Below are 115343 nucleotides of genomic sequence, written 5' to 3'. Positions count from 1 at the left end.
CGAGTTCGCCCGCACCTACCTCGGTGTCGACCCCGTGGTGGAGCCGGTGCCCGTGATGCCCACGGCCCACTACGCGATGGGCGGCATCCCCACCAACATCAAGGCCGAGGTGCTCAGCGACAACGACACCGTCGTTCCCGGCCTCTACGCCGCGGGCGAGTGCGCCTGCGTCTCGGTGCACGGCTCGAACCGCCTCGGCACCAACTCGCTGCTCGACATCAACGTGTTCGGCAAGCGCTCGGGCAACAACGCCGCCGAATACGTGCAGACCGTGGACTTCACGCCGCTGCCCGAGAACCCGGCCGGCGCGATCGTGTCGCTCGTGGCGTCGCTCCGCAACGGAACCGGCACCGAGCGCATCGCCGCCATCCGCAAAGAGCTGCAAGACGAGATGGACAAGAACGCCCAGGTGTTCCGCACCGACGAGTCGCTGGCCGCCGTCACTGCGACGATCCATCGCCTCCGCGACCGCTACCGCAACATCCAGGTGCAAGACAAAGGCAAGCGCTTCAACACCGACCTGCTCGAGGCGATCGAGCTCGGGTTCCTGCTCGACCTCGCCGAGGTCGTGGTGTTCTCGGCCCGCAACCGCCAGGAGAGCCGCGGCGGCCACATGCGCGACGACTACCCGAAGCGCGACGACGAGACCTACATGAAGCACACGATGGCGTATCTCTCCGGAGACCCGCACTCGAGTGATGCCGCCGACCACATCCGGCTCGACTGGAAGCCCGTGGTGATCACGCGCTACCAGCCGATGGAGAGGAAGTACTGATGACGCTCGTAGCCGACGCCCCCGCCTCCGGTCCCGCCCCCGAAGCGCCCATCGAGGCGTTCACCGTCACGCTGATCATCCGCCGCTTCGACCCGGATGTCGACGACGAGCCGCGCTGGCAGGACTTCGACGTGCAGATGTTCGCGACCGACCGCATCCTCGACGCCCTGCACAAGATCAAGTGGGAGCAGGACGGATCGCTCACCTTCCGTCGCTCCTGCGCGCACGGCATCTGCGGGTCGGATGCGATGCGCATCAACGGCCGCAACCGCCTCGCCTGCAAGACGCTCATCAAAGACCTCGACATCACCAAGCCGATCTACGTGGAGGCCATCAAGGGTCTGCCGCTCGAGAAAGACCTGATCGTCGACATGGACCCGTTCTTCGAGTCCTTCCGCGAGGTGCAGCCGTTCCTGCAGTCGAACACCGCGCCGCCGAAGGACAAGGAGCGCATCCAGTCGGTCGCCGACCGCGCCCGCTTCGACGACACCACGAAGTGCATCCTCTGCGCCGCGTGCACCTCCTCGTGCCCCGTGTTCTGGACCGACGGGCAGTACTTCGGCCCCGCCGCGATCGTCAACGCGCACCGCTTCATCTTCGACTCGCGCGACGAGGCGGCCCAGACGCGCCTCGATATCCTCAACGACAAAGAGGGCGTGTGGCGGTGCCGCACCACCTTCAACTGCACGGATGCCTGCCCCCGCGGCATCCAGGTGACCCAGGCCATCGCCGAGGTCAAGCAGGCCATCATGCGCGGCAAGCCGTAGGCTCCCGCCCCGCCGGTACCGGCGCGGTACGGGAGGACCACCACCGTTCGGGAGGACTTCGAGTCCTCCCGAACGTGTTTTCGGCCGAAGTCTCCTCCCGAGCGTTTCCTGCACAATTGCGCGCTCTCGGGAATTCGTCCACAGATCCTCCGGGGCTCACCCCGTGGCGCTCCGGGTCGGTCAGTCTGAGCAGCATGCACGACAGCCTTCTCCGCAGCATTCCTCCGATCAGCACCACCCGGCAGCTCTCGGCGAGAAACGTCTCACCGGCCCGGTTGCGCGAGGCGGTGGGCTCCGGAACCCTGCGTCGCGTGAGGCGGGGCGTCTTCGCGACGCCCGACGCCCCTGAGGCGCTCGTCCGGGCGGCTCGAATGGGCGGCCGGTTGACGGATGTCTCAGCCCTCCGCCTGCTCGGAGTGTGGGTGCCGCCCGACGACCGGCTGCACGTGGAGCTCGCGCGGTCGTCAGGCCATCCGAAAGACCCCGACAGCGGCGAGCCGTTCGTCGCCCGCGCCGACACCGTCGCGCACTGGACGAACGAGTCGCGCAGCGGGAACCCTTACGGGCTGGTGCCGATCGCTCGTGCGTTGCGCCAGGCCGCCACCACCTGGGAACCCGACTACGTCGTCGCGGCGATCGACTCGGCGCTGCATCAGAAGCTGACCACCCGGGCCGAGCTCGCGTCGGCGTTCCTGGGCTCCACCCGGGCTCTTCAGGTTCTCTCGCACACCGACGCTCGCGCCGAGTCCGGCACGGAATCGGTGGCTCGATTCCGGTTGAGCGAGGCCGGCATCGACGCGGCCGTGCAGGTGTGGATGACGGCGAGCATCCGTGTCGACCTGCTGGTGGACGGCTGGCTCGTGATCGAGGTCGACGGCCGGGAGTTCCATGGCACCGCCGACGCCTCGTCTCGCGACTGCCGCCGCGACGCCATCCTCACGCGTCAGGGTTCCACCGTGCTGCATTTCGACTACCGGCAGGTGATGTTCGAATGGCACACCGTGATCGAGGCGATCCGGCGCGTCCTGTTCGCCGGGCCGGCGGCCGCGGGATCACGATGACGGGAGACGGGCGGGGCCGCCGGTGCCGTCTTAGGGTGGAGGCATGAGCGAGCGGGGTGCGGCACAGAGAGGTTCCGGCAACACAGCGGTCGTCGACGACAAGGCCACCACCGCGAGTTCGGCCGCGGGGACTCCGTCGATCGCCGTCGACGAGAAGAACGCGCCCGAGAAGCCGAAGGCCGGTATCCAGGCGCTGATCGCCCGGGTGATGAAGCTGCGGCCGGTGCGGGTGTTCCAGCATTTCTCGGCGAGCGGCGGAGAGCTCCTCGCCTCGGGCATGTCGTTCCAGGCCGTCTTCGCCGTGTTCGCGGCGATCTGGGTGGGCTTCTCGATCTTCGGCATCGTGCTCGACAGCAACCAGGAGCTCCAGGATGCGGTGCTCGCGCAGCTCAGCACGTCGATCCCCGGCCTGATCGGCGACGGCGGGGCGATCGACGTCGAGGCATTGCAGCAGGCCCGGATCTTCGGCTGGACAGGCGCGATCGCTCTCGTCGGTCTGGTGCTCACGGCGGTGGGCTGGCTCGCCTCCAGCCGCGACGCCATCCGCCGGATCTTCGCGGTGCCGCCGCCCACCACCAACTTCGCGCTGCTGAAGCTCAAAGACTTCGGCCTGGCCTTTGGTTTCGGGGTGGCGATCATCCTCTCCGCGGGGGTGTCGCTCGCGAGCACCGCGGCGCTCGGGTTCGTGCTCGACCTCCTCGGCGTCGAAGACGAGTCGCCGGTCGCGACCACGACCGGCTGGATCATCTCGGTGCTCGTGGTGTTCGTGTTCGACACCTTCGTGCTCTGCATCGCCTACCGGGTGCTCTCGGGCGTCAAGGTGCCCTTGCGGCGGCTGCTCGCAGGCGCGGCGCTGGCCGCCGGGGTCATGGGTGTGCTCAAGGTCCTCGGCTCCGCCCTCCTCGGCGGAGCGACCTCGAATCCTCTGCTCGCATCGTTCGCCGCGATCATCGGGATCATGATCTGGCTCAACCTGATCTGCCGGGTGCTGCTGATCGGCTCCGCCTGGATCGCGGTCGGCATGAACGACGCCGGAATCGACGCGCGCTCGCTGAGCCCACAGGAGCAGGAGGCCGAACGACAGCGCCGGGTGGCGGAGGCGCGCGACACCCTGGTCTCGGCCGAGCGCGAACGCTTGCAGAGCGAGCTGGCCACCACCCACGGCCTCGCCCGCCGGCGTGTGCGCAAGAAGCTCGAGCGCCTCGACGAGCTCGACCACGCCGACACGGTGAAGCTCTCGAAGAAGCTCTGAGCCCGGCGCACGGGACGCGGCACGCGAGAGAGGGGCGTGGACCGGACACGGATGACGGATGACCGGGGCCGCGACCCGCAAGCGGTGTCGGCGGCCGCCGCTACAGTAGAACCATGCCCCAGAAGCCCCTCCGAGTCGCCTCAGTCAACGTGAACGGCGTGCGCGCCGCCTTCCGCAACGGCATGGGCGAGTGGCTCAACGGGCGAGACGTCGACATCCTGGCGATGCAGGAGGTGCGAGCCGAGACCAGTGACCTCGAGAACCTGCTCGGGCCCGACTGGAACATCCTGCACGACCCGGCGACCGCCAAGGGCCGGGCCGGCGTGGCACTGGCGAGTCGCGACAAGGCGAACATCCACCGGGTCACCTTCGGGCCCGACGACTTCGACAGCGCCGGCCGCTGGCTCGAGGCCGACTACGAGTGGAACGGCGAGCTCGTCACCGTTGTCTCCACCTATGTGCACTCCGGCGTGGCCGACACCCCGAAGCAAGACGAGAAATACAAGTTCCTCGACGCGATGCTCGTGCACCTGCCGATGCTGCGCGAGCACAACCCGCTCGCGCTGGTGGTGGGCGACCTCAACGTCGGCCACCGCACCCTCGACATCAAGAACTGGAAGGGCAACGTGAAGCGCGCCGGCTTCCTGCCCGCGGAGCGCGAGTACTTCGACAAGTTCCTCGGCGCCGAGGGCGACCCGGAGTACAACCGCGGCGCCGGTCTCGGCTGGGTCGACATCGGCCGCCGATGGTCGGGCGAGGTGGAAGGCCCCTACACGTGGTGGTCGCAGCGCGGCCACGCCTTCGACAACGACACCGGCTGGCGCATCGACTACCAGCTGGCCACGCCCGAACTCGCCGCCACGATCACGAACTACACGATCGACCGCGCGGCCACGCACGCCGAGCGCTGGAGCGACCACGCTCCCGTCGTCGTCGACTACGACCTGTAGATTTCATTGCTGCGCCGCCGCTCCCGCGACGCAGCGTTCGTACCAGAACTGTGAGAAGCACCCCATGACTGATACCTCAAAGCCCCGCCTGCTCTCGGGCATGCAGCCTTCCGCCGACTCGCTCCACCTCGGCAACTACATCGGGGCCCTGCTGAGCTGGAAAGCGCTGCAGGAGACGCACGACGCGTTCTTCTTCCTCGCCGACCTGCACGCCATCACCGTGCCGCAAGACCCGGCCGCCCTCCGTGCCAACACCCGCCGCACCACGGCCCAGTACATCGCGGCCGGCATCGACCCGACGCGCTCCACCCTGTTCGTGCAGTCGCACGTTCCGGCGCACGCCGAGCTCGCCTGGGTGCTCAACACCATCACCGGTTTCGGCGAGGCGGCGCGGATGACGCAGTTCAAAGACAAGGCGGCGAAGCAGGGGCAGGAGGCGGCCTCCGTCGGGCTGTTCACCTACCCGATCCTGCAGGCCGGCGACATCCTGCTCTACCAGGCGGTCGACGTGCCGGTGGGTGAAGACCAGCGGCAGCACGTCGAGCTCACGCGCGACCTCGCGACCCGCTTCAACTCGCGGTTCGGCGACACCTTCACGGTGCCGAAGCCCTACATCCTCAAAGACACCGCGAAGATCTACGACCTGCAGAACCCCACGGCCAAGATGTCGAAGTCGTCGGAGTCGACCGCGGGGCTGATCTGGCTGCTCGACGACCCCAAAGTCACCGAGAAGAAGATCATGCGCGCGGTGACGGATGCCGACGGCGAGGTGCGGTTCGACCGCGAGACCAAGCCGGGGCTGGCGAACCTGCTCACGATCTTCGCGATCCTCACGAACCGCACCGTCGACGACGTGGTGGAGGAGTTCGCCGGTGGCGGCTACGGCACGCTCAAGAAGGCACTCGCCGCGGTGGTCGTGGAGACGGTCGCCCCGATCCGCGAGCGCACGCTCGAGCTGCTCGACGACCCGGGCGAGCTCGACCGCATCCTCGGGGTGAATGCCGATCGGGCCAACGAGGTAGCCGAGGCGACCCTCGCCTCGGTCTACGACCGGGTCGGTCTCCTCCCCCGCCGCTAGCGTTGCGCTGTCGAGACGTCACGGCCCGCGCACCGTCGCCCGCTGTGGCGCGGACCGTGACGTCTCGGTGAGAAGTGGTGGGGGTCAATGCAGGTCGTCGACCGCGCCCACGATCTCCTCACGCACACGCCGGAGGTCTTCGAGCAACGAGCCGATCAGGATCCAGTGCGCCGGGTCGGGTGAGACCGTGGGGATGGGCGCGGTGAGGGCCGGCTCGGGATCGGCGAGTCGCTCCTCTTCCCCGCGCGGCAGCGCCACGTTCTCCATCACGAGCCGCAGGTCGTGGGCGGCCCGCCGCAACTCCTCCGCGATCGAGACCGCCACCGGTTCCGACCGCAGGCTGTCGTCGAAATGATCCTTCACGGCCCGGGCCATGCCGAGCACCCGCGTGACCACGGTGCCGAGCATCGTCATGAGCTCCGCATCCGTCTTCAGCACGTCACGATGGGCTGAACGGCGCGGGTTGAAGCGCAGACTGTCCTCGGCGGTCTCGAGCGTGGCCAGCGCTTTCGTCTGCATCGGCCGGAGCAGTCGCGCCTCGACCAGCAGGAGGGTGCGGTATTTCTCGTCGGTCGGCTCGCTGAGCACCGCCGCCAGCCCGTCCATGATGGCGGCCACCTCCCGGCCGAGCGTCGCCACCGCGTCGTGCGCCGGCTGTACGGCGAGCGGCGGCACGATCAACCAGTTGACGAACACGCCGATGATCGCACCGATGATGGTCTCGACGATGCGCTCGACGGCGTAGCCCGGGGTCTGAGCGCCCACCGAGAGCACGAGCATCGCGCTGATGGGGATCTGCACGGTCGACGACTGCGGAAAACGCAGCGCCCAGCCCACCAGCAGCGAGATGACGATGGCGGCCAGGATGAGCCAACTCGGGGCCCCGAAGATCAGCGCCACCAGATAGGCCACCACCACACCGACGATGACCCCGATCGAGCGCTCGACCGCCCGGCTGAACGACTGGTTGATGCTCGGTTGCACGACGATGATCGCAGCGATCGCTCCGAAGATCGGCGGTTCGTCGCTGGCGATGAACGAGCAGGCGATCCACGCGATGGCGGCCGCGGCAGCCGTCTTGAGCACCTGCAGCAGCGGGGTGCGCGCGCTGGCCTGAAAGGTGCGCACCGGCGCCATGGTGGCCCGCGCCAGTGAGCGCCAGCGCCCGGTCCGTGGAGCGGGCGAGCCGGTGCCGTTCGATGTTCCGCCCGAGCTCACGATTCCACAGTAGTGCGAGCGGCAGTCGGCGTCCGGATGCACGGCGACCCCGACCGAAGCGGCGACGGCGACCCTGGCTGCGACCGCAGCGGCGACGACCTCGACCGCGACGACAGCGCCGAACTCGCCTTCAGCACTCCACGACGTTGACCGCCAGTCCGCCGAGTGCGGTCTCCTTGTACTTGTCGCTCATGTCGCGCCCGGTCTCGCGCATGGTGGCGATCACCTGGTCGAGGCTGACGTGGTGGCTGCCGTCGCCCCAGAGCGCCATCTTCGCCGCGTTGATGGCTTTGGAGGCGGCGATGGCGTTGCGTTCGATGCACGGGATCTGCACCAGCCCGCCGATCGGATCGCAGGTGAGGCCGAGATTGTGCTCCATCGCGATCTCGGCGGCGTTCTCGACCTGCTCCGGCGTGCCGCCCATCACTTCGGCGAGCCCCGCCGCGGCCATCGACGACGCCGATCCGACCTCGCCCTGACATCCGACCTCGGCGCCCGAGATGGAGGCCTGTTCCTTGTAGAGCACGCCGACCGCGGCGGCCGCAAGGAGGAACCGCACGCAGACGTCGTCGTCGGAGAGGACCGGCACCGGCGCATCCGCTCCGACCGCCGGATGGTGAGGCAGGTAGGTGCGCGCGTAGTGCAGCACGGCCGGCACGATTCCTGCGGCGCCGTTGGTCGGAGCCGTCACCACGCGCCCCCCGGAGGCGTTCTCCTCGTTCACGGCGAGCGCGATGAGGTTCACCCACTCCTGCCAGAATTCCGGCGCGCCAGTCGGGTCTTCAACCCGCAGCCGTTCCCGCCACTCGGGCGCGCGACGGCGCACCGCCAGGCCGCCGGGGAGCACGCCGGTGCGAACGAGGCTCGTGGCCACGCACTCGTCCATGACGTCGCGGATCGCGAGCAGGCGGGCGCGCACGCTCTCGGCGGCATCGTCACCAGCGCCCGCCAGCGCGACCTCGTTCGCGAGCATCACGCCGCCGAGCCCGAGCCCCGATTCGCGGCAGTGCTGCAGGAGCTCGGCCGCGGTGCGGAAGGGGTAGGGCACCGCCGGCTGAGCCGCGCCATCCGTCGCGCCCGCCACGACGCCAGACGCACGCGCACCCGCACCCGCACCCGCACCACCACCCGCACCCGCGGCAGCAGCCCCGTCCTCCCGCTCCACGAATCCGCCGCCGACCGAGTAGTACGTCTCCTCGGCGAGCACCGCTCCGCCGCTCGCGAAGGCCGTCAATCGAACCGCATTGGTGTGCCGGGGCAGCACGGTGAGCGGATGCATCACCACATCGTTCTCCGTCAGCGCGAGTGGCCGTCGCCCGGCGAGCAGCGTCGTTCCGGTGGCCGCGATCGACGCCCTCCGCTCGTCGACCTGCGCCGGGGTCACGCTCTCGGGCTGCAGCCCCTCCAGCCCCAACAGCACGGCCGTCGGGGTGCCGTGCCCCGGTCCGGTTGCGGCGAGCGACCCGTAGAGGTCGATCCGCACGGCGCTCACGCGCTCGACCACTCCATCGGCCGCGAGAGACGAAGCGAAATATGCCGCTGCGCGCATGGGACCGACGGTGTGTGAACTCGACGGGCCGATGCCCACCGAGAAGAGGTCGAAGATGCTGAGTGTCATAGGACTCCGTTCGCGGGCGGCGCAGCGGCGCGCAGCCCATCGGGTCCTCTCCGCTCTGTACCTGACCTGAGAGATTCCGCGGCGATCGCCGCTTGCCCCGTCGGTGGGATCACGACCGCGGGTGCGCCGCCGTGAACCGCTCTCCAGAGTCGCCCAACTGCAGCGGTGCGTGGGCCTGAGAGTTTCCCGGAGAGGAATTGCTCCTACGGCGCCGGCCCGATGGCTCTCGGGCGGACTCTCCCGCTGCTGTTCGAAGGCTTGTTCAATTGGATACTGCCCGTTGACTGGATACTCCGGTCGACTGATCCAGAACCTATCAGACGGGCCTCAGGAGATCGAGGTGGTCTTTCCCGCGGCCTCGATCCGCGCATCCGGAACCCGCACCCGGTGCTCCCCGAACACCCACACCCGGTAGAGCACGAAGCGGAAGATCGCGCCGAGCACCAATCCGATGACGTTTCCCGAGATGTTGTCGGCCCAGAGCGAGGTGAAGTGCAGCACGTAGTGCGAGAACCAGAGGCAGACCAGGCCGATCCCCATGCCGACGATGCTCACGGCGAAGAACTCGATGCTCTCGCGCAGCATGTCGGCGCGACGACGCTCTTTGAAGGTCCAGTACCGGTTGCCCAGCCAGTTCACCAGGATCGCGAGCGTGGTCGAGATGAGCTTCGCGACGACCGGGCCCTCGTGCATGTGTGCGGGATCCATGATCGTCGTGCGGAGGAGGTTGAACACTCCCACGTCCACGATGAAACCGAGTCCTCCGACCAGGCCGAAGCGGATGAACTCCACGGCGAGAATACGGAGGCGCGACCTCGTGACGGGGGCACTGCTCATGAAGGATCTACCGTTTCTGACGTACGAAACCAAAGAAGAGAACTTTTCGTATCTTCCAAGAGAATGCTGAGCGTAACTGGGGAAAATGAACAGAAAGCATCGATACGCTTTCCAGCGCCGCCAGACTTGGCACTACCTGATCGATTGAGGAAACTATGGCGAAAACTGTCGTGGTGATACCGACGTACAACGAAATCGGCTCGATCGCCGGTGTCACCCAGCGGGTTCTCGCCGCCGAGCCGGGTGTCGAGGTTCTCATCGTCGACGACAACTCGCCCGACGGCACCGGTCAGCTGGCCGACGACCTGGCCGCCGACGACATCCGCATCCATGTCATCCACCGTACCGAGAAGAACGGTCTGGGCGCGGCCTACGCCGCGGGCTTCCGCTGGGCCCTGCAACGCGACTACGATTTCGTGGTCGAAATGGATGCCGACGGCTCGCACCAGCCCGAAGAGCTGCCCCGGCTGACCGCGCTCCTGCGCGACGGGGCCGACATGGCGATCGGCACGCGCTGGATCCCCGGTGGCGTCATCAAGAACTGGCCGGCCTACCGCAAGCTCATCTCGCGCTCGGGCACCGCCTACGCACGCATCATGCTGCAGTCGAAGTTGCACGACCTCACGAGCGGCTACCGCGGCTTCCGCGCCGATTCGCTGCGCACGATCGACTTCGGCACCGTCAACTCCCAGGGCTACTGCTTCCAGATCGAGCTAGCCTGGCTGTTCGAGCGCTCGGGCGGCACGATCGGCGAATTCCCCATCACCTTCGTGGAGCGCGCCGAGGGCGTGTCGAAGATGTCGACCGGCATCGTGGTCGAAGCGCTGGCGAAGGTCACCTCGTGGGGGCTGGCGAGCATGGTCGGCCGGGCGCCTGAGCCGCTCCGCCTGCCGGCCGCGCGGAGCACTCCCTAGCGGAGCGCGCCGTCACACGAGTGGGGAATACTTTCCGCCCCGAGGCGTTGGGGTATAACTAGATACAAGAAACGTGCTCCGGGGTCAGTGAGATTCTGAACCGGCGGTTATAGTCCGCGAGCCGAAGGCCTGCTGTTCGCAGTGGGGTGAGGTTGATCTGGTGGAATTCCAGAACCGACGGTAATGGCAGTGCCGCAAGGCCTGTCCAAGTCCGGATGGGAGGATGCACGGACGGTTCCGCCGATCGCGGAGCCGTCGGCGCTTTCGAGCGCATCCCCGGAGCCGCGTCAGCAGACGAGGACCGGATGAACGCCAGGACGACCGAGAACGACGCGATGACTCGCGCGCTCGAGCTCGCGCTCCGCGGCCCCCGGCACGGGGTGAACCCGCAGGTCGGCTGCGTTCTGCTCTCGCCCGAGGGCGAGGTGCTCGCCGAAGGCTGGCATCGTGGCGCGGGAACCGCTCACGCGGAAGTCGCCGCCCTCTCCGCCTTGGCCGATCCCGAATTCGCCCGCGGAGCCACCGCCGTCGTGACCCTCGAGCCCTGCAACCACCTGGGTCGCACCGGGCCCTGTAGCGTCGCGCTCATCGAAGCCGGCGTGGCCCGTGTGGTGTACGCGGTCGCCGATCCCGGCGAGCGTTCCCACGGCGGAGCCGAGCGGATGCGCGAAGCCGGCATCGACGTCGAGCAGGGTCTCGGGGCGCCCGCCGTCGAAGAGGCGATCCGGCCGTGGCTCACCTCGGTGCGCCTGCATCGCCCCTTCGTCACGGTCAAGTGGGCGTCGAGCCTCGACGGCCGCGCCGCCGCGGCAGACGGCACGAGCCAGTGGATCACCGGGCCCGCGGCCCGCGCCGACGTGCACCTCCGGCGCGCAGACGCCGACGCGATCGTGGTGGGCACGGGAACGGTGCTGGCCGACGACCCCGCGCTCACCGCCCGTACCGCCGGCACGGCCGAACAGGCGGCTGCCGGACCGGCCGGCGCGGCCCGCACAGACTCGGTCGACGGCCTGTTGCCGCATCAGCCGGCACCCGTGGTGATCGGCAATCGCGCCGTGCCGGCCACCGCGCGCGTGCACGCGCATCCGGTGCCCGCCCGCGTGTTCGCCACCCACGACCTCGCCGCGGTGCTCGACGAGCTCTACGCCGACGAGGTGCGCTCGGTGTTCGTCGAGGGCGGCCCGACGCTGGCCAGCGCGTTCGTTGCGGCCGGACTGGTCGACGAGGTGCTCGTCTACCTCGCGCCCACCCTGATCGGCGGCCCGCGCACCGCCCTCACCGACCTCGGGGTCGGCACCATCGGCGAGCAGCTCAGGCTCACCGTCACCGATGTCACACGACTGGGCGACGACATCAGGATCGTCGCACGACCGGGCGCCTCGGCGCCCACGAAGGAGTAGCCCGGTGTTCACGGGAATCATCGAAGAACTCGGCGAGGTGCTCGCTCTCGAGCGCACCTCCGACGCCGCCGTCATCACGGTGCGCGCCCCACTCGCCGTGAGCGACGCCGGCCACGGCGACTCGATCTCGGTCTCGGGAGTCTGCCTCACGGTCATCGACCAGACCGCCGACAGTTTCACAGCCGACGTGATGGCGCAGACCCTCGCCATGTCGACCATCGGAAGCCTGGCCGTCGGCGATCGCGTGAACCTCGAACGCGCCGCCCAGGTGGGCGACCGTCTCGGCGGGCACATCGTGCAGGGTCACGTCGACGGCACCGGCGAGGTGCTCAGCGTGACCCCCGGCGAGGCGTGGAGCGTTCTGCGGTTCTCGATCGACGCATCCCTCGCCCCCCTCGTGGTCGACAAGGGGTCGATCTCGGTCTCCGGCGTCTCGCTCACCGTCTCGAACATCGGCGACGAGGCGGATGGCTCGCACTGGTTCGAGGTCTCCCTCATTCCCGAAACCCTCACGGCAACCACGCTCGGCGCCCTCTCCGTGGGCGATCGGGTGAATCTCGAGACCGACATCCTGGCCCGCCACGTGCAACGCCTGGTGTCCTTCGAAAGGAGCAACTCATGACGTTCTCCCCCATCTCCGACGTGCTCGACGCACTGCGCGCCGGCAAGCCCGTGATCGTCTCCGACGCGGCCGACCGCGAGAACGAAGGCGACGCGATCATGTCGGCCGCGCTCGCCACGCCCGAGTGGATCGCCTGGATGGTGCGCAACACCTCCGGCTACCTCTGCGCGCCGCTGCCCGGCGAGCTGGCCGACCGCCTCGCGCTGCCGCCCATGGTGGTCAACAACGAAGACACCCGGCGCACCGCCTACACGATCACGGTCGATGCTTCCTCGGGTGTGACCACCGGCATCAGCGCCCACGATCGCGCGCGCACGCTCAACCTCCTGGCCGACCCGGATTCGACGCCGGCCAGTTTCATCCGCCCCGGACACATCCTGCCCGTGCGCGCCGTCGACGGCGGCGTGCGCGAGCGGGCGGGGCACACCGAGGCCGCGGTGGAGCTGATGCGCGCCGCCGGGCTCTCGCCGGTGGGCGTGATCGGCGAGATGATCGCCGAAGACGGCTCGGCCATGCGGATGGACGACCTGCTCGCCACCGGCGAGCGCGAAGGCCTGCCCGTGACCACCATCGAACTGCTGATCGAGTGGCTGAACGAGCAGGACGGGCGGGAGCCGGATGCCCCCACCTCGGCGAGCGCGCGGGTCACCACCCCCGCGACCAGCCCCGACGACGTGCCCGCCGCCTCCCCGCGCGTGCACTTCGAGGTCGAGACAAGCGTGCCCACCACGCACGGCCTGTTGCGGATGCGCGCCTACCGTGACCTCGAGACCGGCGCCGACCACGTGGCGATCGTCTCGGGCGACCCGACGGCGCCCGGATCGCTCGTGCGCGTGCACTCCGAGTGCCTGACCGGCGAGGCGTTCGGCTCCCTCAAGTGCGAGTGCGGCCCGCAGCTCGACGCCTCGCTCGACCTGATCGCCGAGCACGGCGGCGTCGTGGTGTACCTCCGCGGGCACGAAGGGCGTGGCATCGGCCTGGTGAACAAGCTGCGCGCCTACCGCCTGCAGGAAGACGGACTCGACACCCTCGACGCCAACGTCGCGCTCGGCCTCCCCGCCGATGCGCGCGACTACGGTGCGGCGGTCGCGATCCTCGACGACCTCGGCACCACGAGCATCCACCTGCTCACCAACAACCCCGAGAAGGTGCGGCAGCTCGAGGCCCACGGCATCGACGTGGCAGAGCGCATCCCCCTCGTGGTGGGCGCCTCCACCTTCAACCAGAAGTACCTCGACACCAAGCGCGACCGCATGGGGCACGTGCTGCCCTCGGCCGTGCGCTGACCCGAACAACGCGGAAAGGACAACCCATGAGCGGAGCGGGAGCCCCGAGTCTCGACGTCGATCTCGACGGAACAGGACTGAACATCACCGTCGTCGCCGGCACCTGGCACGAGGAGATCACGAACGGCCTGCTGGAGGGCGCCCGCCGCGCCCTTGCGGCGGCGAACGTGACCGTCACCGAGGTGCGCGTCGCGGGCAGCTTCGAGCTGCCGGTGGTGTCTCGCGCCGCCCTGGAGGCGGGCGCCGACGCGGTGGTGGCGCTCGGCGTCATCATCCGCGGTGGCACACCGCACTTCGAATACGTCTCGGATGCCGCGACCAGCGGTCTCACGCAGGTGAGCATCCTCACCGGCAAACCCGTGGGCTTCGGCGTGCTGACCCTGAACGACGAGCAGGAGGGCCTCGATCGCGCCGGACTCCCCGGCTCGAAGGAGGACAAGGGCGCCGAGGCGGCCGAGGCCGCCATCGCCACCGCGCTCACCCTCCGGGCGATCCGCGGCGCCTAGCCGTTCGAAATCGCAAACGTCGCCGCAACCGAGGCCATAGAGGCGCCGGTTGCGGCGACGTTTGCGATTTCGAACAGCGTCAGGGCTGGGCGCCAACCCAGCCGACGGATGCGGCAGCGGCCAGCGAGGCCGCCTGCATCGCGTCGGGCTCGCTGAGCCCGGCGGCGAGGCCGGCCGCGAGCGTGCCGCAGAAGCAGTCGCCGGCGCCCGTGGTGTCGACCACGACCGAGACCGCGCCCGCCGGAACCTCGTGCGCCCCCCAGCGCGAGCCCTTCGACCCGAGGGTCACGAGCACCGAGCGCGGCGTGTACCCGTCGGCGGCGAGCAGCTCGTTCTCGTGCTCGTTCACCACGATCGGGTCGGCCAGGTCGAGCACGTCGCCCGGCAACGCGGCGTAGGGAGCGAGGTTCAGGATGACGCGGGCCCCCCGAGCGGCGGCGATGCGCGCGGCCTCGGCCACGACATCCGCGTCGATCTCGAGCGAGCCGAGCAGCACGTCGCCCGGCCCGAGGTCGTTGAGCGTCGCGAGGTCGCCCACGGTCACCCGGCCGTTGGCGCCCGGCGAGACGATGATGGTGTTCTCTCCATCGGCGGCGACGGCGATCGCCGCGTGTCCCGTGGAGACTCCGGTGGTGCGCGAGAGGTGCGCGGTGTCGATGCCGTAACCGGCCAGGCGGCTGATGTAGGCGTCTCCGTCGGCGTCGTCGCCGACCCGGCCCACGAACGAGACCCGGGCGCCGGCACGCGCGGCCGCGACGGCCTGATTCGCTCCCTTGCCGCCGAAGTGCTTCACGAGGTCTCCACCCAGGAGCGTCTCGCCGGGCTGCGGGTGGCGCTCGACCTCCACCGTCGAATCGATGTTCAACGAACCCACGACGACCACTCTGCCCACGAGCCACTCCTTCTTGAAGACGTACCCCCGACATCCTAAGGGCAGGCGTAAGCTGAAGAATTCTGCGCGATTCGCGCTCCTGACCGAAAGCGCTTGATGTCCTCCACCGTGCTCGACGCCCCTCCCACCGCACCCGCCAACACCCGCGGCCGCGTCATCCTCGCCAGCCTCATCGGCACCTCGATCGAGTTCTACGACTTCTACGTCTACGCCACGGCGGCCGTGCTGGTCTTCCCCACCCTGTTCTTCGCGAACGCCGACCCGACGATCTCGCTGCTGCAGTCGTTCGCGGTGTTCGGCGTGGCGTTCGTGGCGCGCCCGATCGGCTCGATCCTGTTCGGCCACTTCGGCGACCGGATCGGGCGCAAGCGCACCCTGGTGGCGTCGCTGCTCACGATGGGCATCGCGACCGTGCTCATCGGCGCGCTGCCGACCGGGCTCACGCCGGGCTGGCAGATCCTCGCTCCGGGCCTGCTCGTGCTGTTCCGCTTCTGCCAGGGCCTCGGCCTCGGCGGCGAATGGTCGGGCGCGGCCCTGCTCGCCACCGAGAACGCGCCGAAGGGCCGGCGCGCGGTCTACGGCACCTTCCCGCAGCTCGGGGCGCCGATCGGCTTCATCATCGCGAACGTCGTTTTCTTGGTGCTCAGCACCACGCTCGACTCCGCGGCCTTCCTCGCCTGGGGCTGGCGTGTGCCGTTCCTGGCGAGTGCCGTGCTCGTGATCATCGGCCTCTACGTGCGGTTCAAGCTCGTCGAGACCCCGGCCTTCACCAAGGTCGTGAACGCCGGCGAGGTGGCGAAGCTGCCGCTCGCCCGCGTGTTCAAGACCAGCTGGCGTCCGCTCATCCTCGGCACCTTCATCATGCTGGCCACCTACGTGCTCTTCTACCTCATGACCACGTTCACGCTCACCTTCGGCACCACCGCGTCGTCGGTCGAGACCGCCCAGGCCGCAGCGGATGCCGCGGGCAAGCCCTTCGACGCCGCCTCCTTCGTGCCCGGCCTCGGCTACGGTCGCAACGACTTCTTGATCATGCTCGTCATCGGCTGCGTGTTCTTCGGAGTCTTCACGCTGGTGGCCGGCCCGCTCGCCGAACGCTTCGGCCGTCGCATGACCCTCATCTGGACCACGATCGCCATCGCCGCCTTCGGCCTCTTCTTCGTGCCGCTGTTCGCGGGCGGGTTCGTGGGCGTGATGGCGCTGCTCATCATCGGCTTCACCCTGATGGGCCTCACCTTCGGGCCGATGGGCTCCGAACTGCCCGAGCTCTTCCCGGCCAACGTGCGCTACACCGGATCGGCCATCAGCTACAACGTGGCGTCGATCCTCGGCGCGGCGGTCGCCCCGTTCATCGCCGTGGCTCTCTGGCAGGCGGCCGACGGCAGCCCCGCGCTCGTGGGCAACTACCTCTCGCTGATGGCGCTGATCACCCTCGGTGCGCTCATCATCAGCAAGGAGACCCGCGACATCGACTTCGACAACGCGCTCAGCTGACGCAGGCTCGGGCGGGCCGGCGGCCGCACGCCGCCCGGGCCCGCCCGCGTGCTCAGAACAGTGTCGGTGGTACAGGGGCGTCAGCCCCAGGCGCGGCGGCGCGGCGGCCGTGCAGGGCGAACTTGTCTTGCACCCCCGCATCCGGAGCCGGCAGCCCGTGCTTGGTGAGCAGCGGCTGCAGCTGCTCGTCGAGCCAGCGCCGGTAACGCGGGTCGGCCTCCGAGCCGCCCGAGTAGATGCGCTCGTAGTCGGCCACGAGCTCCGGATGCGTGCGCCCGAGCCAGGCGAAGAACCCCGGTCGCACGGCCGAGCTGAGATACAACGGCGTGGGCAGCACAGCGGTGGCGCCCGCCTCGGCGATCTGGCGGACCATCCGTTCGAGCTGGTGCGGCCGGTCGCTGAGAATCGGCAGGATCGGCGCGAGAAAAACGGTGCAGTCGAGCCCCGCCGCCCGGATCTCGGCGAGAGCGGTGAGTCGCGCCGCGGTCGTGGGGGTGCCGGGCTCCAACGACTGCTGCAACTCCTCGTCGACGAACGACATCGAGAGCCCCGGTTCGACGTGCGCCCGCCGGTTCGCCTCGACGAGCAGCGGGATGTCGCGGCGGATCAGCGTGCCCTTGGTCAGCACCGAGAACGGGATGCGTGACTCCCCCAGCGCCTGGATGATGCCGGGCATCAACCGGTAACGACCCTCGGCGCGCTGATAGGGATCGGTGCTCGTGCCCAGCGCGACGCGCGGCGGCAGCACGCGCTTCTTGGCCAGCTCGGCGCGCAGCACATCGACGATGTTGGTCTTCACCACGATCTGGTCGTCGAAGTCGCCGAGCACGTTCAGCCCGAGGTGCTCGTGCGTCGGCCGCGCGTAGCAGTAGACGCAGGCGTGGGTGCAGCCGCGGTAGGGATTGATGGTCCACTCGTCGGGGAGCATCCGGGCGGTGGCGGGCACGTGGTTCAGCGCGGTCTTCGCGAGGATCTCGTGAAAGGTGATGCCCGCGAACTCCGGCGAGCGCACGCTCTGCACGAGGTTGCTGACCCGCGCGAGGCCCGGCAACGTTCCGGGCGCGAGGGCGTCGATGCGTTGCCCGGCCCAGCGCATCGAGGCGTCCATCGGCGACATCCTTTCGTCGCAGCAGAGTCTACGGACCACCCACGACAGTGCTCGGTGTCAACCTGAATTGACAAACCGAAGACGTCAACTAAGGTTGACACATGGATGTCACCGATGTGCACACGCTGGCGGCGGATGCGGGGAGCAACGACCCGATCGTCTCGCTCCGGGCCGTGGCGAAACTGCGGCACGAACTCGACCGCATCGAGGCCGTGGCCGTGCGCCGCGCCCGCAACGCCAACGCCTCCTGGCAGCTGATCGCGCTCGCGCTCGGCGTCTCACGCCAGGCTGTGCACAAGAAATACGGGCGGCACTGACCACTCGCCCCCACCGGCATCCGCACTCCGCACAGAAAGAAGACCATGTCGACCACCACGTCCACGCCTGAGAAGGAAGACGACCGCCCCGCCCCGCGCTCGCGGAGTCCGTTCGGCCGAGGCCGCGGCGGCAAGCCCGACGAGGGCCCGCGCGCGAAGTTCCGCCAGCTGCTTCCCTTCCTGTTCGAGCACAAGAAGGTGCTCTCGGTCGTGATCGTGCTGAGCATCCTCGGCGCCGCGGCGAGCCTGGCGCAGCCGCTGCTCGTGAGCCAGGTGATCACGGTCGTGCAGGCGGGCAACCCGCTCGACATGCTGGTCTGGGCGCTCATCGCGCTCGTCATCATCTCGGGCCTCATCAGCGGTTTCCAGCACTACCTGCTGCAGCGCACCGGCACGAGCGTGGTGCTGTCCGCCCGCCGTCAGCTGGTGCACCGGATGCTCCGCCTCCCGATCAGCCAGTTCGACACCCGCCGTACCGGCGACCTGGTGTCGCGCGTCGGCTCCGACACCACCCTGCTCTACGCCGTGATCACCCAGGGCCTCGTGGATGCCATCGGCGGTTCGCTGGTGTTCTTCGGCGCCCTGATCGCGATGCTCGTCATCGACCCCGTGCTGCTCGGCCTCACCGTGCTCGTGATCGCCGTCTCCGTGGTGACGGTCGTCTCGATCTCGGGCCGGGTGCGCACGGCGAGCCGCAAGCAGCAGGAGAAGGTGGGCGACCTGGCAGCGGCGGTCGAGCGCTCGATCAGCGCCATCCGCACCGTGCGGGCCTCGAACGCCACCGAGCGCGAGATCGCGGCGGTCGACAAGGATGCTCAGGGCGCGTGGGAGCAGGGCGTGAAGGTCGCGAAGATCTCGGCCCTCGTGGTGCCGATCGCGGGCATCGCACTGCAGGTCTCATTCCTCGTGGTGCTCGGCGTCGGTGGATTCCGCGTGGCCTCCGGAGCCATCACCATCGCGAGCCTGGTGTCGTTCATCCTGTTCCTGTTCATGATGATCATGCCGCTCGGCCAGGCGTTCGGCGCCATCAACTCGGTGAACCAGGCACTCGGTGCACTCGGCCGCATCCAGGAGATCGTCGACCTGCCGATCGAGGGGCAGGACGACCGGGCGATCGCGGCTCTCGCGGCGCCGGGCTCGGCATCCCCGGATGCTCCGGCGATCGAGTTCGAGAACGTGCACTTCCGCTACGACGAGAAGGTCGCCCCGGGTGACTCCTCAGAGCAGGGCGCCGAGAAGGAAGAGGTCGAGACGGGTGTGCTGCACGGCATCAGCTTCGCCGCCGGCCGTGGCAAGCGCACCGCCATCGTGGGCCCCTCTGGTGCCGGCAAGTCGACCATCCTCGCCCTGATCGAGCGTTTCTACGACCCCACCTCCGGGGCCGTGCGCTTCGGCGGCGTCGACGTGCGGCAGCTCGACCGCGTCGAACTGCGATCGCAGATCGGCTACGTGGAGCAGGATGCTCCGGTGCTGGCCGGCAGCATCCGCCAGAACCTGCTGCTCGGCTCGCCCGAGGCCACCGACGCCGACTGCGTGGAGGTGCTCCACGCCGTGAACCTCGGCGAGGTGCTCTCCCGTTCCCCCGAGGGGCTCGACGCGGCAGTCGGCGAAGACGGCGTCATGCTCTCCGGTGGCGAGCGCCAGCGCCTGGCCATCGCGCGGGCCCTGCTGGCCGCTCCCCCGGTGCTCCTGCTCGACGAGTCGACGTCATCGCTCGACGGATTGAACGAACAGATGCTCCGCGAGGCGATCGACGCCGTGGCCGAGAACCGCTCGCTGATCGTGATCGCGCACCGGCTCTCGACCGTGGTCGACTCCGATCAGATCGTCGTCGTCGACCACGGCCGCGTAGTGGGGGTGGGCACGCACTCCGAGCTCGTCGCATCCACCCCGCTCTATCGCGAACTGGCGAAGCACCAGCTGCTGGTGTGAGCGCGGCCGGGGCCCGCCACCGAGGTGGGCCCCGGCCGACTCAGTTCTTCGGGGTGGCTCGGCGCAGCAGCACGAAGCCGGTGAGAGCCGCGAACGCGGTGGGCACGAGACTCCAGAACACCACGCCAACCGTGCCGTTCTGAGCGAACCACGCACCCACAGCGGGCCAGCTGTCGGTGAAGATCACGAGCGCCAGGAGTCCGACGAGAACCAGCGCGAGGCCGGCGAAGAACACCAACATGCCGTTCACCCGCCAGCGCAGGTAGATCGTGGCGATCGCCGAACCGACGAAGAAGAAGAACAGGAAGATCACGAAGAAGATCAGGAAGCGCAACCACCAGGCCTCGTCGGCGGCGCCGAAGTAGAGCGCCGTGAACATCCGGCCCCCCAGGCCCCAGCCGTTCGTGACCTGCTCGATCACGGCGAGCGCCGTCATCCCGGCGCTGTAGAGGGCCGAGAGCACACCGAAACCGAGCGCGCTGCCGAGCCAGAAGTCGCGCCGGGTGACGCTCAAGCCGAGTGCGAACGGAAAGGTGAGCGCGACACCCTGGATGCCGAGCACCATCATGTAGACGAAGATGTAGAAGGTCGCGCCGCTGTATTGCAGACCGTCTTGCGCATCCGCCACCGCATCGGGGTCGCGGGTGGCCGACACGATGATCCACCAGATGATCACGTTGATCAGCAGAACGAAGCCCAGGATCATCCACGGGATCGCGAACACGCTGAACCGGTTGACGAGGTGCAGCTTCATCACGGCCGTGATGCGGCTTCCGCCGGGAGCCGCCGCGGTCGTGGGCGCTGCGTCGGTGAGGGTGTGTGTGGTCATGCGCTCTGCTCGAATTCCTGGTGTGGGATGTTGGTCTTCTGCACGACCAGCTGCTGCAGCGACACGGGCGACAGCTCGAGGCCGGCTTCGGTGGCCTCGACACGCTCGCTCTGGCTGAGCCGGTCGACGGTGACGGAGGCGAGTCCGCCGAGGTGATCGGTGTGGAGCACCTCACGACGGGCGACGAAGGCGTCGACCGCGGCGCGCGTGCCGACGACGGTGACCGCCGAGCCGCGGAGGCTGTCGGCATCCTGATCGATGATGAGCCGGCCTTCGTCGATCACGAAGACGTGCTCGAGCAGGTTGGACACCTCGTCGATCAGGTGGGTGGAGAGAATGACGGTGCGCGGATGCGCGGCGTAGTCGGCGAGCAGGCGGTCGTAGAAGATCTGCCGCGCCACCGCATCCAGCCCGAGGTAGGGCTCGTCGAAGAAGGTGAGCGGGGCGCGCGAGGCGAGCCCCAGGATCACGCCGATGGAGGAGAGCTGGCCGCGCGAGAGCTTCTTGATGCGCCGGGTCAACGGCACCCGGAAGTCGTCGATCAGCCGCCCGGCGAACTCGGCGTCCCAGTTCGGGAAGAACCAGGGAGCGCTGCGGAAGACGTGCTTCGCGGTGAACTCCTCCGGGTACTTCTGGCTCTCCTTGATGAAGCAGACGCGCTGGAGCACGTTCCTGTTCTCCACCGGCGTCTCTCCGAAGACGCGGATGCTGCCGCGGGTCGCGAAATCCTGACCCGTCAGGAGCTGCATCAGCGTGGTCTTGCCGGCGCCGTTGCGGCCGAGGAGGCCGCAGATCGTGTTCTCCTCGACGGAGAAGTCGACGTCATCGACGGCCGTGACGTTCTTGAACCGTTTGCTGAGGCCGGAGACCTCGATCACCGCGCTCATTCGGCGCCCTCCTGTCTGATCATCTCGACCAGCTGCGTCTCCGAGATGCCGAGCTTGCCGGCCTCGGTGACGAGCGGCCTGACGTATTCGCTCTGGAACTGGTCGCGACGCTTGGCGACCAGCCGGTCGCGCGCCCCGGCTGCCACGAACATGCCGATTCCCCTCTTCTTGTACAGAACCCCGTCGTCGACGAGCAGGTTCACGCCTTTTCCGGCGGTCGCCGGGTTGATGCGGTGGAACGCCGCGAACTCGTTCGTCGACGGCACCTGACCCTCTTCGGGCAGGATGCCGGCGATGATGTCGTTCTCGATCTGTTCCGCGATCTGAACGAAGATCGGCCGCGACTCATCCATCGCTACGACCGTTCATTGGTTCATTACTCATGTAACTAACCAATCAGGCTTGCTGCGCTCTGTCAAGAGCGGATGCCAAGATGGGGGCGTGACCGCGTCTTCGACCGAGAATCCTCAGCCCGGCGCCCGGAGCTTCGCCGAGGTCGTCACGCCCGCGCCGGCGGTCGACGCGGCATCCGCCTCCCGGGTGGCGGCGGCGGTCTTCGGTGTGCCGGGCATGGTCGCAGCACTGGGGAGCCAGCACGACGCGAACTTCCTGCTGGAAGCGACCGACGGGCGACGCCTGCTGCTGAAGTTCGCGCATCCGTCCACCACCGTCGCCGAGCTGACCGCGCAATCGCTGGCCGCGGAACGGTTCGGCTCGCTGGCGGCCGACATCGCCGCACCGCGCACGCACCGCGCCCTCGACGGCGCCCTCGTGAGCGCAGTGCCGCTCGGCGACGGTGGTTCGCGCCTGCTAGTGCGGATGCTCGACTTCGTCTCGGGCTCTCCGCTCTCAGGATCGCGCTATCTGGCGCCCTCCGTCGTCGCACAGCTCGGCGCCTACGCGGCGCGGTCGGTGCTCGCCCTGGCCGGGTTCGAGCATCCGGGAACGCAGCGCGTGCTCGAGTGGGACCTGCGGAACGCCGGCCGGCTGGTCGACGACCTCCTGCCCTCGGTGACCGGCCCAGCGCTGGCCGCGCGCCTCCGGGCCGCGATGTCGTCGTGCACGGATGCGCTGGCCGACCTCGATGCCGAGCTGCCGCGGCAAGTCATCCACGGCGACATCACCGACGACAACGTGGTCGCGCGGGCGTCGGTGCCGGGCGGGCGGATGGAGCCATGCGGCATCATCGACTTCGGCGACGTCATGTCGACCTGGGCGGTGGCGGAGCTCGCGGTGACCTGCTCGTCGGTGCTCCACCATCACGGGGCGTCGGCGGTGTCGATCCTGCCGGCGGTGCGCGCCTTCCAGGCGCTGCGTCCGTTGTCGTCGGCGGAGGCGGATGCTCTGTGGCCGCTCGTCGTGGCGCGGGCCGCCACCCTGGTCGTGAGCGCTCACCACGCGGCAGCGACCGACCCCGGCAACGACTACACCCGGGCGAACGCGGCTCATGAGCACCGCATCTTCGACGTCGCGACGAGCGTGCCGCTCGGCGTGATGACCGAGCTGGTGCGCCAGGCGGCGGGTTTCCCGCCGGCGTCGGCGCCGTCCGTTCCTGCGCCGATGCACCCGCTGTTGCCGGGTCTCGTGGCGGCGGCGGTGCGGTTCGTCGACCTCTCCTCCACCAGCGACGCCCTGGCCGCCGGCCTGTTCGCCTCGCCGGATGCCGAACGCCTCGTGGCGGCCGCCGCCCTCCGCATCCGCCCGGCGGGGCCCTTCACAGACGCGGCCGCTGGTGCGGGCCCGGTCGCTGAGGACTTCTCCAAGTCCGAAGCGGCCGGCTCCTCGCGCGGGGGCCCTGGGATCGACCCGGTCGCCGGGGTGTTCCCCGAGTCCGGGACGGCCGGCTCCTCGCACGTGGACTCCGCCGTGGCGAGCGCGGCCCCGGACTCCGGTGCAGCTCCCGCCGGCGCCGGCACGACGGGTCGCACTGCCGCCGCGGCGACGCGGTTCGGCGAGCGCCGCCTGACGCGCTCCTTCCGCGAGTCGTGCACTCCGCATCCGTGTGCCGCACTCGGCGTCGAGGTCACCTTCGCCGAGCCGGGCCAGGTCGTGCGCGCTCCGTGGCCCGGAACCCTCGACCGTTCACCGGCCGGCGGAGCGCCCCTGCGCCTCACGACCGCTTCCGGCCTCACGCTGGAACTGACCGGAATCGTGGCTCCCGATGGTTCAGACCTGCCTCGACCCGGTCCTGACATCGCCGCCACTCAGACGGCCGGCACAGCCGTCACCTCGGCGCTCGACGCCGCCACCGGGCCTCAGACCGTCACGGGGCAAGCCGCAGAGGTGCCCGTGCGCGCCGGCGACCCGCTCGGCATCGCCGTCGCGGGCACGCCGCTCGGCATCCGCCTGACCACCGGCGACGTCGCCCTCGACGAGGTGCCGTGGTTCACCACCGCCGAACTCCTGCCCGGCTGGCTGCCCTCCGTGCTCGACCCCACCCCGCTGATCACCGGATTCGACACCGCCGGTAGTTCGATTCCGCAAACGTCGCTGCAACCGCGCCCAAGGGAGCCTCGGTCGACGTTTCCTTTGCGAAACGGAACGACGCCCGAGGCCGCAGCACTCGTGCGGCGCCGCGAACGCCACCTGGCCGCCGTGCAGGAGCACTACTTCGCCGATCCGCCCGAGATCGAGCGCGGGTGGCGCCACCACCTCTTCGACACCGACGCCCGCCCCTACCTCGACATGGTGAACAACGTCGCCGCGGTCGGCCACGCCCATCCGCGCATCGCCGAAGCCGTGGGCCGGCAGCTGAACCTGCTCAACACGAACTCACGGTTCAACTACGCGTCGATCGCCGAGTTCTCCGAACGGTTGGCCGCCTTGCTGCCCGATCCGCTCGACACCGTCTTCCTCGTCAACAGCGGCACCGAAGCGGTGGACCTCGCGCTGCGACTCTCCTGGGCCTGGTCGGGCCGGCGCGACGTCGTCGCGGTGCGCGAGGCCTATCACGGCTGGTCGGATGCGGCCGACGCCGTCTCGACGTCCGTCGCCGACAACCCCCAGGCCCTCGAGACGCGGCCTCCCTGGGTGCACACGCTCGACGCGCCCAACGCCTACCGGGGCCGCCACCGGGGCGCCGACGCCCACCGCTACGCCACCGACGCCGTCGCGTCCATCGAGCGGCTCCAGGCCGACGGCCGGGCACCCGCCACCTTCATCGCGGAGGCCTTCTACGGCAACGCGGGCGGGATGCCGCTCCCCGATGGCTATCTCCGAGCCGTCTACCCCGCGATCCGTGCCGCCGGCGGGCTCTGCATCGCCGACGAGGTGCAGGTCGGCTACGGCCGGCTGGGCGAGTATTTCTGGGGCTTCGAGCAGCAGGGCGTGCTGCCCGACATCGTCACCGTGGCCAAGGCGATGGGCAACGGACATCCGCTCGGCGCCGTGATCACGACCCGCGCCATCGCCGACCGCTACCGTTCGCAGGGCTACTTCTTCTCCTCGGCCGGTGGCAGCCCGGTCAGCTCCGTCGTGGGAACGACGGTGCTCGACATCCTGGCTGACGAACACCTGCAGCAGAACGCCCGGGTCGTCGGCGCCCACCTGAAATCCCGCCTCGAAGACCTGGCCGAGAAGCACGAGCTCATCGGCGCGGTGCACGGCCTGGGGCTCTATCTCGGCGTCGAACTCGTGCGCGACCGGGCGACGCGCGAGCCCGCCGACCTCGAGACGGCGATGATCTGCGAGCGGATGCGCGAGCTCGGCGTGATCGTGCAGCCCACCTCCGACCGCCAGTGCGTCTTGAAGATCAAACCGCCCATGACCCTCACGATCGAGAGCGCCGACTACTTCGTGCACACCCTCGACGCAGTCCTCACGCACGGTTGGTGATCCTCCACCCCCTTCGCCGACCCGTCACTTGACGTCGCTATGAGGCTTCCACAACGGCACCAAGTGACGGGTCGGCGAAGGTGGTGGAGGGGTGATCCCTCAGGAGTTGGGGATGAGGGTGTACTTCGTCGAGAGGTACTCGTGGATGCCCTCGAGCCCGCCCTCGCGGCCGAGTCCCGACTGCTTCACACCACCGAACGGAGCCGCCGCGTTCGAGATGACGCCGACGTTCAGGCCCATCATGCCGGTGTCGAGCTTCTCGATCATCCGCTGCCCGCGCGCCAGGCTCTCGGTGAAGACGTAGCTCACCAACCCGTACTCGGTGTCGTTGGCGAGCCGCACCGCTTCGTCTTCGTCGTCGAACTCGACCACGCTCACGACCGGTCCGAAGATCTCCTCGCGCAGGATCTCGCTGTCGGCCGGAACGTTCGTGACCACTGTCGGCTCGTAGAAGCTGCCGACTCCTTCGATGCGGTGTCCGCCGGCCACCAAAGTGGCGCCGCGGGAGACCGCATCCTGAACCAGCTCGTCGGCCTTGTCGACGGCGTCGTCGTTGATCAGCGGCCCGATGCTGACGCCCTCTTCGGTGCCGCGCCCGATGCGGAACGCCGCCACCTTCTCGGCCACCCTCCGCGAGAACTCCGCCGACACCGAACGGTGCACGATGAAGCGGTTCGCGGCGGTGCAGGCCTGCCCGATGTTGCGGAACTTGGCCAGCAGAGCGCCCTCCACGGCCTTGTCGAGATCCGCGTCCTCGAACACCACGAAGGGAGCGTTGCCGCCGAGTTCCATCGAGGTGCGCAGCACGTTCTCGGAGGCCTGCTTCATCAGCGCCCGGCCGACGCCGGTCGAGCCGGTGAAACTGAGCTTGCGCAGGCGCGGGTCGGCGATGATCGGCGCCGACACGGCGTTCGAGGTCGACGTGGTGATCACGTTGACGACGCCGGCGGGGAGCCCGGCCTGCTCGAGCAGGCGCGCGATGTAGAGGGTGGTGAGCGGCGTGAGCGTGGCGGGCTTCACCACGACGGTGCAGCCCGCGGCCAGCGCCGGCGCGATCTTGCGGGTGGCCATGGCGAGCGGGAAGTTCCAGGGCGTGATGAGGAAGGAGGGGCCGACCGGCCGCTGCGAGACCACCATCTGGCCCGTGCCTTCGGGGTTGCGGCCGTAGCGGCCGGCGATGCGCACGGCCTCCTCGCTGAACCAGCGCAGGAATTCGCCGCCGTAGGCGACCTCGCCCGCGGCTTCGGCGAGGGGCTTGCCCATCTCCATGGTCATGAGCAGCGCGACCGCGTCTTTGCGCTCCTGCAGCAGGTCGAAGGCGCCGCGGAGGATCTCGCCGCGTGCCCGCGGAGCGGTGGCGGCCCATTCGTCGGCGACCGCGACGGCGGCGTCGAGCGCCCGGATGCCGTCTTCGGGTGTGGCATCGGCGATCGACTTCAGCACGGCGCCGGTGGCGGGATCGTAGACATCGATGGTCGTGCCGCTCGACGACGCGACCCACTTGCCTCCGATGAAGAGGCGGTCGGGCACGGATGCGAGAACGTCGGCCTCGGATGCTGCGCTCATGTCGGTTCCTTTCGAAGGGTTCGGCTTTCGAAGTTCGGGCTCAGTCCGACCGTACGCCCGCAGCACACAGCCGCGGCTTGCCCTTCTGGCAGATGCCGCTGCTATCGCTGCCAGTGTGGCAGCAGGGCCTAGGATCGGAGCGTGCCCGCCACCCTGAACGCCCTCCTGGCCCACGAGCCGTTCCATCTGCGCGTCATCGTGCCCGCCGCTTCGCCCACGGTCGAGGTGCTCTGGGCGCACGGCTCCGACCTCGACGATCCCACCCCGTTTCTGAGCGCCGGTCAGCTGCTGCTCACCACCGGCCGCCAGTTCTCGGGCGCGGTGCCGCACCTCATCGACGAGTATGTGTCCCGTCTCCTCGCCGCAGGCGTGGTGGCTCTCGGCTTCGGCACCGAGGTGGTGCAGAGCGGAACCCCGCCGGAGCTCGTGCGCGCCTGCCGCCGGCAGGGCCTCCCGCTGCTCGAGGTGCCGTATCGCACGCCGTTCATCGCCATCAGCCGGTGGGTGGCGGATGCGCAGGCCGCCGACGCGCGCGCCCGTCTCGACTGGGCGCTCGAAGCGCAGCGGGCGGTGTCGCTGGCCACGCTCGGCAACGGAGGGCTCACCTCGGCGGTGACGAAGGCCGCCGAGCGGCTGGGCTGCGCCATCGCGGTCTTCGACCCGGATGCCGACGTGATCGTCTCGTCGCCGGGAGGCGCATCCGTGACGCCGAGTGGCGGTGTTGCATCCCGAGCATCCCGAGCATCCGACGCCACCCCGACCGCGACCGCAGCGACGCGTGCCGGCACACCCCAGGAGCGCTTCGCCGACCTCGTGCCCGAGGTGAAGCGTCTGCTGCGCGCGGGCCGCCGCTCTCGCGCCGACGTCGACGCCGCCGACCACGCGATCGTGCAGACCCTCGGCGGCACCCGTCGCATCCGTGGAGTGCTGGTGGCTCGCCGCACCGAGCCCTTCGACCGCACCGACCTCTCGGTGCTCACCACCCTCACCGCCCTCGCCGAGGTGTCGCTCGAGCAGGGGCAAGTGGTGCGCACGAGCCTCCGGTCGCTGGCCGATCAGCTGTTCGAGTTGCTGCACGACGGGCAGGTGGGCGTGGTGCGGCGCGCGACCGCGTCGATCCCGGTCTCGGTTCCCGACGACCGCTTCCGGGTGGTGACTCTCGATGCTGACCAAGCCGCACCCGGCCTCGCCGATCAGCTCGAGCGCCGCGCCTTCGCGACCACGAGTGGCATCTTCCTGGTGCATCGCGCGGGCCGCCTGGTACTGCTCGTCGACGAACGGCGCTGGGAGTCGGTGCGACGGATGCTCGACGCGCGTGAGGCGCGAGCCGGGGTCTCCGAGACGGTCGGCTGGCCCGCGCTCGACGTCGGGCTCGGCCAAGCGGCACGCGCTCTCGAGGCGGCCGGCGCCGGGGAGATCGGCGAGTTCGGCGAGCTGGCCGCGCGCAGCTTCCTCGGCCTGTTCGACGCGGGGGCCGTCGCGAACGTGGCCCGGGTGCGCCTCGACGAGGTGCTGGCGCGGCCCGACGGCGAGGAACTGCTCGAGCAGGCGGCGGTGTGGCTGCGCCGCAACGGTCAGTGGGACCCGGCGGCCCGCGAACTCGGACTCCACCGGCACAGCCTGAAAGCGCGCATCGCCGCACTCGGCGCAGCGCTCGACCTCGACCTCGACGCCTTCGCCGACCGCGCCGAGCTCTGGGCGCTGCTCACCGCGGCGGGGGTGAGCGCCATCGACAACGCCCGCACTCCCGCACGGTAGCCCGAATGTGCGACCCCGAAGGCCGGGAGGCACCTTTTGCGCTACCGCGCAGCGGACGACGAGACTCCTGGACTACCGCTCCCGCTCGACGAGATCCGAGGTGATCAGGTCGGCGCCCGCGTGCGCGAGCTCGGCGATGGCCGCGCGGGACGCATCCGGTGACACCCCGGCCACGAGGTCGGTGAGGATGCGCACGTGCCGGCCGTGCTCGATCGCATCGAGCGCCGAGGCGCGCACGCAGTAGTCGGTGGCGAGCCCGGCGACATCGACCTCGGTGATGCCGTTGGCGTCGAGCAGCTCGTGCACGGTGCCACCCTCCTCGGTGGTTCCCTCGTAGATCGAGTAGGCGGGCTGGCCCTGGCCCTTCCGCACGTGGAAGTCGATCGCCTCCGTCGTCAGCTGGTCGTGGTAGTCGGCGCCGGGGGTGCCGGCAACGCAGTGCACGGGCCAGGTCGACTCGAAGTCGGGCTCCGCATCCGTCGCGAAATGGCCGCCGTTGTCGTTGTCGGGGTCGTGCCAGTCGCGAGAGGCGATCACGAAATCGTAGGCATCCGGATGCGCAGCAAGGAGCGCCGAGATCCCCTCGGCCACCGCGGTTCCGCCCTCGACGCCGAGCGCGCCGCCTTCGATGAAATCGTTCTGAACGTCGATGATGAACAGTGCTCTCGACATCGTCTTCTCCGTCGTTTCGGGTGACGTGGACGCTTCGATTTTACGCCGCTCAGTTGTTCGACAGGCCGTTTCCGCAGGCGTAGACGGCAGTGGTGAGGGTGTCGATGGCGTCTTTCGCGCTGTCGCCGACGTCGTCGAGTGCGAAGAACGCGAAGGTCAGCACGGTGCCGTCGGCCGCGTTGATGATTCCGGAGAGGGTGTAGCCGGTGTCGATCCAGCCGGTCTTCGCGATGACGTTGCCCGCGGCCGGCGAGCCGCCGAACCGGCCGGCCAGGGTGCCGCTCTGGCCGGCCACCGGGAGCCCGTCGTAGATCACGCCGAGATTGCCCTCTCGTGCGTTGATCTTGACGAAGAGCTGCGTGAGGAAGTTCGGCGAGACGCCGTTGTCGTCGCTGAGTCCCGAGCCGTCGACGATGGTGAGCGTGCTCGTGTCGAGGCCGTAGGTGGCGAGAGCTTGCGGGATGGCGGTCTGCAGGGCGGCGAAGTCGTTGCCCACGCCGAGCTTCACCGCGACCAGCCGCGCGAGCATCTCGGCCTCGGTGTTGTCGGAGCGCTGCAGCGCATCCGGGATCATGGTCGACACCGGCGCCGAGAGCACCTGGCCGAGCTGCGGCGCACCGGGCGTGGCGAGCCCTTCGGCGAGGTCGGCGTCCGGCGCGCCCAACGCGAGCGCGAGCGCCTGGCCGGCGCGCAGCACGGCGTTGTCGCTGCGGGTGGAGACGTTGGCGGAGGGGTCGGCGCGGTCGCCGTCGACCTGGAGGCCGGTGACCTCCGAGGAGTAGCCGTCGACCTGTTCCTTGCGGTTCCAGGAGGGCTGCCAGCGATCTCCCGAGAAGACGCTGGCATCCATCACGATCGACGTGATCGGCGTGCCCGCGGTCGACGGATCGGCGGCCCAGGCCGCGTTCACCTGAGCGGCCAGATCGAGCATGCTCGCTGCGCCGGTGTAGATGTTCGACGACCCGCTGGCGAGCGTGATGTCGCCGCCGCCGACGAGCACCACCTGCCCGGGCTGGGTGCCCTTCACGACGGTGGTGGGCACCCGGTAGTCGGGGCCGAGCACGGCGAGTGCGGCGGAACTGGAGAGCACCTTCATGACGCTGGCGGTGCGGGCGGAGGTGGTCGCGCCGCGGTCGAAGAGCACCTCGCCGGTGGCCGCATTGCGCACGGCTCCGAGGAAGGTGCCGAGCCGCCCGTCGGTGGCGAGGTCGGCGACCGAGCAGGTGCGGAGGAGCGCGGGGCCGGGAGCAGCGGCCGGCTGCGCGCGGGGATCGGGCGTGGGCGTCGGAGTGGCTGTGGGAGTCGGCGTCGGCGCGCTGCTCGTGCCGACGACCAGAGGCGCGGCCGCGGGTGTGGCGGCTCCGATCGCGGCTCCGGCGGCGAAGGCGCCGCCCCCGAGAACGAGCAGCACGGCGGCGGCCGCCGACGCGAGCCAGATGCGCGGGTGCCGGCCCACCAGCGCCCAGAAGCCGGGAGGGGGTGGCGGTGGCGGAGCGGATGTCGCGGGGGCGGCGCCCGTCCCGGCACGCGCCTGCGCCTCGCGGATCTCGCGCCGCGTCCGTGGCACCCCTGAGTCCGACATCTCAGCCATGGTACGCGTCCATTGCCGAAGAGTCACCCGAGCGGGGGGCCTGGCGGGGTCACTCGCCGGGGTAGCGCAGCCCGATCTGCTCGCGCACCTCGTCGAGCACCCGCATGATCGCCACCGACTGCGTGAGCGGCATCAGCGGGCTCTCCTTCTCCCCCGCCGCGATCACGCGCTCGATCTCGAGCGCCTCGTACTGCATCCCTCGCGAGACGACAGGCTGCTCGAACCGTTCGATCACCTCGTGCTGCGCGTCGTAGACGGTGAAGGTGGTGGGGCCGTACCACCAGCGGTCGATGTCGATCCAGCCGTCGGTGCCGATGACGGCGGCGTGCACCGGGCCGGACGCATCGAGCGCGCTCTGGGAGATCGATTGACGCCCGCCCTCGTGCTCGAAGATCAGCGCGGTCTGGCGGTCGACGCCGGTGGCGGTCATGGTGGCGCTCGCGAGCACCCGAGTCGGGAGGCCGAGGATGTCGATCGCGAACGACACGGGATAGATCGCGAGGTCGAGCAGCCCACCACCTCCGAGCGCCGGGTCGTTGAGGCGATGACTCGGGTCGGACGGAAGCTTCTGGCCGTGGTCGGCGATGACGGTGCGCACCTCGCCGAGCGTTCCCGCGGCGATGATCTCGCGGATGCGCACCATGTGCGGGAGGAACCGCGTCCACATCGCCTCCATCACCACGACGCCGGCCTGCTCCGCCGCATCGGCGACCCGCTGAGCCTGCGCTCCGTTCAGGGTGAACGCCTTCTCGACGAGCACGTGCTTGCCCGCCTCGATGGCGAGCAGCGCGTTCTCGGCGTGGAAGGTGTGCGGCGTGGCCACGTAGACGACGTCGACCGACGGATCGGCGACCAGCGCCTCGTAACTCCCGTGCGCGGCCGCGATGCCGAACTTCTCCGCGAACGCGTCTGCCGACGCCGGGGTGCGGGACCCCACCGCGGTCACGGTGAGCCCCACGGCGAGCAGATCTTTCACGAAGCTGTCGGCGATGCCGCCGGTTCCGAGAATTCCCCAGCGGATGGGCTGCGACATCGGTGTCTCCACTCGTTCGTGCGTGTTCAGAAACGACAGAAGCCCGGAGATCCGGGCTTCTTGTCTGGTCGGAGTGGGGCCGCCTCCGGGAATCGAACCCGGGACCTATTCATTACGAGTGAATCGCTCTGCCGACTGAGCTAAGGCGGCCTGGCCTCGCGACTGGCGCTCGGCACAGCAACAAAGCATAGCCGATCCGTGAGGCCCCCGCGGACACGCGAGGCCGGACGGGCGCGGGCAGTCAGACAGGGCCCGGGGCTCAGACGCGCTCGGGAACCCCGACCACGTCGCGCAGGCGCTGATACGACCGCATCACCAGGTCGGGGAGCGACGCTGTGTCCGGATGCTCGGCCCAGGCCACCCAGGCGGAGCGCGCGAGGGTCAACGAGAGCAACCCGATCAGGCGCGACCGCTCCGTGGCCTCGGCGACGTCGAGATCCTCGCCGCGCTGGCCCGCATCCTTCTCCAGACGACGGGCGACGGATGCGCACACCTCGGCCTCGAATTCGCGCATGCGGTCGATCTTCAACGCGAAGATCTGCGGGTACTGGGTCATCAGGTTGCGCCGCAGCTCGTGCAACTCAGGGTCGACACCGCCGTCTTCGGCTGCCTGCGCGGCCATGATCGCCATCAGATCCTCGAGCGGGTCGCCATCGGGCCCGGCGTTCTCGAACGCCTCCGCGATGTCGTCGGTGAGCGCGAACGGGGCGTCGCCCGCGAGCGAGGCCTCCTTCGACGGGAAGTAGTTGAAGAAGGTGCGCGGCGAGACGCCGGCGTCGCGGCTGATGTCTTCGATCGTCACCTGGTCGAGGCCGTTCTCTGCCGTCAGGCGGAGCACGGCGACCTGGATGGCACGGCGCGTGGCCCGCCTCTTGCGCTCGCGCAGGCCGAGCTCTTCGGCTTGCGGCTGACGACGGGCGGTCATGTATCCATGATCGCAGACTTCACGGAGGTCGATGCGTTTTCACAGAGCCGGGCACCGGGCACGGCGCCCGGCAGAGCACTGACAATCGGCGCGCCCGGTTCAGTTCGAGCAGTTCGGATCGCTCGAGGGAACCGTTCCGTCGAGGAAGTACGCGTCGACCACGTCGGCCACGCACGTCGACGAGTTGTAGGCCGTGTGCCCCTCGCCCTGGAAGGTCACCAGGTGGCCGTTCTCGAGCTGACCCGCGAGTGCCTGCGCCCATTTGTAGGGCGTGGCCGGATCGCCGGTGGTGCCGACGACGAGGATCGGACCGGAGCCCGTCGCGGTCACCGGGGCCGGAACGCGGCGGCTCGGGTAGGGCCACTGCGAGCAGGAGATGTCGCCATAGGTCCAGTACGGCCCGACGGTCGGCGAGGCCTTCACCAGCTCGGCGTTCTGCTCGGCCACCACCGCGGGATCGGTCGCTGCCGGGTAGTCGGCGCAGGAGATCGCGTTGAACGACTCGATCAGGTTGTCGGCGTAACTGCCGTCGGGGTTGCGGCTGTTGTAGGCATCCGCCAACTGGAACGCGAAGTCGGCGTCGCCGTCTTCGACCGAACTGAACAGCTGATCGAGGTAGGTCCAGTTCTCTTGGTTGTAGAGCGGGTAGAAGATCGCCGTGAGCAGGTTGGAGGCGCCGAGTTCGCGCCCGTCGCTGGCCCGCAGCGGGCTCTGCTCCACCTGGGCGAGCAGCTGTTGCACCTTCGTGAGAGCCTGATCGGCCGTGCCGTCGAACCAACAGCTGGAGCCACTGACGCAGTTCTGCAGGTAGGACTTCAGAGCGTTCTCGAAACCCTCCGCCTGTGAGATCGAGATGTCGAATCCGCTCGACGTGGGGTCTTCCGCGCCGTCGAGCACCATCCGCCCCACCTTGCCGGGGAAGTTCTCGGCGTATTCGGCGCCGAGGAAGGTGCCGTAGGAGTAGCCGAGGTAGTTGAGCTTCGGGTCGCCCACCACGGCGCGCAGCATGTCGAGGTCGTGGGTGGTGCTCTCGGTGTCGATGAACTCGAGCAGTGGCCCGGTGTTCTGGGCGCACTTGTCGGCGAAGTCTTTGGCGGCGGCCGTGTAGGCGTCGATCCATTCCTGCGAGCCGCGCTCGCCCGGGATGATGTCGTAGAGGTAGGCGTCGCGTTCTTTGTCGGTGAGGCAGTGCACGGCGTCGGAATGCCCGGTTCCACGCGGGTCGTAGCCGATCAGATCGTAGCTGCCCTGGAGCGACGGATGCGCCGCGTAGTCGGCGGACTGCTGCACGAAATCGTAGGCCGAGCCACCCGGTCCGCCCGGGTTCACGAACAGGCTGCCGAGCTTCGTGCCGCCCGAGGCGGGCTTCTTGATCAGCGCGAGCGAGATCGTGTCGCCGCCGGGGTTCGACCAGTCGAGGGGCGCGGTGGCGGTGGTGCAGAAGAAGCCGTCGCCACAGGACTCCCACTCGAGCACCTGCCGGTAGAAGGGCTGGAGCTCAGCCGGCACGTCTTCGCCCGTGGGCGACGACGTTACGGGCGCCGTGGTGGAGCCGGCACCCGGGTAGCCGTTCATCGGGCCGGTGAACCAGGTCGCGCATCCGGAGAGCGCGAGCATCGCAGCGGTGACGATCGTCAGCGCTGCCAGGGCGCGTCTCGCAGGGGTTCGTCGACTCCGTGTCTGTCGGATCACCGGGCAACCTTTCGTGAGGCGGAACGGCCCGCCTCGGCGAGCGTGATCAGCATGGCTTCGAGCGCAAGGGCCGGGGCCACGTTAGCGGCAATCCTCCGACGGGCGTCGGAGATCGCGTCCATCGCAGCGAGGGTCGATGACGAATCGTTATTCTCCGCCACCCGCCGCACCTCGGCCGAGATGGCCTCGTTCACCAGTTCGACCCGGGCGCCCAGCTGCAGCAGCACGATGTCGCGGTAGAGCGAGAGCAGGTCGGTGAGGATGCGGTCGATGCCGTCGCGGAGACTGCGGGTCGCCCGCCGCTTCTGGTCGTCTTCGAGCGCTTTGATCTGGGAGCGGAGCCCGGGCGGGATGGCCTGGCCGGGCTCGACACCGAGCGAACGCAGCGCCGCGGCGCGCTCCTCGGCATCCCGTTCCTCGGTGATCGCCTGGGCGTCGGCGCCCGCAATCTCGAGCAGCTTCGCGGCACCGCGCACGACGTCTCCCACCGAGGCGACGGAGAGGGCGAGTTCGATGGTCTCCGCGCGCCGGGCGCGCGCCTCGTCGTTGGTGGCGAGGCGGTGGGCCATGCCGATGTGGCTCTGCGACTCGCGAGCGGCGCGCTCGGCCGTCTCGGCGTCGACCCCGTCGCGCTTGACGAGTAGCGCAGCAACGTCTCCGGTGCTCGGCACCCGGAGACGAACGGAACGCACCCTCGAACGGATGGTGGGGAGCAGGTCGGCCTCGCTGGGCGCGCAGAGAATCCAGACCGTGCGCTCGGGCGGCTCTTCGAGAGCCTTCAGCAGCACGTTCGAGGTACGTTCGGCCATCCGGTCGGCGTCTTCGATGACGACCACGCGGTAGCGCGCGACCGAGGGCGAGAACTGCGACGACGAGACCAGTTTGCGCACCTCGTCGATCGTGATGACGACGCGGTCGGTGGCGAGGATCGCGAGATCCGGATGCGAGCGGGCGGCCACCTGCCGGCAGTCGGCGCACACACCGCATCCGCCTTCGCGGCAGAGCAGTGCCGAGGCGAAGGCGTAGGCGAGGTTGGAGCGGCCCGAGCCGGGAGGGCCGGTGATGAGCCAGGAGTGCGTCATCGAATCGGGCGCGTCGGTGGCCGTGCCGACGGGCACGGCGGAACTCTCGGCGGCGGCGCGGAACACCTCGATGGCGGCCCCTTGGCCCGTGAGGTCGTCCCAGACGGTCATGGCTTCAATCTACTGGGAGCGTCTGACAAGCAGCTCTTCGACCCGGGCCCGCACAACCGCCGCGATCTCCTCGGGCGGAAGCGCCGCGTCGACCACGAGGAACCGCTCGGGTTCCGCGGCCGCGAGAGCGAGGAAGGCTTCGCGCACCCGGCGGTGGAAGTCGCTCTTCTCGGCTTCGAGACGGTCGAAGCGCTTGTTCGCACCGTCGAGGCGCGCGCGGGCGACATCCTCGTCGAGGTCGAGCAGGATCGTCACGTCGGGCAGCAGCCCTTCGGCGGCCCAGAGCGAGAGGTTGCGGATCTCCCCGGCATCGAGCACCCGGCCGGCGCCCTGGTAGGCGACCGAGGAGTCGAGGTAGCGGTCTTGCACGACGACATCCCCGCGCTCGAGCGCCGGGCGCACCTTGGTGGCGATGTGCTGAGCGCGGTCGGCGGCGTAGAGCAGGGCCTCGGCACGCGGCGAGATGTGGCCACGACTGTGCAGCACGATCTCGCGCACCTCGGTGCCGAACTCGGTGCCGCCGGGTTCGCGGGTGCGCACAACGGTGCGGCCGAGCGCGGTGAGCCACGATTCCAGGATCTCGGCCTGGGTGGACTTTCCGGAGCCGTCTCCGCCCTCGAGCGTGATGAACACGCCGTTCACTTCTTCGGGGCGGCCTTCCGTGCGGGCGCTTTGCGCGCCGCCGGCTTCTTGGCGGCGCCGGCCTTCGGCTTCGCCGGGCCCTTCGCGCGCTTGTCGGCCAGCAGCTGCACCGCCCGGTCGAAGTCGATCTCCTCGACGGTCTCGCCGCGCGGGATCGTGGCGTTGGTCGTGCCATCCGTCACGTACGGGCCGAAACGGCCGTCCTTCACCCGGATCGGCTTGCCGCTCACCGGGTCGGCCTCGAATTCCTTGAGGGCCGAGGAGGCCTGACGTGCGCCGTACTTCGGCTGGGCGAACAGCTCGAGGGCACCGGGCAAATCGATCTCGAAGATGAGGTCTTCGCTGGAGAGCGAACGGGTGTCGGTGCCCTTCTTCAGGTAGGGGCCGAACTTGCCGCCCTGAGCGGTGATCGGTTCGCCCGATTCGGGGTCCTCGCCGACAGTGCGCGGGAGGTTGAGCAGACGCAGGGCGGTGTCGAGATCGATGGTCGCGAGATCCATCGACTTGAAGAGGGATGCGGTGCGCGGCTTGACCGCGGCGGCCGCCTTCTTCGCGGCGGGCTTCTTGGCCGGAGCCTTCTTCGTCGCGGTGGCGGTCGCCGTGCCACCCGCCGCAGCGGAGTCGGTCGTGGCGGGAACGGTCTCGGCGGCGGGGGCTTCCGGAACGACGGGATCGAGCTCGGTGACGTAGGGACCGAATCGGCCGTCTTTCGCCACGATCTCCTTGCCGTTGTCGGGGTTCACTCCGATGACGCGGTCGGTCACGACGGGGGCGTCGACCAGCTCGCGGGCCTTCTCCGGGGTGAGCTCGTCGGGCGCGAGGTCTTGCGGCAGGTTGACGCGGCGGGGCGGGGCCTCGATGTCGCCGGAGGGATCGAGCACCTCGAGGTAGGGACCGTACTTGCCGATGCGGAGCGTGATGTCATCGGTGATCGTCACCGAGTTCACGGCCTTCGCGTCGATGTCGCCGAGGTTGTCGATCACGTTGCGGAGGCCGGGGTGACCCTCGCTGCCGAAGTAGAAGCCGTTCAGCCAGTCGACCCGGTCTTCTTCGCCGTCGGCGATCTTGTCGAGGTCGGCCTCGAGCGCCGCGGTGAAGTCGTAGTCGACCAGGTCGGCGAAGAAGTCTTCGAGCAGGCGCACCACGGAGAACGCGGTCCAGCTCGGCACGAGCGCCTGGCCCCGCGGTGTGACGTAGCCGCGGTCGATGATCGTGGAGATGATCGACGCGTAGGTCGACGGCCGGCCGATGCCGAGTTCGTCGAGCGCCTTCACTAGGCTCGCCTCGGTGTAGCGCGGGGGCGGGGTGGTGTCGTGGCCCGCGGCGTCGATGTCGACCGCGTCGAGCACCTGGCCCTCTTTCAGCGGCGGCAACTTCGACTCGGTGGGCTCGTTCGAAGCGTTACGCTCCTCGTCGCGCCCTTCTTCATAGGCATGCAAGAAGCCGCGGAAGGTGATGACGGTTCCGGATGCCGTGAACTCGGCCGTCGTCGCGCCGCCGAGCTCCTCGACCGTGACCGGGCCGGCCGTGATCGTGACCGAGGCGGTCGATCCGCGTGCATCGGCCATCTGCGAGGCCACCGTGCGCTTCCAGATCAGCTCGTAGAGCTTGAAGTCGTTTCCGCGGAGCGCGGAGGACACCTCCGACGGCGTCTTGAAGACCTCGCCGGCCGGCCGGATGGCCTCGTGCGCCTCTTGCGCGTTCTTGCCCTTGCCGCTGTAAAGACGCGGCTTGTCGGGAATGGTGTCGGCGCCGTAGAGCTTCGTGGCCTGATTGCGCGCCGCCGAGATCGCCTGCTGCGAGAGCGAGGGCGAGTCGGTGCGCATGTAGGTGATGTAGCCGTTCTCGTAGAGCGACTGGGCGACACTCATGGTCTGGCGGGCCGAGAAACGGAGCTTGCGCGAAGCCTCCTGCTGCAGGGTCGACGTCGTGAACGGCGCGGCCGGTCGGCGGGTGTACGGCTTCGATTCGAGAGTGGCGACCCGGATGTCGACGCCGTCGGCCTCGAGGGCCACCTTCAGTGCGTTCGCGGCGCTCTCACCGAGGGCGACCGCCTTGCTCTTGAGCTTTCCCTGCTCGTCGTAGTCGCGGCCGCTCGCCACGCGCTCGCCGTTCAGCCGAGCCAGACGGGCTTCGAAGAAATCGGTGACCGCGCCGTCGGCGCCCTTCACTGCTCCTTCGGGAGCGAGCACGGCCGTGAGGTCCCAGTAGTTCGCGCTCGTGAAGGCGAGACGTTCGCGCTCCCGGTCGACCACGAGGCGGGTGGCGGCGGACTGCACGCGACCGGCCGAGAGGCCCGGGCCCACCTTGCGCCAGAGCACCGGTGACACCTCGTAGCCGTAGAGACGGTCGAGGATGCGGCGGGTCTCCTGGGCGTCGACGAGGGCGTCGTCGATCTGGCGGGTGTTGTCGCGCGCCGCTTCGATCGCCTCGCGGGTGATCTCGTGGAAGACCATGCGGTGCACGGGCACCTTCGGCTTCAGCACCTGCAGCAGGTGCCAGGCGATCGCCTCGCCTTCGCGGTCTTCATCAGTTGCGAGGTAGAGTTCGTCGGCGCCGGCGAGCGCCTTCTTCAACTCGGCGACCGTCTTCTTCTTCGCGTCGGAGACCACGTAGTAGGGCTCGAACTTGTTCTCCACGTCGACGGAGAACTTGCCGAGCGAGCCCTTCTTGAGCTCCGGCGGCAGATTCTTGGGCTCGACGAGGTCGCGGATGTGTCCGACCGAGGCCATCACGTCGAAGCCCTCGCCCAGGTACTGGGCGATCGACTTCACCTTCGTCGGCGACTCGACGATGACGAGCTTTCTCGGGCTGGACAACTGTTCTCCTTATATATGTCACAAGGCGGCCGACGAGCATCCGGAGCGACTCCGGTTACCTTCGCGGCCGATGACGGACACGACTGATCCGTCAGGCACACCATACACATACCCTCCCCGGGTGAACCTAATCAGGCGTTCGCCCACGAAGAAATCGGCTCCCATTGCGCGTGCAGCGTAAGAGGGGACAATGGTGATGACCACTTCAACGGAGAGGGGCTGGGCACCATGGCAGCAACTGAGAACGACAGCTACACGGCGAAGTTCACCGACGGACCGCTCGAGGGAAAGACCATCCGCACCGACTTCACCGAGGCCGGTGAACCACAGGCGCGGCTCACGATCCCGGCCGCGTCGAATGCGAAGACCTATCTCTACCGACGTTCTTCCGGGCTGGAGTTCGGCGAGTCCGAACGACCGAGCGCCGTCGACTACCGCTACGTCGAGGCCATCGTCGGCTGACGTCTCAGTCGGGGGGGGGCCGAGACCACCGGCGGCTTCCGGCGGCCCGGCGCGCGCCGAGGCGTCGATGCCGACGCCGAGCACGGTCGCCGAGACACCGACGGTGGCGATCCCCCGCGCGTCGACGGCACACGCCGTCAGCGAGACGCCGAGCGCCGATGCGAGCATCGCCGCCGCCTCGCAGGGTGAACCGGCCACACGGCCCGACGCGGTGTCCGCCGCGGCGAGCGCTGCCGCGTCGGCGGCACCCTGAAGGCTTTGCCGCGCAGCGAGCGCTCCACCGATCGGCGCGATCACCACGAGCAGGGCACAGAGCACTCCGATCACGGCGACTCCCGCGATCCCGCCGCTCCCCTGCTCGCCGGCGACCGCGACGACGACCCCGCGAACCCTCGCAGCCACGGCGCCGACCCGGCGAGCTCTCGCGAGCTTCTCGATGGCAGCTTGCACGCCAGACGGCTGTCGACGGATCATGGCGACGACTCGCCTCCCGACAGCGCCGTGTCGTCGAGAGCGCAGCCGCGCGCCTCGAAGGTGAACAGGGCGCCCAGCAGACCGGGCGTCACCTCGGTTCGTGCGGTCACGCAGACCACCGGACCGACGTGGTCGACGCTCATCTGCGCGCCGGAGTGCGCCTGGGACACTCGTGAGGCCGCGGCCCCCTCGGAGTCGCCGCGGCCGATCAGGCGCGCGGCGTCGGCCGCCGCGTCCGTCAGCGCCACCCGCACGGCCCCGATGTGGATCACACCGACGCCGAGCGCGAGGACGAGGGCCACCGCGGGCAGGATCATCGCGAACTCCGCCGTGACGGAACCCGATTCCGATCGCCATCGCTCAGATCGAGAGGGTGAGGGCACGATGGATGAGGTCGGTCAGCATGCCTTTGATCTCGTCGCCTCGCAGGATGGCGACGAGCAGCCCGGCGAAGCCGACAGCCGCGAGGGTGGCGATCGCATACTCCGCGGTGGCTGCTCCTGACTCGTCGCGCACGGCCAGCGCGACTCGGTGAAGCGCACCGGCGGGGGTCGCGAAGGCCGACCCGGCCGGCGTCGCGTCGGTGTCGTGGCGGCCCGAGCCGCGCACGGCGATTGCAGTGGTGTTCATGGTGTTCCTTTCTTCAGGGATGGGGTGTGTGGTCGGTTGCCCGGTGATCCGGTGATGTCTGAGTCATCCGGCGAGTCCGCTGGTGTCGAGCACGCCGAGGAGAACCGGTGCGACCGCCAGCAGCAGAAAGGCCGGCAGCACGCACACGCCGAGCGGAAGCATCAACCAGGTGCCGAGCGCGGCGGCGCGTTCGGTCGCTCGGCTCACCGAGTCGCGACGGACGCGGCCCGCTTCGCTGCGTAGCAGCTCGCCGGGCGGTGCTCCGGAACGGGCTGCGAGCGCGAGCACCGACTCCACGGCCGCCGCATCGCGTTGGGTGTCCAGACCGAAACTCCGCATCGTCTCGGTGACCAGGCACTTCGCCTGGGGAAGCGAGCCTCCGCCGGCTACGGCGACGGCCACCAGATCGAGCATCAGGCCCGGCGCCGGATCGACGCGACGAGCTCGGCGGAGCAGCGCTCCGCTCCAGAACCGGCCGCCCACCATCAGCAGCAGGCCGGTCATGAGGCACACGATCCCGGCCGGGGAGCCGAGCAAGGCTGTTCCGGTGTCGAGGCCCAGCAACCAGCCGGAGGCGAGAGAGAGGAGCGGCAGCACGGCGACCAGGCGCGTGGTGGCTGCCGGCCCGGCCAGCGCCGCGGCCGTCTCGCGCTCGACCCCGCCGACCGCACGCAGCGAATCGGCGATGTCTCCGAGACATCGGGCGAGGGGCGAGCCGGCCTCTGTCGCCACCGACCACGCGGCGGCGAGAACCTTCCACGGGTCACCGGCACCCACGCCCGGCCGCCTCGTCGGAGACGGTGCTTCGCGAGCGGAGGCGGCGATGGCCTCGGCGACCGCTGCGCCGCCGTCGATCCGTCGGGCGATGGTGAGAAGCCGGCGATCGCCGGACCCGTCGGAGACGTGACTCCAGGCGGCGCTCGGCGACACCCCCGCACCGATCAGAGCAGCCAGCCGCTCGACGATCGCCCCGATCTGCTCGGCCACCGGCCGTCGGTTCCGATTTCTCTCCCGCCCGTGCGAGCGGCGCGACCCACCCGCGGACGCTTCGGCCGTGGGCTGCTCCACCCGCCGCCGCGTCAACACGGCACACCGTCGCGCGCTCCCTGGGCGGCTCCGCCCTCGAGCAGCGCTGGTGGGCGGCCTGAGTCCGGCAGCGGAACATCACCGGCGGGCGCCGCTTCTCCCAGAACCTCCGCCGCCGAGCCGGGCGCCGGCAGCGCGACCGGCTCGACCACCAGCCGGTCGCGCGCATCGAGGGCCAGTCGGCCGAACTCCTCGATCTCGCGTCGCTGCTTCGACCGCCGCAGATGGCACACCAGCCCGATCGCACTGACCGCCTGCCGCGCCACGGCCTCGGCGTTCAGCCCGGCCAGCGCGCCGAGCGCTTCGAGACGGGCGGGAACGTCGGCGATGGCATTCGCGTGCAGCGTGCCGGCTCCCCCGTCGTGCCCGGTGTTCAATGCCGAGAACAGTTCGCGGATCTCGGCCCCACGGCACTCGCCGAGCACGAGTCGGTCGGGGCGCATCCGCAGCGCCTGACGCACGAGTTCGGCGAGGCCGACGGCGCCGGCGCCTTCGAGGTTGGGCTGTCGCGCTTCGAGCGCGACGACGTGGGGGTGATCGATGCGCAGCTCGGCGACGTCTTCGATGACGACGATGCGATCACCGGGGTCCGCTGCCGCGAGGAACGCCGAGAGGAAGGTGGTCTTGCCGCTGCCTCCCGCGCCGGAGATCAGCACATTGGTGCGGTCGCGCACCGCCGACTCGACCAGGGCATGGCGGGATGCGCTCAGTGCGCCCGCCCCGAACACCCCTCGCCGGTCGAGCTCGCCCAGCCGAGGACGCCCGCGCGGTGGCACTCGCACGGAGATGAGGGTTCCGCCGGTGGAGATCGGCGGCAGCACGACGTGCACTCGACGACCCTCCACCCGCACGTCGACGCACGGCGCCGACTCGTCGATGTGGCGCCCGCCGCGCGCCACCAGTCGCACCGCGAACTCGCGCAGCCGGTCTTCACCGGGGCACGACCAATCCGGCTCGAGGAGTGCGCCCGAACCCCGATCGATCCACAGTTCCCGATGGCCGTTGACGAACAGGTCGGTGACGGACGGGTCGTCGAGATACGGGGCGAGGGGCCCGAAGACCGAGTCGAGAGCGGGGGTCATGCCGAGAATCTACGAGGCTCGGAGCGCCGCCGGACGAAAGCCCGAAGATCGGTGGAGAACTCGGCTCGCGCACCCCGTTGTGGAGAACTCGCTCACCCGCCGGGAGGGGTGTGGGCCGTGAAGACGCACCCGGCCGTTAAAAGTAAAGGGGCGGCACCCAATGGGGGGAAGGGTGCCGCCGCAGCAACGCTGGATTGGGGGGAATCTCTATTGCGCTGCATCCAAACACGAGGTTTGGTAGCTCCGAGTTTACCCGCTCGAAACATAGAGGCAAACCACTCCAGCGAATTCTCAGCGACGCCCGGCCCAACGCGCGCGGCCATGCGGGCTGGGCCCGCGACGCCGGCCCGGCCCGACCGGCGACCCCACCGCTCACCCGCCGATGGCGTGCAGTATCGTCGGAGCAGGATGCAGTGCGAAGGAGCAGCGGGAGCATGACCACGAACAACATCGACAACCTCATGCACGAGTCGCGCAGGTTCCCGCCGAGCGAGGAGTTCGCCGCCGGTTCCGCGGAGACCCGCCGTCTCTACGAGGAGGCTGCTGCCGATCGCGAGGGCTTCTGGGCGAACCAGGCGCGCGAGCTGCTGCACTGGCACAAGCCCTTCACCCGCACGCTCGACTGGACGAATCCGCCCTTCGCGAAGTGGTTCGACGACGGTGAGCTCAACGTCGCCTACAACTGCCTCGACCGCCACGTGCTCGCCGGCCTCGGCGACCGCGTCGCCCTCCACTGGGAGGGCGAGCCGGGCGACCAGCGCAGCATCACCTACGCCGAGCTGACGGCCGAGGTGAAGAAGGCCGCGAACCTACTCGCCGCGCTCGGCATCGGAGCCGGCGACCGCGTGGCGATCTACCTTCCGGTCATCCCCGAGGCCGTCATCGCGATGCTCGCGGTGGCCCGGCTCGGCGCCATCCACTCCGTCGTGTTCGGCGGCTTCAGCGCCGAGAGCCTGCGCGCCCGCATCGACGACGCCGAGGCCAAGCTCGTCATCACCGCTGACGGCGGCTACCGCAAGGGCAAGGTTTTCCCGCTGAAGGCCGCCGTCGACGCGGCCCTGACCCTCACCGACGAAGCGAGCACCGTCACGAACGTGCTCGTGGTGAAGCGCGGCGGCAACGAGGTCGAATGGACCCACGGCCGCGATCTCTGGTGGCACGACGAGATCGCGCAGGTCGACTCCGAGCACACCGCGAAGGCGTTCCCGGCCGAGAATCCGCTCTTCATCCTCTACACCAGCGGCACCACGGGAAAGCCCAAGGGCATCCTGCACACCAGCGGCGGCTACCTCACGCAGGTCGCGTTCACGCATCGGCAGGTCTTCGACCTCAAGCCCGAGACGGATGTCTACTGGTGCACGGCCGACGTCGGCTGGGTGACCGGCCACAGCTACACGGTCTACGGTCCGCTCGCGAACGGCACCACCCAGGTGCTCTACGAGGGCACACCCGACACCCCGCATCCGGGTCGCTGGTGGGAGATCATCCAGAAGTACGGGGTCACCACCCTCTACACGGCGCCGACCGCCATCCGCACCTTCATGAAGTTGGGACGCCAGATCCCCGCCGAATTCGACCTCAGCAGCCTGCGACTGCTCGGCTCGGTCGGCGAACCGATCAACCCGGAGGCCTGGATCTGGTATCGCGAGGTCATCGGCGGCAACACCACGCCCGTCGTCGACACCTGGTGGCAGACCGAGACCGGCGCCATCATGATCTCCGCCCTGCCCGGCGTCACCACCCTCAAGCCCGGGTCGGCGCAGGTTCCGGTGCCCGGCATCGCGATCGACATCGTGACGGATGACGGCACCCCTGTGGGCGAAGACGAAGGCGGCCTACTCGTGGTCACCGAGCCCTGGCCGGCCATGCTCCGGGGCATCTGGGGCGATCCGGAACGTTTCAAGGAGACCTACTGGGAGAAGTTCGGCGACAAGTACTTCGCCGGCGACGGCGCCCGCTACGACAAAGACGGCGACATCTGGCTGATGGGCCGCGTCGACGACGTGATGAACGTGTCGGGGCACCGCCTGTCGACGGCCGAGATCGAATCGAGCCTGGTGTCGCATCCGATGGTCGCCGAAGCGGCCGTGGTGGGCGCGAGCGACGAGACCACCGGACAGGCGGTCGTGGCGTTCGTCATCACCCGAGCCAGCCAAGCGGATGCCGCCGGCAAAGACGACGCGGCCGCCGTGCTGCGGGCGCACGTCGCGCAGCAGATCGGCGCGATCGCCCGGCCGCGTCAGATCTTCATCGTCTCCGAGCTGCCGAAGACGCGCTCGGGCAAGATCATTCGCCGCCTCCTGCGCGACGTGGCCGAGGGTCGCGAGATCGGCGACACCACCACCCTCGCCGACACATCCGTCATGACCCTCATCAGCGAAACCCTGCGCTGACCTCGGCGAGACGTCAAAATCCGCCCGAAAACGCGACTTTTCGGGCGGATTTTGACGTCTCGCGAGGAGGGTTAGGCGAATTCGACGATGAGCTCGACCTCGACCGGGGAATCCAAGGGCAGCACCGCGACGCCGACGGCGGAGCGGGCGTGCACGCCGCGGTCGCCGAACACGTCGACCAGGAACTCCGACGCCCCGTTGATGACGCCGGGCTGCCCGGTGAACGAGGGATCGGATGCGACGAAGCCGGTGACCTTCACCACGCGCGTCACGCGATCCAGCGAACCGAGCACGCTCTCCACCGCGGCGAGGGCGTTGAGGGCCGCGACCTGCGCGAATTCCTTCGCCGCCGACGGCGAGACCAGGAGCGGGCCGTCGCCGACCTTGCCGGTCTGCGGGAGCTGGCCGCCGACGAACGGCAGCTGGCCCGCGGTGAAGACGAGGTTGCCCGAGACGAGGGCCGGGGTGTAGGCCCCGGCGGGCGCCGACACGGAGGGCAGGCTGATTCCCAGGTCGGCCAGGCGATCGCTGATCTGCGACATCCGGGTCACTTCCCTTCGCTTGCGACGGGGCGCTTCAGATAGGCCACGAGCCCGCCTTCCGGGCCGGTGACGATCTGAACGAGCTCCCAGCCGTCCGATCCCCAGGTGTTCAGAATCGCGGCGGTGTTGTGGATCATGAGCGGTGTCGTCACGTATTCCCAGGCAGGCACAGGGCCCCTTTCACGGCTATTTGTAGGTTTGTCGCTTACCCTTGATCCTATGTCTGCCCCGAAAGCCACGGCTAGCGGTGTGGTCGGGGCCATTCTCGGCATAGTAGGGATGAGCGCAATCGCGGGCATCCTCGTCACTGCCATGGTCACGCCCGCGCTCGCTGTCACCGGCATTGCCGCGAACAACTCCATCGGTATGTTCGAGAACCTCCCGAGCTACATCAAGCCCGATGCGCTCGCCGAGAAGACGAACATCTACGCGACGAAGAGCGACGGCACCCCCGTGCTGCTCGCCTCGGTGTTCGAGCAGAACCGCGAAGAGGTGGGCTGGGACCAGATCTCCCAGTACGTGAAGGATGCGGTGATCGCCACCGAAGACCCCCGCTTCTACAGCCACGGCGGCGTCGACATCGCGTCGACCCTGCGTGCGGCGGCGGGCAACGCGCTCGAGACCTCCGCGAGCGGTGCGTCGACGATCTCGATGCAGTACGTGCGCAACATCCTGGTACAGAAGGCCGAGGCCATCCAAGACGAGGCGGAGCGCGACGCCGCGTACGCCGAGGCCACGAAGACCTCGGTCGACCGCAAGCTGAAAGAGATGAAGCTCGCGATCGGCCTCGAGAAGGAGTTCTCGAAAGACGACATCCTGCTCGGCTACCTCAACATCGCCCCCTTCGGCGGGCGGGTCTACGGCATCCAGTCGGCAGCGCAGTACTACTTCGGGGTCAACGCCTCCGACCTGACAGTCGCCCAGGCGGCCAGCCTGATCGCCACGGTGAACGAGCCCAACGGCCTGCGTATCGACCAGGAAGAGAACATCCCCGACAACCAGGCGCGTCGCGACAAAGACGTGCTGCCCGCGATGCTCAAGGAGCACAAGATCACGCAGGCGCAGTACGACGAGGCCATCGCGACGCCCGTGACGGCGAACATCGTGCAACCGTCGACCGGTTGTCAGACCGCCAACCCCATCGGGGCCGGGTTCTTCTGCGACTACATCACGCACGTCGTGAAGAACGACCCCGCCTTCGGCGCCGACGAAGACACGCGGTGGACGAACTTCAAGACCGGCGGTTACCAGATCTACACGACGCTCGACGTCGATCTGCAGACCGCGGCCAAGAGCGCCATCGACAACTACGTGCCCTACACCTACGACTTCGACCTCGGCGGCGCACTCGTGACAGTGGAGCCCGGCACCGGGCGCATCCTCGCGATGGTGCAGAACAAGGACTTCAGCGACGATCCCGAGGTCACGGCCACCAACCTGGGTGCTTCGGCGATCAACTACAGCACCGATTACGACTACGGCGGATCGACCGGATTCCAGGTGGGCTCGACCTACAAGATCTTCACCCTCGCCGAATGGCTGAAGACCGGCCACTCACTGGGCGACGTGATCAACGGAAACCCCGGCACGCTGAATCTCGCGCAGTTCAAGGACAGCTGCACCGGCGGCAACGGCGGCACGTACTCGGTGAAGAACGACGGCGGATCGGCGCCCGGAAACGTCACCGTGATGCAGGCCACGCGCGACTCGGTCAACCTCGCCTTCCTGCGCATGGCGCAGAAGCTCGACCAGTGCGAGATCCGCAAGACGGCGGAGGCCTTCGGAGTGCACCGGGCCGACGGCGACCCCCTCGGCGAGAACCCGGCCGACGTGCTGGGCACGAACGAGATCGCCCCGCTCACGATGGCAGCGGCCTTCGCGGCCGTGGCCAACCAGGGCACCTACTGCTCGCCCATCGCGATCAGCAAGATCCTGGATTCGTCCGGCAACGAGCTCCCCGCTCCCCAGTCGACCTGCACCCAGGCTGTCGATCCGACGATCGCAGCAGCCATGACGGTCGCGCTCCAGGGCGTCATCAACGGCGGCACCGGCTCGCAGTCGAACCCGAACGACGGCATTCCGCACTTCGGCAAGACCGGAACCACCGACTCCGAGAAGGACACCTGGTTCGTGGGCGCGAGCACCAAGCTCGCCACGGCCGTGTGGATCGGGAACGTCGTGGGCACCGTGTCGATCAGGAACACCTCCATCAACGGCGAGAGCGGCGGAAACGTGCGTCACGACGTGTGGAAGCAGTACATGACGGATGCCGACGGCAAGTATGGCGGCGACGCCTTCCCCGACGCTCCGTCACTGCTCCGGAACGGCGTGCAGGTACAGATCCCGAACATCGCGGGAATGTCGGTCGACGACGCGAAGGCCGCCCTCACCGCGGCGGGCTTCGACTACGACGACGGCGGCGTGATCGACTCGGTGCAGCCGGCCAACAAGGTCGACAGCAGTTCGCCGAGCGGCACGGCGTCGAAGGGGTCGACCGTCACCGTCTTCACCTCGAACGGCCAGCTGCGCACCGTGCCCAACGTGGTCGGGATGAGCCCCGACGACGCGAAGAAGGCCATCACCGGTGCGGGTATCGAGGCGGGCCAGATCGTGTTCGACGGCCCGTCGTCGGGCAATGCCAAGGTCACGGCCACGAACCCCGGGGCGGGAAATCCGATCCGGTTCGGAACCGACAGGCTCAGGGTCACCACGAAGGCGGGCTAGGGTGACTGCTGCCACCCGGGCCACCGCGACTTCGCTCGGCGTCGTCGCGGTGGCCGGAGCTGCGGCGTTCGCCTATGGCACCTTCGTCGAGCGTCGGCAGTACACCCTGCGCACGGCGACCGTGCCGGTGCTGCCGGCCGGCGCAGCCGACATCCGGGTGCTCCACATCTCCGATCTGCACATGGCGCCCTGGCAGACCGACAAACAGGAGTGGATTCGCGGCCTCGCGCGCTTGAACCCGCACCTGATCGTCGACACCGGCGACAACCTCGGTCACCGCGACGGCATCCCGGGGGTGCAGGCGGCCTTCGACGTCTTCCGCGGCGTTCCCGGCGTCTACGTGAACGGCTCGAACGACTACTTCGGGCCTTCGTTCAAGAACCCGCTGCGCTACTTCATGGGCCCCTCCAAACACACCGGCACCGCCGAGCGGCTCGACACCGAGCGGCTCGAGGCGTATTTCGACTCGCTCGGCTGGAAGAATCTCAACAACCGCGCCGCCACCACCGACGTGAACGGCACGATCATCGATTTCTTCGGCGTGGACGATCCGCACCGGCACTACGACAAGCTGGAGCGCATCCCCGGCGCTCTCGACGAGCTCCGGGAGGAAGACGACCGCGGTCCGCGTCTCACCATCGGTGTGGCCCACGCCCCCTATCAATACGTGCTGAACTCCTTCGTGACCCACGGCGCGGAGATCATTTTTGCGGGGCACACGCACGGCGGACAGGTCTGCGTGCCGGGTTATGGCGCGATCGTCACCAACTGCGACATCCCGCGCAAGCAGGTCAAGGGTCTGAGTCTCTGGCGGCACGGCTTCCACTCGGCCTACCTCAACGTCTCCGCGGGCCTCGGCACCTCGATCTATGCCCCGTTCCGGTTCGCCTGCCGCCCCGAGGCGACACTGCTGACGCTCACCGCCAGGGCGTGAGCGGGAGCGGTCTCCGGCTGCAGGAATTTCGGCTATCCTTGTTAAGGCCTCAGCCGCGGTTTGCGCTGGAGCACACACACCTCGGGGTGTGGCGCAGCTTGGTAGCGCGCCTCGTTCGGGACGAGGAGGTCGTGGGTTCGAATCCCGCTACCCCGACGAAACAGAACCGGCCGGAGACATCGTCTCCGGCCGGTTCTTCGTTTTCACGGGCAGGTCGCCGAGGCGACGTCACCATCCCGGGCCGACGTCACCCGGGGCTGTCGATGTCGAAACGGTCGAATTCGCTGTGCGACACGGCGGCCGCGCGCGGCATGTCGAGTGAGCGGATGCGCCGCCGCATGCCGTCGAGCAGCGCGTCGTCCTGCGGGTCGGCGTAGCTGGACTCGATGGGCCGGCTGATGAACTGGCTGGCCGGCCCGATCACGAGTTGCACCGAGGTGGGCCGCCCGTCGTCGTCGACGACCGGGATGTCCACGGTCTCCGCCCGTTCGTTCTGACCGAGTGCCGCTGCGAGCTGCAACAGCGTGTCGGCGATGACGTCCGCCGTCGAGAACGTCAAGCCTGCATAGGAGACACTCTTCATCTCTCCACCATGCTCCTGGTCACCCGGAGCGGCAACCCCGGCCGACCGGCCGGCGCGAGCGGCGGCTACTTCGCGGCGGCCGTCACGGTGACGGTGAACGACACGGTGGAATCGGTCTCGGAGTTCGAGAGCACGACATCCGCTGTGCCCTCGGTCAACGGCTTGAGACCCGGGTTGAACTGTGCGCTGCCGTCGTCTTTGCCGGGCACGAACTCCACCACCGATTCGTCGGAGATCTTCGCCGTCCAGGCGGCCACGTTCTCGTCGTCTCCCGTCACCAGGTCGACCACGTTGTCGAGCGGCACCTCGACGGTCGTTCCGTCGGCGTCGGCCAACTCGACGATGATCGGGGGGAGCACGGAGTTCGAGGTGGCGCTGCTGGTGGGGTTCGAGCCGGAATCGGTGCCGCTCGTCGTCGAGCAGGCCGAGAGTCCGAGGGCCGCGGCGCCGACGATGGCGAAAGCGGCGAGAACTCGAGTCGTCTGGTGATGCATCATTGCCCCCTGGGATGTTCGCTGTGTGTTCGGATCAACGGCTAAAACGTAGCAGTTCGCCGCTCAGATCCGGCCGAGCACACCGTGGGACTCTTCGAGGTAGCAGGCACCGCAGAGCGACTCATAGGTCACGTCTTCGCCGTCGATCGCCACCTGAGCGCCATCGAACACATAGCGATCGCCGATCTTGCGGGCGTTGAAGATGGCCTTGCGCCCGCAGCGACAGATGGTCTTGAGTTCTTCGAGACTGTGCGCGACCTCGAGCAGCCGGATGCTGCCGGGGAAGCCGGCGGTCTGGAAATCGCTCCGGATGCCGTAGGCCAGCACGGGCACGCCGTCCATGATGGCGATGCGCAGCGCGTCGTCGACCTGTGCCGGCGTGAGGAACTGCGCCTCGTCGATGAGCAGGCAGTTCACGTCGACCCCGGTCTCGGCCACGATCTCGTCGCGCCGGGCAGCGAACTCGACCCGCACGTCGGTGTCGGGCGCGATCAGGAAGTCGGCGTCGCGAGTGACCCCCAGGCGCGAGACGATCTGCATGTCGCCTTTGGTGTCGATCGCGGGCTTCGCGATGAGCACCTGCTGACCGCGCTCCTCGTAGTTGTAGGCGGCCTGCAGCATCGCGGTGCTCTTGCCGCTGTTCATCGCCCCGAACCGGAAATACAGTTTCGCCACCCGAATACCTTATGCCCCTTCTCCATGCCTCGGTCGAGGGTGACCCGGAGGGTGAATTGACCGGGTTTCGCCACAGTTGTACCCGTTCGCAGCGCACCATTGAGTCATCAGTTCACCCGAATTGCAGACCGATCGCAGATTCCCCATCCTCGCGATCGGTCGCCTGACCGGCCGTTGGTTCCCCATCCCGCGGCCGGTCTTCTTCTTTTCTGACGACGCTCATCAGAACAGCATCGGCTGGCTGTCGCCCACCGGCCCGAAACTCGGGCCCACCGGCTTGTCGAGCCGCCCCGGCGGGGCCACTCCCCCGGTGACACCCGACGGCCGGCTGCGGTTGAGCCCGTGCTTGCGCACCAGCGGCCGCATCCGTTCGGAGAGCCACTCTCGGTATTCCTTCGGCGCATAGGTTCCCTTCGCGTAGATGCGCGCATAGGCCGACACGAGCTCCGGATGCTCGCGGCTGAGCCAGGCCATGAACCACTCCTTCACACCCGGCTTGAGATGGAGCGCCGAATAGACGATGCTCGACGCCCCGGCTTCTGCCACCCGGGCGAGCGCCCGGTCGAGATGCTCCACCGAGTCGGTGAGCAGCGGCAGGATCGGCATCAGGAACACCTGGCACTCGAGACCCTTCTCGCGCACCGCCGTGACCGTGGCCAGCCTCGCCTTGGTGCTCGGGGTGCCGGGCTCGATCGACTGCTGCAACTCGTCGTCGTAGACCGCGATCGACATCGCGATGCTCACCGGCACGACCTCGGCGGCCGACGCGATCAACCCCAGATCGCGCCGCAGCAGAGAGCCCTTGGTGAGGATGGAGAACGGTGTGCCCGACCCGGCGAGCGCCTCGATGATCGACGGCATCAGCGCATACCGCCCCTCGGCCCGCTGGTAGGGATCGGTGTTGGTGCCGAGCGCGACCGACGGGTGCTGCCACGACTTTCGTGTGACCTCGCGGGTGAGCACCTCGCCGACGTTCACCTTCACCACGATCTGCTGATCGAAGTCCTTCCCGGCGTCGAGTTCGAGATAGCCGTGGGTGGGCCGGGCGAAGCAGTAGACGCAGGCGTGCGAGCAGCCGCGATAGGGATTGATCGTCCAGGCGAAAGGCATCACCTTGCTGGCTCCGGACACGTGGTTGAGTGCGCTCTTCGCGAGCACCTCGTGAAAGGTGATGCCCGCGAACTCCGGCGTCTGCACCGACCGCACGAGATTGTTCAGCCGCGCGAGCCCGGGCAACGTCGAGGGCGCTTCGGTGTCGAGGGTCTGTCCGTTCCAGCGCATGAAGAGATTCGAACATACATTCGAATATCGGTCAAGTGCGGATGGGGCCACAATGTAACCACACGCGTCAGGAGAGGCGGTGGTCATCGTGCGACACGACAGCGGCTGGGTTTCCCAGATCCAGGCGACCGACCACCTGTCGGCCGGGCAGTACGCGGCCATGGCGGAGTGGATCGCCCCGCAACCGCACAGCACCATCCTCGACATCGGCTGCGGGCCCGGGGGCTTCCTGCCCTACCTGGCCGATATCGCCCCCATGGCACACATCGTGGGGGCCGACCACGACGAGGAATCGCTCGACGCCGCGCGCTCCCTGGTGACCACCCTCGCACTCGGCGACCGGGTGCTGATCGAGCACGGCGATGTCCTCGACCCGGAGAGCCAGCCCGGCCCGTTCGATCTCGTCGTCTCCCGGCAGATGGTGCGGCATCTGCCCGATCAGGTCGACGGCCTGCGCCGGCTCGCCGCCCGGCTCGCGCCCGGCGGCCGGCTGATCGTGGGCGAGGGCGGACTGGTCACGCACTACCTCCCGTTCGAACTCGGCCGGGGCACGCCGGGACTGATGCATCGGCTGGTGATGGCACAGGCCATCCGATACGCCGGGATGCGCGCCGAGCTCGACCATCCGGTCACGTCCCGCTACGGCTGGAACGTGGTGCTCGAACGCGCCGGACTCGTCGTGGAGGAGACGATGAGCTTTCTCTGGGACGTGCCGGCCCCGGTCGCCGACGATGCGCGGGCGCACATCCGCAACACCCTCCTGCGGCTGCTCACCGGCGCCACGCGGAGATACCTCTCCGAGGAGGACATCGAGACGCTGGAGTGGCTGCTCGACCCGGCGAACCCCGACGGCGTCGAGCACCGTCGCGACCTCTTCATCCTGGGCGCAGCGACGCTGCACCGGTGCAGCCTGCCCCGGGCCGCCTACGCCTCGTAGAGCTCGAGCGGCAGCCCGTCGGGGTCGGCGAAGAACATCATGGCATTGCCCGTGTGCGGGTCGGTGCGGAGCTCTTCGCAGGCCACGCCCTTGCCGAGCAGCTCCTCACGCGCATCCGCCACCGAATCGACCTCGAAAGCCAGATGGCGGAGCCCGGTGGCCTCGGGATGCGTCGGCCGCGGGGGCGGGGAGGGAAAGGAGAACAGTTCGATCAGGTACTCGCCGTTCAGCGCCAGATCGCCCATCCAGGAGTCGCGTTCGGCGCGGTAGACCTCGCTCAGCAGCGTGCAGCCGAGCACATCGAGGTAGAAGGCCTTCGAGCGCTCGTAGTCGGTGGCGATGACGGCGATGTGGTGCACGCGGTTCAGTTTCACGAACCGATTCAAGCACGGATGGCCCGGAACGATTTAGCGGGATGAGAGGACCCGATACTCTCATCCCGCAAGGAGACGTCAGCAGGCCTGCCATGTGGTGCCGTTACCCTTACGGCCATGAACCAGGCCCGCGCTCGACGTCCCCGTTGGCCTCACATTACACCGTCGGAGCCGTCGGCGAACGAGGTTGCGCGAGGTTGGCGCGCGGTTCGCGCGCCGCGTCGCAGAACCGGCGCATCATTCGTATTCTGCTCGTAACATGCCGCTAACCTGAGCGGGATAGCCTCGAAGACGTGAACGATATTGTGATCCTTCGAAAGACAGGCACCATCGCCACTCTCGGCCTCGCGGGTCAAGATCCGAAGACCAGCGCGCCGCTCGCCACCGTCTACCTCTTGAAAGACGGCTGGTACATGAAACTCACCCATCGACATGATCGATTCGCGTGGTCGGGGCCGTTCGACGCCCCCGAAGACGCGATCGAGCGCTACACCCCGGCCGACGCGACCGGCCCGCTCCTCCGTCTCGCGGGCTGACCGGCCCAGACGGGAGTCAGGCGTCGCCCGCCCCACGGCGGGCGATGTCGGCGTGGGTGTAGCTGCCCTGCGGATTGCGGCCGAGCCTGTCGCGCACGGCGGCCACGACCACGTGCCGCAGGTGCGTCATGCGCCCTGCCCGCAGGATGCGGCCACGGAACGAGTACGCATCGAGATAGGCCAGCCGCGGCGCCCAGATCGGCCGCCGGCGCCGGTTCGAGACGCCGGCCGTCAGGTGCAGGAAGGCTTGCGTGGTGCCGATCGCGCTGGCGAGGTCGACGCCGGGCGCGATCGACGGGAGCGACACGCTCGAGCCGTCGGGCGCATCCGTCGTCATGGCCACGAGGCCGCGCAGATCGCTGTAGGCCGGGATGTAGGGCAGGAACCGGGAGTAGTCGACCTTCGAGGTGGCGATCTCCTCGAGCGACGCGTTCTCCGGCAGACCCATGAAGCGCTCGAAGGTCCAGCGGCTCTGCGGATGGAAGGAGGTGACCTGGGCGGCGAAGCCGACGTTCACCACGAGGACGTCGGGGATGCCGAGCGCCCGTGCGTGCCGCGCGATGGTGGTGCCGATCTCCGGATGCGTGGTCTCCGACTCGTCGAAGACCAGCGCGGCGCCCTCGAGGAACTCCCCGACGTTCTCCGTGGTGACCCCGTCGCGGTAGACGTGCACCACGGCCGCCGGATTGATCTCCCGCACCTGCTCGCGAAAGACCTCCGCCTTCGACCGGCCGTAGGTGGCCGTGGTCGCCCCGGGCACGCGGTTGGCGTTCTGCGGCTCGAAGTCCTCGGGGTCGGCGATGCTGAAGCTCGCCACACCCATCCGGGCGAGCTTGGTGCCCACCTGGAAGCCGACTCCTCCGACTCCGGCGATCGCGACCCGCGAGGAGAGGAGTGCCTGCTGCTCCGCCTCGCTCCAGAAGCCGTAGTTGCGCGCGAACTCGGGCGAGCCGATCGACTTCATCCGCTTTCGGGCACGGCGTCGACGACGGCCGCCGCGCGCTGGGCTCGCGAGACGCGGCCGAAGTACTCCAGTGCGCCGTCGGCCGCCTCGAGCGTGCCGAGGATGGTGGCGTTGCGCTCGGTGATGCGAGCCGCCGAGCCGGCCAGGTCGAACTCGACCGGCAGGTTGTAGTCGAGGTAGTGCTCGATGTAGCGGGGTTCGCCGATGCGCGAGATGGCGAGCACCCCGGCGAGGTGCCGCTCGAGCCAGGGTTCGATGATGGCGAAGGTGCGGCCGACGTCGTGCGACGAGAAGTAGGCCGACATCAAGGCGAACAGGTGCCACTGGATGAGTTCCTGCATGGCGACCCGCTCGTGCCGGGCGATGACGCGCGAGACCTCGACGCATCCGAGGTCGAGCGGATGGTCGGCGAAGAGCTCGGGACAGAACTCCTCCACCGGCAGAGGACGGTTCTCGCCGTCGGCCCCCTTGATGATGGTGCGGGCCACACCCACGATCCGCACGCCTTCGGGCGCGTTCTCGAGAACGGCGAAGGTCACGGAGCGGGCGTCGTCGGCGTCGCGGTCGGTTCCGTCGGCGGAGAGATCGGACGGATCGAGTTGCCCGGTCTGCTCCACGTAGACTCGTCGACGGAACTCGAAATGCTGCCGATAGACGTCTTCGAAGCCGGGGAGGGCGACACCGTTGACGCCGATGATGCCTGTCGCCAGTCGCGCCTCAGGCTCGACGATGAACGCGGGGGAACCCGCGATGACCGGAATGACCGCCGCGTTGCTTACGGAGCGATCAATTCGTGACACCGCTCAACTTTCGCGAAATCGACTGAGCGACAGTCTTCGTCCGGAGCACTTCGAATCCTCCGTCTTCAGGGGGTGGGTGGCCGCCCGGCGTGTCCGCGCGAAGCACGCTGCCGTTGTCCCGAGCATAGAAGTGCGGCAAGGGGTTTGCAACTTGGGACATTATGTCTCAAAATGGTGCTGAGAGGGGCACGTATGTCTGAGAACAGCTGGACCAAGGCCGGAGCGGGCCGCACTCGCGTGCCCAAAGACGAGGTGCGCGCGAAGCTCCTCGACACCGCCATGGCACTCGTTCAGGCCAACGGTCTGACGGTCGGTTTCGAGCACCTGTTGATGGACGATCTGATCAAGGAAGCCGGTGTTCCGCGGAGCTCCGTCTACCGTATCTGGGAGTCCAAGGAGGCTTTCTTCGAGGAGCTCCTGAGCGAGGTCGCCAACCAGGTCTCCCCCGGCCGGGCCGACGAGGAGTCGCTCGTGGCCACCTGGGAGTACCTCGGATTCCGCGCCGACGAGCTGCGCACCCCCGAGGGCCGCCGCCGCATCCTCGTGGATGTCACGGGCCTGGCCGCCGAGCAGAACTTCGAGTCGGTCACCTCCTCCATCCAGTGGCGCACCTACGTGGCTCTGTCCTCCACCGCTCTCTCCTACCCCGATGCGCGCGTGCGCGAGCGCATCATCGAGGCTCTTCGCAACAGCGAGCTCGCCTTCCTCGATCAGATGGAGGTGTTCTACCGCAACATCGTTCCCGCGGTGGGCTACCGCCTCCGCCCCGACCTCAACGACGACTACCGCCCCCTGGTGGTGGCCGCGGCCGCCATCATCGAGGGTCTCGGCATCGCCCGCACCACCATCCCCGACCTGGTGGAGGGCCGCTACAACGTCGACAACGAGGGCCGGCCGGCCGAGGTGTCGCTCGCCGCGATCTCATATCACGCCATCATCATGGCGTTCATCGTGCCCGACCCGGCCTACGACGCGGAGGCCGCCATCGCCCGGCTCAGCTCCGGCATCGACGAGATGCCTGTGGTGCAGCCGCGCAGCCGCGACTACGACGGCATCGACGACTGAGGCCCCGACGCCGGCCCCGACGCCGGTGCCGGAACGGTCTTCGGTTCGAAGGCGAACAGCATCCGCAGCTCCCCCTCCACGACGCTGACGGTGGAGCGCCCGAACACGGCGTTCATCACGGCGATGGATGAGCCGAACCGCACACGCACGCCGGTCTCACCGCCGTCGTAGGGCGCGAGCAGCAGGATGCTGCGATGCCGGCCCACCTCGCGCAATCGCACCACCACGGGTGAGGCCGATCGCGTGCGCACCGCGACGAGTGTCGTGACGACGGCCCGCAGAGCCACTTTCTGCTCCATGGTGAGGCGCTCCGCGAGGTCGCCCGGGTCGTCGGCCTGCAGGGCGTCCGGATGCGCGCGCGCCAGTCGCTGCAGCCAGGGCAGCGCCATGTCGGTGATGATCACCGAACGCAGCACCGCGGAGATGCGGCGCGCGCGGGCGGCATCCGCCTCGGTCACCTCGCCGCGTTCGAGCACGCCCTCGAGGAACGGCACCACGTCGACCGAGAGCGCTTCACGACCGGATTCGCGGAGCAGTTCCCGCAAACGGATGCGCACCCGTCGGCTGAGCCCGCTCTGCTCGCGCAGTGCGGATTCGGCGGAGCGGGAGAGCAGCAGACTCAACCGGTAGGAGAACACCGACGCCCCCACGCCGAACAGAACAACGGGCGTCGCTGCGATCACCGCCGAGGTGACCGGAGAGGCGAGATCGGGCATGGCGGAGGTCTCGAGCGCGGCGGTGCTGCCGACGATCACCGCACTCACGGCGGTGACCAGGGCGAGATCCCGGCCCGGCCGGAACTCGGAGAACGTCAGGATGACGATGCCCACCACCAGCGGGCCCCAGTTGTCCCAGATCACGTTCGAGGTGCCCCAGGTGCTGACGCTCGAGGCGACACTCGCGAGTACCGCTGCAGCCACCGCGCCGGCCAATCCCCCGAAACGCGCCGGGGAGCGCACCGGATCGGTGACCAGCATCACCAGCACGGCGGCGACGACGACGAATGCGATGGCGACGCCCGCGAAGAACGGATCTCTCACCTCGGCGCCGGCCGTGAGGGTGCGCACGATCGCGTAGATCATCGACCCGATGGCGGCCACGCCGATGAGGGGGTAGATCGAGCGGGCGACGATCGGATCGAGCCTCTGCGGAATGCCCCGCCAGGCCAAGAAGCCGATCATCGGGGTTCCCAGGCGTGTTCGGGTGCCACCGGCAGGGTGAACATGAAGGCGGTTCCGTTACCGGGCGACGTCCAGAGCTGCGTCTGCCCGCCGGCGTCGCGGATGCGGCCCACGATCGACTGCGAGACCCCGAAGCGGTCTCGCGGCACGGCGGCCGGGTCGAAGCCTCGGCCGGCGTCGGCGATCAGCACGACCACCGCGTCCGCCTCGCCGTCGACCACGAGTTCGGCTCGATCGACGCCCGAATGCTGGCGCACGTTCACGAGCACCTGCCGCAGCGCCAGGGCGAGGGCGGAGGCGGAGGCGGGCGTGAAGCGGTGCAGCGACGCGATGTCGCCGGAGACGTCGACCGTGAGGCCCTCGGAGCGGCTCGCCGCCACGACAGCGGCCAGCTCGGCCGGCAAGCCGCCGTCGCGGGGGGCCGCTCCCGGCACTGCTGTCTCATCGGGCCACCAGGAGCCCTCGGCGATCAAGGCCAGATCGCGCTGGATCGCTTGCCGCTGCGACTCCCCGAGCGGGCCGGGCACCTGGTGCGAGAGCACGGTCAACTCGCTCAGCACGGTGTCGTGGAAGAGGGCGACGACCTGCGACTCGAGCTCCTGCTGGTAGTGCATGGCGTCGGCGTCGCGTCGGGCCCGGGCGACCGCGCGCTGGTCGCCTTGGGTGCGACGGCGCAGCAGCAGATCGGCGGCGCAGATGACGATCACGACGGCGGTGGAGGCTGCGGTCATGAAGTCGAACGTCGGGAAGCGACCGGCCTCGAGCGCCGCGGCGGTCACGGCGAGCTGGCCGACCACGTAGGCGCTGCAGATGAGCACGAGCGACTGGACGCCGAGCAGACGCGGCGCGACCGTGTAGACCACGGCGATCTGCGGCAGGGCGAGGATGAACGGCGACTCGACGATCGCCTCCGGAGCGTTGGAGAGGAGGATGGAGGAGTAGAAGCCGATGCACACCGCGGCGATGAGCAGGTAGGCGATGGCCACGAACAGCGAGTGCTGGAAGTGCCGCAGAACCATCAAGGCGCCGATCGGCACCAGGAAGAGCAGTGCGAGCCACACGTCATAAGGCGAGTTGACGTTGCGCAGTACGACGAGGGCAGCAGCGATCACGAGCGCGCTCGAGCCCAGCGCCAGCGAGGCGCTCGAAAGGGCGAGCACGGCGCTCCGCCCGCTCGCCTCGCGCGGCATCCCCAGCGTCATCGGCACCCCCAACGATCCCCCTCGAGTCTCGCACGACGGGTGCGGACCTTCGACCGGGCAGCCGGTCGTCAGGCCGGCGCGGCGGGGGTCACTCCTCGAACTGGAGCTGCTGCATCAACTGCTCGCGCGACGATACCCTCAACTTGCCATAGGCGCTGCGCATCTGAGTCTTCACCGTGTTGACACTCACAGCGAGGTGCTCGGCTATCTGCGGATTCGAGAGGCCCCTCAGCGCGAGTTCGACCACCCGTCGCTCGCGGCGGGTCAGACTGTCGGCCCCGGGCATGACGACCGGCTCGGATGCGGCCTTCAGCCGCATCGAGACCTCCGTATCACCGAGCTCGTGGAACAGCGCAGCTGCGTCGAGCCTGGTCTGCGGGAGAACCATTCGGAACGCAGAATAGTGCCGATTGTAATGAGCCAGCTCGACAGCGCGCTCGAGCAACTCCGGGTACCGCCCGAGCTTGTCTGTCTCGGCCGACACGAGCAGAGCGCGCACAAGAACCCGAGGTCGTGAATTCGCCACATGCTTGAGCGGATCCGAGAGCCGTCGCCCAGCAGCATGGTTGCCCACCGCGATCAGACGCCTGACATGCAGCCCCACCGCGATCTGCCGTATCAGGGGAGCATCGGCCGTCAGCTGCTCCGACTCCATCATCCGGAGGGCGCCCGCGGTCCGGCCGAGCTCGGTCAAGAGAAGGTATCGGGCCACGGACAGGTATTCCGAGGTGGCCGGTGACCGCATCTCGCCGCGTGGCAGATCGCCGAGCAGTTGGTCCATGCCGGCAAGCAGCTGCTGAGCGTCGCTCGATGACGACGTCACGAGGGCCGAGACGAAGTAGTACTCCCCGACATCGTCGACGGACTGCGCGATGTCGATCGTGTCGAGCACCGCTCGAGCTCCGGCCCGGTCGAGACGGTCGACCTTGATCAGGGCGTCGGCCAGCAAAGCCTTCGTGGTCGCGAATGCGGACCACCAGCCCTCGCTCGGCGGCGCCGGGATCTTCTCGAGCCACGCAGCGGCCTCGCGGTCTTGGCCGGCGAGCGCGCGAAGGTAGGCGAGCGCGCCCGCGGCCGAGGTCATCGTCATTCGAGAGCCGATGGAGGTGGCCCAATCGAAGCTCTCGATGTACTCGTCGACGGCTTCCTCGGTGCGGCCGGCCTGCTCGAAGGTGACGCCCCAGTGGAAGTGGAATTCGGGCAAGGCGTTGCTCAGTTTGGGGATCGCGTCGATCGGCAGGGATCGGAGGTATTCGCGGGCCGTCTCAGCGATCCTCACGCTCTCAAAGTGTCTTCCATTGGCCCGGGCGACTGCCAGTTGACCGGTCAGGGCGGCGAGCCTGTCAATCGGATCCGCCGCCTCATCGCTGCCCAGGATGTCTCGGTATGCACGGGAGAACGGCTTGCCCTCCACTTTGTTCCTGAGATGCTCTTGAGCGATCCGCAGCCGGGGCGCCTTGTCGAACTCCTCCTCGGGCATGGCCGAGAAGAGCGCGAGGAGCTCGGCGGGACGGTTGTCGTAGAGCTCGCCCCACATCGACCTCAATCCCTCGGTCACGGTGTCCCACTGGCGTTCTTCCACAGCCTGGAAGAGGCGCTCGAGATCCCCGTTCGATCGATCACTCCCTGCCGTCATTCGACACTCCCCTCGTTCGTTCTGACTCCCGTGGTCGCACCCGTGTACCCGGTCGCGCTCACGAGCAGTTCCTCGATCTCAGCGACTCCCGCCACCGGCCCTGCGATCCACTCGCCGTTCAGGCCGATGAGCACCGCTGACGGCATCTTCGTGACACCGAGCTTCTCTTTCGCGCTCAGCACCGCGAACACGGCGTCCGCCATCAGCTCGGGATGGCTCTCACGGAACACCTGAGGAGCGGAGTCGACGGCGAAGACGATGCGCGCCCGCGTCGTGAGGGTGCGCGGCGCGGTCTCCATCACGCGTTCGCATGAAGTGCAACCGGGCCGCACGAACACGAGGAGCACGGGCTCGATCGCCACGAGGTCGACGAGCCGCATCACCGAGCCGACGGCAGTGGTGACCTCGATGGGCGGAATCGTCGCGACACCGCCCTTCCGTGAGGATGGCGCGGAGGCGCTCACCGGCGATGTCGCCGAGCGAGCGGAGAAGACGAAGAGAGCCGCGGTGACAGCGAGAGCGACCGCGACAACGCTCCACACGACATCCGACGGACGGATGTCCGTGACGACCGTGAGGACACCGTCGTACCCAGAGAGGGAGGCCGACAGAACAAGGAGCGCAAGCACCAGCAAGGCGACATTCCGCAGCACCAGAGCACCACTGACAGGGCTTCGGTGGTATGGGCCGAAGCAGTCGCAATCGAACGTGTCACCATTTCTCCACGCGCGCCCCGTGACGACGACGAATGCCGCGGTGAAGCACACGGCCGCGGCCGCCATCAGACTCGATGCGCCCGGCGGGGCCACCACCAACCCGACACCGACGACGAGCTCGACGATCGGGAGCAGTGTCGCCGCCACTCTGCCGGAAGCTATCCGGGGCAAGCGGAATCGCCGAAGCATCTCACGCGTCGGCGCCACGCGACCGATCTTGCCGAGGCCGGACGCGATGAACACCGACGAGAGAACGAGCGACGCCATGGCTAGTGCGGGCAAGGCGCGGCTCCGTCCGGTAGCAGCAGCATGACCGATCAGACCGCGTCCATCAGCTTGAGCGTACGCCACATCGTCCGCACCGACGGGAAGCCACTCTGACTCGCGACGAGTTCGGCGTGGGCTCCTGCATCGGGCGACTGCGCCAGCAAGTCGATCGCTCGTGTCGCCCGCCGTCGCTGGATGAGTTGGTACGGACGCGTCTGGGTGGGAGCGAAGAGGCGATGAAGCTGCGCCGGCGAGACAGCAAGCGATCGCGCGAGTTCGGACGCCGAGAAGGCTGGGTCGGAGTATCGCTCTTCAATGGCACGCTGCGCCCGGCTGAGCGCGCTGACGTGCGATTGCCTCAGCGCGCCGGGCGTCGAGGCCGATTGCGCGACGGCCGCCGTGATGACGCTTTCGATGGCGGTGCGGAGCGAGAGGAAGCCGGGATCGCCGGTGTCGATTCCCGTGCCGAGCACCGTGACCACCAGCGCGGCCAGAGTCCTCCAGTAGCCGTCCTCGATGTCCATCGCCAGTATCGGCTCACGAAGCAGCATCACACTCGTGCCCAGCCGATGTCGGGACGTCAACACCTCGAGCCGGGCGGTCGGGTCCGACGACCTCAATTCGATGGGGGCGGAGATGTCGGCGATGAGGATCCGATTCGGCCCGAGAATCCACTCCCGGCCGCCGGACCGGACGGTCGAGAGACCGTCTATGCCGATCAGGATGAGCACAGCCTCGCCTTTTCCGTCCGGCATACGGCTCAGACGGGCGCCCGACTGCCAAATGCGCGCGACCGAGAAGCTCTCAGTGCTGAGCCGGTTCGCCGACAACTGCAACAGCGACGGCGCCGAACCCGACCAACCGTTTCGCGCGACCCACGCCCAGGCATCGTCACCCACCAGACCGCGGTGCGCGGTCATGGGTTGCTGCTGGTTCAAGGTCACGACGATCCTCCGTATTGGAATCGAGCAAACGTCGTCGGTCTCGCGTCAGTCTTCCGAAGACGAACCCGGCAGATTCGCCCTTTTCACCTCATTCGGATCAAATTAACCCCACCCCCAGTTCGGGGGGTACGGAAGGTCATGGCTGGATCGCCAGAGCGATCGCGCTGAGGGTCACGGCGGCCGTCGCGGAGACGATCACGACCAGTGCTCTGAGGAGCGTCCGGGCGCGATCCGCGTTCTGTCTCTGCGTGCCAGCCCTCTGCGACGAAGGAATTCTGCTCATGCGCCCTCCTTGGGCAGGGAACGCGTGCCCCGCGCGCGGTCCGGTTGGGGTCCGAATCGATGGGTGTGGGGTGCCGATTCAGAATGGATCGCGCGCGGGGCCGCTCATGACGAGCTGCTCTTGGGAAAGCCGCCCGCCCTTCGCGTCGCCGCATCACCGCACTCGGGCGGAAAGGCCGCGATGCCGAAGGTCTTGCTCTCAGTTCGCCCGAATCGACTCGGGGTCGACCGCCGGCGCGGCGAGCACGGTCAGCAGTTCGGGATGGCGTAGACGCCGCTCGCGGCGTTCTCGTTCAGCTGCACGTCACTGACTCCGTTGGCCACGAGAGTCCACGCACCCAGGTTCGTCGACCGGTAGAGCCGGCCACCGGTGCCGAGGATCGTGGTGATCCGAGTTCCCGTTCCGTCGTAGGTGTCCTGGACACTCCCGATGGTGGCGCCGGCAGGTGTCGGAGGGAAGGCGGTGCCGCTCATGGTGATGACCTGGTTGTTGTCGACGTAGACGCCGCCGGAGTTGTTGTTGTTCGGCGCCATCATGCTGCTGCTGTTGGTCACCACGCTCCAGGGGCTGCCGTTCGTGGAGACGAAGATGCGGCCGGAGATTCCCCTGATGAAGATGGTGCGGGTCTGCGAGTTGTTACCGACGGAGTCGGCGACCTGCGCGATGGTGACAGTTGCCGGTGTCGCGGCCATGGCGTTACCGGTGTTGATCAGGTACACCTGGTTGTCCTTGACCGCGACGCCACCGCGCGAGTTCTTCTCTGTGGCCCAGACCGTCACTCCTGTGAGCTTGAGGGTCCACGGTCCGTTGTTCACCGACGAGTAGACGTTGCCCGAGGCGGTGCGGATGTATGTCTCGCGCACACCACCTTGCCAGGTGTCCTGCACGTCGGCGATCGTCTGACCTCCCGGCGTCGCCGGGTAGGAACCGGAGTCACTGAACACGGTGTTGCCCGAGACCCACACGAGACCGGCGCCGTTCTGGTTGGCTGTGAAGTCGGAGACCCCGGTGGCGTAGACGGCCCAGGCGCCCGAGTTCACCGAGCGGTAGAGGTTCCCGTCGCTGCCCAAGAAGGCAGTGACCCGAGTGGTGCCGTTGTAGTTGTCGGTGAACGAGTCCACGGTGACCCCGCCGGGAATCGCCGGGTAAGGCGATCCGTCGAGGTGATAGATGGTGGCCGTGGCGCCAGAGACGGTCACGTTCTGCGAGGCGGTCAGCGAACCGGAAACGGCATTGAGCGCGAACGTGCCGTTCTCGGTGGGGGCCGTCATGGACGGCAGAACCACTCGTCCATTCGCGTTCGTCGTGAAGTTGCGCGCCGTCGTCGTTCCGTCCGACCAGGTGAACCCGGCCGGCGGCGACACGGTGACGACCTTGCCGGGGTCCGGGGTCGTGCCGTCTGTGGTCAGCAACAGGGTGACGTCGTTCAACGTCCCGCAGGCGGCAGCCGTGTACGGGCCATTGACGAATGCCAGCGTCGGAGTCAGCACGGACGCCGCCGCCAGCGGTGTGGCAACCGTCAATGCGATCACCGGCACGCTCCAGGCCGCGCCCAGAACGAGTGACCGGCGTTCGATGCCGTTCTTGTGTGCGGCGGCGCCGTCCTGCTCTGCGTTGTCGCCGAATCCGTCTGTGCCGCCCATTGGTCCCCCTACTTGATGGCTTGGTCGATTCGTGTTCTGAATCGTGGTTCTGGCTATCGTGGCGGCCGCAGCGGCGTCAGCTCCGGTCGGCGGTGAGATTGGAGAGAAGTTGGTCGAGATGCGAGATTTATCCGTCGTGCGCTGTGGACTCGGCGTGCACATCCTCCGAAGCTCCCCAAACGCGCGTCTGGTAAACAATGCGTTTCGATCGTGTTTCCCCGACATATGTTGCACATCTCGACTTATATCTTGGGCTTCGGCCCACTGGCGGGTTCTGACCTTCCCGCCGATGAATCCGGCAAGAAACTGCCTGTGAGCGACACCATCCGTCACCCGAACAGGAGCATCTTGTCCAGATCAGCAAGAGCGTGGAGGAATGTGGCCATCGCCACGAGCCTCTTCGTCGCAGCAACTCCCGTCTTTCTCAGCGCGCCGGCCTTCGCCGCCGGCGCGACCACCACTGCACCGGCCACAGCGCCGACCGATGCCGGACCCGTCGCCTCGGGCGACGATTGGTCGGTCGTCGAGGTCCCCGGCGGCTACGAGGTCACGAAGACCCTCGCCGAGCCGCTCGAGATCCGCAGCGACGCCCCGACCCTCTGGGCCGACGGCGAGGAGCTCGGCATCGCGACCCAGTCGCTCGACGGCCTGACCCTCACCATCACCACGACCGACCCCGCGGTCGCCGACGCCACCGTGATCGACCAGGGCTGGTCGGGCGCCGGTGACCCGGCCATCGACGCGCCCGTCGACCGGTCGAACCTGCGGTCGCTGACCGAGCAGGTTCCGCTCGCGCAGGCGGATGCTCCGGAGCTGTCGGAAGACCCGTCGATCCCCGGTCAGTACGAGGTCGAGCGCGACGACTACAACCTCGGCGACGAGGCAGAGGACATCCGCGGCTTCAACCGCAAGGGCGAGATCCGCGCCGCCGTCTGGATGCCCGTGGGGGCACCCGGCGAGCGCCCGGTGGTCGTGTTCCTGCACGGCCGGCACACCTCGTGCGCGGGCGCGATCCCGAAGGGTGCCGTCGCCCGCGCGTGGCCGTGCTACCCGGCCGACGAGGCCACCGGATACGCCGGGCAGGTCGACGTCGAGAGCTACCTCGGCTACAACGACGCCGCGCAGATCCTCGCCTCGCAGGGTTACGCCGTGGTGTCGATCTCCGCCAACGCGATCAACGCGCTCGACGGCTCCCTGGCCGACGACACCGGCGCCGCGGCTCGCGCGCAGCTGGTGATGGACCACCTGACGCTCCTCCGCGAGACGAACGACGGCCAGTCCGTCGGTCTCCCCGCCGCGTTGACGGGGCGTCTCGACCTCGACAACGTGGGCCTCATGGGCCACTCGCGCGGTGGTGAGGGCGTCGTTCGCGCCGCACTGCTGAACGTGGAGCAGGGCGAGCCGTTCGGCATCAAGGGCGTGCTTCCGCTGGCGCCCACCGACTACTCGCGCATGACGCTTCCGGATGTGCCGACCGCGGTCATCCTGCCCTACTGCGACGGCGACGTCGAAGACCAGATGGGCCAGAAGTACATCGACGACTCGCGTCACGCCTACGGCGACGACGTGCTGCGTTCCTCCGTGCTCGTGATGGGCACGAACCACAACTACTTCAACACCGCGTGGACGCCCGGAAAGTACCCTGTCGCCACCAGTGACGACTGGTCGATCATGGACCGCAACCAGACCGATCCGACCTGTGGCGCATCCGCTCCCACCCGCTTGACCGCCGACGAGCAGTACGCCTTCGGCAACGCCTACATCGCCGGGTTCTTCCGTCTGACCCTCGGCGACGAGCAGCAGTTCATGCCGATGTTCGACGGCTCCGACGCCGAGCCCGCCTCGGCCGGCCGTGCCGACGTGCGCGTCTCGGCGACGCTGCCCACCTCCGACCGTGTCGACATCGCGAACTTCGACGCGCCCGACACCACCATCCAGGCGGTCGGGGCCGGCACCTACCAGAACTGCGAGAGCATGAGCCCGCTCGACGTGCCGGCGACCCTGCCGTACTGCGTCACCGAGCTCGAGTTCGCGCAGGCACCCGACTACGGCTTCACCAGCGCCATCTACGGCAACGGCCGCGCCACCTCGGTGCCCTCGGCTCCGTCGCTGCACTTCACCTACAGCACCCCGGCGTCGCCGTCCGCGGCGGCCGGTGAGCTGCGGGTTCCGGTGCCGGCTGCGGCGACCGACTTCTCGGGCTTCGAGCAGCTGTCGTTCCGCGTCTCGCCGGATGACTCGGTGGCGATCGGCGGCAGCACCGATCTCACGGTGACGCTGGTCGACGGATCGGGCGGAAGCGCATCCGTCACCGCATCGCAGTTCGGCGACGCCCTCACCGTGCTGCCGGGTTCGACGAACCCGCTGCGCAAGGTTCTGCTGCAGCAGATCGCGGTGCCGGTCTCGGCCTTCGAGGGCGTGGACCTCTCCGACGTGCAGCAGGTGCGCTTCACAGAGCCGCGCGCTGCCGGCGGCGTGCTGCTGTCTGACCTGAGCCTGTTCACGGCGCCGACGCTCGGAACGCCGACGGTCTCGACCCGTCCGGTCGTGTCGGTTCCGGATGTCGCGGTGGAGGAAGGTGCGGGAGCCTCGTCGGTCGACGTTCCGGTCGTGCTCTCCCGGCCGGCCGAGGAGGCCGCGACGGTGTTCGTGAGCACGATCCCGTCGTCGTCGAGCGGCAAGGTGCTGTCGGCGATGCAGAAGGTGGAGTTCGCTCCGGGCGAGGTCTGCAAGGTGGTGACCGTGCCCGTGCAGGGCGACTCGGCCACGTCGACCAGCGCGACCGCGTCCTTCATCACGAACGCGACCAACACCCAGGGCGGCGTCACGATCGGCGACTCGTTCGGCAAGATCCTGGTGCGGGAAGACGACGGGGTCGTCGCGCGCGACGGAACCCCGCTCCCCTCGGCACCCGAGGTCGGCGCGCAGGGTGACGCCTGTGCCGAGGCCGCGGCGCTCACCACGCCCGGCACGCTCACGGTCTCCTCGGCAGCGCTCAACCGCGGCGACGTGGTGACCGTGACGGGCAGCGGGTTCCGGGTCGGCGAATCCGTCTCCCTCACCCTGGGCGGAGTGCTCGTCGGCACCGTCGTGAGCACCGACGGCACCGTCTCGTTCGAGGCGACCGTTCCGGCCGACACGGTGTTCGGAGCGACCGTCTTCAGCGCCACCGGCGCCGGGACGCGCTTCACGTCGCTCGCCGACGTGACCGTCGGCCCTGCCGTTGACCGCATCGGCGGCGCCGACCGCTACGAGGTCGCGGTGAACACGTCGAAGGACGGGTTCCCCGACGGAGCGAAGACGGTCTACGTCGCCTCGGGCGCCGTGTTCCCGGATGCGCTCTCCGCGGCACCCGCTGCGGCCGTGGCCGACGCTCCCGTGCTGCTCACCGCCCCCGACTCGCTGCCGGCCGTCGTGAAGGCCGAGATCGAGCGGCTCGACCCCGAGTCGATCGTGATCGTCGGTGGCAAGGCCAGCGTGAGCTCGGCCGTCGGCACCGCCCTCGGCTCGATCGCGCCGGTCACCCGCCTGGGTGGCGCGGACCGCTTCGCAGCGTCTCGTGCCGTGGCCGCTGCGGCGTTCCCCTCCGGTGCGGCCACCGCGGTGCTGGCCACCGGGCGGAACTTCCCGGATGCCCTCTCCGCCGGTGCCGCGATCGGTGCCGCCGGTCCGGTCATCCTGGTCGACGGCTCGGCCGATGGTCTCGACGCCGCCACCACGAAGCTGCTGACCGATCTGGGAGTGACGTCGATCGCGATCGCCGGTGGTGAGGCATCCGTCTCCCCCGGTATCGAGGCTGACGCCCAGGCGATCGCGGCCACGGTGCGTTTGGGAGGTGCGGACCGGTACGCCGCGTCGCAGACGATCAACGCGCACTTCTTCACCAGTGCCGACCGCGTGCTGCTGGCGACGGGGGCCAACTTCCCCGACGCCCTCGCGGGATCGGCTCTGGCGCCGAAGGTGGGCGGCCCGCTGTTCACGGTGCCCGGCACCTGTGTTCCGGCGGAGACGCTGGCGCAGATCGCCTCGCTCGGGGCGACCCGCGTGACGCTGCTCGGCGGGGTGAACTCGCTGTCGACCGACGTCGAGTCGCTCACCGCCTGCGCGGCCGGCTGACCTGATCGGATCGGTTGATCCGGATGCCCCGTCCCCCGCGTTCCGGCGCGAGAGGCGGGGCATCCGTCTGCCGCCGCTGCAGTTCCGCACCGCTCGCGGGCGGGGCAGGATTTCGACGTCCTGGTTCGGGTTCGACCCGACCGGCGGGGCCGTTTCAGGCGGCGGTGGGGAGTTCTGGGGGCAGGGTGGTGCGGCGGCGGGTCGTCGCGATCGGGCACTGTTCGGGGTCGAGGTAGCGCGGAGGTATCAGGTGCGGCACCCCGTCTCGCATGACGAGTTTCCAGTCGCTCTTGTGGAGGTGGCTGTGGTGGAAGTGACACAGCAGCACACCGTTGTCGATATCCGTACGTCCTGGTGGATGATCGTCAGACCCCCACGGGTCGACATGGTGGGTTTCACACCAGGATGGCGGCCGTTGACAACCCCGCCACACGCAGCCGCCGTCGCGGGCGGCCAACGCCCGGTTCTGCGCAGGACTGAACAGCCGCCGAGACTTTCCGTGGTGCAAGACCTCCCCATGGTCGCCGAAGAGGGTGGTGGCGGTGGAGGCGTGGCAGCGCAACTGCTCGATCGTCGAGATCGCGACCGGCTCCTCGACTCCGTCGATCCACCCCACACCGCGCCCAGCCTCCAAATCGGTCAGGGTCGCGTGAACGTGCACCGTGGTGACCGACCCGTTCAGATGGGGCATCTCCGGCGCCGACGCCGCGCGCGTGATCAACTCGGTGACGGTGTCGACGTTCTTCTGCGCCTGGGTGCGAGTATCGGCGGTGATGAAGTCGGCGACGGACTCATCCTCGCTGCGGAAGCGGGGGCCGGCGACCCTGGGGCTCTGCAGCGCTTGGATACTGCCCACCCAGACACCGGCTTGTTCGGGGGTGAGGGCGAACTTGCCGCGTACCATCCCGTCTGCGGACGAGGCGGCGAAGGTGAGTGACCGTTGCTGTTGCTGCACCTCGTCGCGTGGTTCAGCGCCATCCGGGTCGAGCAGTTCCTGCAGGCGGATCGCGAGCCGCGCCGTGTCATCCGGTGTCAGACACCCGTGCACGGTCTCGTCGACGAGAGTCTGCTCGGCCTCCGCCACGACGACTCCGGAGAGGCCCCGTGCGGCGAGCTGTGCGCACCGCTTCACGATCACCCCGGCCGCTTCCACCGCGAGCACCCCTGCCTGCAACGCTTCGCTCACTCGCGGGAACGGCACCGGCCCCTCCACCCCGCCGAGCTGCACCGCACCCCGCAATCGACCCCCGAGCGCGAGCCGGCGAGCGGCCTCAGCCTCTGATACGCCGGTCGCCGCGGAGACCAGCTTCGAGGGGCTGGTGAAGTTCTGCGACCGGCTCAACCCGTCGTCGCCGAGCTCCCGCCGAGACCGTGCGCCCACTTCGCCAGAGAGCCGCACGCGTGCCGCGTCCACCACCCGCCCGACAGCTTCCACCGCGGCCAGATCGGCCAGCAGTTCCTTATCGGGAACACCACCATAAGCAGCACCCACCGCGACGCGCAGATCCGCGAGAATCCGGTCGAGTTCGGGGGTGATGGGCATACCTCAAGCTTACCAAAAGGAGTCGAGAAATGCTCGGTTAGACGGCATGCGATCGACCCGATTCCTGGCAACTGTCTTCGGCAGTGGCACCTGGTGCAGTGCGTTCACAGACTCTCCCGCCTCGACGTGATGCAGGATCTCTCCGCTGCGGTTCGGCAGTTCGCGGGTGGTCACGATTTGCATGTGACACCTCGTGGTCACGGGCTCGTCGTCGAGGATCTCGAGCAACCCGCGTGCGGATACCGGAACCCCACCTCTAGGCTTGCGGCATGCGGGAGCGCCGTGCGACGGAGGACGCGTTCCGCGCCGTGCTCGACCGCCTCGCCGCGCTCGTACCCGCGGAGGCGGTGGACTGGTGCGACGCAGAGCTCGCACATGCTCCCGCCGACCCGGTGCTGCTGGGGCTCCGCTCCCTCGCCGAGTACTTCGCGCAGCGCTACGAGGCTGCCGCGGGAAGCGCGGCACAGGCGCGAGCGAGCGCGGCGGCGGCCCCGGCGTGCGTGGCGAGCGCGGGCGACGGCGCACGCCCCGATCCCCTGAGCCGGATGCTCGCGCTGGCGGTGAGCGGCCTCGCCCGATCGGGCACGGTGACGGCCGCCGATGCCGGCGTGGGTGTCGGCGCAGACCACCTCGCGATCGCCTGCGCGGAACGGGGCTCGCTCGACGAGATCGCCCCGGGCATCCGCGCCGTCGTCGCGCACGTGCTGACCGAGGCGGCGCTCGCGTGCGGGCGGCTCGAGCTCGCGGAGAGCATCGTCGAGCGCTCTGACGCCCTGCCGGAGTCGCTGCTGCCGTCGGGCGACTCGGGCTCGCCCTACCTGGGGATGATGCGCGTCACGAGGGTGCGGCTGCTCGCCTTCCGCGGGCGCATCGCCGAGGCAGTGGCGCTCGGCGAGAAGGCCGCAGCGGAGGCCGAAGGCCCGGCCATGCGCTTGCTGGCCGAGGCGACGCTCTGCCTCGCGCAGGGCAACGCGGCCGAGCGCGGCACGGTGCGCGGGCTGGCCGAGAAGGTCACCCGCACGGTGGGGAGCCCGGACGACCGGGTCTCGAGCGGATGCTACCTCCTCGTCGCCTACGGGCTCGTCGCCACGGCCGATCTCGACGCGGCGGCCCATTTCGTGCTCGCGGCGGGCGGCGCGGGCGCGGCGGAGGGACCAGGCGAGCTCGCCGGCCTCCCCGTGATCGACCGGGCGCTGGGTTTCGAGCTGCTCGTCGCATCCGCTCTCGCCGCCGACGACGTGGAGGCCGCGGCGGCGTGGCAGGAGCAGGCGCGGAGCATCGCGCCCGACCCGATCGCGCGCTCGATCGTCGACCGCCTCGACAGTCGCGTCGCGCTCGCACGCGGGAACGCCGGCGACGCCCTCGGGTTCGCGGAGTCGGCGATCGCGGGCGCGCAGGCTGAAGGACGGATGGTCGAGGCCGCCGAGGGCGAGATCGTGCGCGCCCGGGCGCAGGTGGCCCTGCGACAGCGGGGTGCCGCGCAGGCCGGTCTCGAGGCGCTCGCGGCGTCGGCTCGGCCCGATGGATACCGGGCGGCGGAGCGCTCGGCGGCCCGCGAGCTGCGAGGCATCGGCCGTCGGCTGCGCCCGCGAGCCGGAAGCGGGTGGGAGGGGCTCTCCCCACGGGAGCAGACCGTGGCCCTGCTGCTCGTCGAAGGTTTCGACAACGCGGGCATCGCCGAGCAGCTGCACGTGTCGCCGCACACCGCGCGCGCCCACGTGTCGCGGGTGCTGGCGGCGTTCGGGGTGGCGTCGCGCACGGCGGCGGCTGCCCGGCTGATCGGCCTTCTGGCGGTCGACACGGTTGCGCCCGCGGCACCGCTCACACCCCGCCAGCGAGATGTGGCGCGGCACGTGGCCCTCGGCGAGCGCAACGATCAGATCGCAGCGGAGCTCGGCATCAGTGTCAAGGCGGTCGAGAAGCACATGGCCGACATCCGGCGTCGCTGGCAGGTCTCGTCGCGGGTGAGCATCGCGCGGTTCGCCGCGGCGTTGGGGCCGGATGTCGCAGGCCCGCAAGCCGCAGGGGCCGAATCCGCGGGCCCCGATGTCGCGGAATGAATGAGCCGCACCCCTACCGCGCTGCCCTACCCGCCCGTTCGATCATGGCGGTATGACCGACTCCCGCTTCTCGTCCCGACGCGCGCTCGTCGCCGCCGCTTCGTTCATCCTGCTGACCGGCGCGTTCATGACGGGCTGTGCGAGCACGACGCCGTCGGCCGGCTCGCCGGGAGACGGGGGCGTCGATTCCGCCGACGCTCCCCCGGTCGACCCCGCGGAGGCCGATGCCGGCGCGGCGGCCGGCTGTGACGACATCCAGACCGCCGGTTGGGAGCTCTTCAGCGATCCGGCGATGAGTGCGGTGCCCGAGCCGGGAGCCGTGTTCGGCGACGGGTCGGAGCTCGCTTTCCAGTACGACGGGCATGACGAGAGTGCTTCGCCCACCTACAGCTACCAACTCGGCTACATCCAAGACGACGGGGCCGTCATCGCGATGGGCGGGGGCAACATGGTGAACGACGGTGGCGCGCTGAGCGTCGCCGACCAGGTCTTCGAGTCGAACGCCGACGGCCACGCGGGTGTCATCCAGGTCGAGGTCACGCAGAACGTGAAGTTCGAAAACGGCGCCTACACCGGTGACGACATCGACCTCGGCCGCTACTGCATCGCCTTCTCGCTCGGGAGCTGAGCGAGCGCGTCCACCGCGTCGCACTTCGTCGCGTTCGTGACGCTGTGCGGACTTTCCCGGACGACGACGCTAATGTCGGCCTCATCGCCCTGGATCCCGAAGGAGGACGCGTGCGCCGACCGGTCGCCACTCTCGCGAACAAAGTTCCTGAGATCACCGCATTGTTCTGGGCGACCAAGATCCTCACCACGGGTATGGGCGAGACCACGTCCGATTTCATCGTGACGACGATCGACCCGGTGGTGGGGGTCGCCCTCACGTTCGCGGCTCTCCTGATCGCGTTCGCTCTGCAGTTCCGCACCCGGCAGTACGTTCCGTGGGTCTACTGGCTGACCGTGGTGATGGTGAGCGTGTTCGGCACGATGGCCGCCGATGTGGCGCACGTGCAGTTCGGCATCCCCTACGCCGTCTCCACCGGAGCCTTCGCGGCAGCCTTGGCCATCGTGTTCGGCGCCTGGTATCTGAGTGAGCGCACGCTGTCGATCCATCGCATCGACACGAGGCGCCGGGAGATCTTCTACTGGGCCACCGTGCTCACGAGCTTCGCGCTCGGCACCGCGGCCGGCGATCTGACGGCCACCGTTCTCGGTCTGGGATACTTCACGTCCGGGTTGCTGTTCACCGCTGCGATCGCCGTGCCCGCGCTCGGATATCGCTACTTCCGCTTGAACGGGGTGGTGGCGTTCTGGATCGCTTACGTGCTGACTCGGCCGGTGGGGGCATCGTTCGCCGACTGGCTGGGAGTGGGCCCCGAGCGCGGCGGCGTCGGCATCGGCACGGGAGTGGTGAGTCTGGTGCTCGCCGTCGCGATTGCTCTCTGCGTGGTCGTCGTGAGTCGCAGCCCGGTCGGTCGGCAGGCAGAGCGGAGCAGGTGAGACGTCCTCCTGACGGGCGATTGAATCCAGAGCTCATAGGCGCAGTCCTCAATTCAGGACATCACCGCGCATGGCCGTAGTCTGGTGAGCATCCGCAGATCTACAATCGACGATCGACGAGACGTGGCCGATTCGAACGTGCCGCCTTCAGCTCTATGGAGACAGACGCTCATGAAGGTATTCAACGACCATCGCATCGCAGCGATCGACATCGCCCGCGGCTACGCGGTTCTCACCATGTTCATCGCCCACGCCCAGCCCGACCAGGCCAGCGGATGGGCCCACCTCCTGACCATCGCCAGCGGCGGGGAACGGCCGCGCACCCTCTTCGCCATCACCGGCGGGCTGGCACTCGGGCTGTTCGTCGCCTCCGGGTTGCGGCGGGGTGGTGACATCGGCGAGCTACGCCGCACGATCGCCATCCGCGGCGTTTTCCTGATCGCCCTCGGTCTGTTCCTGCAGACCATGTCGTCGGGCGTGTCCATCGTGCTCGACACCTGGGGGCTGCTCTTCCTCATCGCCCTGCCGTTCCTCCTGGTGCGCAACACCGCTTTGCTGGTGAGCGCGACCGTTCTCCTCGTCGTCGGCACCGCGGTGAAGCTCTGGGTGGGCACCTCACTCAACCTGACGCTCGCTGTGCACACCGAGTTTCTGCAGCTCCTCGACTGGTTCACGACGGGCAGCTATCCGGTGCTGATCTGGCTCGCATTCCTGGGCTTCGGCTACGCGATCTCGCGGCTCGACCTCTCGCGTCGCCGCACGCAGCTCCTGCTGCTCCTCGGGGGCGTCGTTCTGTTCTCGGCCGTGGTCGACGCGGTGCTCACCACCTCCCTCCCGGGCGCCCCCGGCACCTTCCTGGGCGACTTGCTCGAGCACGTGAGCGCCATCGGCTTCGCGGTAGCCCTGATCGCGGCCCTGCTCCTCGTGACGAGCGGGATGGGCGTCGTCGCGCGGGTCGCCGGGCTCGTCCTCTTCCCTCTCCGAGCCGTCGGGTCGATGCCTCTCACCATCTACACCGGCCACGTGCTCGCGCTCACCGTTTGGCGTGGCTTCGGAGCCCCGGGCGCCGAGAGCTGGCTGCCCTTCCTCACCCTCACGCTCTGCAGCCTGGTGTTCGCCACGCTCTGGCGGCTCTTCCTCGGGCGGGGTCCGCTCGAGCGCCTGATCGGCGTGATCTCCCTGCCATCGCAGTCGCGCACCCAGCAGCTGCCCGGCAGCCTGCAGGGCGCCGAAAAAGTCGATCGAACCCGCTGACGCCACCATCCACCGGAGCCGCCATGACGTTGAGCAAGAAGTACTCCCGAGAAGGAGGATGCTCGTGACGGTGCTGGCCGGGTACGGTCGAGCCGGCCGGTGGGCCGTCCCAGCCGCGTTGTTCGTATCCGCGGCGATCGCGTTCTGGGTCACCCCTCAGGTCGATGAGTTCACATCCGTTCGACTCGGTTTCGGCATCACCGTGAGCCAGGGCTTCCTCATGCGGGCCATCGCCCTCCTCCAGGTCATCGCAGGCATCTGGGTCGCGATCCGGCCACGGTTCGATGCGATCATCGCCACGTTCATTGCTGCGGGTGCCGGCCTCGACATGCTTCGCCGGCTCCAGCACCCCGCCCTCATCGACATCGGCGCCATCACGATCGATGCCCGGATCGTGATCGTCATCCTCGAACTCACCGCACTCGTCTTCGCGGCCGCCCTGGCCCTCAGCCGAACGGCGACCCTCTGGGCGCGACGACAGCACAACCAGCGCATCAAATAGCTGGCCAGCCGACGAAGTGGAGATGATCCAGCACGCCACTATCAAGCGCCCAGACCTCGAGGGGTTGAATATCCCAGTCGCGAACTGAGTCTGAGCATTTCGGGTCGTCGTCACGGGGTGGTGGTGTCTGGGAATGGTGGGTGTGTGGCGACAGGAATGAGTTCGGGGTGGGCTGCTTCCAACACGAGACGGCCAGCACGCACTCGTCCAATTTCATAGCGGATCTAGGGCCCACCCGCCGCGAGAGCATGGGGGAATCAGGGTTTCGCGGGTTAGTGCTGTTCGGGTATCTGCCTGCACCAGACACCGCCAATGCGGGCGAGGAGTGTGTGATCATCGTGGTCGGCCCGGCCGCAAGCGACCCAGACACCCAGCGCCCACCTTTCCGCCGACCCAACGAGCTCCGTCGACGCCAGCTCTAGTGGGTTTGCATCACCGTCCTGATCGACAAGCTGCATGACCGAGAAACCCGCGTTGATGAAAGCGCGAGCGGCGGCAAATCAATTCCCCTTCTACTCGGCAACCGCGAATGGGGCGGTTTCCGGCGGGTCCCGGAACGGCACGAACCACGAACTGAAGTCGAGATTCACCGCACTCGAACAGGATGCCCTCGAGACGACGCCTCGTGAAATCGTCCACGTCCTCGTCGATCAGCTCTTCAACATGAAGACCAGCGATGCCGGCACACTCCGCCGCATCCCGCCGGAACTGCTCGACCTGTCCCTCGTGCGTTCCAATTCTCGTTCCCGAGCCGGCGTCGGATTGGTGATCTTGCCGACCTGTGGATGGTCGTCGACACACATCACGAGCCGGAGAGCTTTGTCGACGCTCGCGCGCACCCGATCAGCTGTAGCTGATACTCCCAGGGGGTATGTGGGGTAATCGCGTTACTGTTGGATCGGGAAGGAGTTGCAGCGTGACATCACATTCATCGCCGACAGTTCACATTCCGCGTTCCTCGGCTTGGCGAGCGGTCATGCTTGGCCTGGTGGCAGCGATCTTTGGCGGATTGCTCGCCATGCACAGTATGAGCGCCGACCACGGCCTCGACTCGTCGATGATCGGAATGGGTCACGAGAACCAGGTGGTCGCCAGTTCTGCCACGGCACAGTCTGACCAAGCAGGGCTCCACATCTCGCCATCGATGGCAATGCTCGCCTGCATCCTTGCCTTGCTGACCGCGGACGCCATCGCCGCCGCCTCACCCCCGTCCCCGGTTCGCCCGCTCGACTTACCTGAGACACGACTTCTTGTCCATCTCCGCTCTCCGGGGTGGGGCTTTTCCCTGCCGCCTCCGTCTCTCGTCGTTCTCTCCATAAGTCGAACGTGATCGGCACTCAGGATCGCGCCGCTCTGGTGCGCGATCCCTGAGGACAGCGAAGAACCGATCCGATCACGAGAAGAGAGAACAATGAAGATTCGCACCATCATGCTTGCCTCCGGCGCAGCCGTCGCGGTTGCCATGCTCGCGGGATGCACCACCACGACGACCATGCCTGGAATGGGGCACGAAGCGACACCCGCACCGACGAGAACCATTTCTACGACCGATGCCACCTACAACATGGCCGACGTGATGTTCGTCGAGATGATGATCCCCCATCATGAACAAGCCATCGAAATGTCCGACTTGGTCCTCGGAAAGAATGGCGTCGACCCTGCGATCACCGCGCTCGCACAGAAGATCAAAGACGCCCAGCAGCCCGAGATCAACGAGATGAGAGGCTGGCTCGATGCATGGGGAGTCGGAGATCAGAACGGGATGACGGATGGGATGGGACACGGATCAGGCATGATGTCCGATGACGACATGACGGCGCTCGATTCCGCCGACGACGCCGACGCCGGTCGCATCTTCCTTGACCAGATGATCCAACACCACGAAGGCGCCATCGATATGGCTCAATCCGAGGTCGCTGACGGCCAGGACCCTGACGTGTTGAAGCTCGCGCAGAACATCATCGCCAGCCAGACCGCAGAAATAGAAGCCATGAAGGTGCTGCTGAACGTCAACTGATCTACCGGCGCCGCCTCCGGCCACTGCTGTCTAGCATTGGCCGGAGGCGGCCGACAGGCGATGTCGCGCCTCCATTGGATCAGCCACTGGGCTTACTCAACCAGGTCTCTCACGATCGAACGTCTGCGGACGTCCGCGTCTTCTGCTCACCACGCGTGACGGAGGTTTCGAATGAACACATCTGTCTGGTCGAGTCGTCGGCGCCCAGCTCCTCATCGGAGACGTCGAGTTTCAGTCGCTGAGGGGCCAGAGCCATTCGGCTTCGAGGTCGCCGTCGACGAGGTCGGCGATCTTGCCGAAGTAGTCCTGCATGTGGGGCTGCTGCACGTGGCGCGCGATGTCGGGCCCCGACGACCAACGCTCGTAAAATGCGAACGCGCCAGGCTGCTCCTTCGGGGCGTGCACCCAGTACTGCTCATAGCCCTGCTCGGCGCGAACCGTCGGAATGATCGCCCGGATCGCCGCTTCCAGCTCCTCGGCCTTGCCGGCCTTGGCGCGGGCGAAGCCGTAGACGGCCACCGGCGTAGTGGAGGCGAGGACGTCGGCGGGCATCAGGCCGTCGGGGACGGTGTCTTCGGTCGTGCTCATGATGGCTTCTTCTTTCGTGTCTTCTCAGCCGAAGGCGTGCGCCTCGGACGACATCAACGCTAGAAGCGCTCGATGGCACGCTCAATGCCCGAAGGCGCCAGGAACATATCCGATAAGACCACTGAGCGCCGAGTCCTGGTCATTCCAGCTCGTGCGCCCATAAGATTCGATGCATGGATGTCCTCTCCGATGTGCTCGACGTCTCCGGCGTCCGAGGCAGTGCTGGCGCGCGGATCGCAGCAGCCGGCGACTGGGGCATCGAATGGGTCCGCGACCGGGACGCGGTCGTCTACGCCGTCACCGCAGGCATCGCCTACCTGACCGTCGAGGGCGACGCACCGCGGCTCCTGATGTCCGGCGACGTCGTGCTCCTCGCTACCGGCGCCGCTCATGCCCTGTCGAGCGCACCGGGTGTCGATATCCACTCGTGCGACATGGCGGCCGCCGACGAGGCCCGCCGTCACGGCGACGTCCTGCGTCTGGGCGAGGGCGATATTCAGACCCTGATCCTGGGCGCCTCGTATTCCCACGACCCGGCCGGATCCACGCCCGTGTTCGCTCTCCTCCCGCCCGTGATCCACTTCCGGGCGCAGCAGCTCGACGCCAATCTCACCGACATCGTCCGACTCCTCGGGAGAGAGCTCACCCGCCCCGGACTCGCCACCCATCTAGTCGTGGACCGGCTCGTCGACGTCCTCCTCGTCGAGTTCTTGCGCACCTGGCTCGCCGCCTCTCCGGAGGCCGATGCCTCGTGGTGGGGAGTCCTTCGCGACCCGCTCCTGCTGCAGGCCGTCACCCGGATCCACGAAGCCCCGGGCCACCCGTGGACGACCGAAGCTCTGGCCCGCGAGGTCGCGACATCCAAGCAGACCCTCGTCCGCCGCTTCACGACATTTGCCGGAACCACGCCTGGAGAGTACCTGACTCGCTGGCGGATGAATCTCGCGGCCCATCGGCTCCGCGACACCGACGACACTCTCGAGGCCATCGCCGCCGACATCGGATACACCTCCGTCTACGCCTTCAGCCGCGCTTTCCACCGCGAACGATCCCTCCCGCCCGGGCGATACCGCACGACCGCGCGCGCCAAGAGCCCGGTCACTTCGGGATGACCGTCTAATCCGAGTGGAGGATGTTGGGACGTCTTGTTCACCGATCTCATCACGGAGCGGATTCCCATCCGCCTCGAAACGACTGATGGAGCCTGCACAGTCCAGCGTTTTCCGGTGCGGTCTCTGCTGTTCCGGATGAGATCGGCGAGGGTGGTATCGATCGCGGTATCACCCTCTGCCCGGTGGGCCCTACCCGCGATGAAGAGAGAGGGAACGAGCACGCGGGGGTAGGCGGTTGCAGTCGCGATGAGCGGAACCGCGAGCCGGCGGGCGGCATCGAGCCGCCCTGTGTATGCGAGCCATCGCGCTTCGATCGCGCTGGCGAGCTGGCGAGCTGGCGAGCTGGCGAGCTGGCGCAGTAGCGATCCGGCCGGGATGGCCGGGAGGTCGGCAACGAATGCTTCGAGTTCGGCGAGCTGCGCACGGGCACCTCCTCTGAGCATTTCGGGTCGTTCTCACCAGGTGGTGGTGTCGGGAAATGGCGGGTGCGTGGCGCCAGGAAAGAGTTCGGGGTGGGCTGCTTCCAGCACGACCCAGGCGGCATCGAGTTGCGCTGTGGCGGCACGGTGAGCCCGAATCGAGTGGATCAGCACACCCACCAAGATGAAGAAGCTCACAGCAAGCGCGATCGCGATGAGCACGTTGACGATCTGCATGTGGTCCTTCAGGGTTGAAGAGCGAGCGCGATGACTGTCAGGCCGCCCGCCGCGATCGCGCAGGCTCCGAGGAGCACACTGTTCACCACGACTGTTTGGCGGCGGCGGGCACGGTATTCGGCTTCGGAGCCGACCGGAGCCTTGTTCATCCTGAGTCCTTCTTCTACGGGCAGCAGAGGCGTCACCTCTACCGAGGCGGTGGCCGCTCACCTTGGGGTGTGAGCGGCCACCAGGCCGGGTACCCGAATCCCGGCCTCACCCGGGAACGTTGGGGCGTTCACCGGGATCACCCGAACGAGAATTGGGGTTCCACGTTCGGGCCGTCATCGGAAAGAAGCCGCCGCACCCGCCCACCGGGCGAGAACAGGTGCTTCTCAACAGAAGAGACCACCGCTCCTGAGAATCGTGACGCGAGAAATCACAACTTCACCCAGGCCGGTCCTCACCACTGGTCGGCACCCACGGCGGGGGGCACGTTGTGGGCCTGCAGCCACGGGATCGGGTCGATCGGGATGTCTCCGAGGTGGATCTCGAGGTGGGTGTGGGGGCCGGTCGAGGTGCCGGTGTTACCGGACAACCCGATCTGCTGCCCGACATACACCGTCTGCCCTTCGGTGACGACCGGAGAACCCTGCCGCATGTGCCCGTACCAGCTGCTCACCGATTGCCCATCGATCACGTGATCGATCACCACGAACACCCCGAGACCACCCTGATCGGTTCGCTGCACCCGCGACACAACCCCCGCCGCGACAGCGTTGATCGGGGTGCCATCGCCCGGCACGAAATCGACCCCCTTATGGTTCGTGCTCCCGATACCACCCGGTGAGGCCCGCGGCCCGAACCCGTCACTGATCGGCACCCCCACCGGGAACGGCCACTGCACCGCACTATCCGGATAGTTGATGAACGTCGGCGCGGTGCGATACCCGACGAGCGCCGCGAACTGCGCCAACCGTTCCGCCCGCGCCGCATCCGCATCGGCCGGCGACTCCGGCTTGACGCTGACGGTGTAGTCGTCACGGGTGACCACCGGCCCCTGGATCGCAGCGGTCGTCAGCTGCTGCGACGCCGGCTCACTGTCGGTCTGGGCGCTCGGCGCACCAGTCACCGTGCCCTGGAACGGGAGGGCGGGTAGCGAAATGCCAGCGATCAGCAGGGCAGTGAGGACCAGCGTGACCGACGCCCGGGCCGGGAGTGCATGCCGCCGGTCGGCCCGCATCACGGCACAGCTCTTCCGCCGGAACCGGACTGCGCGAAGGTCGCGTGATCGGCGAGGAGGCGTGTCACGGCTGCCGCCCCCGCAACAGGAGCGCCCAGCACACCGTTGAGACCCACGGTCACCGCGGCGGGCGTCCGGTGGATGCCCAGGGCGGCACGGGTCGACTGCACCGCGTAGAGAGCGAGCGGCGCCAACTCTGGGCGGGCGGCTTCGAAGACAGCCCTGGCTCCGGACACCGCGATCCGCACGTCCGAGTCATCCAGAAGGCTGGTCGCGAGCTGGTCGAGGATGGTCTCACAACTCGCGCAGCCGGGCTGGACGAACACCAGCACATGAGGTCGCCGCACGGCGAGATCCCGCACCCGGACGACCCGCCCGTCGGCGGTCACGACTTCCGAATCAGCGGCGTTCCCCTGGGCGGGGGTCGGGCCCGCCGGTTCGGTGCGCGGTGATGACGTCGCAGCGGCCATGAAGAGCGCCGTCAGCACCATCCCCGCGAGAAGAGCGAGTGCCCACAGCGCTCCGGATGCCGTGACGCCGGACACGACGACCGGCACCCCCGGGAAACCACCGACACCCACCACGACGGTCGCGACCGCGATCAGCAACAGTGCCGCGTTCCGCACCGCGAGCAGAGGAGTGATGCGGGTGCGACCCCACCTGCCGAAGCACCCGCAATCGAAATCGTCACCCCGGAGCAGCGCACGCACCACGACGAAACAGAACCCACCCGTCAACACCACAGCCCCGACACCACCGACCACGAAAATCGGTGGGCCACCGAGCAGCAGCACCAGCGCGACCACGACCTCCGCGACCGGCACCAGGACGGCAGCGACCGGAACCACCACCCCCGGGAACCCGAACCGTCGAAGGGTCTCCCGGGTGTCGGCGACATCACGGAACTTCGCAACACCGGCGACGAGCAACGGAACCGCGGTCAACAGCGGAAACACGGCGAAAGCACCCATCAGCCCTCCTTACTGCGAGAACCCTCGCTGCCCCGCCGAACGGCGGGAAACAGCGAGGGCCCTGCGGTCTTCGTGGGACGGTCGAATCAGCAGAGCGGGTTGCCCGCGACCAGCGTCACGGCGCCTGTCTCGGAGCGAGAGATGAACTCGAGGTTCGACTGCCCCGTTCGGGATGCCGTCCACGCCGTCCAGGCGCCGTTCTGGAAGGAAGAGTTGTAGGCGCGGCCGTCGGAGCCGAGCACAGCGATGGACGGGACACCACCGACCGTGGTTCCTTCCATGTCGACGATGGTTGCGCCGTTCGGCAGCGGCGGGGTGGTCGGGCCGGCACCGAAGAGGCTGACCCGGTTGCTGCTTCCCAGGAACACGTTGGTGCCGGTGCTCTTGGACTGCGCGATGTGCTGAATCGAACCGCTCAGCGACGATGTCGCGGCCGTCCAGTTGGTCCACGTTCCGGTCGTCGAGTTGTAGGAGGCCGTGTAGGCCTGGCCGTTGGAACCGGTAACGGCAACACCGTACACACCGCTGGCGTTCACGTTGGTGGTGACGTCCTGGATCGTCGCACCACCCGGCAGCACCGGGGACGCTGCGCCGCCACCGACAGGGGCGACCCTGTTCGAGCTCGAGACGACCGCCCCGTTACCCGTTTCGCTGACCGCGATATGGGTCGCACCGGCCAACGCAGTGGGCGCCCAGCCCGACCAGGCACCGCTGACGAATCTGTTCGAGTACGCCCGCCCGTCTGAACCGAGCACCACCGCCACAGCGACGGGCCCGGCGGCGGTGTAGCTCTCAAGCTCCTGGATGGTCGCACCACCCGGCAGCGGTGTCGACGTCGTACCGGCACCGAACAGACTTATCTGGGTATCGCTTGCTAGAACGTTCGTCAATCCCTGATTGGAGATCGCGACATTCGTGATCGATCCAGCGAGCGAGGACACACTCTTCGACCAGGCAGACCAGGTGGACGCACCATTGGCCAGCGAGGAGACGTAGGCATTGCCATCAGACCCCCGAATGATCGTGTAAACGCCTGAACTGGTGGTGTTCGTCTCCATTTCCTCGATGAGAACGCCAGCCGGCAAGGAGGGGAGGAAGCTGCCGCCGAAGGTGGAGATAACGCCACGGTCGGCGCCGACGCTGGTAACCACGGTGGTCGCGGTCGCGGTGCCGCTCTGAGCGACGAGAGCGAAGTCACCGTTCTGGTTCGGCGCCTTCAACCCGGTGAGGACCACGTTGCCGCTGGCATCCGCGGTCATCACTCGCGGCCCGGTCGTCCCGTCGGACCAGGTGATCCCGGCAGGAAGGGTGACCGTGACGAGGGCGCCAGCGGCGGGGGCGCCGCCCTGGGCCGCGTGGATCGTGATGTCATCCAGAGGTCCACAAGCGACGGCGGAGTACGGGCCGTTGACGAAGGTGAGAGTCAGCTCCGAGGTGGAGGCGGCTGCGAGTGGGGTGGCGACGGCCAGGGCGATCACGGGCACGGTCCAGGCCGCGCCAGCCAGAACGGTGCGGCGGCTCGGCCCACCCTTACCAGGGCCTTTGACGCCGGGGGCGGTGGGGACACCGCCGAGGTCGGTCGGGATGGTCCAGTCGGGGGCGTTCTCGGGGACTCGTTTGATTTCGTCGCTCACGGGGTTGTCCTTCGGCTCGGTAACAGGTATTGCTCCCGATGATGGCGATCCCCTACTGGTGTCGAGAAGGCCGAAGCCTGTTTTGGAGCGGTTCCCGTGTTGTACCGGTTTCGTTTTTCGGCACAGGGCGGGTGAAGGGCGGGTAGCCGTGCGCGTGGGCGAGAGTGGTGAGTTCGGTGCGGGTGTGGACGCCGAGCTTCCGGTAGACGTTCTTCAAGAGTGTTTTGACGGTGTTCGGGCTGATGAACATCGCGTCTGCGATCTGGGTCACGGTCGCGCCTGCTGCCGCGTGGGTGACGGTTTCATGCTCTCGGGGAGTGAGGGCCACGAATGGGCTGCCGGTGACGCCGGAGGCGGGGGCGTGCCGGATCGGGTCGGCGGCGGCCGGGTCGAGAGCACCTTCGGCAATCATGTCATCGATGACATTGCGCATGTTGGTGGTGATGCTGCCGAAGAGGCCGTAGGCGGGGGCGAGGTTCAATGCGTCGATGATGTACTCGTTGCCGGTCGTGGTGTCGCCGTCGGCGCGGTAGGCCATGCCGGCGATGAACAGAGCCGGCACGAGCACCCGCGGGTACGCTGTCGCGGCCCCGATCAGAGGGACGACGAACTTTCGCGCGGCGGCGAACTGGTGGTTGTGGGCGAGCCAGCGGGCTTCGATCACGGCGGCGAGCTGGGTGAGCAGTGACCCGGCCGGGGTGAGGCGGTCGTCGTGGAGGGCGTTGTGGGCGTTGGCGGATTGACCCAAGACGGTGAAGAGGGTGTGCCTGGTGAGGCCGAGTAGGGCCGCATTGCCGCCGGTCGCGGCTTGCTGTTCGGGGATCTCAGCGATGAAGGCTTCCAGCTCAGCGAGCTGGGTGCGGGCGCCGCCGCGATAGACGGCGACGACTCCGCGGACGAATTGGTACGGCGCCCAATGCTCGGCGGATTGGCGGATATCGACCTGGTCGATCAGGTGCTCCGCGGTCTCGGGCTGCAGTGCATCGATGGCGAGGATGGCGCGGGTGAACTGTGCGGGTGCGGGCGTGCGGTGGCGCCACCAGTCGTCGGGGGTGGACGGGGGTATGCGATCGAGCCATTGCCGGGCGGCGCGGGTGCGGCCGGCGAGCACGTGGATCCATGAGGCGCTGGCGGCGGACATGGCCTGCATCCTGGTGTGTTCGGTCGCGGTGGCGTAGTCGAAGCTGCTGGTGTATTCGGTCAATGCGGCGTGGTACTGCCCGGCGAGTTCACGGGTGAGACCCCACTGGTATCGCAATTCGGGGAGTGCCCGAGCGACATCCTGGAGCTCCTGATGCCGCAGGCCCGCCAGAACCTCTTTGGCAGTGTCCACCATGGCGACCGCGTCGGTGAACCGGCCGGCAGCCCGGAGCGCGACGGATTGCGCGGTGAGTTCGGCGCACCGGTCCAGCGGAGTGCGAAGCATGTCGCTGCTCACCGCCTCCCGGAACACGAGCGGACGCCCCTGGGCGGAAAGGGTGCGAGCGACGTACTCGCGGGCCACTTTCAGCCGCGGATTCTCCGCCAGCACCGCAGCCGGCAGCGCAGAGAGGGCATCGAGGAGCTCGGCCGGGTGCCGGTTCATGTAGTGAGGCCAGTTAGCGCCCAGAAGAACCAGCACCGCCTGCCAGTCTTCGCCCAGCACAGCGTGAGTCAGGGTCTCGAGCGGGGAGCTCCCTCTGCCGTGGCGCGGCCAGGAGCGCGCCGAATCAGCTGTCATCAGATACCCCCATGGTCACCGCTTGGCGCGAAACCACACGGTGACCGATCGCACCCTCGTGATCCCCCAGAGTGGGGTCGTGCGGTCAAGGGCGAGATTAGCCCGAGAGCTCCCGGCCTTCCAAATCGGTTTCATCCAACAGGCCAGTGAGATCGATGATAGTTGCCCCTGTCGGGTGGGGTTTCGTGTTCTTCCTCTCGGTGATCGTCTCCCGCATTCTCCGGGCGCTCGGGAACCCGGCTAGCCGGGCCACCCGCTCGACGTCCGCGCCGGCAGGCTCGGCCAGGAGGGTCAGCGCCGTGCGCACCCGCGCTTCCCGTATCTCTCTCAACGGGCTGGTGCCGGCTCGGGCGAACACCCGTCGCAGATACGCCGGTGATACCTGGAGTTCGGCCGCAAGGCCGGTGACCCGGAAATCCGCGTCAGTGCTGTCACGTTCGATGACGGCCTTGGCCCGGGCGAACAGCGCCGCCTCACCCCGCCGCAGGTTCGCCGGCATGTCCGGGTCGGTCGACGAAGCGGTCGCCGATGTCGGGCTGCTGGCGATCGCGGCGATCAGGTGCCCGGCAGCGACCTCCACGTGCGCGAATCCCGGACCGGTCGGGTCGACCGGTGGCGCGGACAGTGCGGCATTGATCGTCGCCAGCAACACCCGGATATACGGGCTCTCCGAGAGGAGCCGAGCGTCTCCGCCGGGAACGAGACCGGCAGTGCGACGCAATCGAATCTCCACCCGGGCCACGGGGCTGTCCGAGGACAGCTCATACGCCACACCGTCTGGGATCAGCGCCATCGATCCGACCGGCATGGGCGACTGAGCATCCGGAAGCGTGATGTGCGCGTCGCCCTCGACCTGGATCAGGACGGTCAGCCCGTCGCCGGTTCCGGCAGAAGTGGCTCGGGTCAGAGATGTCGAGGTGTGCCAGATCCGCGCGAGTTCCAAGCCTCCACCGCGTGCCGTGTCAGCGAACACCCGGAACGGATAAGAGCCCTCGACGACGGTGCCGCGCTGAGCGAACCAGTCATACGCTGGAGAATCCTGCAACGCAACCCCACGCTGCACCTGTGCCGCCGGGTCGATGGTTCGGCGGCGGAGAGTCATCAGGCGGTGCCATCCTTCCAGGGCTACTCGTTCCCCAGCGCATCCGCCAGGAGCCCCAAACGGCTAACCCCACTCTGCACACTGCACAGTTCACCCTTGCGCGCACCCGAAATCACCCGATGGAGGCACAAAGATCACCCGGCCCACGGCCGGGGCGCGGAAAACGAAACCATCGTCGACGGATTCCGACCCAGAATGAGCGACCCTGCCGAAATCATGCAACTGGTTCAGAGAGTGTGGAGTGGGCCACCACGACCAGGAGCGACAGACTCGACGGCTCGTCGACGGTGTTCGTGATGATCTTCACGGTCGCCACGAGCGAGGGAGTGACGACGACGCTGCGAAGCGTGTGGCTGGAATCCACGAAGTCGAGGAAACCGCCATCAGCAGCCATCACTGCCGAGATGCCTTCGCGAAGCTTCACGAGGTCCTGCGCGCTGGAGAGATCCCACGTTGCGTCACCGATGATGAGCCGTATCTGCTCCATCGCCAACCTCCCCGCGGAGGCGCCCCTCGGAGCCGCCACTTTAGGGAATTTTACTAGGAAATCAAGCTACTTAGCGCCTTCGTAACCCTTCTTGACGTCCTTCTGCGGCCCGCCCTCAGACTTCTCCGGCGGGTGCTCACATCCGGTCTGCTCGGTCAGCGATTGACGTGGTGGAGTGCTTCGAACAGTTCGGCGCGGCTCTTGACCCCGAGCTTGCGGTAACTGGCCCGCAACTGTGTTTTCACCGTGTTCGGGCTGACGTGTAAGAACGCCGCGATCTGGGTGGCCGATTCTCCGGTCGCGGCACGTTCGGCGACCTCTCGTTCCCGAGCGGAGAGCAACGCCAGCCCTGCCGGACGTGCGTCTTCGGCATCGACGTGAGTCAGCGCCTTGGCAACGGCGCTTGTGCTCGGCAGCAACTCGGCGACGCGGGAACGGACGCTGGCAGACGCAAGGGCCAGTATGCCGAAGCTTGCGTGTGCGCGGGCCAGCTCCGCAGCTTCCTCCAGTTGCGGATTGCTTTCATCGCCGCTGGCGGCCAACGCTCCGATCAGCACCCGAGGCCGGGACCCATCGGTGCGAAGAAGCGGCGCAGCGAGACGGCGGGCGTCTTTCATCTTCCCCGCGGATTGGAGCCGGAGAGCACGCAGAATGGCGCCGTACTGGCGAAGCAGTGACGCTTTCGCGGTCGGCCTGTCACCGGCGAAAGCAGTCTCTTCGCCGATCGGACGGCGAAGGGCGAGGTTCAAGATGATCCGCGTCAATGCGAGATACTCGCCGTTGGATCCGGACTCGCGGCGGTCCACGGGTATCGTCTCGAGATGCGAATCCAGTTCGCTCATCACCACCCGCACGCGGGCAGGTTGCGTCTCCGTCGCGGCGCGGAGCAAGAAATACGGAGCCCACCGCTCCGCCGCACTACCCGGAGTGATCTGCTCCATCGCGCGGGCTGCGCCGACAAAGTCGAGGCTGTCCAGCCGGATCATCGCATCCGCCAAGAGTGCGGGGATCGCGGCAGCGGTGGACCACCAACCGGCGACCGAATCGTCCGGGACGCGCCCACGCCACGCGGTGGCGAGGGCATTCCGGCCGTGCAGTGCATGGAGAAAGGCGATCGCACCGGCGGCGCTGGACTCGATCATCCAGTGATCGGTCGATACCGCCCAGTCGTAGGCGCCGTTGTACTCCGCCATCGCCCCATCGAAATCACCAGCAAGCTCCAGAGCGAGCCCCCACTGAAAATGGAACTCCGGCAACGCTGCGGCCAGCAACGGCTCCGTCTCGGTGGGCTGTTGCTTCAGGAATGTCTGGGCGCCGGCCACGAGCCGCGCTGCCTCTGCCGAACGTCCGGACTCCCTGGCACCGGCCACCTGCGCCGTCCACGCGGCAAGCTGATTGACGGCATCCAGATGGTCCGGCAATGTGACCGAGTTGCGGTAGGAGGTCGAGTATCCCTCGCCCTTCACGTTGCGGCCGATGTACTCCATCGCCAGGCGAAGCTTCGGCTGTTGATCGATCACCGCATCCGGCATCCGCTCCAGCGCATCCAACAACACCGCAGGATGCGAGTGAAACAACTCGTTCCACGACTGATCGAACACAGCAAAGACCAGAACCCAGTCATCCGCGGCGACCGCTGAAGCGAGTTTCTCCGCAATCGACCTCGAACCACTCACGCCAGCCAAACCTCCATAACGCCTTCCATGCCCCGAGCCGTCTCGGAAGGGAACCAGCAACCGGACGGAGTTCCAGAATGGTTCACGGTCCAGATGACCATTCTCTTGCATCCTTCGAAGCAGCTCAGACAAGCCATCACGCCCATCCCGGCCGAAAACGAAACCTCTGCCAGACTGTTTCCGCTCCAAAATCAGCCGCACCCCACAAGGCGGGTAATGGGACCTCTAGGGTGTGGCTGGAGCCCGGCTCACGGGGCTCAATCAGCGCCACTCCCCCCGGCCGCCACTTGCGTGTCTGGGGGCCGCCCATTTCTGGAGACATGATGCTCGGTAACCTCAACGGCTGGCACCTGGTGATCCTCCTCGCCGTGATCCTCCTGCTTTTCGGCGCCACCCGGCTCCCTGCCCTGAGCAAATCCATGGCCCAATCGATGCGGATCTTCAAGAACGAATCGCGCGCCGACACCGCTGACACTCCGGACAGCGACCCGGCATCAGCCCCGCCCCTTCGATAACCGCCGGCCGCATGACCCGGTTCCGCGGCAGGACCCCCATCCACTCCGGAACCGACACCCGGCTGGGTCAGCCGGGCAGGGACCGGGCTCGGGTACCCCGGTCCCGGTGGTGGCCGCCCCATCCCCAAGTGGGCGGCCACCACGCAACACAAGACGTAGAACCATGACTCGAACCCGAACACTCTCGCCCGAGGTACCCGAAATGACAACGAATACCGCTCCCCACGAACGCCGGACACCCAACCCCCGGTTTCTCGTCGCAGTCAAGGTCACGACGTTGGTCGTGTCCGCCATCGCCGCGGTGACGCTGACGATCATCGCGTTCGCCGTACAGCCCTAAACGAAACACACTCCCCACGCCCGAAAGGCAGAAGATGACCACGACGGACGCCGCAGCAACCCCCGAGCGGAGCAGGCCCAAGCGGCGGCGCGTGAACTCCACCGCGATCATCGTGGCCCTCACCCTGCTGGGTGCCATCGCCAACGGAGTCTTAGCGATCGTGGCGGAGAGCCAACACCACACCGCGGAGACCATCAGCTATCTCACACTCACCCCGGAGAACAGCTCATCGGACGCATCCACCGCAGCGGTGGAGAAAGCCGCGATCTCGGTGTCGGAGAACACGTTCCTCACCGCGGCCCGATCGGACGCCGCCGCGGAGGAAGTCGCGAAGAGTCTGAACACGTCAGCCACCGCCGGCGACCTCGCCGGCAGGATGACGCTTGTCACCGACGGCACGACCCCGATCCTGACCGTCCGCACCACCGGCGGGAACTTCGAGGGCGCAGCCGCCGAGGCCAACGCCTGGACCGCGGTGATCGCCGAGCATGTGCCCGAGAACCTCGACCCGAAATACACACTCGTGACACTCCGCTCCGCCGCGCCTGGCCCGGACGGACCATTCACTTTGCTCGCCGTGCTGCCTGGCGCGATCATCGGGCTTGTCCTCGGCATCCTGATCGTCGTGCTGATCAGGAGACGGCGCCGCCGAAGCGCATGAGAAGCCCGGAAGCGGGCATCGAGCAGGACCTGATCGCCGCTGCGCGAACGGGTGACCACACAAGCCGAGGAGGGTGATGGCTGACCTGCACGACTGGCTGCCGCGCGGCACGGCGATGACGACCATGTCGTTCCGTGCACGCCGGATTCCCTGGCCGGTCCCCTGGCGGAGCAAGCTCGCAACCGTGCTGTGGCTGGATATCAACGACACCTGGGTGTACGCCGGAATCCGTCACAACGGCCGCGCTCAAACACAGCTGTGGCAACTTGGGCGCGCCACCATCAGCATCAATGTTCCCGACCGAACCCTCACCATCTCACACGACCGCGACCAGCAAACCCATAGCCTGCACCGCCTTCCCCGCCGGGAACTAGCGGACCTCATCGTCGTCCTCGCGGCGCTCAACTCAGCCCTGCACCCAGACACTACCGACGGAACCGACCCGACTCCCTCAGACCGATCTTCCCCCACCGATGCCACAGCCGCGTCACCTCAGGAACCAGCATCATGACCGACCTCATGCCCGCACGACCCAAATCCAGAGCTCAGCTCGTTACCAGCGCGATCGTCTCGATCATCCTCGTCCTCGGAGCCTGCACCGCCTGGACCGCTGCCGTCATCACGCACGAACAACAAACCATCGCCACCCATCGCCAACAGGCTCCCCTCAAAGAGGCGTCATAGTTCGAGACGCTTCTCGTCTCTTTCACTGCAGGAGAGACCAGCCGTGGCCGGTGGATCCCGGACACCCACCACCCACGACTCTCACGTTCACGGCCGGCCCACGCCCCCGATTGCGCGCCTCCCTGTCAGCCGCCGACCCCGAGGGCGTCATCGCGGCCACCCGTTCGGTGCTGGGTGAGGTCGACTAGGCCGGCCCTCTATTCCGTCCAGTCCTGCGATTGAATCCAGAGCTCATCGGCGCAGTCCTCCGAGCACGCACGGGCGTTGTAGACCATGTCTTCACGCCGCACCCGGATGCCGCAATTCCGGCACCGGCGAAGGCGGGAAGTGAACCGCACGGTCGGATGTGGCATCACGCGACGTTTTCGTTCTGTCATACCTGAATTATACTCAATGTTGTTACAGGTAACCAGAGGAATCCTCGCCGTGTTCGTGCCATCATGACCTCGTGCCAAACCTGCCCAAGACTCCTATCAGGGGATTCCGGATACCCTCGGACCTCTACCACGCTGCGATGGCGAAAGCCGAGAGCGAGGGGCGCACCCTCACCGACGTAGTGCGCGAGGCCCTTCAGCGCTACATCGAGGTGGAGTGAGGAGATTGTGTTGGGTTGAGCACCCACGCAGCGGCGCCTCGATAGGATCGAGGTCAGCCCGAGGAGGCATCCTGTACAGATCCCCGAAAGTACGGCGAATCGCGACCGTGCTCCTGGTGTTGTACGGATTCGCCGTGCTCTTTGTGGTGGCGTGGCCGACACCGGTCGACGAGAGCTCGCGCGGCTTGATCTTTCGCGTGCTCGGTGCGCTGCATCGTCGTGGGCTCCCCGAGTTCGTGAACTACAACGTCGTCGAATTCTGCGCCAACATCGCGATGTTCATCCCGCTGGGCCTGCTGGTTGCCCTGTTGTTCGGCCCGCGGTGGTGGTGGGCGGCCTTCTTCGTCTGCGCCGCGCTCTCGGTCTCGATCGAGTTCTACCAGTACCTGCTATTGCCCGACCGCTACGCCACAGTCCGTGACGTCGTCGCGAACTCGACCGGCGGCGCTATCGGAATGCTCGCCGCCGTGATCGCGATCGCCTGGCTCCGCCGCCCCACGCCGATCAGCAGGTGAGCCGGAGCCACGACGTACCTCTCTGCTCGGCACAGCATCCGAGGGAAACGGCATGGATTCTAGATCGACCCGGAACCGACGGGTGTCAGCGCATAGTCCACTTGGAACGCGGTGGCAGCCTGGGATGCAGCCGGTGGGTTTGCGGCGCGTATCGTCCAGGCGCTCTTGTCAGCCTGAACTGCCGCATAGAGTCCGAGTGCCGCGGTGGCCGCTGTCTTGGGTGTCAGCTGGATCGTGAAGTCCCGTCCGTCGTTGTGGTACCGGGTGACGGTCACCATGATCCCCGCCGTCGGCGACGCATTCGTGCCGAAGAACACGCGCCCGGAGACGTCATCTGATCGCGTATTCATCGACGCTGCGTTGACGCCCGCGCTGCCGTTCGCCGCGATAGTAGGAGCGCCGACGATCTCGACCCCGGCGTTGACGATGCCGAGCCTGTTGTTCGGGTCGTACAGGTCGGTGTGGAGGTCACGGTAGCTGTACTTACCGTAGGCCGTCTGCACCGAGAACACCCGAGTGGTGATGCGTGTGATCCGGGTGCCGATCACCATGAAGTCGCCACCGGCTACGAGGTCGAAGGCAACCGGAGTCGGCAGGGCGGTGACAGGATTACCGGCGCCATCCTCGTCGATGGTGGCATCAGATCCGTTGATCGACCCACCGATGAAGCGGATACCGCCGTTTCCGTAGCTGCGAAGCGTCGTCGTATTGGGGTCGGTAGTGACCCCGCGGACTTGATGCCGGACAATCCGGCCTGGACCGCCGTAGATCATCGCTCCGTAGAACTCGATGCCGCGCACCTGGCCGATCGCGACTAGCGGGTCGTCGTTGGCATGGTCGAGGTAGGACGATTCGATATGAAGCCCGTAGAAGCGAATCCACTCGGCCCAGTACTCCTGGGTCGTGCCGTATGCGATGTCGAGCGCCCGGTTCCTCGATCGTTCGATCGTGAGGTCGTAGAAGTCGACGGTGTTGGTCTCGTTCGAGCCCAGGTTGGGCGTCGTGGCGGTGCGGCTCCTCGACCAGATCTTCACAGCCGCCTCGGTCGTCGAGCCGCAGTTGTCAACCCGGATCTTTGTGAACCGAGGGTTGTTGGCTCGCTGGACGTCGATGCCGATGCCGTCGACGTAGATGATCCTGACATCGTCGAGGATGCTCTCGAAACCCTGCATGATGATTCCCGGCCCGGTGCCATACGTCGGTGTCGGGGCGCCCTGAATCGCGCCGTTCACGTAGATTCTGCGCAGCCCCGATGCGGGCCCGACGACCGTTATCATTGGCGCGGTGCCGTCAGAGCCGGTGGGACGCACGATGGACGAGGATGAGCCCTGACCAGCGTTCGTGGTGCCGAAGCGGGAGCCTGATCCGACCCCCTCGAGCACGGTGAAGCGCGTTACGACGAGGTTCTCGGCTCGAAAGTTGCCCGGTGGCACGAACACCGTGCCGCCATAGTTGTAGCAGGTGTCGATTGCGGCCTGGAAGGCGAGCGTGTCATCGCCGCCCGAACCGACCACGTAACCCGGTGACACGGCGTTACCGAAGTCGCGCACGTTGAAAACCTGCTCACCCTGCCCAACGGGCTTGCTGCCACTGCGACTTTTCACCGAGTCAGGTATTTGCGTAGCCGGTACCTTCGCCCCGCCATCGAGAGTCGCAACGCCGGAAGCTGCGCCCTTCTCCGTCGTCGGTATGTACTCGACGTCTGCGTGCGCCGGCTCAGCGACCAGCGCGACGCCTGCGACAGCGAGGCCGCCCCCGATCAGCAGATTGCGTCGCGTACGTGTGGACGATTCCCCCGAACTTCCCATGCTCGCCAGCCTATGGCTGCGAACGACACCTCAACAACTGCACAACAGCACGAAGCACTCAGCAACCGGATCGACCGCTTACGGCACGAACTTCATGACAAATTGCGGGCTGGTCCCAATGAATTCAAAGTTCGGGAACTCCGCGTATGGGTCGCCTAGCAAGACGCTAAGAGTACAGTTCTCGCTGTACCCGCCCCCCTCGATGAAGCCCGTAATTCTCACGGCCACGAAGTCCACTCCGTCCTCGGCCAGCCCCGCGGTGTTCTCGTACAGGCGTGACTCAAACACCGACCGGTCAACGAACGTAGGATTCGAGAGCGGGTATGTCGTGCCGGCAATCTCGAGTGTCGTTTCGGAGGGCATCACGCCCATTCCGTACACAGGCCCCCCGTATTGGACAGCGAGCAGGTAATTGTCCAACGCCACCCCGCCCGTGTTCGTGATTTGGATCAGCATCGAGTTTCCTTGATTCGGGTCACTCGATGCCTCGAACGGTGTCGGGCTGATGAGAGTGATCGTCACCGACGCATTGGTCGACGCCGCAGCCGCCGGCACCCCAATCACCTGCCGCACCGCGGGCGCAGCCCACGCCCGGACATCAGCAGATCCGATCGCGGTGGCTACAGCGGCTGTTGCCGCAAGCCCCCCAGCAACTGAGAGCGCGGCACGACGACTGACCTCATTCTCTTCCCCCATGACCGAGACTCTAGCGCAACCCAACACCTGTGGCGAAGCTCACCAATGGAAATCCCGACACGAGCAGATGGGTGCGGCTCCTGGACAACTACGGACGTCCTTCTGCTTCGCCTAGCCGTCTCGGTCCGAGGCATGATCCACGTATCAGCAGGTGAACTGCAACTCCGACATTTCGGGGTTGGAGAGCATCGGACCCACGAGCGTCTCGATCTGCTTCTCCGGCAGGCCGCTCACGTCGATGTCAATGGTCGCCGTCTGCGTCGCGCCGGGAGCAGCCTGAATGACGCCGCGCGCGACAGGATATTCACGGTCGGCGCCGACCAGTGAATCTTGCTGGCTCGTGCTGCCGGTGATATCGATGACTTTCGACCCCACTGGCGCGTACACGTACGTGAAGACGCGCAGATCTCCCACAGGCACCCCGAATCCGTTACCACTGTTGCCGCTCACGTAGATCGAGAGTCCATCGACGGCCGCTGGGTCCAGCGCATTGGTCGCAGAGATCTGTACGCGCAGGCGGCGAGAGCCGTCAGCGCACTGTTGCTGTCCCACGGCTACCGACGTGCGGAGGAAGTAGTCCATCTTCGAGCCTTGGTAATCGCTCAAATAGACGCCGACCTGGTGAGCCGAGTCAGTCTCCTGAGGCATCCGCCCCGTCAGCCCGGCCTCGCCCAAGAGATCCTGGATCGTTGGTTCCGTACTGGATGCGACGATCCTCCGCTCCTCCCCGGCCTTCTGCACTGCTTCAATGAACTTGGGGACGTCCACGTTCCCGTTCATAATCGCCCCGAAGGTCGCTCCTGCGATTCCCGTGAAATAGGCGTCCTGAAGGCCGGGCGAATCACCGTTCGGTGGGCCGTTGAATTGCTGGTACACGCCGTTCATCAACACGTCCACAGCGTTGTCGGCGGACAGGGTCGACCCATCGGGGAGCGCCACCGGACCGGTAGCCGCGAGCACATACGACAGAGCGAACGGGTCGATGAAGATCACTGTGTCTGCGGTCACGCCTCGCTGGTTCTGCCACATCGATCGCGTAAGGTCAGCGGCGACATCGACTCGAGGAGTCAGTGTGTTGTTTTGGCTTTGGACTCCGAAGGGCACCAAGAAGAGGTCGCGCGCCTCGCGCGGAACGTGGCTGTTCGCGAACTCTTCGGATTCGAATGCGAAATCGCGTCCTGATGTCTGCTGCGCAATGCTGATCTTTCCTTGATCGGCCGTAACGAGGATCTGCGCGCCCGCGATTCCGCCTAACGGACGAGCCTCGGCCGAGTTCTCGAATACGAGCAGATAGTTCTTCGGCCCATCGGCCCCAAGCAGTCCTGGCAGCACGGGGGCCAACGACTTCGCCGTGGCCAGCGCCGGCTCGATCTCCCCCACCAGACCGTTGATCTCGGTCACGGCACTCTTCACGGGGCCTATGAGAGATGTGGTGTCTATCGCTCCAACGTTCTCCTTAGCGCTCGTCAGCACAGTGCTCGACTGCTCCAGCACTGGCAACACCGATTCGATCGCGGCCAGGTTCACGGCACCGTCAACTGGCTTGAAGACGGCCGGCGACAATGTGTCGCCCAACCCCACTGCGGGCACCACTGCCTGGTCAACCACATCGGACACGGTGTTTGCAACGGTCCGCACCGCGGTGAGGTTCGGTCCTACTACAGGCACGTTCTCAGCGAACATCCACAGCGGGTCGGATGCCGCTTCGCGTGCCTTGTCGGCGTGCTCCGCCAGGGCGTCGGCATCACCCTGTGCACTCGACGCCTGTCCGGCGAGCACCTTGTCTTTCACCGACGACAGCAGCGGCCTCGCGGCCTCGAGCTCGTCCTTGACGGTGAACGCCTTCATCCCCACCCAGGCCGCACCGGCACCGACGACAACCAAGAGAAGGAAGACTCCACCGACGATCCACGGCCACCGACGGCGTCGAGCGCGCTTCTGCGGCTTCTCGCTCGCGGCGGCTTCGTTCTTCAAGGATCGGCGGGTCGGCATCTCGTCGGTCACTGCGCAATACTACCGAGCCCCTGGTGAGCCCACCTGGGTGAACGGCGAGTGTGAGCCGCGAGCAAGCCCGCGATCAGCGGGTCAGCTCGAGCACCTTCGCCGTCGCCGCGATCGTCTTCTCGCTGGCCTTCTTGTCGGGGTTGAGCTTCTTGCCGAACGACGGGATGAGCTGGGCCAGCTTCTTCTCCCATCGCGGATACTCTGCCGGGAAACACTTCTGAATCAGGTCGATCATGATCGGCACTGCCGTCGAGGCTCCGGGGGAAGCCCCGAGCAATCCCGCGATCGAGCCGTCAGCGGCCGTCACGACCTCCGTGCCGAACTGCAGGACTCCCCCGCGCTTGGCGTCCTTCTTCATCACTTGCACGCGCTGGCCGGCGGTGATGAGATACCAGTCCTCCGCCTTCGCCGTGGGCATGAACTCCTGCAGCGCCGCCAACTTTTTCTTCTTGCTCGCCAGCAGCTCGCCGATGAGGTACTTCATGAGATCGAAGTTGTCCCGTGCGACCGCGAGCATCGGACCGATGTTGTGCAGGCGGATCGACGCGGGCAGATCAGTCCACGAGCTCGACTTCAGGAACTTCGGGCTGAATCCGGCGTACGGGCCGAACAGAAGAGATGACTGGCCGTCGACCACACGCGTGTCGAGGTGCGGTACCGACATCGGTGGAGCGCCGACCGATGCCTTTCCGTAGACCTTTGCCTGGTGTTGCGCAACGACGGCTGGGTTGTCGGTGCGGAAGAACTGTCCGCTGATCGGAAATCCACCGAAGCCCCTGATCTCAGGAATGCCCGACTTCTGCAGCAGCGGAAGTGCGTGTCCGCCAGCGCCCACGAACACGAACTTCGCGTTGACGGTGTGCGGGGTGTTGCCGACGCGGTCGCGAACCGTGATGTTCCACGATCCGTCCTTCTGCTTCTTGAGCTTCTTCACTTCGGTCTCGGTGCGGAGAACGGCGCCGTTCTGCACGAGGTTGTCGATGAGCTGATGCGTGAGCGATCCGAAGTCGACGTCGGTGCCGGCGTTCACGCGCGTGGCAGCGATCTTTTCGTCCTTCTCGCGCTGGCGCACGAGGAGCGGGGCCCACTGGTAGATGACCTTCGGGTCGTCGCTGAATTCGATGCCCTCGAAGAGCGGCTCCGTCTTCAGCAACTCGTAACGGCGGCGGAGGTAGTCGACGTTCTCCTCGCCGCGCACGAACGTCATGTGCGGAGTGGGATTGATGAAGGAGCCGGGGTGCGCGAGTACGCCCTGCGCCACCAGCGACGACCAGAACTGCCGGCTCACCTGGAACTGCTCGTTGATGTTCACGGCGCGCGACGTCTCGAGCGTGCCGTCGGGCGCTTCGGGCATGTAGTTGAGCTCCGCCAGGGCCGCGTGGCCGGTGCCGGCGTTGTTCCAGGGGTTCGAGCTCTCCTGGCCGACTTCGCTCAGCTGCTCGAAGATCATGATCGACCAGTCGGGCTGAAGCTGCTTGATCATGGTTCCGAGGGTGGCACTCATGATGCCCCCGCCGATCAGGGCGACGTCGACGCTTTTATTGCTCACACGTCCACTTTACGCTGCTTGTATACAAGGGCGGGACCGCATGGCGGAGCAATAACCGCCGTTCTTTACAGAGCTTCAGGACATCGCTGCAGCGACCCGGGAGACGGCCGGCTTCTGCTTGCGGCTGATGGCCGCGATGGTCACCATTCCGCCCGTGAGACCGAGCACTCCCACCCCGGCCCAGAGTCCGATGATCGGCATCATTCCGCCGGTCGGGTCGGCGGCCTCGGGCGTCACGCGACCGGTCTGGCTCGAGGCCTGCTCGCTGTGTGACACCGGATCGACCGCTGCAGAGGCGGCAATCGGAGTCACCCCCACAGCGGCCACCGCGATGATCAAACCTGCGAGTGTCTTCCTGACCATGTCTTCGGATCCCCATCCATCAGTTCGTCAGTCATCGACACGGGGGCAAAAAAATACAGCGCCGGTTTAGATTTCAAACCGACGCTGTTTGACCCCCGTGATGTGCTCCGATCGTATCGCGCCGCGCACCACGGTGTCGATTTGTTTACATCCCCGTTACGGACGGCCCATCCCGCGGTACGTCCATCCGGCGGCTCGCCACGCGGCCGAATCGAGCACGTTCCGGCCGTCGATGATCTGCTTCTCGGCCACTAGGGCACCGACCGCGTTGGGATCGAGTGCCCGGTATTCCTTCCATTCGGTCAGGAGCACCACCACTTCGGCATCGGCCACCGCTTCGTCGACCGAGTCGACGAAGACGAGCTGCGGATGCTTGGCGTGCGCGTTCGCGATCGCCTCCACGTCGGTGGCCTTCACATCGGCGCCGAGGCCGTGCAGCTGCACGGCGACGTCGAGCGCAGGCGAGTCCCGGATGTCGTCGGAGTCGGGTTTGAAGGCAAGACCGAGAACAGCGACCTTCTTCTCATAGGCCTGTCCGTCGAGCAGTTCGACGACCAAGTCGACAACCCGCTGACGGCGACGGAGGTTGATGGCGTCGACCTCTTTGAGGAAGGCGAGGGATTCGCCTCGCCCGAGTTCTTCGGCGCGCGCCCCGAACGCCCGGATGTCCTTCGGTAGGCAGCCGCCACCGAATCCGACGCCGGCGTTCAAGAAGCGTCGCCCGATGCGGGCGTCGAATCCGATCGCATCCGCGAGCTCGGTGATGTTCGCGTCGGTCACCTCGGCGATCTCGGCGATCGCGTTGATGAAAGAGATCTTCGTGGCGAGGAAGGCGTTGGCCGAAACCTTCACGAGCTCGGCGGTGGCGTAGTCGGTGACCACGAGCGGCGTGTTCTCGCCGAGTGCCTTCGCGTAGACCTCATCGAGGAGCGCCTTGGCACGGGCACCGGCCTCAGGGTCGGACGGCACGCCGTAGACGAGGCGGTCGGGTGAGATGGTGTCTTTCACGGCGAAGCCCTCGCGCAGGAATTCGGGGTTCCAGGCGAGGTCCGCGCCGGGCACCGCGGCCCGGATCTTCTCCGCCAATCGCGCGGCTGTGCCCACCGGCACGGTCGACTTGCCGACTACGAGGTCGCCTGGCTTGAGAAACGGGATCAGCCCGTCGATCGCCGCGTCGACGTAGGTCATGTCGGCGCTGTACGAGCCAGCCTTCTGGGGCGTGCCGACCGCCACGAAGTGCACGGTCGCGCCGCTGACAGCCGCCATGTCGGTGGTGAAGCTCAAGCGGCCCGAGGCGCTGGCGCTCGTCAGGATCTCGGGCAGCCCGGGCTCGAAGAAGGGCGCGCGGCCAGCGGCGAGTGCCTCGATCTTGCGCTGGTCGACATCGATGCCGACGACCTCGTGCCCCAATTCCGCCATCGATGCCGCGTGCACGGCGCCAAGGTATCCACAGCCGATTACAGAGAGCTTCACTCAGTCCTCAATTCACGAGAAGGGCCGGAATGGCCGGTCGGGTGGAAGTCACGACGCTTGAATTGCGTAGCGCGCCTCGGCGGCAGCTTTCTGCGGCTCCCACCAAGACCGGTTCCCACGGTACCAATCGATCGTGGCAGTCAATCCTTCCGCGAAGTCGGAATAGCGCGGCAGCCAGCCCAATTCGGTGCGTAGTTTGGTGGAGTCGATGGCGTAGCGCATGTCATGGCCAGGACGATCGGCGACGAGGTCGTAGGCGTCGGCCGGCTGGCCGAGATTCTCGAGAATCAACTCGACGACCGATCGGTTGTCCTTCTCTCCGTCGGCGCCGATCAAGTAGGTATCGCCGATGACCCCGGCGTCGATGATGGCGAGCACGGCGGACGAGTGGTCGTCGGCGTGGATCCAATCGCGCACGTTCTGGCCGGAGCCGTAGAGCTTGGGTCTCTGACCCTGCAACACGTTCGTGATCTGGCGAGGAATGAACTTCTCGACGTGCTGGTAAGGGCCGTAGTTGTTGGAGCAGTTGCTGATGGTCGCGCGCAAGCCGAACGAACGAACCCACGCGCGCACCAGAAGATCCGATGCCGCCTTCGTCGACGAATACGGGCTCGACGGGTTGTAGGGAGTCGTTTCCGTGAAACGTGCCGGGTCGTCGAGTTCCAGGTCGCCGTAGACCTCGTCAGTCGAGATGTGATGGAACCTCTTGTCGTGCCGTCGTGCGGCCTCGATCAAGGTGAAGGTTCCGACGACGTTCGTGTCCAGGAACGGCCGTGGATCGTGCAACGAGTTGTCGTTGTGCGATTCGGCCGCGTAGTGCACTACGACGTCGTGCGCGCTGACCAGTGAGTCGACCAATGCCGCATCGCCGATGTCGCCGTCGACGATGGTCAGGCGCTCGCTCGGCAGCCCCTCGAGCGATGCGCGGTTGCCGGCGTACGTGAAGGCGTCCAGCACCGTCACGGTGTGTTCTGTGTTCCGCAGAACGTAGTGAACGAAATTCGATCCGATGAACCCGGCTCCGCCGGTGACAAGTAGTTTCCCCATGCCAGTTGTGTACCAGATCGGCATTTCCGGCAGATGAAGGCTGGTGACAGCGCGTAACAAGGTGGTGATATTCGGCTGCTACGATTCCAACGCGCAACACACAGCACGCATCAACATGAGACGAGCAAGCCGAGCGCAGCGGGTGGGGACAACACAATGAAATCGATGACTTTCCGGATGGCGCGTGGATAAGACCGTCAGGATCTTAGGAACGCACGGCGTGCCGGCCAACTACGGCGGCTTCGAGACGGCTGCCGAGAATGTCGCGAAGTTCCTTGTGAGCCACGGCTGGCGAGTCGTCGTCTACTGTCAGGATGAGGGATCCGGGCCGATCGTCGAGGATGTCTGGGAAGGCATCGAACGGGTCAGGATTCCGGTCGATCGAGAAGGCTGGCTCGGTACCTCTCAGTTCGATTGGATATCGATCCGTCACGCATCACGATTCCGGGACGTCTGTCTCACCTTCGGTTACAACACCGGCGTCTTCAATTTCATGCAGCGAGTTCGCGGCATTCCCAACGTCATCAACATGGACGGCATCGAATGGGCACGGAAGCGCTGGGGCTTCTTCAAGCAGGCGATTCTGTACGTCAACGAGCGCTTCGCCGCCGGGTTCGGAAACCACTTGATCGCCGATCATCCGCTCATCGAGAAGTATCTGCGAACGAGAGCACCCAAGCGGAAGATCAGCACGATCACCTACGGAGCACACCCGATCGTCGATCCTGATGAGAGTGTCCTTTCGGAGTACGGACTCATTCGCGGCGAGTACCTCACCCTTATCGCACGGCCGATCCCGGAGAACTCGATTCTCGAGCTGGTACGTGGGTTCTCCCGCCAGCGCAGGGGCGTCAAGCTCGTGGTGTTGGGTTCATTCAAGCCGGACGACGACGCGTACCACGCTGATGTTGTCGCCTCGGCCAGCGACGAAGTGATCTTTCCGGGCGCAGTGTTCGACAGTCGACACGTTCAGGCGCTGCGATTCTTCTCGCGCGGGTACCTTCATGGCCACACGGTCGGCGGAACGAATCCATCCTTGGTCGAAGCCCTCGCGGCCGGGAATCCGGTCATCGCTCAGGACAACGGTTACAACCGCTGGGTGGCCGCCGACGCCGCCCTCTACTTCTCGACGGTGGATGACATTTCATCCCAGATCGAGACGCTCTTGACCGACGCCGACGTGTCCGGGCGCCTGAGCCGCGCGGCGTCGAGCCGGTACGAGTCCGAATTCACCTGGGAGCACGTCGCCTCCCAGTACGAACAGGTTCTTTCGCGATTCCTTCGACGCGAGAACACAGGTCCCGCTGGGACCCGCAAGGCGAAGATTGGAGAACGGTGATACGAATCGGCATGGTCGGGCTCGGCAAGATGGGCCTGTCGCATTACTCGATGATCAATGCGCACCCCAACGCAGAGGTGGTGGCAGTCTGCGATTCCAACGCGTACCTCCTAGGCGTCATGAACCGCTACACCGGGGTGCAGACCTTCTCCGACCTCAGCAAGATGATCGCCGCCGCCGAACTCGACGCCGTGATCATCTCGACGCCCTCTGTCTTGCATGCCTCGATGGTGCGGACAGCACTCGAGGCAGGCCTACACGTCTTCTGTGAGAAGCCGTTCAGCCTCGATCCAGCCGTTTCGCGCGAGCTCACGGAGTCAGCCCAGGCAAAGGGATTGGTGACGCAGGTCGGATACCACTACCGCTTCGTAGGGGCCTTCAAGGAGGTCAAGCGACTGCTCGACCTCAACGCGATCGGCACCGTCAGCCACGTGATCGCCGAGGCCTACGGACCAGTTGTGTTGAAGCCCAAGGGCGGCACCTGGCGAAGCAAGAAGTCGGAAGGCGGTGGAAGCCTCTACGATTACGCGGCACACCCCATCGATCTCATCAACTGGTACCTCGGCGTGCCCTCGGAGGCTCGCGGATCGGTGCTCGGTCACGTCTTCTCGAAAGAGACGGATGACGAAGTGTTCAGCACGCTGTTGTGGCCCGACTCACGCACCGCCCATCTTTCCGTGAGCTGGTCAGACCCGTCAGAGCGCAAGATGTCGACCAAGATCACCGTGTTCGGGAGCAACGGCCGCATCCACGCCGACCGCCAGGAGTGCCAGACCTATATCAGCGACGCGTCGAGCGCGCCTGAGGGGTACGGCGAGGGATGGAATGCGCGGTACACCACCGATCTGACCGATGAAGTGTATTTCTATGTTCGCGGCGAGGAATACAGCGCGCAGCTGGATGCCTTCGTGAAGCGAATCGAGGCGAGTGAAGTCGAGGGGCAGAACAGCTTCGCCAGCGCCACAGGCGCCGACATCGTGCTGGACATGATCCTCAGGGACTCACAGCGCGACTATGCCGACGCATCGACCGCACCGTCGGCTCCGGCCGTCGCCGAGCGTCAGGGCCTGTTCCGGCGTCGCAAGGGAGTCTGATGGGCTTCCACAATCGTGTTCCCGCACTCATGACTCGAAGGAGTTCGCACCATGGATAAGTTGCTTTTCGGCGACAACCAGTTCTTCGGCGTCAACCACATGTCCGAGGAAAAGGCCCGAGCGCAGTCGATCAAATTCCAGGATCTCGACGCCATCATCTCGGTTCTCGATGCCGCCTACGACGAAGGCGTGCGCACCTTCATGTGCACCACCCACGATCGCGTGGGCGAAATCGTCGAACACATGCGCCAGCAGCCCGAGCGCTATGCCGAGCAGGTCTTCTATCCGTGCATGCCGTACGCGCACAAGTACGCGAACGCGATGACCGAAGACGGCATGGTCGGCGCGATCAAGCGCTTCCTTCCTGACGGCGGTCTCCTTGACGCCGCCTTCAAGGGCGGGATGTCCGTTGCCAAGAAGGACATCGAGGGCATCACGACGCTCTTGATCGATGCCGAGATGAAGATGTTCGCGGGTATGAAGACACCGGTCATCTTCTTGCAGAATGTCGTCGTCGATCTGCTGCTCGGGCTCGGCTTCGATGAAGCGTTCCGCATCTTCGCGGACCACGTCCGATCCAAGTACAACGCGGAGCCCGGCTTCATCACGATGAACCTCCCGATGCTGTTGGAGCGACTGGCAAAGGTGGGTGTTAAGAACCCGGTTGTGTGCTCGAACATCAATAAGGTTGGTTTCCGCATGTCGGGAGGAGGCGTGGACGCATACGAAGAGGCGTTGCGCACTCACAATTTCGATGCCATTGCGATGTCCGTGTTCGCGTCAGGTGCGATTCCACCTCGAGAAGCGATTGAATGGGTCAGCAAGGTTCCCAACTTGAAGTCAATTGTCTTTGGGGCCTCGAGCCGAGCGAATATTCGCAACACGAAAGAGTTGGTCGACGAGTACTTCGGCGCGTGAGCCCACCGTCAGAGGGAGACAAACAATGGGTGCATTGAACCGCTTCACGGGAATCGACGAGTCGTCGAATAGAGTCGCGTCGATTCAAATGGCTCTTCGCACGGTGCCGATGCTTCTTCGCGGACTACTGGTTTCACCATTTCTAGGGCGCTCGAGTGGCCGCTTGTTCGTAGGACGCGGCGCGAGAATCAAGAACCCCCAGAAGTTCTCCCACACGGGCCGAGTGATCATCGAAGACTTTGCAGAAATCCATTGCCTCTCTCAAGGGGGAATAGTGTTCGGTGACGAGATTTCGATTGGCCGCGGCGTGCAGATTCGTCCCACCGGCTATTACGGCGGCCCGGTGGGTCAAGGCCTCGTTATGGGTGACCGCTCGAGCATCGGTCCAGGTGGGTACATCGGATGTTCCGGTCAGATTACGATCGGAAACGATGTCCTGATGGGTCCGGGAGTTCGAATTTTCGGCGAGAACCACAATTTCGACTCCGGGAAGTCGACCATCAAGTCCCAAGGGGTCACCCTCGCTCCCGTCACCATCGGAGACGACTGCTGGATCGGAAGCGGGGTCACAATCACGGCTGGGGTGACCATCGGAACCGGCGTGGTAGTTGCAGCTGGAAGTGTTGTGACGAAGGATGTGCCCGATAACGTGGTGGTGGCCGGGGTTCCTGCTCGCGTGCTCCGAACTCGAGTCGCGAGCGAGAAGATCCTTTGACCGCCACGATCGGCCTTGATGATCCACATTGTGGAGACTGAATGAGAGTCCTGTTCGACGCGTTCTGGTGGGTAAATGGTCCGGTGTCGAACCGGCAGGTCTTGCACGAGATCGTTTTGGCCTGGAGCCAGCAATTTCCACAGGATGAGTTGGTGCTCGCAGTACGAGGAAGAGATATTGATGTCGTGCGGGCTACCTTCGACCCTTCGGTCGAACTCGTTGCAACTCGACTCGCACCTCAAGGGATTAGCGCCATTCTCGAGCTACCCTTTCTTGCACGTCGCGTGAAGGCCGACGTGACGTTCAGTCACAACTTCACCCCCCTCTTTGGGACGTCTGCGGTCTTCCTGCACGACGTGCTATTCGTGACTAATCCTGAGTGGTTCACACGCAAGGAGTTGCTCTATTTCAGCCTGATGCCATTCACTTCGCGATTCGCAGATGTCGTGTTGACGTCGTCCCACTCTGAAGCGGCGCGAATCCGGACAAACATTCGAGGGCCCAAGAAGGTCGTACCTGTGGGCCTCGCGATGAATCGCGAGCTTCAGACGTTGGAAGGGGTCCGCCCGGACCTCAACGCAAGGCCTGGCCATTTCATTCTCACGGTTGGTCGGCTGAACGTCCGTAAGAACTTGGAGTTCACATGTACTGCAGCGTTAGCGTCCGATCGTGTGTCTCCTACGTTCCCGCTTGTGATCGCGGGCGGGTACCAGGGTCGCTCCACCGTCCTCTCAGACGAAATCCGTAGAGGGGTCGAGGATGGACGGATCGTCTTTCTAGGCCACGTGTCAAACCCCGAATTGGTGTGGCTCTATCGGAACGCCGCGGCGTTTGTGTTTATGACACTCGACGAAGGTTTCGGCCTACCTCCGCTTGAGGCGAAATGGTTCGGAACACCCGTCGTAACCAGCGACATCCCTGTGATGAAAGAGGTGGCTGGATCGAGCGCCTCCTTTGTCGATCCGAGAGATGAACCGGCGCTTTCTCGCGCGCTGAATCAAGTCCAACCCAGAAACGGGGCCAAAACCGAAGACGATGGACGCTATTCCTGGCCGAATGTCGTCCGTGCAATCCGAGGTGAAATGGCTTCACTCATTGCTCAACGATCGAAGGCCGCACATGGGAATTGACACTTCGAGCGTTTCAGTGCTTATCGTCACGTATAACAGCGATCACGTAGTCGAGGATTGCCTACTCCCATTGCCTTCTGATTCAGAAGTACTCGTAGTGGATAATCTCTCTACGGACTTGAGTATCGAGAAGGTGACGCAAGTGCGGCCTCAAGCGATCGTGATCGCAAACTCTTCTAACGCCGGCTTCGCAAGGGCGGTCAATCTCGCCGCTGAGCACGCGCATGGCGACTACCTGCTTCTCCTCAATCCAGACGCTCGAATTGAGGAGAACGCAATCGTAACTCTCCTCCGCGATATGGAAACAGATCCGTCGATCGGCATCGCAGCCCCACTGATGACGGATTCGCACGGTGCTTTCAAAGTGCTCGGAGCCGGATTCGCGCCAACCATCAAGAACATGGCTCTGCACGGGTTTGGGATCTCAAGGGTCGCTCCTCGGAATCAAAAGCTGGAGGGGCATCACCTCTATCGAGACTCCAACCTCGACAGTGTACGAGAGCTTGATTGGGTCTCCGGGGGCTGCATGCTTGTGCGGCGAAGCGTCTGGGAAGCTCTCGGAGGTCTGACGACAAGGTGGTTCATGTATGCGGAAGACGTGGAGTTCTGCCTTCGAGCCCGACAGCTCGGAACGAAGGTGATCCTCGACCCTGGTGCGATCGCTGTGCACGATTTTGGCGGCAGCAGCAAAGACGTCGCCGGCAGCACCAATACAGTTTGGATTGTCAATTTGTATGACCTGTATTGCTCCACCATGGCTTCAAGCCGCGTCGCGTGCCTAGTCTGGAAATGGACGGTTGCCAGTGGTTTCCTGATAAGGGCAGCCGCGTTCCGGCTCCAGGGGATTGTTAGGCCGTCTGCACGGCGATCGGCCGATGCTAACGTTTCTCGATATAGAGCGTTCGCGACAGCACTCTTGCGTGCGGCACCGGCTCGCCGAGCTACGAGAACGTAGTGAGCCATCAGCCCACCGTTATCAACGAAGGGAGCGCATGCAGTTCATCACCGGGATAGCCCTCGCGCTAGGTTTCGTTGGCAGCCTACTCGCCCCAGTACGCTATCGGATCGGTATCGCCGTCATCGGAGGGTTGGCGATCCTGATTTTCGTGGTACCGGGATCTCTCGGATTTGGGCCTTTGGGTGCCGCGGATAGCATTATCGTCGCAGCCGCGTGGATGACCGCCCTCAGTTTGTCGACGCTCAGGCCTCTGCGATTTGACCGACTGTTCGCCCTGTACATCGTCGTTGTTCTACTCGGGTCGATTGGTGCAATCATCACAACCGGCGAAGTCGGATTCCCTGTGCTTGTGGCGCTCTCGGGAATTGTATTCGTCGTAGTATGCGGCACCCTCAGCCGTGAGGAGTGGCTGATCGTCAGGGTGGGAGCAACGGTCTTGGCCGCGCTTGTCGCGGTCTTATGCCTTGTCGAGGCATTTGCAATCAACCGACCGCTTTTCGTTGCGACTCCGTTCGGGTTGAGCCCCCTGTTTCCGGAATCGATCAGAGCCCAGGCAACGTTGGGGCACCCGCTAGTGGCAGCGATGGTCATGCTAATTGGGATCGGCTTTACCCTGACCCTAAGGTTTCGCGTGGGGTCAAAGTTGCTGGTCGTTGCTTTGCTGGCTGCAGGCGTCATTTCGACGGGGAGTACGAGCGCGATCATTGCGGCAGCATTCACTGTGATCGCGGGGTTCATCGTGTCGGGCGGATCCAATTCGCGCATCGCCAGAGTGGGACTCGCCGGCGTCGTCGTTTTCTTCGTCGCGACACTTTCCCTTGTTCCGAGTGGTCTGCTGGCTGATGTATCGAACCAGAACTCTGTTCACCGCGCCAATTCGTTCTTGGCGATACCGAGGCTCTTCACCTCCCGATCGCCGGTGGAGGCGCTCTTCGGAACCGGTTGGGGATCCGAGGAGCTGATGTACCAACGAAATGTTCTGATCAACGACAACTTCTTCGCTATTGACAACCAGTTCACCACGGTAATCGTCGTCGCCGGCGGTATAGGAATCGTATGCTTCCTCGCCTTTATCATCGGGCTCCTGCTCAAGTCTCGCGGATCAGCCCGCGTGACGCTTCTGGCCCTAGTGTTGATGTTCCTCAGTTTCGACGTTCTTAACTGGGCAGCCACTTCGGCCTTGTTCATCACATTCGCAAGCTTCGCGCTCTTCAAGCAAGTGAGGCCGCGCGACGGAGAGCCTGTGGCTCTGCCAAATGCGCGAGAGTCACTGTCTCAGAGAGTCAGGTGAAAACAGGACGCGATCCGCTTCAAGTCGAGAATCAACGCGCGGTAGGGACGCTGCGATTGTTAGTGGACCCCGTTCGTTTCGGAGGGACCGAACGATGGCGTTGGCCAGTACAGACGGCTCGGCTTGCCAGGCGACTACTTCGTGACCGTTGGACGCCAGCCAACCGGCGATCCCCGTCTGATCCGAACTCACGATTTCGCATCCGCAGGATAGTCCTTCCAGTATCGGCAGCCCGACTTGCTCCTTCCATATCCCAGATTGCTGTGAAAAGAGAACCAGTGTCTTAGACGCTCTCAGGTTTCCGAAGATCAGCTCACGGGACGGGTCTTCGATAAGTTGCACTTCCTCATGCGCCCGTGCAAACTCTCTCACTCGCTCGATTTCTCCCGACTTGCCCATGATCAGGAATCGGGCGTCAGGCATCTGCGACCGGACCGCCGGCCAGGACTCGATCAGTTTGAAGATGCCCTTTCGTTCTTCAAAGGTGCCGAGAAACACCACCTGATCTTGCCTATCTGCACCGGTGACACCTTCGAGTTGGGAAGGTAGAGCCCAGATGAGGTCCTTCTCAAGCGTGGGACGTGAAATCGCGCCCGGAAGCTGGCGAGCATAGTTCTCCTCCGCATCCCGCGTACCGAAAACTACTCGTGCAGTTGTGTGAAGCAGGAAACCTGCCAAAACCTTTGTGATTAGTCGAGCGATCCCGATTGGCATTTTCGTGAAGTAGGCCAGCTTTCGGTCCGCCGGATAGTTCTCAATTGCGTACGTGACAATTCGTGTTTTCCGCCTCTTGAAGACGTTGGACATGGCCACAACCATATGAATTGCGAAGGCCTGAGGCCACACTCGGACCGCCAGAGCTTCGGGCAGTTCGAGAACATCGATGCGATTCCGGGCTACGAACCACGCCACACTAAGCGCACCTCTCTGCTGCACGTACGGCATCGAAGCCGCAAGTTCAGGATCAAAATCCGCTCGCACTTTAGTGTAAAAGAACCACGCCGGATGGTAGTCCGCGAGCCGCTCGAGGTGAACCGTGCGCGCCACATAGTAATAGCGGGCGCAGAATTGAGAGTTCTGGTTAGTCACGCTGCGAAAACTCCAAATCGTCGTTGCCAGCTACTGCAATCTCATAGATCTCGCAACGATGGAACAAGCTCGTCGCGGGCTACGGGCGACGCCGCCCACTCTCAACAATGCCAGAGTTCAGGCGGCTCTTCACCCACGCATCGTTTAGGATCATTTCCGGTGGGAATCGACGATGCTTCGAGGCCATTTGGGACGTAGATATCGGCTCGTCGGGTATCGACACGTCGCTCAGCAGTTCGGCACAGCAGTCCATCCTCACGAACGACAGGTGACATATTGTGATTCTTCGACGAGTTCCATGCTGATCCGTCTATTGCGTCGATTTGGCCCGGTCATGGGAATGACCATGACGTCGCAGGCCATCAATGCCGCAAGTCTGCTCCTCATTCCTTTCACCTTGACCGTCGCCTGGTCGGATATCTACTCGGTCTCCATCCAAGTCGGCAGCTCCGCCCTGGGCGGCGTGGTAATTGGCGTTGTCTACAACATCGCGATTGGTAGGCGCGGATTCAACCGTTGGAGAACGGCTGCTGCCGCCGCATCAATCTTCTCCATTGGATTAGGAATCGTAGCCGGCATCCTGGTCTATTCAGGGGGAGGCGCTGTAAGCACGCTTGGCCTGCAAGGACTGCTCCTGCTCGGGACATTCACGATCGGTGGGATTGGCCTGGCCGTGGGCGGCTGCGGGGCTGTGCGTGCGGCCTGCCATGGTAACGCGCTGCCACTTGCGAGCGTGAACCTCCTGCCCGCCACGGCTCTCCTGCTCTCTCTTCTATGTGTACTTCTCTTCGGGGCCCCGATGCTTCTGCCAGGAATCTGCTGGGCGCTGGTGGCGCTAGCGCAGGCTGCCTGGTTCTGGAGAGGTTCATACGAATATCCCACAACGGCAGAAGGCGAGTCCGCCCGCAGCCAGCTGAGCCACATTGGAGCGCTGTCGTTAGGCGTCATTGCCAGTACGGTACTCCCAACGTTCTATATCGCGGCGATTACCCAGCTGCCTGGTGGCGTAACGTCAGTAGTCTTCCTAATCACTCGTATTGCAACTTCAATTGTCGGCTTGGGAGTCAATTCAGTTCTGCTGGTTCGTTACAGCTGGAATTCTCCAGCACGAAACGTACAGCCGTTGACGCGCCCGCTCGTGGCTCTGGCCGCGGCTGGCTTAGTCATCGGTCTTGCCCTCTCGGCAATCGAGTCGGAGGTGGGAACGCTCGTTTGCATGGTTATCAGTTGGATTGCGATGCTCGTGGCATCGGCGGTCATCCTACGAGAGACGAACTCGAGAAAGCTCGTCAAAGCGATCGCCGTCAAGGTAGGCGTTGACCTTAGCCTTTCGTCTTTGGGAGCGGTTTGGTTGTTCACCAATCCGAGCGTCCAGGGATATTTCGGCGTGTTCACTCTGTCGCAAGCAGTGACGACTCTAGTGTGCGGGATCTACTTGAGGTACCGATGGACTGCAATCCTGTCAGCCCTGGTGTTGGTCCTTTCCGTCGCGAACATTGTTCTCGGGTAGGGTGGCGGTCGCTCTGTCAGTTTGTGCGCGTTATTGGAACGTACACAGTCGAGGAACGACCGTTCAAAGAATAGACCGTGAGGCGGAACCGATAGTCACCGGCACCGGTCGCCACACCCCCAGAATTGGTTCCGTCCCACACGACTTTTGCGGTGCCGGAATCGTACAGCGTGTGCGTTCGCAGAGTCTTGACGACTGATCCAGTGCTTGAGACGACACTGATCGACACATCGCTTCGATCTCCGTTGTCCCAAGTGAACGTGACCGCATCGCCAGTCCGTGACGCCACTGCAGAAACCCCCGGCGCGGAGGTGACGAATATCGGGTCTTGCCCGTACGTTACGCTAACGCCACCACCAGAGATTGTCAGGGGTGTTGCGCTCTTCCCGACCCTCAAGAATGCGGTCGCACCTGTTACCGGGATGGTCGCCGTGGTCGAGTTCAATGAGTAGATCGCCTTCGTCGTAACCCCATTGCCCACAGCGATCACACCCCTTGTAATTGGCCCGAAATGCGCGGAAAGGTCATCAAGGTACACGCGTCCGCTGGCCTGCCCTGAAACGGTCGACTTGTAAATGGTGATTGCTGTCACCTTGATTGGAAAGTCGATCGTTCCATCGTTGTCCCCACCCGAGTGGGTAAAATCCGGATTGCTCCCGTCTAAGAAGAGCGACATTCGCTTCCACACCGGCCCGGCCGAGTTGCCTATCAAGCCGGCAAAGGACTCTCCGGTCGCATCGGTCACTTTGAGATAGATCGGTGAATTGGTCGAATCGCCGTATGTCCACACCGACACCGCTGTTGGTTGACCCACGATCGGATAATTCATGTCGTAGCGGACACCCGTTCCGCGCGCGCCGAAGTTGTAGGCAACGCTCGCGCCCGCCACTCCCCCGTGCCTGCCCGATCCAAATGAGAGGGTACTTGTGGTGCCGTTGAGGTTCACGAGGCTTCCCGATGACGAATCCGCCATATCGCTAAGCAGTAGGGAGCCACCATCCGCGGTCGGTGCTATGACGCCTGCAGTTGTGGTTCCGTCTAGAGCAGCGCCGACCTTTGCAAGCGCTGTATACGCCGGCTTGGCACGGCCAGACCTGTCGACAAGCCCGTAATTGTCAAGCTTATTGTTCGTGTTTCCGAACTCCACAAGGTTCCACCACACGATGCCCGCGATGCCACGCGCTGCGGCATCGAGATAGGCCCGAGAGAGATAACTCGCTTGTTGCGCCTCCGTCACACCGCTGTCACATCCCGCGCCCGGGGTGCACGTGGACCAGGCCAACTCGGTGATCCAGATCTTCTTCCCTGGCGCATATTTCGCTAAATAGGACTCCGCGCTATCTATCCATGTTCCTGACTGGCTCTTTTCTGGCGCATTGTTCACGAATGTATGAAGACCGAAAGCGTCGAATGAGCTCAGGGCGCCCTGTTGACGCAGCACTTCCATGAAGTCGTAATCGAATCCTGCGAGTCCCCCGGAAATCACGATTGCCGTCGGATCCTCCGCTTTGATTGCGGCATACGTTGCCTTCAGCATGTTGGCGTAGGCAACCGGATCCTCCGCTGGACGCCAGAAGAGAGGACCGTTCGGCTCGTTCCAGACTTCCCACACGTGAACATCAGCCTTGTAGCGGTTCACGACGGCTCTTGCGTAGGCGACGTAGTCATTCAGGTTCGACGGTGGATACGATGCGATGTCTGCCTCGGGGGTTCCTACCGGAGCAGATGAAGCCCAATGGGCACTAAATCCCAATCTCCCTACGATGGCGAGGTTTCTCGCGGTAGCGGCTGCAACGGTCTGATCACTGCGGCCCCACGTGAAATACCCTTTTGAGGGCTCGATCGTGTCCCACCCGAATTCCTCGCGGTCGTAGTGAACGAACGCATCCTCAGCCAGTTTCGCACGCGCGTTCGCATCGACCGGCAGGGCGGCGTATGCAATATCGGCGCTAACTCCAACGAGTGATGGATTGTTCGGGTCTTCTATGCGTGCCGCGATCCCTGTCAAGTATGGCGTCACCCCGATGCTTCGGGAAGTAGTTGACAAGGTGCCGTCCGCAGAAGTGTCGTTGGAGAGTCTTCCACTGATACTTCCTGCCATTACTGTGCCGGAATCACTCCGACCGTCCCAAATAAGGCTGATCATCCCAGGCGACGCTGCAGTACCTCTGAAGGTTCGACTAAGCCCAGTTGAGTCGTAGACGACGAGCTCGTAGTCTCCCGAAGTGGCACTAGAGAATCGCACCTCCGTCGACTGCCCGGCCGAAGGTACGAAATTGTCTTGGTTGTTCGGGTTTACGCTGGTGGGGCTGGTCCAGCCGTCGCCGACGGCTCGAATGTTGTCGAGGAAGATGGTCCCTGTGGCCGGCTGCGTTCCGTTTCGGGTCAAGTAGATCTTGGTTACCGCTATCGGTGCATCCAGAACCTTGTCCGCGTTCCCTCCCGATGTCGTGCTCGGAGCCACCGTCAGATCCACCGAGACTGTTTTCCACGTCGTCACGTTCATCGAATCGACGCGATAGTTGAATACCTCGCCTGTTGCATCAGTGACATTCAAATAGACGGTGTTCCACGTACCATCCCCTTTCAGATCGACCTTCAGAGCCGAGAACGCATTCATCGGTGCAGAAATCGGCGTCGCAACCGGCCTGATTTCGGCCGGCCCACCTGAAACGTCATACGCCAAGGACAGCGACGTCGCGCCCTGTGTCCGACTCGTCGATCCTCCGAGCGTCACCGAACCGGCAGTCTTCTTCCACGACGCCCCACTGTCTTCAAAGTCCAACAGAAGGGCTGCGGCACCCACCGGCTCCGCAACCGTAGTGATCCCCACCACGCCCCCCGAAACGGGTTGAGCAGCCAAGACCCCATCCGGCACCGAGTCATAACTCAAAACAGCGTTCACCACGCCCAGCAGCTGACTACCCCCGGCATCCTTGCCGTCCCAATCAACCGATTGAGTCCCAGCCGCCGAAACCGTCCCGGACAGCACTCGGACACGACCCGAGGAGTCCTTTAGCTGCAACGCATAATCCCCCACTGAACCAGCAGAGAACGTGAACGAGGTCGACTCCCCATTAGATGGAGTGAAATACGAGCGAGAACTCGCAGGAACGGACCAACCATCACCCACCACCCGGATGTTGTCAAGCAACACCGTCCCGGTCGGCGGCTGGCTACCATTCCGTGTCAAATAGATCTTCGTCAAAGCAATCGGGCCATCCAAGACCTTGTCCGCATTACCCCCCGCCGAAGAAACCGGCGCCTTCGTCAAGTCAACAGTCACGGTCTTCCAGGTCGTGACATTGATCGAATCCACCCGGTAGATGAAGACCTCGCCCGTGGAATCCGTCATAGTCAAATACACGGTATTCCACGTGCCATCACCCTTGAGATCCAGCTTCAACGCCGAATACAACCCCGACGGCACGACCAAACTAGAAACCGGCTGGATCTCCGCCTGCCCACCCGAAACGTCATACGCCAACGACAACGAACGCGCACCCTCAG

Annotated in this window: 104 protein-coding genes, 2 tRNA genes, 1 pseudogene and 2 riboswitches (1 of these 109 running past the window's edge); of the genes and pseudogenes, 48 read left to right on the top strand and 59 right to left on the bottom strand. The window is 66.6% G+C overall.

Annotation, left to right across the window (positions count from 1 at the left end; translation table 11 throughout):
• The 6 genes from sdhA to trpS form a co-directional block, all read left to right on the top strand.
• Window positions 1–775 carry the 3' end of a succinate dehydrogenase flavoprotein subunit gene (sdhA, locus tag BLW00_RS16970; RefSeq protein ID WP_092556401.1) on the top strand. 1037 nt of this gene lie to the left of the window's left edge, so the window shows 775 of its 1812 coding nt (coding positions 1038–1812); its start codon lies beyond the left edge, outside the window; it ends in the stop codon at window positions 773–775.
• Window positions 775–1542, top strand: a complete 768-nt coding sequence (locus BLW00_RS16965) for a succinate dehydrogenase iron-sulfur subunit (protein ID WP_092556399.1) — start codon at window positions 775–777, stop codon at window positions 1540–1542. The genes sdhA and BLW00_RS16965 overlap by 1 nt, the downstream gene beginning before the upstream one ends.
• Before the next feature lie 194 nt (window positions 1543–1736).
• Complete coding sequence (locus tag BLW00_RS16960; protein WP_092556397.1) at window positions 1737–2603, top strand: type IV toxin-antitoxin system AbiEi family antitoxin domain-containing protein; 867 nt, start codon at window positions 1737–1739, stop codon at window positions 2601–2603.
• A gap of 43 nt (window positions 2604–2646) precedes the next feature.
• Window positions 2647–3855 (top strand): YihY/virulence factor BrkB family protein, encoded by a 1209-nt coding sequence (locus BLW00_RS16955; protein WP_092556395.1) that lies wholly within the window; start codon window positions 2647–2649, stop codon window positions 3853–3855.
• A 113-nt stretch (window positions 3856–3968) separates the two neighbouring features.
• On the top strand, window positions 3969–4805 hold the full coding sequence (locus BLW00_RS16950; RefSeq protein ID WP_092556393.1) for an exodeoxyribonuclease III: 837 nt from the start codon (window positions 3969–3971) through the stop codon (window positions 4803–4805).
• Window positions 4806–4869: 64 nt separating this feature from the next.
• The gene (gene trpS / locus BLW00_RS16945) at window positions 4870–5883 is read left to right on the top strand and encodes a tryptophan--tRNA ligase (RefSeq protein WP_092556391.1); all 1014 of its coding nucleotides are present in this window, start codon (window positions 4870–4872) and stop codon (window positions 5881–5883) included.
• Window positions 5884–5967: 84 nt separating this feature from the next.
• Here trpS and BLW00_RS16940 read toward each other — a convergent pair whose 3' ends face one another.
• Window positions 5968–7101, bottom strand: a complete 1134-nt coding sequence (locus BLW00_RS16940; protein ID WP_245741648.1) for an FUSC family protein — start codon at window positions 7099–7101, stop codon at window positions 5968–5970.
• Window positions 7102–7113: 12 nt separating this feature from the next.
• On the opposite strand from BLW00_RS16940, the gene BLW00_RS23560 reads away from it, so the two are divergent.
• Window positions 7114–7251: a hypothetical protein gene (locus tag BLW00_RS23560; protein ID WP_175494337.1), complete on the top strand. Its 138-nt coding sequence runs from the start codon at window positions 7114–7116 to the stop codon at window positions 7249–7251.
• On the opposite strand, the gene BLW00_RS16935 is transcribed toward BLW00_RS23560, so the two are convergent.
• Entirely contained in the window at window positions 7232–8719 is a 1488-nt protein-coding gene (locus BLW00_RS16935; protein WP_092556387.1) for an L-serine ammonia-lyase, read from the bottom strand. The two genes, BLW00_RS23560 and BLW00_RS16935, sit on opposite strands and share 20 nt — an antisense overlap.
• Window positions 8720–8872: 153 nt before the next feature.
• Window positions 8873–8972, bottom strand: a riboswitch (glycine riboswitch).
• A 74-nt stretch (window positions 8973–9046) separates the two neighbouring features.
• Window positions 9047–9556 carry a GtrA family protein gene (locus tag BLW00_RS16930; protein ID WP_092556385.1) on the bottom strand — a complete coding sequence of 170 codons (510 nt, stop codon included), beginning with the start codon at window positions 9554–9556 and terminating at the stop codon, window positions 9047–9049.
• Window positions 9557–9711: 155 nt separating this feature from the next.
• Between BLW00_RS16930 and BLW00_RS16925 the strand changes: the two genes are divergently transcribed.
• From BLW00_RS16925 to ribH, 5 genes are all read left to right on the top strand, one after another.
• Complete coding sequence (locus BLW00_RS16925; RefSeq protein ID WP_092556383.1) at window positions 9712–10470, top strand: polyprenol monophosphomannose synthase; 759 nt, start codon at window positions 9712–9714, stop codon at window positions 10468–10470.
• A 70-nt stretch (window positions 10471–10540) separates the two neighbouring features.
• Window positions 10541–10702: riboswitch (FMN riboswitch) on the top strand.
• 73 nt (window positions 10703–10775) lie between these two features.
• Window positions 10776–11870: a bifunctional diaminohydroxyphosphoribosylaminopyrimidine deaminase/5-amino-6-(5-phosphoribosylamino)uracil reductase RibD gene (gene ribD, locus BLW00_RS16920; protein WP_245741647.1), complete on the top strand. Its 1095-nt coding sequence runs from the start codon at window positions 10776–10778 to the stop codon at window positions 11868–11870.
• 4 nt (window positions 11871–11874) lie between these two features.
• Window positions 11875–12492 carry a riboflavin synthase gene (locus tag BLW00_RS16915; RefSeq protein ID WP_092556381.1) on the top strand — a complete coding sequence of 206 codons (618 nt, stop codon included), beginning with the start codon at window positions 11875–11877 and terminating at the stop codon, window positions 12490–12492.
• On the top strand, window positions 12489–13778 hold the full coding sequence (gene ribA, locus BLW00_RS16910) for a GTP cyclohydrolase II (RefSeq protein WP_092556379.1): 1290 nt from the start codon (window positions 12489–12491) through the stop codon (window positions 13776–13778). The genes BLW00_RS16915 and ribA overlap by 4 nt, the downstream gene beginning before the upstream one ends.
• Before the next feature lie 26 nt (window positions 13779–13804).
• Entirely contained in the window at window positions 13805–14284 is a 480-nt protein-coding gene (ribH, locus tag BLW00_RS16905) for a 6,7-dimethyl-8-ribityllumazine synthase (RefSeq protein ID WP_092556377.1), read from the top strand.
• Between the two features lie 79 nt (window positions 14285–14363).
• Here the strand turns inward: ribH and BLW00_RS16900 are convergent, their stop codons facing one another.
• Window positions 14364–15176 carry a ribokinase gene (locus BLW00_RS16900; RefSeq protein WP_092556375.1) on the bottom strand — a complete coding sequence of 271 codons (813 nt, stop codon included), beginning with the start codon at window positions 15174–15176 and terminating at the stop codon, window positions 14364–14366.
• A gap of 96 nt (window positions 15177–15272) precedes the next feature.
• Here BLW00_RS16900 and BLW00_RS16895 point away from each other — a divergent pair, with 96 nt between their 5' ends.
• A complete protein-coding gene (locus tag BLW00_RS16895) occupies window positions 15273–16670 on the top strand; it encodes an MFS transporter (RefSeq protein WP_092556373.1) in 1398 nt (465 codons plus the stop codon).
• A gap of 52 nt (window positions 16671–16722) precedes the next feature.
• On the opposite strand, the gene BLW00_RS16890 is transcribed toward BLW00_RS16895, so the two are convergent.
• Window positions 16723–17778, bottom strand: coding sequence for a radical SAM protein (locus BLW00_RS16890; RefSeq protein WP_245741646.1), 1056 nt, complete (start codon window positions 17776–17778; stop codon window positions 16723–16725).
• A 101-nt stretch (window positions 17779–17879) separates the two neighbouring features.
• Between BLW00_RS16890 and BLW00_RS16885 the strand changes: the two genes are divergently transcribed.
• Both BLW00_RS16885 and BLW00_RS16880 read left to right on the top strand, forming a co-directional pair.
• Complete coding sequence (locus BLW00_RS16885) at window positions 17880–18095, top strand: hypothetical protein (RefSeq protein WP_022896008.1); 216 nt, start codon at window positions 17880–17882, stop codon at window positions 18093–18095.
• 45 nt (window positions 18096–18140) lie between these two features.
• Window positions 18141–20027: an ABC transporter ATP-binding protein gene (locus BLW00_RS16880; protein WP_092556371.1), complete on the top strand. Its 1887-nt coding sequence runs from the start codon at window positions 18141–18143 to the stop codon at window positions 20025–20027.
• 40 nt (window positions 20028–20067) lie between these two features.
• Here BLW00_RS16880 and BLW00_RS16875 read toward each other — a convergent pair whose 3' ends face one another.
• Genes BLW00_RS16875 through BLW00_RS16865 form a run of 3 tightly spaced genes read right to left on the bottom strand, consistent with a single transcriptional unit; the run spans window position 20068 to window position 22096 of the window.
• A complete protein-coding gene (locus BLW00_RS16875) occupies window positions 20068–20856 on the bottom strand; it encodes a hypothetical protein (protein WP_092556369.1) in 789 nt (262 codons plus the stop codon).
• Entirely contained in the window at window positions 20853–21743 is an 891-nt protein-coding gene (locus BLW00_RS16870; RefSeq protein ID WP_092556367.1) for an ABC transporter ATP-binding protein, read from the bottom strand. Before BLW00_RS16870 ends, BLW00_RS16875 begins: the two co-directional genes overlap by 4 nt.
• A complete protein-coding gene (locus BLW00_RS16865) occupies window positions 21740–22096 on the bottom strand; it encodes a GntR family transcriptional regulator (protein ID WP_092556365.1) in 357 nt (118 codons plus the stop codon). Before BLW00_RS16865 ends, BLW00_RS16870 begins: the two co-directional genes overlap by 4 nt.
• An 88-nt stretch (window positions 22097–22184) precedes the next feature.
• Between BLW00_RS16865 and BLW00_RS16860 the strand changes: the two genes are divergently transcribed.
• The gene (locus tag BLW00_RS16860) at window positions 22185–25577 is read left to right on the top strand and encodes an aminotransferase class III-fold pyridoxal phosphate-dependent enzyme (protein ID WP_217634412.1); all 3393 of its coding nucleotides are present in this window, start codon (window positions 22185–22187) and stop codon (window positions 25575–25577) included.
• Window positions 25578–25676: 99 nt separating this feature from the next.
• Here the strand turns inward: BLW00_RS16860 and BLW00_RS16855 are convergent, their stop codons facing one another.
• On the bottom strand, window positions 25677–27143 hold the full coding sequence (locus BLW00_RS16855) for an NAD-dependent succinate-semialdehyde dehydrogenase (RefSeq protein WP_092556363.1): 1467 nt from the start codon (window positions 27141–27143) through the stop codon (window positions 25677–25679).
• 141 nt (window positions 27144–27284) lie between these two features.
• Between BLW00_RS16855 and BLW00_RS16850 the strand changes: the two genes are divergently transcribed.
• Window positions 27285–28901, top strand: coding sequence for a PucR family transcriptional regulator (locus BLW00_RS16850; protein WP_092556361.1), 1617 nt, complete (start codon window positions 27285–27287; stop codon window positions 28899–28901).
• 72 nt (window positions 28902–28973) lie between these two features.
• Here the strand turns inward: BLW00_RS16850 and BLW00_RS16845 are convergent, their stop codons facing one another.
• The 9 genes from BLW00_RS16845 to topA all read right to left on the bottom strand — a co-directional run bounded on the left by BLW00_RS16845 (window position 28974) and on the right by topA (window position 39468).
• Window positions 28974–29573, bottom strand: coding sequence for an isochorismatase family protein (locus BLW00_RS16845; protein ID WP_092556359.1), 600 nt, complete (start codon window positions 29571–29573; stop codon window positions 28974–28976).
• A gap of 49 nt (window positions 29574–29622) precedes the next feature.
• Window positions 29623–31155 carry a D-alanyl-D-alanine carboxypeptidase/D-alanyl-D-alanine endopeptidase gene (gene dacB, locus BLW00_RS16840; protein WP_245741645.1) on the bottom strand — a complete coding sequence of 511 codons (1533 nt, stop codon included), beginning with the start codon at window positions 31153–31155 and terminating at the stop codon, window positions 29623–29625.
• Between the two features lie 58 nt (window positions 31156–31213).
• Window positions 31214–32197, bottom strand: coding sequence for a Gfo/Idh/MocA family protein (locus tag BLW00_RS16835; protein WP_092556357.1), 984 nt, complete (start codon window positions 32195–32197; stop codon window positions 31214–31216).
• A gap of 74 nt (window positions 32198–32271) precedes the next feature.
• A tRNA-Thr gene (locus BLW00_RS16830) sits at window positions 32272–32347 on the bottom strand.
• 109 nt (window positions 32348–32456) lie between these two features.
• Window positions 32457–33122: a TetR family transcriptional regulator gene (locus tag BLW00_RS16825; RefSeq protein WP_092556355.1), complete on the bottom strand. Its 666-nt coding sequence runs from the start codon at window positions 33120–33122 to the stop codon at window positions 32457–32459.
• A gap of 99 nt (window positions 33123–33221) precedes the next feature.
• Entirely contained in the window at window positions 33222–34814 is a 1593-nt protein-coding gene (locus tag BLW00_RS16820; protein ID WP_245741644.1) for an alpha/beta hydrolase, read from the bottom strand.
• The gene (locus BLW00_RS16815) at window positions 34811–36007 is read right to left on the bottom strand and encodes a DNA polymerase III subunit delta' (protein ID WP_092556351.1); all 1197 of its coding nucleotides are present in this window, start codon (window positions 36005–36007) and stop codon (window positions 34811–34813) included. Before BLW00_RS16815 ends, BLW00_RS16820 begins: the two co-directional genes overlap by 4 nt.
• A 9-nt stretch (window positions 36008–36016) precedes the next feature.
• Window positions 36017–36649, bottom strand: coding sequence for a dTMP kinase (gene tmk / locus BLW00_RS16810; RefSeq protein WP_092556349.1), 633 nt, complete (start codon window positions 36647–36649; stop codon window positions 36017–36019).
• On the bottom strand, window positions 36646–39468 hold the full coding sequence (gene topA, locus BLW00_RS16805) for a type I DNA topoisomerase (RefSeq protein ID WP_092556347.1): 2823 nt from the start codon (window positions 39466–39468) through the stop codon (window positions 36646–36648). The genes tmk and topA overlap by 4 nt, the downstream gene beginning before the upstream one ends.
• 228 nt (window positions 39469–39696) lie before the next feature.
• Here topA and BLW00_RS16800 point away from each other — a divergent pair, with 228 nt between their 5' ends.
• The gene (locus tag BLW00_RS16800) at window positions 39697–39930 is read left to right on the top strand and encodes a hypothetical protein (RefSeq protein WP_092556345.1); all 234 of its coding nucleotides are present in this window, start codon (window positions 39697–39699) and stop codon (window positions 39928–39930) included.
• Window positions 39931–40032: 102 nt separating this feature from the next.
• Here BLW00_RS16800 and BLW00_RS16795 read toward each other — a convergent pair.
• The 5 genes and pseudogenes from BLW00_RS16795 to BLW00_RS16775 form a co-directional block, all read right to left on the bottom strand.
• Window positions 40033–40404: pseudogene (locus BLW00_RS16795) on the bottom strand (Rv3654c family TadE-like protein); the annotation flags it as partial.
• Window positions 40401–40787: a TadE family type IV pilus minor pilin gene (locus BLW00_RS16790; protein WP_281242424.1), complete on the bottom strand. Its 387-nt coding sequence runs from the start codon at window positions 40785–40787 to the stop codon at window positions 40401–40403. The pseudogene BLW00_RS16795 and the gene BLW00_RS16790, both read right to left, overlap by 4 nt.
• Window positions 40765–41034 carry a DUF4244 domain-containing protein gene (locus tag BLW00_RS24280; RefSeq protein WP_092556341.1) on the bottom strand — a complete coding sequence of 90 codons (270 nt, stop codon included), beginning with the start codon at window positions 41032–41034 and terminating at the stop codon, window positions 40765–40767. Before BLW00_RS24280 ends, BLW00_RS16790 begins: the two co-directional genes overlap by 23 nt.
• A gap of 63 nt (window positions 41035–41097) precedes the next feature.
• Complete coding sequence (locus tag BLW00_RS16780; protein WP_175494336.1) at window positions 41098–42021, bottom strand: type II secretion system F family protein; 924 nt, start codon at window positions 42019–42021, stop codon at window positions 41098–41100.
• 92 nt (window positions 42022–42113) lie between these two features.
• On the bottom strand, window positions 42114–43202 hold the full coding sequence (locus BLW00_RS16775) for a TadA family conjugal transfer-associated ATPase (protein ID WP_092556337.1): 1089 nt from the start codon (window positions 43200–43202) through the stop codon (window positions 42114–42116).
• A gap of 434 nt (window positions 43203–43636) precedes the next feature.
• Between BLW00_RS16775 and acs the strand changes: the two genes are divergently transcribed.
• Window positions 43637–45595 carry an acetate--CoA ligase gene (acs, locus tag BLW00_RS16770; RefSeq protein ID WP_092556335.1) on the top strand — a complete coding sequence of 653 codons (1959 nt, stop codon included), beginning with the start codon at window positions 43637–43639 and terminating at the stop codon, window positions 45593–45595.
• Between the two features lie 71 nt (window positions 45596–45666).
• Here the strand turns inward: acs and BLW00_RS16765 are convergent, their stop codons facing one another.
• Both BLW00_RS16765 and BLW00_RS23830 read right to left on the bottom strand, forming a co-directional pair.
• Window positions 45667–46137, bottom strand: coding sequence for a RidA family protein (locus BLW00_RS16765; RefSeq protein ID WP_092556333.1), 471 nt, complete (start codon window positions 46135–46137; stop codon window positions 45667–45669).
• Between the two features lie 5 nt (window positions 46138–46142).
• Window positions 46143–46307, bottom strand: a complete 165-nt coding sequence (locus BLW00_RS23830; protein WP_217634411.1) for a DUF4177 domain-containing protein — start codon at window positions 46305–46307, stop codon at window positions 46143–46145.
• Window positions 46308–46416: 109 nt separating this feature from the next.
• Between BLW00_RS23830 and BLW00_RS16760 the strand changes: the two genes are divergently transcribed.
• The 3 genes from BLW00_RS16760 to BLW00_RS16750 all read left to right on the top strand — a co-directional run bounded on the left by BLW00_RS16760 (window position 46417) and on the right by BLW00_RS16750 (window position 49951).
• Entirely contained in the window at window positions 46417–48861 is a 2445-nt protein-coding gene (locus BLW00_RS16760) for a transglycosylase domain-containing protein (RefSeq protein WP_245741642.1), read from the top strand.
• Between the two features lies 1 nt (window position 48862).
• A complete protein-coding gene (locus BLW00_RS16755; RefSeq protein WP_092556329.1) occupies window positions 48863–49795 on the top strand; it encodes a metallophosphoesterase in 933 nt (310 codons plus the stop codon).
• 82 nt (window positions 49796–49877) lie between these two features.
• Window positions 49878–49951, top strand: a tRNA-Pro gene (locus BLW00_RS16750).
• A 91-nt stretch (window positions 49952–50042) separates the two neighbouring features.
• On the opposite strand, the gene BLW00_RS16745 is transcribed toward BLW00_RS16750, so the two are convergent.
• The 4 genes from BLW00_RS16745 to BLW00_RS16730 all read right to left on the bottom strand — a co-directional run bounded on the left by BLW00_RS16745 (window position 50043) and on the right by BLW00_RS16730 (window position 52828).
• Window positions 50043–50378: a hypothetical protein gene (locus tag BLW00_RS16745; RefSeq protein ID WP_092556327.1), complete on the bottom strand. Its 336-nt coding sequence runs from the start codon at window positions 50376–50378 to the stop codon at window positions 50043–50045.
• A 65-nt stretch (window positions 50379–50443) separates the two neighbouring features.
• A complete protein-coding gene (locus BLW00_RS16740; RefSeq protein ID WP_139256768.1) occupies window positions 50444–50872 on the bottom strand; it encodes a hypothetical protein in 429 nt (142 codons plus the stop codon).
• 63 nt (window positions 50873–50935) lie between these two features.
• On the bottom strand, window positions 50936–51547 hold the full coding sequence (locus tag BLW00_RS16735; RefSeq protein WP_092556323.1) for a thymidine kinase: 612 nt from the start codon (window positions 51545–51547) through the stop codon (window positions 50936–50938).
• A gap of 222 nt (window positions 51548–51769) precedes the next feature.
• The gene (locus BLW00_RS16730) at window positions 51770–52828 is read right to left on the bottom strand and encodes an Rv2578c family radical SAM protein (RefSeq protein ID WP_139256767.1); all 1059 of its coding nucleotides are present in this window, start codon (window positions 52826–52828) and stop codon (window positions 51770–51772) included.
• A gap of 79 nt (window positions 52829–52907) precedes the next feature.
• Here BLW00_RS16730 and BLW00_RS16725 point away from each other — a divergent pair, with 79 nt between their 5' ends.
• Complete coding sequence (locus BLW00_RS16725) at window positions 52908–53765, top strand: class I SAM-dependent methyltransferase (protein ID WP_092556321.1); 858 nt, start codon at window positions 52908–52910, stop codon at window positions 53763–53765.
• On the opposite strand, the gene BLW00_RS16720 is transcribed toward BLW00_RS16725, so the two are convergent.
• Window positions 53753–54139 (bottom strand): VOC family protein, encoded by a 387-nt coding sequence (locus BLW00_RS16720; RefSeq protein WP_092556319.1) that lies wholly within the window; start codon window positions 54137–54139, stop codon window positions 53753–53755. The two genes, BLW00_RS16725 and BLW00_RS16720, sit on opposite strands and share 13 nt — an antisense overlap.
• A gap of 293 nt (window positions 54140–54432) precedes the next feature.
• Between BLW00_RS16720 and BLW00_RS16715 the strand changes: the two genes are divergently transcribed.
• Window positions 54433–54675 (top strand): hypothetical protein, encoded by a 243-nt coding sequence (locus BLW00_RS16715; RefSeq protein WP_139256766.1) that lies wholly within the window; start codon window positions 54433–54435, stop codon window positions 54673–54675.
• Between the two features lie 16 nt (window positions 54676–54691).
• Here the strand turns inward: BLW00_RS16715 and BLW00_RS16710 are convergent, their stop codons facing one another.
• Both BLW00_RS16710 and BLW00_RS16705 read right to left on the bottom strand, forming a co-directional pair.
• Window positions 54692–55639 (bottom strand): ThiF family adenylyltransferase, encoded by a 948-nt coding sequence (locus BLW00_RS16710; RefSeq protein WP_092556316.1) that lies wholly within the window; start codon window positions 55637–55639, stop codon window positions 54692–54694.
• Window positions 55636–56439: a hypothetical protein gene (locus BLW00_RS16705; protein WP_092556314.1), complete on the bottom strand. Its 804-nt coding sequence runs from the start codon at window positions 56437–56439 to the stop codon at window positions 55636–55638. The genes BLW00_RS16710 and BLW00_RS16705 overlap by 4 nt, the downstream gene beginning before the upstream one ends.
• 192 nt (window positions 56440–56631) lie before the next feature.
• Between BLW00_RS16705 and BLW00_RS16700 the strand changes: the two genes are divergently transcribed.
• A complete protein-coding gene (locus tag BLW00_RS16700) occupies window positions 56632–57504 on the top strand; it encodes a TetR/AcrR family transcriptional regulator (protein ID WP_175494335.1) in 873 nt (290 codons plus the stop codon).
• Here the strand turns inward: BLW00_RS16700 and BLW00_RS16695 are convergent.
• From BLW00_RS16695 to BLW00_RS16670, 7 genes are all read right to left on the bottom strand, one after another.
• Window positions 57483–58685: a hypothetical protein gene (locus BLW00_RS16695; RefSeq protein WP_092556310.1), complete on the bottom strand. Its 1203-nt coding sequence runs from the start codon at window positions 58683–58685 to the stop codon at window positions 57483–57485. The two genes, BLW00_RS16700 and BLW00_RS16695, sit on opposite strands and share 22 nt — an antisense overlap.
• The gene (locus BLW00_RS16690; RefSeq protein ID WP_139256765.1) at window positions 58682–59887 is read right to left on the bottom strand and encodes a sensor histidine kinase; all 1206 of its coding nucleotides are present in this window, start codon (window positions 59885–59887) and stop codon (window positions 58682–58684) included. Before BLW00_RS16690 ends, BLW00_RS16695 begins: the two co-directional genes overlap by 4 nt.
• Window positions 59888–59975: 88 nt before the next feature.
• Window positions 59976–61523, bottom strand: coding sequence for a helix-turn-helix transcriptional regulator (locus BLW00_RS16685; RefSeq protein WP_092556306.1), 1548 nt, complete (start codon window positions 61521–61523; stop codon window positions 59976–59978).
• Window positions 61520–62521 (bottom strand): MauE/DoxX family redox-associated membrane protein, encoded by a 1002-nt coding sequence (locus BLW00_RS16680; RefSeq protein ID WP_139256764.1) that lies wholly within the window; start codon window positions 62519–62521, stop codon window positions 61520–61522. Before BLW00_RS16680 ends, BLW00_RS16685 begins: the two co-directional genes overlap by 4 nt.
• Window positions 62522–62556: 35 nt before the next feature.
• Window positions 62557–63450 carry an AraC family transcriptional regulator gene (locus BLW00_RS16675; protein WP_139256763.1) on the bottom strand — a complete coding sequence of 298 codons (894 nt, stop codon included), beginning with the start codon at window positions 63448–63450 and terminating at the stop codon, window positions 62557–62559.
• A gap of 136 nt (window positions 63451–63586) precedes the next feature.
• The gene (locus BLW00_RS23550; RefSeq protein ID WP_175494334.1) at window positions 63587–63733 is read right to left on the bottom strand and encodes a hypothetical protein; all 147 of its coding nucleotides are present in this window, start codon (window positions 63731–63733) and stop codon (window positions 63587–63589) included.
• 248 nt (window positions 63734–63981) lie between these two features.
• Window positions 63982–65376 carry a hypothetical protein gene (locus BLW00_RS16670; RefSeq protein WP_092556300.1) on the bottom strand — a complete coding sequence of 465 codons (1395 nt, stop codon included), beginning with the start codon at window positions 65374–65376 and terminating at the stop codon, window positions 63982–63984.
• 378 nt (window positions 65377–65754) lie between these two features.
• Here BLW00_RS16670 and BLW00_RS16665 point away from each other — a divergent pair, with 378 nt between their 5' ends.
• Window positions 65755–69492, top strand: coding sequence for a cell wall-binding repeat-containing protein (locus BLW00_RS16665; protein WP_092556298.1), 3738 nt, complete (start codon window positions 65755–65757; stop codon window positions 69490–69492).
• Between the two features lie 154 nt (window positions 69493–69646).
• Here BLW00_RS16665 and BLW00_RS16660 read toward each other — a convergent pair whose 3' ends face one another.
• Window positions 69647–71035: an HNH endonuclease signature motif containing protein gene (locus tag BLW00_RS16660; protein ID WP_092556296.1), complete on the bottom strand. Its 1389-nt coding sequence runs from the start codon at window positions 71033–71035 to the stop codon at window positions 69647–69649.
• Between the two features lie 269 nt (window positions 71036–71304).
• On the opposite strand from BLW00_RS16660, the gene BLW00_RS16650 reads away from it, so the two are divergent.
• The 7 genes from BLW00_RS16650 to BLW00_RS16620 all read left to right on the top strand — a co-directional run bounded on the left by BLW00_RS16650 (window position 71305) and on the right by BLW00_RS16620 (window position 78371).
• Entirely contained in the window at window positions 71305–73095 is a 1791-nt protein-coding gene (locus tag BLW00_RS16650) for a helix-turn-helix domain-containing protein (protein WP_092556292.1), read from the top strand.
• Window positions 73096–73147: 52 nt separating this feature from the next.
• Window positions 73148–73723, top strand: a complete 576-nt coding sequence (locus BLW00_RS16645) for a hypothetical protein (protein ID WP_092556290.1) — start codon at window positions 73148–73150, stop codon at window positions 73721–73723.
• A 110-nt stretch (window positions 73724–73833) separates the two neighbouring features.
• Window positions 73834–74598, top strand: coding sequence for a COG4705 family protein (locus BLW00_RS16640; protein ID WP_245741641.1), 765 nt, complete (start codon window positions 73834–73836; stop codon window positions 74596–74598).
• Between the two features lie 171 nt (window positions 74599–74769).
• The gene (locus tag BLW00_RS16635; RefSeq protein WP_092556288.1) at window positions 74770–75852 is read left to right on the top strand and encodes a heparan-alpha-glucosaminide N-acetyltransferase domain-containing protein; all 1083 of its coding nucleotides are present in this window, start codon (window positions 74770–74772) and stop codon (window positions 75850–75852) included.
• A 64-nt stretch (window positions 75853–75916) separates the two neighbouring features.
• Window positions 75917–76354 (top strand): hypothetical protein, encoded by a 438-nt coding sequence (locus BLW00_RS16630; RefSeq protein WP_139256762.1) that lies wholly within the window; start codon window positions 75917–75919, stop codon window positions 76352–76354.
• Window positions 76355–76810: 456 nt separating this feature from the next.
• On the top strand, window positions 76811–77236 hold the full coding sequence (locus BLW00_RS23045; RefSeq protein ID WP_139256761.1) for a hypothetical protein: 426 nt from the start codon (window positions 76811–76813) through the stop codon (window positions 77234–77236).
• Between the two features lie 529 nt (window positions 77237–77765).
• A complete protein-coding gene (locus BLW00_RS16620) occupies window positions 77766–78371 on the top strand; it encodes a DUF305 domain-containing protein (RefSeq protein ID WP_092556283.1) in 606 nt (201 codons plus the stop codon).
• Window positions 78372–78602: 231 nt separating this feature from the next.
• On the opposite strand, the gene BLW00_RS16615 is transcribed toward BLW00_RS16620, so the two are convergent.
• A complete protein-coding gene (locus tag BLW00_RS16615) occupies window positions 78603–78959 on the bottom strand; it encodes a putative quinol monooxygenase (protein ID WP_092556281.1) in 357 nt (118 codons plus the stop codon).
• A 173-nt stretch (window positions 78960–79132) separates the two neighbouring features.
• Between BLW00_RS16615 and BLW00_RS16610 the strand changes: the two genes are divergently transcribed.
• Window positions 79133–80071: an AraC family transcriptional regulator gene (locus BLW00_RS16610; RefSeq protein WP_092556279.1), complete on the top strand. Its 939-nt coding sequence runs from the start codon at window positions 79133–79135 to the stop codon at window positions 80069–80071.
• A gap of 455 nt (window positions 80072–80526) precedes the next feature.
• Here BLW00_RS16610 and BLW00_RS16605 read toward each other — a convergent pair whose 3' ends face one another.
• The 9 genes from BLW00_RS16605 to BLW00_RS16570 form a co-directional block, all read right to left on the bottom strand.
• Window positions 80527–80727, bottom strand: a complete 201-nt coding sequence (locus BLW00_RS16605) for a hypothetical protein (RefSeq protein WP_092556277.1) — start codon at window positions 80725–80727, stop codon at window positions 80527–80529.
• Window positions 80728–80735: 8 nt separating this feature from the next.
• Window positions 80736–80876 carry a hypothetical protein gene (locus BLW00_RS23545; protein WP_175494333.1) on the bottom strand — a complete coding sequence of 47 codons (141 nt, stop codon included), beginning with the start codon at window positions 80874–80876 and terminating at the stop codon, window positions 80736–80738.
• A 293-nt stretch (window positions 80877–81169) separates the two neighbouring features.
• Complete coding sequence (locus BLW00_RS16600; protein WP_092556275.1) at window positions 81170–81949, bottom strand: M23 family metallopeptidase; 780 nt, start codon at window positions 81947–81949, stop codon at window positions 81170–81172.
• Complete coding sequence (locus BLW00_RS16595) at window positions 81949–82920, bottom strand: MauE/DoxX family redox-associated membrane protein (RefSeq protein WP_092556273.1); 972 nt, start codon at window positions 82918–82920, stop codon at window positions 81949–81951. Before BLW00_RS16595 ends, BLW00_RS16600 begins: the two co-directional genes overlap by 1 nt.
• An 86-nt stretch (window positions 82921–83006) precedes the next feature.
• Window positions 83007–84554 carry a hypothetical protein gene (locus BLW00_RS16590; protein WP_092556271.1) on the bottom strand — a complete coding sequence of 516 codons (1548 nt, stop codon included), beginning with the start codon at window positions 84552–84554 and terminating at the stop codon, window positions 83007–83009.
• A gap of 52 nt (window positions 84555–84606) precedes the next feature.
• A complete protein-coding gene (locus tag BLW00_RS16585) occupies window positions 84607–86199 on the bottom strand; it encodes a helix-turn-helix transcriptional regulator (protein ID WP_092556269.1) in 1593 nt (530 codons plus the stop codon).
• A 172-nt stretch (window positions 86200–86371) separates the two neighbouring features.
• Complete coding sequence (locus tag BLW00_RS16580) at window positions 86372–87376, bottom strand: AraC family transcriptional regulator (RefSeq protein WP_092556268.1); 1005 nt, start codon at window positions 87374–87376, stop codon at window positions 86372–86374.
• A 214-nt stretch (window positions 87377–87590) separates the two neighbouring features.
• Window positions 87591–87863 (bottom strand): hypothetical protein, encoded by a 273-nt coding sequence (locus BLW00_RS16575; RefSeq protein WP_092556266.1) that lies wholly within the window; start codon window positions 87861–87863, stop codon window positions 87591–87593.
• 155 nt (window positions 87864–88018) lie between these two features.
• A complete protein-coding gene (locus tag BLW00_RS16570; protein ID WP_175494332.1) occupies window positions 88019–89539 on the bottom strand; it encodes a helix-turn-helix transcriptional regulator in 1521 nt (506 codons plus the stop codon).
• 320 nt (window positions 89540–89859) lie between these two features.
• Between BLW00_RS16570 and BLW00_RS16565 the strand changes: the two genes are divergently transcribed.
• The 6 genes from BLW00_RS16565 (at window position 89860) to BLW00_RS16550 (ending at window position 92849) form a co-directional block, all read left to right on the top strand.
• Window positions 89860–90054 (top strand): twin-arginine translocase TatA/TatE family subunit, encoded by a 195-nt coding sequence (locus BLW00_RS16565; protein ID WP_407650976.1) that lies wholly within the window; start codon window positions 89860–89862, stop codon window positions 90052–90054.
• 202 nt (window positions 90055–90256) lie between these two features.
• Window positions 90257–90394: a hypothetical protein gene (locus BLW00_RS23540; protein WP_175494331.1), complete on the top strand. Its 138-nt coding sequence runs from the start codon at window positions 90257–90259 to the stop codon at window positions 90392–90394.
• A gap of 34 nt (window positions 90395–90428) precedes the next feature.
• Window positions 90429–91055, top strand: a complete 627-nt coding sequence (locus BLW00_RS16560) for a YveK family protein (RefSeq protein WP_092556262.1) — start codon at window positions 90429–90431, stop codon at window positions 91053–91055.
• 76 nt (window positions 91056–91131) lie between these two features.
• Complete coding sequence (locus tag BLW00_RS16555; RefSeq protein ID WP_092556260.1) at window positions 91132–91566, top strand: hypothetical protein; 435 nt, start codon at window positions 91132–91134, stop codon at window positions 91564–91566.
• Window positions 91563–91739: a hypothetical protein gene (locus BLW00_RS23535; RefSeq protein WP_175494330.1), complete on the top strand. Its 177-nt coding sequence runs from the start codon at window positions 91563–91565 to the stop codon at window positions 91737–91739. Before BLW00_RS16555 ends, BLW00_RS23535 begins: the two co-directional genes overlap by 4 nt.
• Before the next feature lie 702 nt (window positions 91740–92441).
• The gene (locus BLW00_RS16550; RefSeq protein ID WP_092556258.1) at window positions 92442–92849 is read left to right on the top strand and encodes a VanZ family protein; all 408 of its coding nucleotides are present in this window, start codon (window positions 92442–92444) and stop codon (window positions 92847–92849) included.
• A gap of 59 nt (window positions 92850–92908) precedes the next feature.
• Here the strand turns inward: BLW00_RS16550 and BLW00_RS16545 are convergent, their stop codons facing one another.
• The 7 genes from BLW00_RS16545 to rfbB all read right to left on the bottom strand — a co-directional run bounded on the left by BLW00_RS16545 (window position 92909) and on the right by rfbB (window position 101789).
• The gene (locus BLW00_RS16545; RefSeq protein ID WP_139256759.1) at window positions 92909–94657 is read right to left on the bottom strand and encodes a hypothetical protein; all 1749 of its coding nucleotides are present in this window, start codon (window positions 94655–94657) and stop codon (window positions 92909–92911) included.
• Between the two features lie 78 nt (window positions 94658–94735).
• Window positions 94736–95353 carry a hypothetical protein gene (locus tag BLW00_RS23040; RefSeq protein WP_139256758.1) on the bottom strand — a complete coding sequence of 206 codons (618 nt, stop codon included), beginning with the start codon at window positions 95351–95353 and terminating at the stop codon, window positions 94736–94738.
• 144 nt (window positions 95354–95497) lie between these two features.
• Complete coding sequence (locus tag BLW00_RS16535) at window positions 95498–97357, bottom strand: DUF4012 domain-containing protein (protein WP_092556252.1); 1860 nt, start codon at window positions 97355–97357, stop codon at window positions 95498–95500.
• A 73-nt stretch (window positions 97358–97430) separates the two neighbouring features.
• Window positions 97431–98906, bottom strand: a complete 1476-nt coding sequence (locus tag BLW00_RS16530) for a malate:quinone oxidoreductase (RefSeq protein ID WP_092556250.1) — start codon at window positions 98904–98906, stop codon at window positions 97431–97433.
• Window positions 98907–98981: 75 nt separating this feature from the next.
• Window positions 98982–99269 (bottom strand): hypothetical protein, encoded by a 288-nt coding sequence (locus BLW00_RS16525; protein ID WP_092556248.1) that lies wholly within the window; start codon window positions 99267–99269, stop codon window positions 98982–98984.
• Window positions 99270–99425: 156 nt separating this feature from the next.
• On the bottom strand, window positions 99426–100742 hold the full coding sequence (locus tag BLW00_RS16520) for a UDP-glucose dehydrogenase family protein (RefSeq protein ID WP_092556246.1): 1317 nt from the start codon (window positions 100740–100742) through the stop codon (window positions 99426–99428).
• A 48-nt stretch (window positions 100743–100790) separates the two neighbouring features.
• Window positions 100791–101789 carry a dTDP-glucose 4,6-dehydratase gene (rfbB, locus tag BLW00_RS16515; RefSeq protein ID WP_092556244.1) on the bottom strand — a complete coding sequence of 333 codons (999 nt, stop codon included), beginning with the start codon at window positions 101787–101789 and terminating at the stop codon, window positions 100791–100793.
• Between the two features lie 184 nt (window positions 101790–101973).
• On the opposite strand from rfbB, the gene BLW00_RS16510 reads away from it, so the two are divergent.
• The 7 genes from BLW00_RS16510 to BLW00_RS16480 are packed head-to-tail and all read left to right on the top strand — an operon-like array spanning window position 101974 to window position 109234.
• Window positions 101974–103128, top strand: coding sequence for a DUF1972 domain-containing protein (locus BLW00_RS16510; RefSeq protein ID WP_092556242.1), 1155 nt, complete (start codon window positions 101974–101976; stop codon window positions 103126–103128).
• An 11-nt stretch (window positions 103129–103139) separates the two neighbouring features.
• Entirely contained in the window at window positions 103140–104222 is a 1083-nt protein-coding gene (locus BLW00_RS16505) for a Gfo/Idh/MocA family protein (RefSeq protein WP_092556240.1), read from the top strand.
• Window positions 104223–104273: 51 nt separating this feature from the next.
• Window positions 104274–105140, top strand: coding sequence for a hypothetical protein (locus BLW00_RS16500; RefSeq protein ID WP_092556238.1), 867 nt, complete (start codon window positions 104274–104276; stop codon window positions 105138–105140).
• A 25-nt stretch (window positions 105141–105165) separates the two neighbouring features.
• A complete protein-coding gene (locus tag BLW00_RS24090) occupies window positions 105166–105855 on the top strand; it encodes an acyltransferase (RefSeq protein ID WP_092556236.1) in 690 nt (229 codons plus the stop codon).
• Between the two features lie 41 nt (window positions 105856–105896).
• The gene (locus BLW00_RS16490; protein WP_092556234.1) at window positions 105897–106985 is read left to right on the top strand and encodes a glycosyltransferase family 4 protein; all 1089 of its coding nucleotides are present in this window, start codon (window positions 105897–105899) and stop codon (window positions 106983–106985) included.
• Entirely contained in the window at window positions 106891–107940 is a 1050-nt protein-coding gene (locus BLW00_RS16485; RefSeq protein ID WP_092556232.1) for a glycosyltransferase family 2 protein, read from the top strand. Before BLW00_RS16490 ends, BLW00_RS16485 begins: the two co-directional genes overlap by 95 nt.
• 37 nt (window positions 107941–107977) lie before the next feature.
• Window positions 107978–109234 carry a hypothetical protein gene (locus tag BLW00_RS16480; RefSeq protein WP_092556230.1) on the top strand — a complete coding sequence of 419 codons (1257 nt, stop codon included), beginning with the start codon at window positions 107978–107980 and terminating at the stop codon, window positions 109232–109234.
• On the opposite strand, the gene BLW00_RS16475 is transcribed toward BLW00_RS16480, so the two are convergent.
• Window positions 109211–110323, bottom strand: a complete 1113-nt coding sequence (locus BLW00_RS16475) for a glycosyltransferase (protein ID WP_139256757.1) — start codon at window positions 110321–110323, stop codon at window positions 109211–109213. The two genes, BLW00_RS16480 and BLW00_RS16475, sit on opposite strands and share 24 nt — an antisense overlap.
• 298 nt (window positions 110324–110621) lie before the next feature.
• Here BLW00_RS16475 and BLW00_RS16470 point away from each other — a divergent pair, with 298 nt between their 5' ends.
• A complete protein-coding gene (locus BLW00_RS16470) occupies window positions 110622–111833 on the top strand; it encodes a hypothetical protein (RefSeq protein ID WP_139256756.1) in 1212 nt (403 codons plus the stop codon).
• A 16-nt stretch (window positions 111834–111849) separates the two neighbouring features.
• Here BLW00_RS16470 and BLW00_RS23035 read toward each other — a convergent pair whose 3' ends face one another.
• Window positions 111850–115188, bottom strand: a complete 3339-nt coding sequence (locus BLW00_RS23035; RefSeq protein ID WP_217634410.1) for an endo-1,4-beta-xylanase — start codon at window positions 115186–115188, stop codon at window positions 111850–111852.
• Window positions 115189–115343 lie beyond the last annotated feature (155 nt).

Source organism: Herbiconiux ginsengi (assembly GCF_900107435.1).
Lineage (GTDB): Bacteria > Actinomycetota > Actinomycetes > Actinomycetales > Microbacteriaceae > Herbiconiux > Herbiconiux ginsengi.
This window is presented reverse-complemented; position numbering and strand designations above follow the sequence as displayed.

Coding starts and splice junctions, on each gene's coding strand:
- BLW00_RS16965 (WP_092556399.1), top strand. CDS start 775: ATGACGCTCGTAGCCGACGCCCCCGCCTCCGGTCCCGCCCCCGAAGCG.
- BLW00_RS16960 (WP_092556397.1), top strand. CDS start 1,737: ATGCACGACAGCCTTCTCCGCAGCATTCCTCCGATCAGCACCACCCGG.
- BLW00_RS16955 (WP_092556395.1), top strand. CDS start 2,647: ATGAGCGAGCGGGGTGCGGCACAGAGAGGTTCCGGCAACACAGCGGTC.
- BLW00_RS16950 (WP_092556393.1), top strand. CDS start 3,969: ATGCCCCAGAAGCCCCTCCGAGTCGCCTCAGTCAACGTGAACGGCGTG.
- trpS (WP_092556391.1), top strand. CDS start 4,870: ATGACTGATACCTCAAAGCCCCGCCTGCTCTCGGGCATGCAGCCTTCC.
- BLW00_RS16935 (WP_092556387.1), bottom strand. CDS start 8,719: ATGACACTCAGCATCTTCGACCTCTTCTCGGTGGGCATCGGCCCGTCG.
- BLW00_RS16930 (WP_092556385.1), bottom strand. CDS start 9,556: ATGAGCAGTGCCCCCGTCACGAGGTCGCGCCTCCGTATTCTCGCCGTG.
- BLW00_RS16925 (WP_092556383.1), top strand. CDS start 9,712: ATGGCGAAAACTGTCGTGGTGATACCGACGTACAACGAAATCGGCTCG.
- ribD (WP_245741647.1), top strand. CDS start 10,776: ATGAACGCCAGGACGACCGAGAACGACGCGATGACTCGCGCGCTCGAG.
- ribA (WP_092556379.1), top strand. CDS start 12,489: ATGACGTTCTCCCCCATCTCCGACGTGCTCGACGCACTGCGCGCCGGC.
- ribH (WP_092556377.1), top strand. CDS start 13,805: ATGAGCGGAGCGGGAGCCCCGAGTCTCGACGTCGATCTCGACGGAACA.
- BLW00_RS16895 (WP_092556373.1), top strand. CDS start 15,273: ATGTCCTCCACCGTGCTCGACGCCCCTCCCACCGCACCCGCCAACACC.
- BLW00_RS16890 (WP_245741646.1), bottom strand. CDS start 17,778: ATGGACGCCTCGATGCGCTGGGCCGGGCAACGCATCGACGCCCTCGCG.
- BLW00_RS16885 (WP_022896008.1), top strand. CDS start 17,880: ATGGATGTCACCGATGTGCACACGCTGGCGGCGGATGCGGGGAGCAAC.
- BLW00_RS16880 (WP_092556371.1), top strand. CDS start 18,141: ATGTCGACCACCACGTCCACGCCTGAGAAGGAAGACGACCGCCCCGCC.
- BLW00_RS16875 (WP_092556369.1), bottom strand. CDS start 20,856: ATGACCACACACACCCTCACCGACGCAGCGCCCACGACCGCGGCGGCT.
- BLW00_RS16870 (WP_092556367.1), bottom strand. CDS start 21,743: ATGAGCGCGGTGATCGAGGTCTCCGGCCTCAGCAAACGGTTCAAGAAC.
- BLW00_RS16865 (WP_092556365.1), bottom strand. CDS start 22,096: ATGGATGAGTCGCGGCCGATCTTCGTTCAGATCGCGGAACAGATCGAG.
- BLW00_RS16855 (WP_092556363.1), bottom strand. CDS start 27,143: ATGAGCGCAGCATCCGAGGCCGACGTTCTCGCATCCGTGCCCGACCGC.
- BLW00_RS16845 (WP_092556359.1), bottom strand. CDS start 29,573: ATGTCGAGAGCACTGTTCATCATCGACGTTCAGAACGATTTCATCGAA.
- dacB (WP_245741645.1), bottom strand. CDS start 31,155: ATGTCGGACTCAGGGGTGCCACGGACGCGGCGCGAGATCCGCGAGGCG.
- BLW00_RS16835 (WP_092556357.1), bottom strand. CDS start 32,197: ATGTCGCAGCCCATCCGCTGGGGAATTCTCGGAACCGGCGGCATCGCC.
- BLW00_RS16825 (WP_092556355.1), bottom strand. CDS start 33,122: ATGACCGCCCGTCGTCAGCCGCAAGCCGAAGAGCTCGGCCTGCGCGAG.
- BLW00_RS16815 (WP_092556351.1), bottom strand. CDS start 36,007: ATGACCGTCTGGGACGACCTCACGGGCCAAGGGGCCGCCATCGAGGTG.
- BLW00_RS16800 (WP_092556345.1), top strand. CDS start 39,697: ATGGCAGCAACTGAGAACGACAGCTACACGGCGAAGTTCACCGACGGA.
- BLW00_RS24280 (WP_092556341.1), bottom strand. CDS start 41,034: ATGAACACCACTGCAATCGCCGTGCGCGGCTCGGGCCGCCACGACACC.
- BLW00_RS16775 (WP_092556337.1), bottom strand. CDS start 43,202: ATGACCCCCGCTCTCGACTCGGTCTTCGGGCCCCTCGCCCCGTATCTC.
- acs (WP_092556335.1), top strand. CDS start 43,637: ATGACCACGAACAACATCGACAACCTCATGCACGAGTCGCGCAGGTTC.
- BLW00_RS16765 (WP_092556333.1), bottom strand. CDS start 46,137: ATGTCGCAGATCAGCGATCGCCTGGCCGACCTGGGAATCAGCCTGCCC.
- BLW00_RS16760 (WP_245741642.1), top strand. CDS start 46,417: ATGAGCGCAATCGCGGGCATCCTCGTCACTGCCATGGTCACGCCCGCG.
- BLW00_RS16745 (WP_092556327.1), bottom strand. CDS start 50,378: ATGAAGAGTGTCTCCTATGCAGGCTTGACGTTCTCGACGGCGGACGTC.
- BLW00_RS16740 (WP_139256768.1), bottom strand. CDS start 50,872: ATGCATCACCAGACGACTCGAGTTCTCGCCGCTTTCGCCATCGTCGGC.
- BLW00_RS16730 (WP_139256767.1), bottom strand. CDS start 52,828: ATGCGCTGGAACGGACAGACCCTCGACACCGAAGCGCCCTCGACGTTG.
- BLW00_RS16710 (WP_092556316.1), bottom strand. CDS start 55,639: ATGAAGTCGATCGGCTCGCCCGAGTTCGCGCGCAACTACGGCTTCTGG.
- BLW00_RS16700 (WP_175494335.1), top strand. CDS start 56,632: ATGTCTGAGAACAGCTGGACCAAGGCCGGAGCGGGCCGCACTCGCGTG.
- BLW00_RS16695 (WP_092556310.1), bottom strand. CDS start 58,685: ATGATCGGCTTCTTGGCCTGGCGGGGCATTCCGCAGAGGCTCGATCCG.
- BLW00_RS16690 (WP_139256765.1), bottom strand. CDS start 59,887: ATGACGCTGGGGATGCCGCGCGAGGCGAGCGGGCGGAGCGCCGTGCTC.
- BLW00_RS16685 (WP_092556306.1), bottom strand. CDS start 61,523: ATGACGGCAGGGAGTGATCGATCGAACGGGGATCTCGAGCGCCTCTTC.
- BLW00_RS23550 (WP_175494334.1), bottom strand. CDS start 63,733: ATGAGCAGAATTCCTTCGTCGCAGAGGGCTGGCACGCAGAGACAGAAC.
- BLW00_RS16670 (WP_092556300.1), bottom strand. CDS start 65,376: ATGGGCGGCACAGACGGATTCGGCGACAACGCAGAGCAGGACGGCGCC.
- BLW00_RS16660 (WP_092556296.1), bottom strand. CDS start 71,035: ATGCCCATCACCCCCGAACTCGACCGGATTCTCGCGGATCTGCGCGTC.
- BLW00_RS16650 (WP_092556292.1), top strand. CDS start 71,305: ATGCGGGAGCGCCGTGCGACGGAGGACGCGTTCCGCGCCGTGCTCGAC.
- BLW00_RS16645 (WP_092556290.1), top strand. CDS start 73,148: ATGACCGACTCCCGCTTCTCGTCCCGACGCGCGCTCGTCGCCGCCGCT.
- BLW00_RS16635 (WP_092556288.1), top strand. CDS start 74,770: ATGAAGGTATTCAACGACCATCGCATCGCAGCGATCGACATCGCCCGC.
- BLW00_RS23045 (WP_139256761.1), top strand. CDS start 76,811: ATGACCGAGAAACCCGCGTTGATGAAAGCGCGAGCGGCGGCAAATCAA.
- BLW00_RS16620 (WP_092556283.1), top strand. CDS start 77,766: ATGAAGATTCGCACCATCATGCTTGCCTCCGGCGCAGCCGTCGCGGTT.
- BLW00_RS16615 (WP_092556281.1), bottom strand. CDS start 78,959: ATGAGCACGACCGAAGACACCGTCCCCGACGGCCTGATGCCCGCCGAC.
- BLW00_RS16610 (WP_092556279.1), top strand. CDS start 79,133: ATGGATGTCCTCTCCGATGTGCTCGACGTCTCCGGCGTCCGAGGCAGT.
- BLW00_RS16605 (WP_092556277.1), bottom strand. CDS start 80,727: ATGCAGATCGTCAACGTGCTCATCGCGATCGCGCTTGCTGTGAGCTTC.
- BLW00_RS23545 (WP_175494333.1), bottom strand. CDS start 80,876: ATGAACAAGGCTCCGGTCGGCTCCGAAGCCGAATACCGTGCCCGCCGC.
- BLW00_RS16600 (WP_092556275.1), bottom strand. CDS start 81,949: ATGCGGGCCGACCGGCGGCATGCACTCCCGGCCCGGGCGTCGGTCACG.
- BLW00_RS16595 (WP_092556273.1), bottom strand. CDS start 82,920: ATGGGTGCTTTCGCCGTGTTTCCGCTGTTGACCGCGGTTCCGTTGCTC.
- BLW00_RS16580 (WP_092556268.1), bottom strand. CDS start 87,376: ATGACTCTCCGCCGCCGAACCATCGACCCGGCGGCACAGGTGCAGCGT.
- BLW00_RS16575 (WP_092556266.1), bottom strand. CDS start 87,863: ATGGAGCAGATACGGCTCATCATCGGTGACGCAACGTGGGATCTCTCC.
- BLW00_RS16565 (WP_407650976.1), top strand. CDS start 89,860: ATGATGCTCGGTAACCTCAACGGCTGGCACCTGGTGATCCTCCTCGCC.
- BLW00_RS23540 (WP_175494331.1), top strand. CDS start 90,257: ATGACAACGAATACCGCTCCCCACGAACGCCGGACACCCAACCCCCGG.
- BLW00_RS16560 (WP_092556262.1), top strand. CDS start 90,429: ATGACCACGACGGACGCCGCAGCAACCCCCGAGCGGAGCAGGCCCAAG.
- BLW00_RS16555 (WP_092556260.1), top strand. CDS start 91,132: ATGGCTGACCTGCACGACTGGCTGCCGCGCGGCACGGCGATGACGACC.
- BLW00_RS23535 (WP_175494330.1), top strand. CDS start 91,563: ATGACCGACCTCATGCCCGCACGACCCAAATCCAGAGCTCAGCTCGTT.
- BLW00_RS16545 (WP_139256759.1), bottom strand. CDS start 94,657: ATGGGAAGTTCGGGGGAATCGTCCACACGTACGCGACGCAATCTGCTG.
- BLW00_RS23040 (WP_139256758.1), bottom strand. CDS start 95,353: ATGGGGGAAGAGAATGAGGTCAGTCGTCGTGCCGCGCTCTCAGTTGCT.
- BLW00_RS16525 (WP_092556248.1), bottom strand. CDS start 99,269: ATGGTCAGGAAGACACTCGCAGGTTTGATCATCGCGGTGGCCGCTGTG.
- rfbB (WP_092556244.1), bottom strand. CDS start 101,789: ATGGGGAAACTACTTGTCACCGGCGGAGCCGGGTTCATCGGATCGAAT.
- BLW00_RS16505 (WP_092556240.1), top strand. CDS start 103,140: ATGGTCGGGCTCGGCAAGATGGGCCTGTCGCATTACTCGATGATCAAT.
- BLW00_RS16500 (WP_092556238.1), top strand. CDS start 104,274: ATGGATAAGTTGCTTTTCGGCGACAACCAGTTCTTCGGCGTCAACCAC.
- BLW00_RS24090 (WP_092556236.1), top strand. CDS start 105,166: ATGGGTGCATTGAACCGCTTCACGGGAATCGACGAGTCGTCGAATAGA.
- BLW00_RS16490 (WP_092556234.1), top strand. CDS start 105,897: ATGAGAGTCCTGTTCGACGCGTTCTGGTGGGTAAATGGTCCGGTGTCG.
- BLW00_RS16485 (WP_092556232.1), top strand. CDS start 106,891: ATGGACGCTATTCCTGGCCGAATGTCGTCCGTGCAATCCGAGGTGAAA.
- BLW00_RS16480 (WP_092556230.1), top strand. CDS start 107,978: ATGCAGTTCATCACCGGGATAGCCCTCGCGCTAGGTTTCGTTGGCAGC.
- BLW00_RS16470 (WP_139256756.1), top strand. CDS start 110,622: ATGCTGATCCGTCTATTGCGTCGATTTGGCCCGGTCATGGGAATGACC.
- BLW00_RS23035 (WP_217634410.1), bottom strand. CDS start 115,188: ATGACGGATTCCACGGGCGAGGTCTTCATCTACCGGGTGGATTCGATC.